This is a genomic window from Thermococcus eurythermalis (assembly GCF_000769655.1).
In the GTDB taxonomy this organism is placed as follows: Archaea; Methanobacteriota_B; Thermococci; order Thermococcales; family Thermococcaceae; genus Thermococcus; species Thermococcus eurythermalis.
The window spans coordinates 729,475-838,796 of record NZ_CP008887.1; the positions used below are offsets into that span (position 1 = coordinate 729,475).

Sequence of the window (109,322 nt, forward strand, 5' to 3'; positions counted from 1 at the left end):
CCTCTGCTCCATGCCCTTAAGCTAGTTCCTTTATTTAGAAATGAAAAGTTTGACGTCATAGACTGCCAGGCTTCCCCATACTTTCCGGCGTATTCCTCTAAAGCTGGTGCAATGTTTCAAAATTCAAAGCTAATCATAACATGGCATGAATTCTGGGGGAAGTATTGGTTTGAATACTTGGGAAAAGCTGGCATGTTTGGACAAGCGACTGAGAGGGGGCTCTTTGAGTTAACAGATAGCCACGTGGCGGTTTCTTTGAAAACAAAAAGAGACCTCTATAATGCAGGACTAAGGAAAGATGTACACGTTATTCCCAATGGGATAGACTTCAAAAGGATACAGAAAATAGAACAGGCTGAGTTGGAATCAGATATCATATTTGTGGGACGCTTGGTTAAAGAGAAAAACGTTCCTCTTTTGCTAAATGCAATTAGAGTTATCAAAGAAGAAATTCCTGACATTAAAGCTCTTATCGTTGGGAATGGCCCAGAGCGGAAGAATTTGGAGAATTTGAGCAAAAGCTTGGGTACTTCGGACAATGTAGAGTTTTTGGGGTTCTTGGAGAGCCACGATGATGTAATTGCTCACATGAAGGTCTCTAAGGTCTTTGCGTTCCCCTCCTTGAGAGAAGGGTTTGGAATCGTAGTTCTGGAGGCAAATGCATCTGGCCTGCCTGTCGTTACGGTCAATTATGAGATGAACGCTTCAAAGGACTTAATTGTAAGTGGCAAGAACGGATTCGTCAGCGAACTCAACGAAAAGGACTTTGCAGAAAAGATTTTAACTGCACTTGAAAGGAGGAGAAAAATGAAAAGCATTGCCATAAATATTGCGAGTATGTATGATTGGGAAGAGATAGTTGATGTGCTTGAAAGGTACTATCAGGAGCTTATATGTTAGGGTCATCTAAATTTCAGTTTGGACACCAAAGATTTTTAACTTTTGTAGATGAGTGTCTTATAAGGGTGTGAAGAGCAGTATGAGAGTTGCAATGATAATAGAAGCTTGGGAGCCCATATGGGGTGGGGGACAAGTTCATGTGTATGAAATTTGCAAGAGGCTAGTTAAGCGTGGAGTTGAAATTGATTTGTATGTGATGGCATTAAAAGATAAATATGGTAATGTTTATGCTGAAAATGAAGAACTTTTTGGGGGAAAGTTGAGGATAATTAGAGTTGGATTTCCAAGGTCGTTTACTTTTTTGAACAGAATTTTCTGGGTTTTTGAAGTTATGAAGGCAATTGTGCACAACCATAAAAAAGCTCCTTATTCATTAATTCATGCTCACGCAAATTTACCTGGATTGCCTGCGAAAATTCTTTCGAGGTTACTTAATATTCCTGTCTTATATACTGTCCATGGGAGTGGCATTGAGGCTTTAGAAAGGATGTATGGAAGGGGAATTAAAAGTAGAATTCTACATATGTTTGAAGTTTTTTTGCAAAGAAAAATCGAATATAATATTGAGATGACAGTGGATAGGAGATTCTTGAAATATCCTAACGTAAATAGGCCAATCTACATCCCAAATGGGGTCGACGTTAAGAAGTTTGATAAAATTAGTGTTGCAAAAAGTAAAATGTTCAAAATCCTGTTTGTGGGGCGTATTCATCCACAAAAGGGTCTGAGGTATCTAGTTGAGGCTATTAAAGAAATACAGGGGGAATTTGATGGAAATATGGGGGTTGTAGTAATTGTGGGGGGAAGCGCTGAGTGGACACCTGAAGAAAAAGAAGTTCGTGCGCTTATTAAAAAATTGGGCTTGGAGAGATATTTCATTTTTAAGGGAAAACTATCCGAGAAAGAGCTTTTGAAGGAATACAAATCGTCTACACTTTTTGTCCTTCCGTCTCTCTTTGAGGGTATGCCTCTAACTTTACTTGAGGCATGGGCTTCAAAGCTCCCGGTTATAGCAACTAAAGTCGGCGAAAATCCATATCTAATAAAACACAGATATAATGGGTGGTTAGTTGAGCCGGGGAATGTTGAAGATCTTGCAGAGGCTTTAAGAGATGCGTTAAATACTCCTAGAACAAAGCTTGAAATAATGGGGGGGAGGGGTTACATGATAGTTTTCGAGAAGTTCAATTGGGACGATATAGCTGAGCGTCTGCTAATATTATATACCAAGGCTCAACATTTAGCCAATTAAGTAGTGGTGGGTTATTATGAAAACCCCTAATGTCTCGGTGTTACTGCCTGTTGCTAATGAACCACTAAAATATGTAAAGTTAAGCCTTAGAAGTATTATTAATCAGACGTATCGAAATCTAGAAATCATCGTACTTGTTGATAGACCAGATAATAAAGAAGTTGTTGAGTATATAAAAGCTGAGCAAGAAAGAGATAACAGAATTAGATTACACGTAAATCAACGTCCTTTAGGTCTTACGAAGACATTAAACGTTGGTATTTCAATGGCTTCTGGGGTATATATAGCTAGAATGGATGCGGATGACATAAGTCTACCAACTCGCATTGAACGTCAAGTGGCGTTTATGGAACAGAATCCCGACTATGGTTTATGTGGTACCAAGGCATACTTTATAAACGAAGAGGGGAAACTTATACTGAATCCTAAGATTTCACTTAATAATAACATAGTTACACATGAGAACATCCAACGAGCTATATTAAGATTTAATCCATTCATACATTCATCGATTTTACTAAGAACTCAAACCTTAGAGCAAATTGGGGGTTATAATGAAAGGTTTGAAACTAGCCAGGATTATGAATTATGGCTGAGGGTATGTAGAAGATATAAATGCTATATACTCCCTAAACGTTTGATTCTCTATAGAATACGAACTCATGGAATTAGCTACAGCAAGATGAGGACTTCTCTTAAATATTCTCTTTGTGCTAGATACTTGGCGATAACAAAATACGGGTATCCCAAGTGGGGGATTATATATTTAATTTGGCCAACAATTTCATATATTGTGCCAGTACGAATTAAGCAAATAATCTTTAGGAGGCATCTGAGATGAATAAAAAACTTAAAATTGGATTAATCTTTACCTTTAACGTTTCCCTAAAAACGTGGAAAGAAAAAGGTCTTTTCTCAAGAGAAATTAGACTGTATGAGGAACTTTTAAATCAGAACCCAAATTTGGAATTGTACCTTTTTACCTATGGGGAGCACGACAGAGAATATGAACAAGAGCTCCCAGCAAATATAACTGTTGTTCCAATGCCGAGGATTTTTAACTGTTATTTTGGTAAGATCCTATACTCGGTTTTAATGCCATTAATTCACCGAAACTTGTTTAAGGATCTCGATATTATAAAAACCAACCAGATGATTGGTGCATGGACAGCCATGATAGCGTCTTGGCTTTTTAAAAAACCATTGATTGTCAGAACTGGGTATACTTGGAGCCTGTTCGAGAAAAATAAAATCAAAAAAATCATTGCAGATTTATTGGAGAGTATTTCATGTAAAAAGGCAGATGTGTATTTAGTTGCCTCTCGTGAGGATAAAATGTATCTTCTTAGGAAACACAAATGCGAGGTATGTAAAATATTGCCAAATTATGTGGATACTAATAGATTTAGACCACTTTCTGTTTCAAAGCAAAGATTATCTGCTGTATTTGTAGGTAGGTTTGTTTCTCAAAAAAATTTAGATGTTTTGATACAAAGTCTTGAGAAGTTACCAAGTGTATGTCTCTCTCTTTATGGTCATGGGGAGTTATTGGGGTATCTCGAGCAATTAGCAAGGGCTCTTAGAGTCTGTGTGCATTTTTTTGCTCCAGTTCCTAATGAAGAGATTCCCCTTATTCTAAACAAGTATCAAATATTTGTACTCCCATCATTATATGAAGGCATGCCTAAGGCTTTGCTTGAGGCTATGTCTTGTGGTCTTGCGTGTATTGCCACTAACGTTCCAGGTAATAGAGAAGTTATTGACCATATGAAAACTGGACTGCTCGTAGATGTTTCTCTTGATTCGATCAGGGGGGCAATCTTTATATTGGTATTCAATCCAAAATTGGCCAAAAAGCTTGGTCGAACTGCAAGGAATAAACTTATGAAAGATTATAGTTTACAAGTAATTGCCAAACAAGAACTCTGCTTATACCATGCTATAACTAATAGGGGTGTTCATAAATGATATTGATAACGGGAGTGGCTGGATTTATAGGCTTTCATTTGGCAAGAACTCTCCTTGAACAGGGGGAGGATGTTATTGGAGTTGATAACCTTAATCCCTATTACAGTGTGAAGCTAAAAGAGAAAAGATTGGAAATCTTGAGTGAGTATTCAAACTTTTCCTTTATAAAGACGGATCTTGGAAACTGGAATGAGTTTTATTCTTCGCTTAAGGATGTTCCAATTGATTTAATAGTGCATCTTGGGGCTCAGGCGGGGGTAAGGTACTCTCTAGAAAATCCATGGGTATATATTCACTCAAATGAATACGGGACACTCAACGTATTTGAACTAGCAAGAAGAAAAGATGTTGAACAAGTTGTTTATGCATCTTCATCCTCAGTATATGGAGGGAATACTAAGATACCATTTTCGGAAAACGATAGGGTGGACAAACCGATATCACTCTATGCAGCAACAAAAAGAGCAAATGAGCTGATGGCTTATACGTACCATCACCTTTATGGTACAAGAATGATAGGGTTACGATTCTTCACGGTTTATGGTGAATTTGGTCGCCCTGATATGGCGTATTTTAAGTTTGCCAAGAATATAATGCTTGGTAAGGAGATTGAGATCTATGGATATGGAAAGTTAAAGAGGGATTTTACTTATATCTCCGACATTGTAGAGGGAATTAAGAGAGCGATGAGCCTGGACACGGAGTACGAAATAATAAACCTTGGTAACAATAGGCCCGTAGAACTAGACTATTTTGTATCCCTGCTTGAAAAGTATCTGGGAAAGGAGGCCAAGAAAAAGTACGTTGAAAAGCCAAAGGCTGACGTTGAGATAACTTATGCAGACATAACAAAGGCGAAAGAGATTTTGGGATGGGAACCAAAAGTAAAAATTGAAGATGGCTTGAAGAAGTTCTGCGACTGGTTCGTAAAAAATTGGGAGTGGATAAAAACCATTTGACCGAAATTGTTTGTGGGGGAATATATTATGAATATGGAGTATGTCCTGAGTTCCTTAAGAAAAATTAGATATAGACGATATATACAGTTCGGTAAAGGAGTGCGGATATATGGGAGACTAATTATAATAGGGAAGAAAAAAAATATAAAAATTGGAGATTATTCAACATTAAATGAGGGTGTTCTCCTAAACGCAAGAGATAAAATAATAATAGGCAGATACTGCCGTATTTCACCGTATGCTCAATTACATACTGGGGGACTTGACTTAACTAAGCCTTATACAAATAGGCCTCATATATCTAAGCCAATAATAATAGAAGACGGTGTTTGGATAGGGGCTGGAGCAATCATTCTTCCAGGAGTTAAAATCGGAGAAGGTAGTGTTATAGCTGCTGGTGCCGTTGTCACGAAAGATGTTCCACCTTATGAACTTTGGGGGGGGTGTTCCTGCAAAAAAGATAAAAGACCTGAAATAAAATGGAAATGGACAATAAAACGAATACTACTGAGTGTAGGAGGGTGATGAAATGAGCTATAACCTTGGAATATTAAAAACTTTGTTGTGTGATCGAAAATTCAGAGTACCACGTATGTGGTCTAATAATGAACTTAAAAAATTTGCTCATTTATTTAGTGGCAGGGTTATTAATGTAAGCGGTTGGAAAGATATTGATAAGGAGGGTAGCAGGTACAAAGATTATTTTGTGAATGCTGAAGAATACTGGATTTCAAATTATAAATCGGAATATCGGGGTTTTCAAGGGACTCTGGAAAATGAAATATTCTTGGATTTAACGCAACCCTTGCCTAAAGAATTAAGACATAAATTTGATGTTGTATTTAATCATACTACACTAGAACATATATTCGATGTATTTACAGCTTTTAAAAATCTATGTGAATTAAGCAAAGACATAGTTATAATAGTTGTTCCGTTTATCCAAGAGCAACATGCGGATTATGGGGATTACTGGCGATTTACACCACTTGCTATAAGAGAATTATTTAAAAGAAACGGGTTGGAACTTATATATATAAATTTTAATGACTGGTCTAATAGTAGCATTTACATCTTTGCAATTGGATCAAGACACCCAGATAAATGGGAAAAAATACGAAATCACCCCGATAATAAACTGAATTATATTGATAATTATTTTGTTGGAACAAAAATAATTAGAAACTCAATTCTATATAACATTTTTACAATCACTAAAAACTGCTTGCAATATTTGAAAAATTTAAGATATAAAATAAAAATGCGAAACGTAAAACGTTGAACATTACAAATATTGTATCTCTCCCAAATTACGTTCTCAATTAACTTCTGTAAACTCTCTTTCTCTAAAAGCCAACCAAGTAATAGACATTCATATATTACTTGTATTCATTTAATTCTAATAGATGGCCTTTAATACGTTGGATTAGCTCTCTTTCTATGTCCGAGAGAGATTAAATTGCTTGTCGTTTGTGGATTTAAATAATCTCTGAGTTGTAGATGAGACTTCCGGTGTGCATTTATTTGCAATTTTCTCTTTAAAAAGAATGAAGAGTTATACCTACAGCTTTACAGCACTTTTCAAATCTTCACGTATTTTGTTGAGAATTGCATTTAGAAGATTTGAGAGTCCCGAGTACATCTCTTTGTAATATATAAATTTGTCTTTATTGTCCTTTATGAACTCTAGCAATTCTCTGTATGTTAATTCTAGATTGTTTATCTCCTTTTTCTCTTCAATATTTAACTCTTTAAAAATCTCTTGGTACTGATCGTAGCTCAATTTCGGTTTTTTCACCTTGTTTTTTCGTGCATACTCAATTGCTAGATATGCAACTTCAAAATCTAAATTGGTTTTACGTAACTTTTCAAACCTAGACTCCAAATATTTTCTTGTTGTTGAAGAAGATTTAAAGTATCTTGTGATGACTCGCCTAAATATGTCTCTCCTATATTGCTCAAACTCGTGAAGTGCCGATGGATAATCAAAATCAATTGAAAGATACCCCAATCTGCGCATCCTTTTAACAACGAACGTTTCTGGTCTCAATGAAACAGACTCATCTTGTATAAGTTTGATAGCCACTTGCAAATGACTAGTTCTATACAGACGGGGACCATTGCGTATAATTAGTCCAGATAAATAGTCATAAGCCAAAGGGTTCATAAAAAATATTTTATTTGGCAACCTCTCCATAGCTTCGACCATAACCCCTAATGTATTTGGCAGAATAATCATATCGGCATCTATGAAAAATGTATATTTTTTACCGTATTCAAGCGCTAGCTTATATCCTTCTTCTAAAGCCTTGGAAAAGGGAGATATATTTTTTACGTAAATGATGTTCTCTTTGTCTATTCCATTTTGTAGCACGGCATATTCACATAATTTTTCGGTTCTTTCTCCAGTACTCCTAATAACTACCAAAATGTCATCTAGATCCAAAGACATTTTTATCACCTTAAACACTTAGTGACTTCATGTGATATTTCTTCAACGTTTCTAGGTGAATAACCCGAAACGAATCAAAATAATGGCCTATATCTAGAACCCAATATCCTCTATCTGAAAGGATGTAACTTAAAACTTTTCCTGTTGGGCCCGCTGATATTAATATTGGATTCTTACAATGGGTATGAATCTCATGAATTCTGTCTATGATATTGTGCAATTCTAAAAATGCATTCCTTTTGGGTATGTTTATGTAATTTAGCGTAATATCCTTTGTGAGATTATATTTGTCACTAGTTGTTTTCCAGAGGTAAGTAACTGTATGTCTTGTATACTCATTTGCAACGATGGTTATTTCATCCGGACATGGCCTTATGCGCAACAAAATTTTCTCGAAGATATTCACGCCTATTCTAGCAAGGTGACGAAAGACAAATGCATCTCCGTATATGGTATTTGGGTCAAAATATCTAGAGAATACAATTTTAAATGGAATCCAAAAATGAGTTTTTTTCCATTTTTTGAGGGTTTCTGAATCCATTACAAGGTATCGCCATGGAATTCCCAGGACGTAGGGTGATTTATCATTATATTCTTTTAAAATCCTTTTTAGATAGTATGCTAATTCCGGCGTGTACTCCTGAAAGCGTATATCAAATCCTAAGAGTAGCGATATTTCTCCATCCCCGAATCTAATTATGCTTTTTCTGTTTTTTACCACGGTACTAATGGTTTCTACTAGATTAAGAAAATTATCTGAGTGAAAGTCGATATCTACAACGCCACTTAAGACTGTAGCATATTTAAGATAAAATAAAGGATGTTTTACAAACGCTTTCATAAACTTAAGCTTCATTTGCCTTCCCACCTATTTAAGCTTGGGATAACAACTTTTCTAACCCACTCTGTGAAACTTTCTCCAATCTCCTTATCCTCAAGTGCAAGCTCAACATTTGCCTTCAGCCATTCCAGCTTATTTCCAATGTCGTATCTCCTACCGGGATAGAGGTAACCATATACTGCAACATCTTTTGCCATATCTCTAAGTGCATCCGTAAGCTGGATCTCGCCTCCATATCCGGGTTTTGTCCTCTCAAGATATTCAAATATTTCGGGAGTTAAGACATATCTTCCAAGTGTGGCTATATCCGAGGGAGCCTCTTCAACTTTTGGCTTCTCAATCATATTCTCAATTTTATATATGCCTGGCTCGATCTCTTTTCCCTGTATTATACCATGATAAGGAATTCTTTCCTTGGGAACCCTTTCAACCGCTATTATTGAGCTTCTATATTTTTTGAAGACGTCTATTAGCATTTTTGTACATGGTGGGATTGTTATATTATCTCCCAATAATAGCGCAAAGGGCTCGTCTTCTACGAAAGGTTTTGCATATTTAACAGCATCTCCTAATCCTTTTTGCTCTCTCTGTCGTACAAAAAATATGTCAACTTCTGCAAGAATTCTGTCCAGCTCTTCCATGTATTTATTTTTCTTTTTAATCTCACTCCGATCAAAATGATCCTCAATAGCACGTTTGTGCTTTCCGGTTATTATTAATATTTCCCGAATCCCAGAGTAATATGCCTCTTCCACAACATATTGAATCACTGGCTTATGAACCACCGGAACCATTTCCTTCGGCTGTGCCCGTGTTATTGGCAGCATTCTTGTTCCCAATCCTGCAGCTGGAATAACAGCTTTCCTAACCTTCACCAGCAAACCCCCTCATAGATTTTTGCTGTTTTTTCAGCACTTCTAATTCTTCTCCCATCGATCACGATCTTTCCAGAGTAATCTAGCTCCTCAAACTCAGGCCACTCAGTTACAATTAAAATCACATCAGTCTTTTCCAGAACCTCTTGAGCTGAGTTAGCGTATTCGATTTGTGAGAATAAGCGCTTAAAGTTTTTCATTGCTTTAGGATCATAGGCAATGACTTTTGCTCCCTCCTCCAGAAGTTTTTCCACGATAATTATTGACCTTGCCTCCCTAATATCATCAGTGTTAGGTTTAAATGCCAAACCCAAAATACCAACAGTCTTTCCTTTTAACTCCGGAACGTGCTTCTTTAAAAGCCCAATCAATTTTAATGGTTGTTTTTCATTGACTTCAATTACTGCTTTCAAGATTAAGGGTTCTTCACCAGTTTCTTCGGCTTTCCTGATCAATGCCTTAACGTCTTTGGGGAAGCATGAACCGCCGAAGCCGAGGCCACTCTTGAAGAAGTTGGGGCTGATCCTGTGGTCTAAACCAACACCTTCAAAGACTTTCCATGAATCAATGCCGAGCCTTTTGCAGATGTTTCCAATCTCATTGGCAAAGCTGATTTTAGTTGCAAGAAAAGCGTTGGAAGCGTATTTAATCATTTCAGCAGTTTTGATATCAACAATCAACTTTGGAGCGTTAATTGGCTCGTAAAGCTTTTCCAAAATCTGTCTAGTTTTTTCATCCTTAACTCCAATGACTATTCTATCTGGGTTCAAGAAATCTCTTAATGCCACCCCTTCTCTCAGGAATTCTGGGTTCATTGCTAAACCAAAGTCTTCGAAAGCTTTTTTGCCAGAATGTTCCTCAATGATAGGCTTTACAACCTCCTCGGTAGTTCCTGGAAGAACAGTGCTTTTGACTACAACAACATGGTAACCTTCTTTCTCTCTCAAGGCCTTTCCAATTTCTTCGGCGGCCTTTTTAACATAAGTCAAATCAATGCTCCCGTCTTCTCCTGATGGCGTTCCAACGCAGATGAATGTGATGTCTGAGTTTAGAATGGCCTCATGGTAGTCTTTCGTCGCATAATATTTTCCCTTGAATTCCTTCATTAACTCTTCTAAGCCTTCCTCATAAATTGGTGGAGTAGCTTGGTTGATCATCTTAATTTTTTCGTCATCAATATCAATGAAAACAACGTCATTTCCCAACTTAATAAAGCCCATACCTGTAACGAGACCAACATAACCCGAACCAACAATTGAAACTCTCATTTCGACGACCCCCTAAGAGGTATTGTGTATGAACTTAAAACACTTGCTATCCCCTGGCTCACCACCGTCGCCACCGCCGCCCCCTCGGCACCGTAGTTCAGTATCAGAACGTAGTTTAGAACCACGTTCAGCAACGCCGTAAACCCCGTGATCTTTGTAAAGGTCAGCTCCCTTCCGGTCGCGTTCATGTAGCTCCCAAAGAGGGAGTTGAGGAACATGAAGGGAACTGCAAACGCTAAAATCCTCAGAACGGGAACGCTCGGCAGGAACTTCTCCCCAAAGACTATCAAAATCCCAAGCCTGGCAAAGATATAGTAGCCAGCCAAGCCACCAATTCCTATAAGGGCAAGCATCTGAAAGCTCTTCTTGAAGAGCGTCTCAAGTGTCTTCCTGTCCTCCTTCCACAGTCTAGCCATAGAAGGCATCGTCGTTGAGACGACTATCCCTGGGATGAACAGGGAAACCTCAATCAGCGTGAAGGCCGCCCTGTAAATTCCCGTCTCATAATCCCCCCTAAGGAGGCTGAGCATCACCATGTCCGTGCGGTAGTAGATGAGCGTGAAGAGCCCTATGAACCAGAATGGATAGGATTTCATCAGGAGGTTCTTCCAGACTTCCGGCCTAAAGCGAACCCTGAGTTCATCAACGAACCGAAGGCTCCACCTTATCCTCAGGAGTTCCCTCAGCGTATAACCAGCTAAAAGTGCAACTATAAACGGTGAGAGGGATTTAAACACATACAAAACGGCCCCACCAACGAAGAATGCCCAGAATCTCTCAACGGCCCTCGCCATCGCCTCATACTTTGTGACCTCATGAGCATATATGATGCGAACAAAAATCCCGGCAATCCAAGTAAGCACCGCCTCGGCTCCAGCTAAAATGATGAGAACCTTCATCCACCCCGGCTTCGGGAGGAAAAGTGTAATTCCTACAATTATTAAGAAGTTAATACCTGCTAAAACTATCTTGAAGCCTAAGACGTCTGGAAGTAGCTCTTTCAGTCTGCTTTTATCCCTCGCGACCTCACGCATGAAGTAGTAACCAACGCCCAGATCGGAGAAGATTCCAAGGAGCCCAACATAATAGAATATAAAGGAGTACTGCCCAAGTCCCTCCGGGCCGAGGGTTCTGCTCAAAATCACTATCACACCGTAGGCCAATAGCTTCGAAATAATCTCTGCCCCAAAAAGCCAGCCCGCGTTTTTGATTAACCTTAGCTTTAAGCTCTCCGCCATAGACCTCAAAACTGATAAAAAAGGAGCGGTATAAAAACCTAATCCCCCCTCTGTATCTTCGCGTGGCCTCCGACAAGGCTCTTCCTGAGCTCAAGGTTCCTTATTTCACACTTCTCGTCTATTATGGAGCGCCATATCGTCGAGCTCCTGATGATCGTCTTCCGGAAGATTATCGAATCACTCACGTCAGAGTTCTCGATGACGCAGTCCTCGCCGATGTAGGCAAAGGGCCCGATTATCGAGCGGCCCAGTATCTTGGCACCGCGCTTTATGACAACAGGTGGGATTATCTTCGAGTAGGGGCTTATCTGAATTTCCTCGATGTGGCTCTCCTTCAAAAGCGTCTTCAGGGCCTCAAGGTAACTATCAGCGGAGCCTATGTCGTACCAGTACTCCGAGAAGCGGTAAGCCTTGATGGGCTCGCCCCTTGAGAGGAGCCACTGGACGAAGTAGCCCGGTGAGTCCCTGTTCCCGTTGCTCAGATACTCGTCAAGGAGCCCCATAACCCTCTCCGGGAAAACGTAAACGCCGGTACTGATCAGGGTCGAGCGCGGCTGGGCCGGCTTCTCCTCGAAGGCAACAACCCTGTCACCTTCAAGGACAACAACACCGTATCTCTTGGCCAGCTCAAGGTCACCAACGTCGTAAACTGCTATGAGGGTCTCACCCGAATAGCGCGCGAGGAAGTCCTCAAGCGAGAACGAGAAGAGGTTGTCGCCCGCTATTACAAGATAATCGTCCAGGCCGAGCTCCTCAACGGCCTTCTTCATAGCCCCAATCGTCCCGAGCTTCTCCTCCTCGTGGAGAGTGTCCTCAACGATGAGCCCAACGCCGTATTTTTCAGCGATCGGCCTGAAGTGAGACTCGAAGAAGCGGTTCGTGGAGATGTAAACGGGCAGGTCGAGCTTAAGGGCCTTTTCAAGGATATAATCAATTATCCTCTTCTCTCCAACAGGAAGCAGCGCCTTTGGATTGTCCTTGGTTATGGGCCAAAGGCGAGTTGCGTAGCCGCCCGCCATAATCAGGACTTTCATGGTTCTTCCCTCCCCGATATCTCAACATAACAAAGCTATAAACTTTTCATCGTATTCCAAGGGCCTCCCGCCGGTACATCCTTAGATAGTAGGAATAATCGTGGTACTCCCTCATGGTCATCTCCTCAAAATCACACCTGGCCCTCTCGTCCCTGCTGAAGAGGAGCAGGCCCCCGATGGCCCGGAACCTGAAGGTCACCGGTGCGTTGTTGAGAAGCCTGACATCGACGGGAAGCCCCATCAGCCTTGAGAGCTCCTCTTCAAGCTCTTCCTCGTAGAATGGAGGGGCATTGCCCTTTACATAAACGGCAATATCAACGTCCCTGAAGGGCCTATCTTCAGTAAATGAGCCGTGCAGGTAAGCAAAAACTACCTCCTTCATTTTCAGGAGGTGCTCTCTGAGTAACTCAATGATTTTTTCCTTCTCTTCCTTGCTCAGCGTGTAAACCTGCATGGTAAAAGATTGGGGATTGAATACAAAAAACTTTCCTAAAGCTTAATAACAGCCCCTCGAACTTTTGGTGGTGATAAAAATGAAGGCCCTTGTGACCGGGGGAGCCGGGTTCATAGGCTCCCATCTGGTGGACAGGCTGATGGAGCAGGGGCACGAGGTACGGGTTCTCGACGACCTGAGCGCTGGAACCTTGGAAAACATAAAGCGGTGGCTCGACCACGAGCGCTTTGAGTTCATAAAAGGTGACATGAGAGATGCTGAATTCGTTAAGAAAGCAGTGGAGGGCGTTGACGTCGTCTTCCACCTCGCTGCAAACCCAGAGGTTAGAATAAGCTCCCAGAGCCCGGAACTCCTCTACGAGACTAACGTGCTCATAACCTACAACCTGCTCAACGCCATGAGGGACTCAAACGTAGAATACATCGTCTTCACGAGCTCTTCTACCGTCTACGGCGATGCCGAGGTCATACCAACACCTGAAGACTACGGCCCGCTCGAACCGATAAGCGTCTACGGCGGGGCCAAGCTCGCCGCTGAAGCGTTAATTTCCGGCTACGCCCACACCTTCGACTTTAAAGCCCTAATCTTTCGCCTGGCGAACATCATAGGCGAGCGCTCGAACCACGGCGTCATCTACGACTTCATAAACAAGCTGAGGAAGAACCCCAAGGAGCTTGAGATACTCGGCGACGGGACGCAGAGGAAGAGCTACCTCCACGTGAGCGACACGGTTGAGGGCATGCTTCACATCTTCGAGCACTTCAAGAGGTCCGAAAAGACCGTCGATTTTTACAACCTGGGCAACGACGACTGGATAACCGTGAAGGAGATAGCGGAGATAGTGAGCGAGGAAATGAGGCTGAGGCCGAGGTTCGTTTTCACCGGGGGAGTTGACGGAGGCCGCGGATGGAAGGGCGACGTCAAGTTCATGCGCCTGAGCATAGAGAAGGCAAAAGCAACCGGATGGAGGCCGAAGCTCAACAGCTACGAGGCGGTTCGGAGGACGGTTCGGGAGCTCCTCTGACCGAAAACTTTTTAAACCCTCCCTCTTCCTTAATGTCGGACACGCCCCGGTGGTGTAGCCCGGTCAATCATGCGGGACTCTCGATCCCGCGACCCGGGTTCAAATCCCGGCCGGGGCACCATAATTCTCCTGGGCCCGTGGCTCAGCCTGGTCAGAGCGCCCGCCTGATAAGCGGGAGGTCCGGGGTTCGAAGCCCCGCGGGCCCACCATCGAAACTTTGCCCAGCAAAGTTTCATCAAAGTTCGTAGCCCCTTCTTGAAATGCGAGTTTTGATGGGGCTTTCTAACTAAATAGTGAATTATCCTGAGTGAGAACTCCTTTAGAGGCTTTGTAAAGGGGTTTAACCTAAAAAGACGCCCTTCGGGCGTCAATGGAGAGTAAACCCCCTTAATAAGCCCGGATTTTGTTCATTGTTCTCATTAAAAATAGGTTCTCAAAAGAAAGAAAACCAAACTTCCAAACACCACAATGCAAAGAGCTACGAACTTTTGGTGAAGCTTTTTCCAAAAGCTTCAGCGCTGGCGGAAAAGATGTGCCTTTCTGAAAATTGCCAGTTTTAGAAGGGGATTTCTACTAGATTTGCTTCATCTGTGAGTGTTTCACTTGGAAAAGGCGCCTGAATGGCGCGTTTTTGAATTAAACCCCTTTCAATTGGCCATTTAACGTCAAACCCGCTTTAGGCCACGGCCCCTTGAAAGGCATGTCCTCCTCACAACCCTTTAGGACAGTTGGAACCCTTTGGTCAAGCTTTGCGCAAGCAAAGCTTGCGGGGAGTAAAATTTATAAATCCCCCATTGAACCTATCAACGGGCACAGCCCCGTGGTGTAGCGGCCAAGCATGCGGGACTCTGGATCCCGCGACCGGGGTTCGAATCCCCGCGGGGCTACCATCGTTCAAGGGCTCCAGAACCCCGAACCCCCTCTCTTAAACCCTTCTCGAACCTCATGTTATACATCAAGATGTACCTTTTCCCTTTGCGGTTTATCCAATCCTAAGCCCGTTTTTGGCTATAATCTCTTTAATGCTTTCAGTAACCGGGTTACGTGTTCTTGTTTCGAGTCTTCTCTGGATAATATCCAAATGAAGTTTTGGTCGAGTATCTGCCTCACCCGTTCCTCACAGAGAAAAGAGCTGTTTGATGGTCGGCCGGGGAAATACGGGCTTGTTATTCCTTTATTTTCCTTAAACTTCTATATTCGAACTTTTTAGGTAGGTTTAAATACTACCCCCCCGTATTTTTGTTGAGGCTGGCCTTACTCCAGCCGGGAGGTCCTAGTCATGAGAGATAACTTCGAGAGTGAGATTGTCGACATGCTCCGCGAGGGGGAGCTGAGCGTTGCGTTCATTACCCGTTTCCTCACGGAGCGGGGGTTCGACGTAACCAGGCAGAGGGTCGAGCGCACACTTAGGCGGCTGGTTGGGGAGGGAAAGGTGGAGTTCAGGGTCGGCAATAACGGAAGAAAGCAGTATCGGTTGGCACGGTGATTGCCATGGGAACTTCCTCGGTCATACTCGGAAACAGCAGGAGGATGCTCATGATAGAGTACCTCAAGAAGTCCGATGGCCGGGCAGAGCTGAGGGAAATGGTGGAATACATCGCGGAGAACGAGGGGAACACCGACAGGAAGCACAGAAAGAGCGTGTACGTCAGCCTCGTTCAGACACATATCCCAAAACTTGAGCGTGAGGGCGTCATAACGTTCCGACACGGTGTCGTGACCCTTGTAAAGGTTCCTGACGACGTTACGGTCTATATGGAGACGGTCAAAAAGAACGACATAAGCTGGAGCTCTTTTTACGTGGGGCTCTCGCTGATATTCCTCATACTTGCCGTTTCACTCAACGACCTTTATCTTGCCATGGCCTCGCTGGTTTACGCTGGTGTTGGCGTTATCCACCACAGGAAAATGAAGCGCATTTAGGCCTTCTTTTCTTGGGTAACCTACCATTACCTGCAGTTAACCCGACATTTCATATATACCCCAACGGCTCAAGGGATTAGTGAGCAACCCGCAAGGGGTTGCAGAGGCACTGCGTTGAGTTCACCGTTGCAGTGGTTGTTGAGTGTCCGAGGTCAGGGATGAACCTTCACTCTCACCGCTGGCTTCTCTGCCACAGTGCCTCCAATTCGGAGGCGAAAAAAATGAGAAAGAATCTTGCCTTAGGAATTTTTGGCCTGTTGGTGGCCTTTGGTCTCGTGTTAGGGGCTGGAGCCAACTTCAGGGACTACAACGCTGACAGGAGTGTCCACTGGGACATCGTCAGCGATGATACTGAACTCATTGACCTGACGCCCATTCAGCCCTACGCGTACATAAACGATGGTGGCGTGCTGGTTGTTGACATAAGCCCGAACAACCCGAACTATCCAGGCTACGGCCAGGGCCTGAGCCCGAACTCGGAGTACAACTTCGACGAGGTCTTTGAGGTAAGCAATGACCTTTGGGAGGACAACATGACCATCGTTGTCAGGATTACCAACGCCAACACCGCGATACAGTTCTACGGCGCGGACCACGACATTCACTATGTTGATAACGGACAGGTAGTCTACGCCAGCGATATGGCCAAGAACGACGTCTGCTTTGTCCTTGATCCTGGAGATGCCGTTAAGGTCGGTATGGACTTCACCGTTGGGAACTCACTCCCAGGAGACACCGAGAGCAGCAGCATACACATCCAGGCCTACAGGCTCGGAACCGAGCCGGCGGAACTAGTTGGCAAGTGCGGTCAGTGAAGGAGGCGTGAAAAATGAACAAGCTATTTGGATTGGCTTTATTGATGGTTGGAATGCTCCTGGCTGTTGGAGCCGGAGCAAACTTCAGGTATTACTCTGCCGATAGGCAGACGAGCTTTGATGTTGTCACAGACGACAATGAGCTGATTGACCTTACTGCCCTCCAGCCCTACGTGACCTATGATGCCGGTAAGCTTTACGTCGACATCAGCCAGTACAACCCGAACCACCCAACTGGTGGGGGAACGGGTATGAGCCCGAACACCACCTATGTCTTCGAAGAGATGTTCCAGGTAAGCAACGAGCTCTGGGAGAACAACGAAACCACCTATCCGATATGCGTCACCATAAAGACCGAGCACGATGATGTGATGATCTTCGCGGGCGACTACGACAGCCCGATAGCCGGACCCGCCAGCAACATCCAGTTCACCGTCGAGCATGGGAACCCGATTCCGATTGGAATGATATTCGACAACACAAACTCAACAATTGGGCAGTACCAGTTCCAGATGAGCATTGAGGCAGTTGCCGGAGCTTGCAACCAGTGATTTCTTTTCGGGGGCCTTTGCCCCACCCCTTTGAGGGGGAGTTGTCATGAAAAAAATACTAGAGTTAACCTTTGCTCTCACTGTAATTGTATTTCTCGTCGGCTCGTTAGCGGGCTTTTTCCTGGACAGGCCCGTGTTTCTGTCGTACGCTTACTCCGACAGCATGACGCCCACGATCAACAGGGGCGACCTGTTCTTGATTAACCCCTTCGCGGGAAACTTTGACGTTGGTGATATCATAGTCTTCCATCGGCGCGACGGCTGGACTGTCCACAGGGTCTTCGCGGTTACGGAGGAAGGCTTCATAACCAAGGGCGATAACAACGTCGCTACCGACCAGCAGGACGGCCTCTACCCGCCTGTAAACCGGTCTGACGTCGTCGGAAAGGTTGTCGTCCTCTTTGGCAGGCCTCTCGTCATTAGGGGGGGAGGGGACTTGATCCAGTCCTTGAGGGCGAGGCTGAGCAATGTCTACGCGGTGGCGGTTCTGCTAATCGTTGGGGCGTTCCTGACGTTTTCAGGGGGCTCTAAACGGAAAAAGAGGGTTAAGTATTACAGGGTGAGCGTCAAGACCCTCTACGCCGTTGTGTCGGTCTTTATAATTGCGGGCTTCCTGTCTGTAACGGTGGCTTCATGGGGGACTCTGGCGTTTACGTACTCCTCAACGCTCGCAGGGGGGCAAAGGGAGGGCTGGTACCTGCCCGGCTCGACGTTTGAGAGGAACCTGAGCGTCGAGAACAAGGCCTTGTACCCGTTCTACTACTTCCTGAGTGGCGGAAGCGAGAGGGCCCAGATTCTGGGGCCGACGTTTTTCCGCATTGGGGGCGGTTCAAGCGTCGAAGTTCCAGTCCACGTCACCGTTCCGGAGGACACGAGGATTTACCGCGAGGAGTTCCAGGTGAGGTCTTACCCTGCCGTGCTTCCCGCATCACTCGTGGCTTTCCTCTACTCATTCAGCCCTTATCTTCCGCTGGTCGCCTACGTCATTGTCCTCTCGGGGGCGCTCCTGGTATTTTACCGCCTTGCGGGGATTTCAGAGGGAGACGTCTTTAGAATAAGAAAACGGAGGGGAAGTATTCTCTCCAAGGTACTCGGAGATGGTTAGCATGAGGAAATTTATGCTCCTTACGGCCTTCCTCCTCGGACTGGTTCTGATAGTGGGTTCGAGCGGGAATTTTCGGGCTTATACCGCTAAAAGAAATGCTGAGTTTGATATCGTAAGTGGGAACGACTCTTACATAGGCTGTCGCTGTTTGCAGTGGCCAATTTCCGTTAACGCGGGCTCCAGCGTGGAGTTTACTGCCCTAACAGTTGAAAACCGGATGGACAGGCCAATAACGTTCCACGTTGAGGGCGACTACTCGGCGCTTCCAGAGGGCATCAGCGGAAGCATTGACGGTTCCGTTTACACCCTTGAGCCTGGAGACTCGGCCCCCATCATGGGTACATTCTCCGCTGACGGTTACGTTGGAGACGGCGCCTACGAGGTGCCCCTCACGGTCTACGCGGACTGGGACGGGGGGAGTGCAAAGATTGAGACTTGCTCCATGAACGTAACGTCCATCGGGGGCCCCACGATAAAGAAAGAGCTCCTCTCTGGGAACACTGAAGTGCCCCTCTACACGTACCAGCAGTGGGTGTTCAGGATAACGGTCACGAACCATGGTGCCGCAAGAAACCTAACGATAAAGGACGTTGTAGGGGGAGAGTTTGAGATAGACTCAATATCCCCGAGCGCTGGAAATTACACGGTAAACCAGCACGGAGCTTCTACCCACATTCTATGGGACGTTGAGCTGAGCGCCGGTGGGAGCGCTTACCTGAACGTGACGGTGCACACCAAGATTAACCCCGCGGGAAAACAGGAGTTCACCTCGTGCGGAACCTACAGCCTGAACGATGGGGCTGAAATCCTCGGCTACGGCATCGTCAGCGACGGCATTCTCATTAGAGCGGTCTGGGGGGAAGACGATGACTCAGACGAAAACTGTAGCTCAGGGGGTTGTTGATTATGAAAAAATCCGATAAAAAGCGTGCAATCTTGGCTGGCCTCGCCCTTTCGGTTTCCCTTGCCGTAATCTTTGCCCTGTATTCGGGCGTTGCCTACTCCAGGGAGCCCGTAACGGTGGATGCGACCTACTCCGAGGCCTACCTGCAGGAAGGGCACTTCACTGCTTACGGCCTGTTCTCCAACGAGACCATCTACAAGAACGGGACTTCCCTGGAGTACTACCCCTCCAAAATAACCGACGCGATAGTGGGAAGCTGCAAGTTTTCGTCGGACGGCGCCAGCGGGAGCTACGAGGCCACGCTCCACGTCAACTACTACGTAACCTCCGGCAAGAAGAAAGTCTACCTCGTTAACGACACAGAACTCCTCGCCAGGGACACCTTCACGGGGTCCTTTGAGGTTCCCGTTGAACTGAACTTCACTGAGATGGACTCGAGACTCAAGATGGTTCGGGAGGGAACCGGCCTGTACCGCGCCGAGAGGGAGGTTTACGTCCTCGTGAAAGTCATGCCCTCCGGACAGGAGCCGTTCACCCAGGACATCAGGCTGAATCAGGACTCATCGGGGATGCTGTACTTCAGCGGGGCTGACAAGGAGTATAAGAAGGTAGTGAGGAGCGTTGAGACTACAACCAACTCACTGTCTTTCCTCGGTGCTGACGTCGGCGTTTCAACTGCCAGAACTGTATTCCCTGCAGTGGCGCTCCTCTTCGCGATTCCTCCAGCAGGTTTCGTCTACGCCAAACGTGAGAAGAAGCCGAAGTCCAGGGAGCTTACCGCCCTGAAAAAGTATACCGTTGAGGGGACTCCCCCAGAAGGAAAGCGCGTTGAGCTGTCCTCACCTGCTGACCTTAAGAGGGTTTTCGAGCTGGTTGACAGGCCCGTGGTTCACTACCGTGACGGCGGTGCCGATGTCTACGCGATAGCGGACGGCGGAACCGTTTACGAGTACCGGGCGAATTAGCCCGGACACCAACAACTTTAAAAGCTTAAGCTAAAAGCCACCTTAGGAGTTCTAAAAGGGTTAGAGGTGGTTAGAGATGAACCCGTTCCACGAGCTTGAGCCCGGACCGGAGGTTCCAGAGGTCGTTTACGCTCTCATAGAGATTCCGAAGGGAAGCAGGAACAAGTACGAGCTTGACAAGAAGACCGGCCTGCTTAAGCTTGACCGCGTCCTCTACAGCCCGTTCTTCTACCCGGTGGACTACGGAATAATCCCCCAGACCTGGTACGACGACGGCGACCCCTTCGACATCATGGTCATCATGCGCGAGCCCGTTTACCCGCTCACCATCATCGAGGCCAGGCCGATAGGCATCATGAAGATGGAGGACTCCGGAGATAAGGACTGGAAGGTTCTCGCCGTTCCGGTCGAGGACCCGTACTTCAAGGACTGGAAGGACATCGACGACGTTCCCAAGGCCTTCCTCGACGAGATTGCCCACTTCTTCCAGCGCTACAAGGAGCTCCAGGGCAAGGTCACCAAGATTGAGGGCTGGGGCAACGCCGAGGAGGCCAAGAAGGAAATCCTCCGCGCCATCGAGCTCTACAAGGAGAAGTTCGGTAAGAAGGAGTGATTTTCCCTTCAATTCTTTTTGGAGGTCTGGCCATGTACAAGCTTTTGACCGTTAAGGACGTTGTCAGAATCCCGCCCGTGATGTTCACGATGGACCCCAAGGAGGCCGCAAAGCTCGTCCTCAAGGAGACCTACGAGGGCATCTACGACAGGGACGAGGGAGTCGTCCTCGCCATCCTCGATGTCCACGAGGTCAGCCAGGGAGTCGTTGTGCCCGGCGACGGAGCCACCTACCACGAGGTCACCTTCGACGTCCTCGTCTGGAAGCCCGAGAACGGGGAGGTCGTTGAGGGAGAGGTCGTCGAGATGATGCCCTACGGTGCGTTCATAAGGATCGGCCCGATGGACGGCCTCGTCCACATAAGCCAGCTCATGGACGACTACGTCGTCTTCGACGAGAAGAACAGGCAGTTCATAGGCAAGGAAACCAACCGCGTCCTCAAGCTCGGCGACTACGTCAGGGCCAGGATAATCGGCATCAGCGTCAAGAGCAAGGTCATCAGGGAGAACAAGATCAACATGACGATGCGCCAGCCCGGCCTTGGAAAGTTTGAGTGGATTGAGCAGGAAAAGAAGAAGGCCCACGGGGAGGCTGAGTGAAGATGGCCAAGGAGAGGGCCTGCAGGCACTGCCACTACATAACGACCGAGGACAGGTGCCCTGTCTGCGGTAGCAGGGACCTTAGCGACGAGTGGTTCGACCTCGTCATAATCCTCGACACCGAGAGCAGGATTGCAAAGAAGCTCCGCGAGAGCATACCCGAGGCGGCTAAAGTTCCGGGCAAATACGCCATAAGGGTCAGGTGAGATGCTGTTCCGCTTAACTGAGGAGCTCCGCCGGGAGCTCAAAAAACCGCTGGGTGAGCTCATAAGGGGCCCCATTCCGGAGCCCTACCTCCGTATTAAGGACGAGCTTAGGGGAAAGACCGTCATCACCGTTGGGGACGTCGTCACCGAGAACGTCGTCAAGCTCGGTATTTCCCCCTCTTTGGCCATCTACGACCTCAAGACCAAGAGGGCCGACTATTCTCCGGATATAAACCAAAAGGCCGTCTTCATGACTGTTACAAACCCTCCTGGGGCGATAACGAAAGCTTTATTAGACACGATCAGAAAGGCCTTCGGCCTCGTTGAGAGGGGCAGGCCGGTTCACATACTCGTCAGCGGGGAAGAGGACTTGGGGGCAATCCCAGCCGTGCTGTACGCCCCCTACGGGAGCCTAGTCCTCTACGGCCAGCCCGACGAGGGGGTAGTGCTTATAAAGGTAACCCCCGAATGCAAGCGCAGATGTGCCCGCATCTTAGCCAATATGGAGGTGGTTCGTGATGGAGATTAAGGTGACCGAGATAAGGGAGAACAAGCTCCTCGGAAGGAAGGAAATATACTTCGACATCATACACGAGGGCGAGCCTACCCCGAGCAGGGAAGCGGTGAAGGGTAAGCTCGTCGCCATGCTTGACCTCGACCCGAACACCACCGTGCTCCAGTACATCAGGAGCTACTTCGGAAGCAACATCTCCAAGGGCTACGCCAAGGCCTACGAGACCAGGGAGAGGATGCTCTACATCGAGCCCGAGTACATCCTCCTCCGCGACGGCCTCATCCAGAAGGAGGAAGAGTGAGGTGGTGTAAATGGCGAAGAAGAAAAAGACCAGCCAGAAGTGGAAGCTCTATGAGGTTAAGGACGGAAAGGTCATCAGGAAGAACAAGTTCTGCCCGCGCTGCGGCCCCGGCGTCTTCATGGCCGACCACGGCGACCGCTGGGCCTGCGGAAGGTGCGGCTACACCGAGTGGAAGAAGTGATTTCTTTTTCTCTTCCTTAATACCCGAACCTGAAGAAAGCTAAAAAAGAGTGAATTCTTTGGAAGTACCATGCCGACATACTACGGCCTCAAGATTAGGCTCCACCCCGACGTTTATGAGCCGGCAGAGGACACGTTCCTCCTCGCCGAGAACCTTGCCGTCAAAGAGGGAGACATAGCCCTCGACGTTGGGGCTGGAACGGGCCTCATAGCGCTCCTGATGGCCAGAAAAGCCCGCTACGTGCTTGGGGTGGACATCAATCCCATAGCCGTCGAGCTGGCAAGGGAAAACGCGAGGATAAACAACATCAAAAACGTCGAGTTCCGCGTGAGCGACCTGTTTGAGAACGTTTCTGGAAAGTTCGACGTGATAACGTTCAACGCCCCCTACCTGCCCGGCGAGCCCGAGGAGCCGATAGACTTTGCCCTCGTTGGTGGAGAAAGGGGGAGAGAAGTCCTCGACAGGTTCATCCAGGAAGTTCCGCGGTACCTCAAGCCCCGCGGGACTGTTCAGATAGTCCAGAGCTCCATAACCGGGGTGGAGGAGACCCTCAGGAAGCTAAGGGAAGTCGGCCTGAAGGGAAAAGTAGTGGCTAAGGTTCACGTCTTTTTTGAGGATATAGTGCTAATAAACGCGGCTATGCGAGGCGGTGGCGCTTGACCTCGTAGAGAAGCTTCACGCTCGGCTTCTCAGGGAACTCAACGTCTTCCTCGAAGAAGTTTATTTGAATTTCCCTTGCCTTAATCTCGGGGCGTGGTTTTACGTTTCCAAACATGGGTGTAGGGTCGAGGGGTTGCTTTTAAAGTTTTCGGAAATTGCCGAAGTACTTTTCGACAGAGGTATTTCGGCCCCGGCATGTCGTACACACACCTGACCAATCACCTTTTTAAGAGGCTAATATAAAGCCAGCCCAGAGAAGGGAATTAGGTGAGACTAATGGCGATAGTTGTGAAGTCCGACCCGAACATGCCCGATGAAATCGCGCTCCTCTTTAGGAAACAGCACTACGAGCTCGTTGGCAGGCACAGCGGGGTTAAGCTCTGCCACTGGCTCAAGGAGAGCCTCACAAAGGGCAGGTTCTGCTACAAGCAGAAGTTCTACGGCATAGCGAGTCACAGATGCCTCCAGATGACGCCGGTCCTTGCATGGTGTACGCATAACTGCATATTCTGCTGGCGTCCGATGGAGGGCTTCCTCGGCACAGAATTGCCACAGCCATGGGACGACCCAGCATTCATCGTGGAAGAGAGCATAAAGGCCCAGAGAAAGCTCCTCGTCGGCTACAAGGGCAACCCGAAGGTTCCGAAAGAGAAGTTCGAGGAGGCCTGGAACCCCAAGCATGCTGCAATAAGCCTCTCGGGCGAGCCGATGCTCTACCCCTACATGGGCGACCTCGTCGAGGAGTTCCACAAGCGCGGGTTCACGACCTTCATCGTTACCAACGGAACAGTTCCGGAGAGACTTGAGGAGATGATAAAGGAGGACAAGCTCCCGACCCAGCTCTACGTCTCGCTCACGGCCCCGGACATTGAGACCTACAACCGCGTCAACGTCCCGATGATTCCGGACGGCTGGGACAGGATTAAGGAGACGCTCAGGCTCATGCGCGACGCTCAGACGAGGACTGTGATAAGGCTCACCCTCGTCAAGGGCGAGAACATGCACAACCCGGAGGGCTACGCCGAGCTGATAAAGCTCGCGAACCCGATGTTCGTCGAGGCTAAAGCTTACATGTTCGTGGGTTTCTCACGCAACAGGCTCACGATAAACAACATGCCGCGCCACGAGGAAATCAAGGCGTTTGCGGAGGAGCTGGTTAAGCATCTCCCTGGCTACCACATTGAAGACGAGTACGAGCCGAGCAGGGTCGTGCTGATAATGCGCGACGACGTCGACCCCAGCGGAAGGGGGCTGAATGGAAGGTTCATCGGGGACTGAAATTTTCGCCGGTTTTCGTGTTTCGAGGAAAACTTTATTTATTCTCCTTCGTTTTTTAATTAAGGGGTGTTGGCATATGAGGAGAACGCTTGCCATAATTCTGCTCATGATGTTTTTAACGGTTCCGTACTCCACCGCGAGTAGCGTCCTTGAGGGTGCGTCCAAAGTGTTTGTGGGGGTTGACTCTTACGCTGACTCCGTCCCGCTGAAGGCTTACTCAATCCTCGCGCTTGGCTCTATGGTCGGAAAAGTCCAGAACGGGAGCTTGGTCATGGCTTCAATTAAGAACCTCACCGAGAGCCTTCTCGCCCTCCAGAACCCCGATGGTGGCTGGGGGCACGGTGCGAATCAAATCAGCACTCCCCACGATACTGCTCTTGTAATACTTGCACTCAACAGCTCTTTGACAGCTTCAAGGGCGTCGGGAATTGAAACCGGGGAAGACGCTGTTGTGGGGGCTCTTATTAGGGCCAGGGGCTACCTTCTGAGTTCGTTCTCTTCCCCCGGCTGGGGATACGCCGCCGGTTCGGCTCCAAGATTTTATCCGACTGCCCTGGCCCTGTGGGCACTCGGTACTCTCGGTTTTAACTACTCAAACAGCCTTACGATTAAAACGGCCGCTGATTTCATAGCGGAGGCCTCTTCACTTCCTCCCGAATATCAGGCTCTCAGGCTCATTGCTTTCCACGCTATTGGTTATCCAAACGTTACTCCTTATCTCTCGGAGTGCCACCAGCTGCTCTCAAGCGGCAACCTCAACGAATACCAGAGGGCTATCCTCACCTACGCGGTCATGTTATACGAGCCCTTGGACTTCGAGGTCGGAAAGTCGCTCGCGATGCTTGAAGGCCTGGGTATGAGAAACGAGACCTACCTGCTCGCAAACAGGGCCATGCCATTCATGACGGAGAGCAACCTGATAGCGACCGCCTACGCGGTTATGGCGTTTTCCAGTGTCTCCGACGTTACTTCTGAAGGGCATCTAGTTAACCCCCGGGCGTTCCTCTACGATGAACTGATATCACGCCAGAACTCTAATGGGGGCTGGCCAATCTTCACGGACGGCCTCTCTTCGGCGAAGGCCACCTACTATGCCCTCCTCGGAATCCTGTCATATGAGAACCCCTCCGAAGATGCTGTGAGGAAGGCGCTCGCGTGGGCTGAAGGGCACCTTCCCTCTGCCATGGAGGAAGCGGAGCTGCGCGGCACAATAACCGAGGACTACTATTACACGGCCATGATACTCACCGAGTTTGGAAACCTCTCCTCAGAGGATAGGGAGGAGCTGATAAACTTCACCCGCTCTCTGGAGTTTTCACCCGGTCTCTGGAGGGGTCTCTTTGCGATTCCCCAGCCCTATGAAACTGCCCTTGGCCTGAACCTGCTCATCTCCCTCGGTTATAGCGGCGAGGATATCGAGCGCGGGGCAAAGTGGCTTCTCTCGGTGAGCAATGCCGGCTGGGGAGTCCGCCTCAACTATTTCCTGCCTGCAACTACCGGGAAGGATGTCCCGACCACCGTTGCCGTCCTTGAGGCGCTCTCAAAGGTCGTGCCCCCTGAGAAACTGGTCCCGCACGCTGAGTGGCTGATTGAGCAGAGACTCCCGAGCGGTGTCTGGGGGTACTTTGGAAGGAGCGTTAATATGTTAGGTGAGGTATCCTATGGGGTTCCCTCCGTGGAGTACACCATACGGGCCGCTGATGTCCTGAAGTCGCTGGGGTACGACTACTCCGAGGAAGTGCTCCACTGGACCCTTGAGAACGCCCTCAACGCCAGCGTAAGCACCGCGGACATGGGCCTAGCCCTTCACTTCCTGAGCCGCTTCAACCTTATCCCACCAACCACCCTCCACGAGGTAATGACGGCCCTTGGAGAGGGACCTTGGTACGTCAACTACTGGGAAGGCTACGAGCCGGTTGCCAAGGAGATTGCTTCCTCCCTCTCTGAAGGGGTTGAGATTAAGCTCGTCGAGGGCAACATGACGCCCGGGGAAGGGAACCACATAATCGTTGCCCCGATCGGCCGCGTGGACGTTTCTCGCTACAACTCCGTTGTCCATGTTGAGGCCAACGGAACGTCTGTGATTGTGGACGGCAGTGAGTACCCGCTCTCTACGAGCATCGTTATAGTGCCCGGAAGAACCCACGACGGCTACGTGCTCATGATACTCGCCGGCGGGGATGCCGTTGGTGGTGTCCCCGTGCTCTTTACGAGCGGCATGTACCGCTACCTCCATGGAAACTACATGGTTCTCACTGCTTCCGATTCAAACGGCGATGGTGAGATTGGGCCGGAGGAGATAACACTCTTGGCTGTGGGGTGAAGGTCTTTGCGGGCCCTGATAATAGGAATCGGCCAGTGCGGGACGAAGATAGCTGACCTGTTCGCTCTCGTTGACTTCGAGACACTGGCTGTGAACACCTCTCGCGGCGACCTGGAATATCTCAAGCACGTCCCACAGGACAGAAGACTCCTTATAGGAGAAAGCATCACGGGGGGCAAGGGCGTCAACGCCAACCCGCTCCTTGGCAGGGAAGCAATGAAGCGGGACCTGCCCATGGTGATGAAGAAGATAAACTCCATCGTAGGCTACGAGGACGTTGACATCTTCTTCCTCACCTTTGGCTTTGGCGGCGGAACCGGTGCTGGGGGAACTCCAGTCCTAGCGGAGGCGCTCAAGGAGGAGTACCCGGACTCGCTTGTGGTTGCAATCGGTGCGCTTCCGCTTAGAGAGGAAGGCATAAGGCCCACAATCAACGCGGCCATAACCATAGACAAGCTCTCCAAGATAGCGGACTCCATAATCGCCATAGACAACAACAAGCTGAAGGAGGGCAACGACGATATAAGCAGGGCCTACGAGAGGATTAACTACACGATAGTCGAGAGGATAGCCTCGCTCCTCGCCCTCGTGGACGTCCCCGGTGAGCAGACGCTCGACGCGAGCGACCTCAAGTTCGTCCTCAAGGCCTTTGGAAGTTTTGCCACTGTTGGCTATGCGAAGGCCGAGGCGAGCAAGGTAAAGAGCCTGTCGAGGCTCATAATCAAGTCCTTCGAGAGCGAAGGATTATACCTTGACGCGAACATCGAGTCCGCCCTCTACGGCCTCGTTGCGGTTCACGGTCCGCCTGAGGTTCTTAAGGCAGGGGACATCTTTGAGGCCCTCGACTACCTCACGAACAAAATCAGGGGCAAGCAGATTTTCCGCGGCTTTTACCCAGACCCCCGCGAGAGGGAAGTTGAGGTTGTAACCCTCCTGAGCGGCATCTACGACAGCAAGAGCATCGAGGAGATAGTCAGGACTGCCAAGGAGTACGCAAAGTCGTTCATGCAGGCAAAGAAGGAGGCCGAGACTAAGAAGAGCGAGCTCCTCAGCGGTCTGCCCGACTTCGATGACCTTTATCCGGGAGGGGAGGTCTACGATGTATCCTCGCCCAGGCTGGAGGAGGTCGCGAAGAGGCTGAGGAGGGGAGCCCATGACTGACCCAGTGAAGGACTCGGTCGAGGCCGCCCTCGAACTCGACGAGAAGTCCGTTTATTCCCACATCGCCCACGAGAGCGCCGAGGACATAGTCAGGATTATCTCGTCCCTTGATGCCGAGAGGGCAAAGCTCAAGGGGGAGGTCATCTACTACACCGACGACTGGGACGCCCTGATACGCGAGAGGATAGCGAAGGGAAAGAGGCACACCGCCTTCGACTTTTACAACCCCGCCCTGCTCGACATCTGGGAGGAGAAGGTAAAGCACGGGAAGAAGCTCCGGATGTTTGAGAGGGTGTCTTACGCGGTTCTTGGAGCGTTTGTTGCCTTGACGGGTATTGCCACCGTTATCACGGGCTCCCCGCTTATCCTGCTCGCAGTTTCTGCACTGCCCCTTGCCCTGGTTGTAAGGGACAGGGTAAGGGACTCACTTGACCTGATTTACTACGAGCTGACCCAGTTCTTCATAGACGAGCTCAGGGAGATTGTTTCAAAACACGGGCTCAACCCTGAGAGGTACAAGTTTAAGCTCTTCACCGGCGGCTACTTTGGAGTAAAGACCCGGAAAACACCCTCCGGCATATTTGCCGTCGTTGAAAACAAATCCGGGTAGTAACAGTTAAATATAGTTCCGTTATACCTGTTAGTAGGTGGGAGAGTATGGGGCTAGTCCCTAGAAGGCGCGGTCAGATATCTCTTGAATTTATGCTGGTGTTTTCGATAATGCTGATAATGCTACTCTACTCCATAAAAAACGTCGGTTTTGATGAATCTTCACCTTCATCTGAGACCCTGGCCGTTCAAATTGCACTGGAGGAGAAGAGCGTTGCTAACGTGATAGCAGGGGCTGTGGACCAGGTTTATGCCCAGGGGCCTGGTTCGAAGGTAACAGTTTATGCGCATTTCAATCTGCTTCGCAATTCCAAGTATCTCAAAAAAGCGTTTGGCTTAACGTCTCCTCAAGTCCAGCTGATGTTCCTTGGAACTGAGGACTCCCTTTTCCCAGTCGAAGCCGAAAACTCTGTAATCGCGGTGGCAGTTGCTGAAAGTGGCTCTGATCCAGTTATCTCGGGCTCTACCAGGACTGGGGTCTGGGTTCAGACGTACTTCCTTTATAACTCAACGTCCAAGCCCCGTTTCCTCGTTTCCTTAAGTCCTAACGACGTTCCCTCTATGATGAAAGTCGTTGTTGAGTGGAATCCTTCGGAGCCCGTCTCCATGGCATATGACCGTGCCTCCAGGACCCTCAAGATAAACATTAGGCCGGGTGGGTGAGATGAGGGGTCAGATAAGCCTTGACTTGCTCTTTGCAGTAACGATAATCTCAATAACAATGCTCAGCGTAATGAACGTTGCCCTGAGTGAGAAGGCGGAAGCGGAGGTCGTTGGGGCTTCAACACAGCTTAAGGCCTTTGCCCTAGACCTGAGAGGAACCGTTGCGAGACTCTACGCGGCCCCAGGCATGACCGTGATGAAGACTGCTCCATTGGAGCTCCAGCCTGGAGACTTGATCAACGTCACTTTAAAGTCGGATGGCCGTCTCATAGTGAAGGCCCACATAGATGGGAGAGACTATGTTGTGATTCAAGAGCTTCAGGTTTTCCCTGGCGTGGATAGTTCTGTTGTTCTGACACCTTCCCGCGAGGAGTTTAAAATAAAATCACGGAGGCTTCCAGATGGTGTCGAGGTCACGGTTACGGCATAAGGGTCAGACCGCTGTGGAGTTGCTTTTCGTAGTTGCGATACTCATAACTGGGATAGTTTACCTTGTCTCCTCCGCTGTTGATGTGAATAATGGAGTCTCCGTGGTGTACGCTTTTAGAACCGCTGGTTCGGACGTCTGTACGTACCTCAACACAGGTGTCGTCGTTAACGATTCGACCCACGCACCCCTTAACAATATCGTCGAGCTCTGGAACTACACTCCGGTCGAATGCAGGTTTGTTGACCTCACAGTGGTTCAGGTAAACGATACGCTCGACGTTTCGATGGTGTACTCGTATCCGGACTCCGCCACCAAGCCTGCCTTTATAGGCAACGTTACAGACTTTCTCAGACTTAAACTATCCTCGGTTCCTGGCTTTAGGCTCGCGGGTAATAAGCTGTATTACGGCGAGATGGGAATTAACCTAACGGTGGTGGTGAGATGAAGCGTGGTCAGCTCCTGAGCTTTGATGCCCTCCTCGCGGTCGTTATCATCATCTTCATGTTAGGTGCGGTTAGCGCTACCTCTGACAACCTAAAGTCCGGCCTTACGAGCCTCCTCGGCTGGTACGATAGAACCAGCATTCCAGATACCATGCTCGACGTGCTCCTTAAAAGTCCGGGAAGCCCACCGAACTGGAGCGAGGATTCCTCTTCACTTGTAGTCCCTGGCCTCAGGGCGTATTCTGACCAGTACGTGGATTACGACAAAGCTGTTGCATTCTTTAATCTCCTTGAGAACAACGATTCGAGATGGGGACATGCCCTTTCAAACCTCAGCCTGGGGCATCCGTTCCTTCTTGACTTTTACCTGGGTAAGTGGGCATTCAAGGCCAATTTCTCGTGGAACCCGAACGTGGGCGGGGGTGTTCCTCCGGGGTTCAACGTGTATAACGGGAGTTGCTCAATAACGGGAAGCGCTCAGCTTTCCTTCGATGACCCCACGATAATTCCCTGTTCCCCGCTCGACGTTAGGGGGTCCACGGATATCACAGCCTCCTCTCACCTCTGTATAGTTGGTCCGGTGGGCGTTGATACCAGGGGCTCCATCACAGTAGACGTCGGTCACTATCCTCCCTCTCAGGAGTACCCCTACCTGGCCATTGGTGGTGACTGGATAATACGAGGTGCCGGTACCGTTCACGTTGCTGGCAACGCCTACGTCCTTGGAGCTCTGGTGGTCCTTGGAGGGGGTTCAAGGGATATTGACATAGCAAAGGACCTGATAATCTACGGTAACACGTCCAATCCCTATATGATTGACATAACCGGTGCATCGGTCAGCATAAATGTTGGTATCGCCGGGTCCAGTCCTGGAAACGTTTACGTCCGTGTTAACGGCATCTGGTACGCCTCCAACCAGACGGGGGTCTGGTACAGGAGGACCGGCAATGGATGGGAGAAAGTTCAGGGAACCCCCGCGGGAATAGTATATAATTCCAAAGTTCTTACGGTCAACGGCTATCCCCTGTCCCCCGATTGGAGGCCCCCTTCTCCCCCCGATTGTCTCAGCTACGGTCAGGGTCAGCCCCTAACAGTTTCTCACATCGAGGGCAACTACACCTACCCCCAACAGCTAAATGGAAGTCAGGTCTGGAACCGTGTTGCGTACCTCAACGGCTCTTTCCTCGTGAACCCGGCCGACATTTCTAGGGTGTTTGCCGCGATGAACGCCTCTGACTGGGTCTCGTACTCGGAGAGGAACACGGTGATGAGTCTCTTCAAGTACAACAGAACCATCTGGATTACCGGTAATTCCGAGGATATACTACTCGGGGGTGTCCTCAGGTATCCGATTCCCAGCTATGCCCTTCTGAGGTTCGTCATTCCCAACGAGACGGGTTACCTCCTCATGGTGATAGTTGATGGTGGAGACTTGAAGGCTCTGGGCGTCTGGAAAACCTCAAAAACCCCCACCGTGATGGGCCAAATGTGGAAGCTCGCCGGCGGTACCGTAACAACGGTGGCAGCTTACAGGGGCTCCGGTGACTCCCTCACCATTCCCTGGGGTGACGTGTTCAGCGCCCCCACGGGTGCGGGTCGGCCCGTGCTCATGTACCTGTACTCAAATGCTTTCACACAGCCCGTTAAGATGGTTGATGAAGGTGACATAGGGGTTCTTCTTAGCCCGATGTACGAGCCCCTCCTTGTAAAACTGTGGGTGTGGGATGAGAGATGAGGCGGGGATTTGTGTTCACGCTTGATGCCGTGCTGGCACTCTTTCTTGTTCTGATAATGATAACGGCTATAACCACGGCCGAGAGTCAGGTTCAGTCGGTTTACAAAACCCAGATGAGGATGAGTGAGCTCGACAATGCGAACGCGATGCTAAAACTGCTTAGAACCGTTCCGCTGAGCCAGCTCGTTCCCGCAAGCGTGATAGATGACTGGGAGTCTGGTTCAGACCCTGTTTTGAACACGACCCTGGTTACCCCTGATATGAGCCCCCTCGAGATAGCCGCCACATACTGGGCCGTGAGCCCTATCTATCCCGGGCAGGACTACAAAAAGAAGGCCTCCATAATCCTCGGGTACATCCTAAACTCAACGCTTGGGGGCTACAACTATGAGCTTCTCATAAACAACTGGACGAACGCCTTTATGAGCAGGGGCTCTTACAACTACTCCCTTGCAAGGGATGTTTCCGCGGCAACTCTCGTGCTTAGCGGTTACTCATACAACCAGACCCCCAGGGGATACGTTGCCAGGGCTTTCCTCAGCAAGCTGAAGGCCAAAGTTACTAGCTACGTTTACCAGGGCGACTATGTAGCAACCCAGCACAGTGGAAAGTGGATTCGGATAACTTACATAATACCCACCAGCCAGTTTCCACTCGGCACGAAGATTCTCAATGTCACCTGGTACTTTGAGGCTGCTGTCGTCGATTCCAATTACTACGCCTATATCAACGGAAAATCTGTCAGTTGCTTCCCTCAAGGGAACATCATGACCTTTGAGGAAATTACCGACGATGGGAGCGGAAACTGCAACTTGGTTGAGAACGTGCAGAAGAGCGTAAATGAGAGTACTGACACGAACTTTACCGTTGAGGTATATAACTGGGGTGGCGTATCTGGTGAGGATGGTGCCCAGCATATCATAATAACGTATGAGACGCCCCAAGCGTCCACCTTTAAGTATCCTCACTACTACCCATTTGCTGATGTTAGGGCAAATGACTCCATTCACATAGAGAAGTACGTTTTTGCCCCCGGTAACCTTACCGACCTGAGCATTAAGATAGCTGGTCAAAATATTAAAACTGTAACAGCCGCGATTAGAATCTATGGGAGTGTATCGAGGAGCTTTTCCCTCACGAGGGTGGGTGAATACTTTGTTGCCACAAACACAACACTTGCGAACATCATTCACGAAATGGGTTACAGCTACTCTGACCTGTCCGGAACGTATTTTACGATACTACTTGACGTTACCTGGGAGGGGAGTGGCGAGTTACACTTGGACGGAAAGAACTCATACGTTTATGCCGATTACATACCGTTTACTGCCATGAGCCTGTACTCTGTTGACGTTACAGAGGTCATACCTCCGTATTCCTATTGGGGTGGTTCCGCCTTAGATTACTTCTATCACAATGCGGAATGGGTGTGGGATATACCGGAGTACGCGGTTCCTCTGTACGTTACATTTCAGCTTCCATGGTACCATTCTTCTTTCAGAGAGTGCCTTCAGAAGGTTTCAGTCTTAATGAACTCATCAACGAACTCTTGGAGAACCCTTTACTATGCCCCGGATTATAACCCCTTCGTAGACGCCTTTGCCAGATGGGGGTACACAAGGGTCACGAGGGACTATCAGAACAAAATCGTTAGGGATGCCCTTCATACTGGGCGGAACGCCTTCAGACTCAACTTTGGGCGCTGTTACTACGTTGCTCCGAAGTACACCTTGGCTTCCGTTGTCTATCTCCTCAACGCCTACGCCCCTTACGGCGACGTGAAGCCGTACCTTATGCAGGGGTACCCAAGTGTTAAGGCGTACAACCTGACCTACGTTTACAAGATTGGGGGACAACATCACACTGCTTCAATCGTCGTTGGAAGCCCGGATGCCGTAACATCCGGGGAGTACGTGAACATCACCGCCTGCCAGCTGGACCCAACCAAGTACGCGGTTGATGACGCAGTGCTCAGGCTTTTCAGGAACCTCGGGGGAGATGGCTGTACAAAGCCAGTCCTTGTGAACCTCGGGGACACGCTCATAGACTACGTTTCCCTGCCCGGCGTTCCGAGGTCCATATCCCCGATAACCGTGACCCTTAGGATATGGAGGGTGGGAGGATGAAAAGGCGAGGTTTTATAATAAACTCAACGGCTCTCGTTCTGCTCATACCCCTACTCCTGTTACTCGCCACGTACAGCAACGTTACTTCTTACATCCTTCAGGCGCAGTCGCAGGCGATCCGTTTGAAAACGACCCAGGACGTTGTCTCATACCTCCAGCTCGACCTTCAGAACGTTATGAGGCTCTCCCTTCAGCGCGCGTTGGTTCTGGGTATTGCATACACAACGACCGTTGAACCCTTGGACGACGCCCAGCTTGCACTGGAAAACCTGGTTAAATACGGAAGTTACTCTCAGATAAGCTCTGCCGGCGCTGATTGGATTTCCAGGGAAAGGCAGTTCATGGGCAACGCAACCCTGCTCGAATGGCTGAACAACGTGAGGGACTACCTAGCGACCATGGGTTATAGGATGGTTACCCCACCTTCCGAGATAATTGACAACATTCATTTAACGATAGCTCCGCTTGATTCGTTCCACATCGTTGCAAACGTCACGATTCCCCAGGTTGTCATAGAGGACACTTCCGGGAAGATAGTCTACAACTCGAGCATTCCCCCGAGGGGCTCTCTTTATGTTGTTGTCCCGATAACCGACCTTGAAGACCCATTGGTTGCGCACTTAACTAAAGGCAGAATGTCGAGGGTCGTCAAACCGTGTTCCTTCGCTTATCCCAACCTCACACCGCCATACTACCTCCTCACTGGCTACGGCAGTGACCCGAGTACGTATCCCCTCAAGTTTGCCGCCCCGTTTTCGCCGGTAATCTCCAGCGATAGGGTGTACTACGGCGACACCTATCCCGGGGAAGGAGCCCTTGCATACGTTCTAATGGACAAGCCGAGCACTGTCCCTGCAGTTCCCTACGTCTTTGAAACCTCCATAAACGGTTCCCTCGTTTCCCCGTCCTCAATTCTTGGAGATGGGGACATGGGAGTTCTGGTTTTCTCAGGAAGGGCAGATCAGAGTGTTAATTGGTGCGATGAAAACTTCAACAAACGCGTGGGGTTCCGGCTCTCGGGGATTGCCAACCGCAGCCTTGTCCTCCTTAAGTTCGACCCCTCCTCCGTGCCGTTTTCGGAAATCTCTCACAGCGGGTCCCTTGCTGAGATGAGAATATACACCTCCACCTGTCAGCCCGCCAGTTACTGGATTGAAAAGTGGGACTCAAGCGAGGTCCTCATATGGCTCAACGTGACGGGGACTGATTACTATATTTACTACTCACCCGGTTCCCAGGTTCAGCCGAGCAGGGGCTACCTTTCGAATGTTGTCGGGGACAACTACTACACGAACGTTACCCTCAGCCCGGGCCAGCGCGTATTCTTGTTCAACACCACTGAGCCGGTCTTCGTGCGCTACCAAGTTAATGGGGATAAGAATTCGGACTTCAACGGAGGTATTGAGGTAACGACGCCCGTTGAAGGCCCTGCGAACGTTCTGCACGTCGCCTTGAATTATCCCTTCGGTGTCGCTGACGTTCAGGTTCCAGTGTACCTAAACTCAACGTGGGCATCGCTCGTTCCCCATTCCGGTAATATGGCCCGGATTAGAGTCTACTCGGATTCTGATTTCACTACTGAAATCCCGTTCTGGATTGAATACTGGGACGATGGTGGTGCTATAATATGGGTCAGGACGGACTTGCCGGGTGATGTCTACATTAAGTTCGGCGACGAGCTCCCGCTAACCAGAGGAAACGGAGACGGAGTATTCGAGTTCTTCGACGACTTCAGCGGCGATTCGCTGGACACTTCAAAGTGGAACGTTAAGAACCCACGCGGAAGCTACTCCGTGAGTAATGGAATCTTGAGTCTAGAAGGAAACAACAAGGCAGGTAACCCTGACGTCTGGCTCTGGACGAAGAAGACGTTCCCGGCTAGCTACGTTGTTGGAATGAGAGTTTACATCAAAAACCAGCCCTTTTGGATGTGGTACATAGACTCAACTGGATGGGGCTGGATGGAGCATATCATTGGGAATTATGGACATCTTGGAGATTTTAATGTTAATACTGGGGATTTTGATGATGGACTAGCCGGTGGAGGTAGCTACACAAAGAAAACCTGGAGTTACATGGAGATTGAAATCTACAATTATTATTACCTCGGTGACTATTATGCTAGCGTCATAACGTACCAGGATGTAACTCCTTTTGTCTGGAACTGGAGAAGTCAGAACGTGGTCAGTTACTACTATGGAGTTCTTAATGATATATATGCTAGCGACAACACAGCAATCGGCCTTGGCCAGTTCTACAAAGGGCCCACTGAATACGATTTCATCTATGTCAGAAAGTATCTCGACCTCCGCTACATCTCTGAGGGCGTTGAGCGTCTCACCTCTGCCGTTCCGGTGTCGTTCCAGCTCGTTGACAACTGGACGACGGCGGGAAGACTCTTCATACTCAAGAACTGGAAGGACGTTCTTTCAAAGTATCAGACGGGAACATGGTCAGTGGACGCTCCAAACCGCTACGAAGTGGATATTTTGTCCTCGTCCACGCTGGTCTTTAACTTCACCCACGAGCCGGGTTCCGCTTTCTCTCAGAACTCGAATGCAGACGTGGGCGTGGTGCCCGCCGGCAACCTGAGCGTGTACCTCGTGGTCAATAACAGCGACGATAACTCGGCCAACTTTGAGTGGGTCTTCTGGGGCCCGTATCCCTACCGGGTTCTCACCCCCCTGCTGAGCGCTCCCCAGCAGAGGCCCCCCTCCGGCAACTACGTAAGCGTCAAAGTCTTCGACATCCAGCCTTTCATAAGCTGTGTTGTCAACGCTCGTTACTTCGGCGTCGCGGGAGCACCCTCGTTCTTTGAGCGCCTTGAGGGGGGAAGCACGGCTCACAGGGCCCGTTACCTTGCCCTCGCCCAGGCAATGCAGAAGGCAGTCTACGGACGCGTTAAATACCCCATAGGACTTGTTAGCTTTATCCTCCCAAGGAATCTGCCTGCGAACCTCAACTTTTTAATCCGCAAACAACCGGCCGTTGACTATATATACCTAGACTACCTGAACTACGCCGGCGACGACCCAAACGCGATGCAGGTCCTCGGTATCTCCGCCACGGGAGGAATAACATCAACTTCGGTCTTGGACCAGAATTTTTACTTAACCCCCTCAACCGCCAGCCTTATCTTTGGCCCATACACAAACGACCTGCTCGTTCCAGTAGGTTCAGGGTGATGTGAAATGAGCTTCGATGAGTTCCTTTACTCAATAGGTGAAAGTGTAGAGCGCATCGTCTCTGCCGTCAGGTCTTTTATTTTCCCGGAGCCTTCAGAGAACCCGCCGAGCTTTGGCTTTACTGGTCGGTTTGTCAAGTCCAATGTCACTCTACACGAACTTTTCAGCCTCCACCTCCAGCTGTGCTTTCTGCTGTATCTCTTTCTCAACTTTGCCCTGGTCTTTTTGACTAGAAATCCCCTGTGGCTCATTGTGGTTGCGGCTCCCTACTTTCTTTACCTGCGCTACCTCCTTCGCCGTTATGGGGACTTTCTCCTGGACAAGAAGCCATATCAGGTCTTCTACGCGGTGCTTTCTGCGCTTTCCTTCCTTGCGTTTTTTGGGTACTCTCTCGTCAGGCTTTACGCGGGGGGTATCGTCTACGTCTACCTTTACATACTCTCTGTGGCGGCTCTTGTCTTAATCTTCCGCTGGTACTTCAAGAGAACCTTCGGCAGGGACTACACCTACGGCGTCGTCGAGGAAGTTAAGAATGATGTTATCAAAGTCTTTGTCCACGACGACATAGCTGCAAACGTCAAGCCTGGGCGCTACTGGCTCCCCGCGGTTCCGGACGCTGAGCCCGGAAGGGTCGTTAAAGTCCTCGTGGAAGACCGAACCTTCCGCAGTGCAAGGCCGGTGCGGATAATCGAGGTCTATCTCCCTCAGTCCTCCCAGAGCTCCACCGAGCCGAAGAACGCCACCGAGTGAAGGACGAGCAGGTAGATTGAGTGGTGGGGCTCTATCAGGTTGGTCTTTGCGAATCCGAACCCTTTCTTTTCTATGATTAAGGGCTCGACCCGGGGATTGTCTGGTTCCAGAGTTGCCGACGTTTTCGTGACTGTTAATGTGTATCCCAGTCCGTTGGATATCCTCTCAAGGAAGCCGCTGAACTGCTCCCACATCCTTACATCGGTTTTATAGTAGATGGTGTGCCCCAAAGTATCACCATAAAAAGTAACGCTGGAAACTTTAAAAAGTTTTTCGATGTGCAATGCTCTATCGTAATGGCCCCATTAGCTTTTTAAAGACAAGCTATCGTCCCCGGTTGGTGGTGTCATGGGGGATATCGTTGCCGTTCTCAAGTATCTTATAATACTGTACGGCGGTCTGTTCGCGATAACGAACCCTATTGGAGCCGTGCCAGTGTTTCTCGGCATTACCCACGACCTCAGCGTACGCGAGAGGAGAGAGATAGCCACAAAAACCGCCATAACAGTTATTGTGACCCTGGTGGTTTTTGCCCTCATAGGCCAGTGGATTTTCCGGTTCTTCGGTTCGAGCGTTGATGCCTTCGCCATAGCAGGGGGAATCCTGCTCTTCAGAATGGCAATGGATATGCTATCGGGCAAGCTATCCTCGGTTAAGATAAGCACCGAGGAGACCGAGGAGTTTGACGAGGAAGTCGTTACACTTGAGGAGGTCGCGATAATTCCCCTTGCAATCCCTCTAATCTCGGGCCCGGGTGCGATAACGACGGTGATGCTTTACATGGCGAAGGCAGGCGGCGTCATGGAAAGGGCCGTTGTCCTGTTGGGTATAATCCTGATCGGCATTACAGTATGGCTCGTCCTCTGCTCCGCCAACGTGATAAAGGCGCGCCTCGGCAGGGTGGGCATAAAGGTAATGACGAGGATGATGGGTCTGATACTGACCTCCATGGCCGTCCAGATGATTATAAACGGCATTAAGGGGGCTTTTGGCCTTTGATTTCCAAAACCCTTAAATCTTTTCTGTTGAACTATGTCCGGTGTCGAAAATGCGCGGAGACCTGATACGTGTTCTGAGCTCTGTTGAGGAGAAGGCAAACGAGCTGAGGCTTGACGGGTACGAGCCCGACGTTGTGCTCGTTGGGAAAAAGGCCTACGAGTTCATAAGAGAACAGGTGAACGAGGAGTTCGGTGGTGGGGAGGAAGTCCTTGAGCTTTCCGGGCTGAAGGTTCGGGTTCTTGAGGAGCTCGAAGGGGACGCCGTTGTTATAGACAGCAAAGCTCTTGGACTCGGCCTCGGCGGGGCGAAGCGCTTCAAGGTCGTCCTATAACCCTTCCGTCTCTCAGTTCTATCCTCAGTCCCCTCAGGACGAGCAGGCTGAGCGAGACCGCCATGATGTCGGCCAGGCTTCCGGGGTTCCTCAGGTCGCCCTTCTCCCGCATAAATTCATCGAACTCCTCCAGGCTCAGCTCTCCGTCGAGGACTTTCCTCGCGTTTTCCTGGACAAGCTTTGCCTCCTCTACGCCCGCTTTTCTTACGATGAGCGTGTCGAGGTTGTTTGCGAGCATCTCAACGAAAGCCCTTATGACGGCGTCTTCCAGGGGGAGCTCCCCTATCAGCTCATAGAGCCTGCCGAAGGTCGAGTAGCTCAGCTCGTATTCGTTGAGCCACTCGCAGAATATCATCTCCCTCTCACAGCTCATCTCGGCGAGCCTCGCCAGGTTTATCCCGTCCTGGAAAAGCTCCCTGAAGGAGTCGTCGGAATAGACGTCGTACTTGACGCCGCTCGGAATTCCCTTGGGGTTGGCAATCCTTATCGCCCTGTAGAACTCCATCGTGTCCCTGACGGTTGACTCCTCTATCAAGAGCCTCGCCTTTTTCCTAGCGTCGAGCATGTTTTTCCCAATGGCCATTCCCATGATGAGCGGAATTGAGAGTGCGATAATGCCGAAGTTGGGGTTGGCGTCCTGGGCCTCGCGCGAGGCTTTGACAGCCCGTTTTATAAGCTCCCCAAGCCCTGCCTCACGGGGCTCAAGTATGCCCTTTCTCAGGAGTTCCGCGGTCTTCACAGCCTCGTAATAGACCCCCGTGACGGCGGTCTCGGCGAAGAGGAAGTGGTAAAAGGTCAAATCCTCGAAGTCCCTGAAGCGGCTTACGTTGCCGGGCTTTGGTATGGCCGCCTCAAGGAGGGGGCCGAGGGTGAAGGCCCTGACGATTTTCCACCGCTCCATTCACACCACCAGGTACAGGAGCAGGTAGATGAGGTAGAGGGCCAGCACGACTTTTCTGGCGGTTTTCTTCGTCAGCGTGTAGAGTCCGAGGGCCATCAGCGTAACGCCCCAGAAGGCGTCCTTTATCGCCCCCGCGTAGGGCTGGAGCCAGGCTATGGGCTCTGGGTTGAACTGCTTCAGCAGGAGAAGGAGCCCGAGGAAAACGAAGATTAGCCCAAGCGTCCTCACTTCAATCACCCTCCGCGAGCAGTATTATGCCTATGATGAGGAGCACAACGGCGAGAAGCGTTGTTCCCCCTATGGGGCCAACTATTATGGGGAACAGGGGCTTTGCCACGAGGGCCGCGCCGAGCACTATAAGTATTATCGCGAGGGTCTTGGTGTCTCCGTTCGAAATTATCTCGTTGGCCCGCTTTTCGGTTTCCTCCGCCAGCTCGCTGAGCCTCTCTTCGAGAGGAGTCCCCTCGCACTCTTCTTCCGGCATTATGATGGCGAGCAGGAAGTAGAGCAGTGTCATGGCGACGGGGTTGAACACCAGCAGGACGGCGAATATGACCCTGAGCAGCGTTGGGTCTACGTCGAGGTACTCCGCTATGCCTCCTATAACCCCAAGAAAGACCCTGTTCCGACGGGATCTCACAAGTCTTTTTTCCCTCATTTTTCTTTCCCAAAAAATAGGGGGGTGTGAGGGCTTAAAAGTCATTCCCTACTACAATGTCACCGATTATGTCGTTCACTCTGATTAGGACGGTGCCTTTGTCGCCTCTGGCCCTGTTGGTCACGTCCCCAATGATGTCCCCGTCCTCGACTGCGATGACCGCCTCAAACCCCGTGGGGACCGTTATGGTGATATCTCCAATCACGTCGTTTATGGTCGTCCTCTTCGCGACCCTGAGGGAGATGTCACCCACGACGTCGGAGATGCGGTAGCCGTTCCATGAAGTCCCTGCGACGTTTCCGACGATGTCCGTGAGCTCGACACTGCCGGCTTCAGCGGCCACCCTGACTTCTCCAACGACATCATAGACGTCAATGCCCAGCAGCCCCTCCGGGACTTCCACTATAACGGTGCCGTTCGTGTAGTCGGAGCACAGGTTTTTGGTAGATGTCCCTATAATGTTGGATACCGTTCTGTGAGGGCAGTAAACGGTGAGGACTCCCTTTTCGACCGTGAAGTTCAGCGGGAGGTTGCTTTTGAGAACAATCTTGGAGGTGTTGGCTGAAACGATGACTACCTCTCCGACCACTTCCTTAACGGTTAGTGCAGAGGCGTTGAACTCGCCGACTTCCACAACCGCCCCCGCAACCTTTTTTGTAGTCACCCAGCCTACGTGGACGTCCCCTTTGAGGGCCAAGGCTGTGAGCGTTGCTCCAAGGAGAAATGCCGTAATCACCACACCCAGAGCTACCCCAACGAGGCCTCCCCTTAGCTTCATGCACAACACCTGTGAAACGGTCTTCACTTTTCCGTATAAAGTTTACGCTTGGCGAGGGTTGCACTTTTCAACGAAGACAAAAGTTCCACACTTCAGAGCAAAAGTCATAAAGAAAAGCCTGGGTCAGCGGAGGAGCTTGACGAACTCCCTCATCCAGGCGTAGAGGTCGCCGGGGTGCCTTGAGCTTACCCAGTTGCCGTCAACGACGACGGGCTCGTCCACCCACTCGACACCGGCGTTCCTCATGTCGTCCCGTATCCCCGCGTAGCTCGTTCCCCTTCTGCCTTTAAGGACGCCGGCTGAGATGAGTATCTGGGGCCCGTGGCAGATGGTGGCGACGGGTTTTCCGTCCTCGAACATCTTTTTGGCTATTGAGACTGCTTTCTCGTTTAGTCTCACGCGCTCTGGGGCCCTCCCGCCCGGTAGAACAAGGGCGTCGAATTCATCGGGGTCAACCTCGTCGAAGCTCAGCTGAACCTCGACGGTGTAGCCGTGCTTTCCTGTAATCTTCCCGCGCTCAAAGCTTGCTATGTACACCTCGTGGCCCTCTTCTTTTATCCTGTGAAGCGGGTAAATCAGCTCAACGTCCTCAAACTCGTTGGCACTGAGAAACAGAACCTTCACTTCAATCACCCCCTAACGTTCGGAGAGAAATAGAAACAGGTGCTTAATAACACTTTCTGGACAAAAATGGTTAAAGTGGAAGCTCTGTGGTCTCCTTGTGGGCCTTGAGGACGACCATAGTGTGCGTTGAGTCCACGCCCTCTATCTCCCCAATTCTGTCCAGGAACTCGTTGAGCTCCTCACTGCTCTTCGTCCTGATTTTGACGAGCATGTCGTAGTCTCCCGTTGTCTCGTAAACCTCGCATATCTGAGGGTACTTTTTGAGCTCATCGGCAACGTGGCTGTACATTCCGGCCTTCGCCTTTATCAGAATGAAGGCAAGGATTTTGAAGCTCAGGGCCTCTGGATCGAGAATGACGGTGAACTTCTTTATTATTCCCCTGTCTTTTAACTTCTTTATGCGCTCGTAGATGGTTGATTCGGCGAGCCCAACCTCCTTAGAAATCTCACGGAGGGGCGTTCTGCTGTTCTTCTGGAGTATCATGAGAATTTTCCTGTCGACTTCATCAAGGCCGCTCCTCGTCATTTTCACCACCATCACGGAAAATTTTCGGAAATATTTATAAATTTGCCGATTCTCGGCAACCATATGTTTATAAAATGCCGTCAGTCTTTTAACTTTGGCAGGGGGTGAGCAGGAATGCCAACGAACGTGACAGCGGAATACCTGGCCGCGGAAGAGGAGTACAGGAACGCCAAGACTATTCCGGAGAAGATTCGCGCCCTTGAGAAAATGTATGCAACCGTCCCAAAGCACAAGGGGACGGAGAAGCTTCGCCTTCAGATAAAGAGAAAGCTGGCCGAGCTGAGAAAAGAGCTTGAGAAGCAGAGGCAGGTTCGCAAGGGCGGCGGCGGGCCGTCAATAGCGGTGAGGAAGGAAGGTGCCGCCCAGATAGTCTTAGCTGGTCTTCCAAACGTCGGTAAGAGCTCCCTGCTGAAGGCCCTCACCAACGTTGATGCCGAGGTCGCGGACTACGCTTTCACTACTGTTAAGCCAATCCCCGGAATGATGCACCACAAGGACGTCCAGATACAACTAGTTGAGGTTCCGGGCCTCGTTGAGGGTGCCGCCCTCGGAAAGGGCATGGGGCCCCAGCTCCTCAGCGTCATCAGGAACGCCGACGCGATAGCTATAGTCGTTGACCTGTCCAAAGACCCTATTAAACAGATGGAAATCCTTCTCCGGGAGTTCGAGAGGGCAGGAATAAAGGTCAACAAGAAGAAGCCTAAGGTTGAAATAAAGAGGACGGCCATGGGTGGAATCGTCATCAACGGCCAGGAGAACATCAAGGGTGACATCCAGGAAGTCATGAAGATGCTCAGGGAGGAGAGGATACACTCCGCTGAAATCACCGTTAAGGAGCCCGTGACGCTTGAGGAGTTCTCTGATGCGATTGATGAGAGCCTCGTGTGGAGGAGGGCGATAATCATAGCCAACAAGGGCGACGCCCCAGGTAGCAAGGAGAACTACGAGCGCTTAGTGAAAGCCTACGGAGACCGCTTCAAAATCGTCCCAATATCTGCAAAGAAGGGCATAAACCTTGAGGAACTCAAGGACGAGCTCTACGATTTGGCCGGAATCATCCGCGTCTTTACCAAGAGCCCGGGCGAGGAGCCTGCCTATCCGCCGGTGGCGCTCAAGAGGGGCTCGACCGTTATGGACTTAGCCGAGAGGATTCACAAGGACTTCGCCAAGAACTTCCGCTACGCCCGCGTCTGGGGCAAGAGCGTTAAGTTCCCGGGCCAGAGGGTCGGAGCAGACCACGTGCTCGAAGATGGGGACATAGTGGAAATCCACGCCCGCTAACGGCAGAGTGGCCCCTTGCAGGTTCGCTTCCCTTTTCCTGCTAGGACGTCGAGGCTGTACTCACTTCCGTCGAGGCTGTCGAGAATTATCTTAGTCCCATCTCTCTCAAAAATCCAGAAGACCTTGTAGGCGAGCTCGTCCCGGACGACTTCAATCCTCGGGAGCCACCACGAAATCACGCGCGAGTTTCCCCAGGTTATGGCGCTCTCAAAGGCCTTCATTCTGGCTTCCTCGTCGTCAACGAGGGGTTCCATCACGTTCTTTTCATCGACTTCCCACTTCTGGAGTTCAATGAAGCCCTCTCCCCGCTCTGCTCCGAGGCGGTATAGGTCAACGTAGGCGAAGTAATCAAAAACCCTGTCGCTCATTCCGAGCCTTCTGTAGTAAAGCCTGAGGTGGTATACCCTGTAGGGATACAAAACGAAGTTTGATTCCGTCTCGGGGCGGAATATGGGTTTCATGACTTTTACGGTCTTCATACACAACACCGCACCAGTATTGTGCTAACTCGGCATTTTGGGCTCTTCACAAAACATCAACTCATAGTTTCTAACGATAGGTTTATAACTTTTTGGCAACAATATACAACGCTGGTCATTAGCCAGCATATGTATTCAGGGGGGTCCAATATGGGACTAAGTGCCGGTGGATGGGCATTGCTAGTGGTTCCGACCCTTTTGGGAATAGCAACGATGTTCCTCTACGGTTTCTGGGACAAAATAACAGGGAAGGAGTACTACGTGGACGAAGAGATTCTTGCCTACGACGAAGACCTCGTTGAAGAACTTAAGAAGGAGGGTAAGGCATGAACAGCGGTATCCTCTTTGGTTTTCTGGTCTACCTGGCTCTGCTCGCTTATATCGGTTGGTGGGCCAACCGTTACACCAAAACAGAAGACCAGTATTTCGTCGGTGGGAGAAAAGTCCATGTTCTGGCTGCAACCCTCTCCGACAAGGCCAGCGACTTCTCGGGCTGGCTGATGCTTGGCTACCCTGGAAGCGCCTTCAAGGCAGGCCTCGGTGCCTTCTGGGCAGGTATCGGATGCCTTTTTGGCACCCTTGCGGACTACGTCCTCATAGGGCCCAGGCTGAGAATCTACGCCGGTAAGTTCAGGGCAATAACGGTTCCAGACTACCTGGAAGCCAGGCTGAAAGACAACACCAAGCTGATCAGGCTTCTAAGCGCACTGATAATCATAATCTTCATGACCGCATACGTTGCCGCGCAGTTTACTGCCGGCGGAAAGACCTTTGCGGAGGGCTTCGGAATCAGCGACAACACTGGAATCATCATCACGGTGATAATCCTCACCGCCTACGTTATAACCGGTGGCTTCTTCGCGGTGGTCTGGACGGACGTAGTCCAGGCAATGTTCATGCTCCTGACTCTGATAATTGTCCCCTTCCTGGCGCTCTCCAAGATAGGAGGTTTCGACAAGGCGACCGCGCTAATAGCCCAGGCCGATCCGGCAAAGCTCGACCCGTTTGGAGGGGCCACCGGCTGGGCGGCGATAATCTTTGCAATCGGCTATGCGTCCTGGATAGTTGGCTACCTCGGCCAGCCCCACATAGTCACGCGCTACATGAGCGTTGAAGACCCGAGGAAGCTCAGAAGGCCGGGTATCTTCATTAGTGGAACCTGGACCATAATTGTCCTCTGGGGAGCTTTCTTCGCCGGGTTCCTCGGCTTCGCGATGTACCAGGCGGGCATGCTTAACGTCAGCGACCCGGAGAAGGTAATCCCTGCTATGGCCGTTGAGCTGATGCCCAGCTGGCTGGCCGGCTTCGTCATAGCGGGAATCATATCGGCCGTCATGAGCACTGCTGATTCCCAGTTGCTCGTGGCATCTTCTGCCATAGCAAGGGACTTCTACCACAAGGTCCTCGGCAAGGAGGTCGGCAAGAAACAGATGGTTAACATCTCCAGGCTTGTCGTCGCCGGCGTCGCCATCGTTGGCCTCTGGTTCGCGCTGACCGGGCCTAAGGTTATCTACCAGATGGTCGCTACCGCGTGGGGTGGCCTTGCCGTCGGCTTTGGCCCGATACTCACACTGAGCCTGTGGTGGAAGCGCGTCACCAAGGAGGGCGGAATAGTCGGCATGGCCTACGGCCTCATCAGCGAGGTCATCTTTGAGGCGAAGATTTACGGATGGGCCTTCAACCCCGATGCCCCCGGAATCTTCGGCACGATAGGCTCATGGTTCAACGGTGTCCCGGTGTTCTTCATCAACTTCTTCATAACGCTCTTCATTATCATAGTCGTCAGCCTCATTACCAAGCCCCCAGAAGACGTCGTTAAGCTCCACGAGGAGCTCTTCAGGAAGGTTCCCATAGAGGGAACCAACAAGAAGAGCATCACCGAAACCAGGGCCAAGAGCCAGGTTGAAAACGTAGCCGAGTTCGTCCTGGCAAAGGGTATGGTTTGATTCTACGTTTTTCCTTATTCCCTCTTCTGGGGCAGTGTGGCCTGGGTTCATCTCAGTGTTAAACCAAACCAATGGTTCTAAACCATTTTTGGGCAACCTAACGTTTATAAACATTGATGCATAATTTCGAACGCTGACCTAAAATTCTTCGAGGTGGGAGCATGAGACCGCTCGACCTGACGGAAAAGGACCCTTCTAAGAAGGTTACAATCTACCTGGACGGAAAACCGTACGAGGCCTACGAGGGGGAAAAGTTCCCCGTCGCAATGCTCGCAAACGGCGTTTACTGGCTCACGACGAGCAGTGAAGGGAGGCACAGGGGTGCGTTCACATTTGGGCCCGTCCCGGTCACTGTTAACGGCGTAAAGAACATCAATGGAAGGAAGCTCAAGGTAACGGACGGAATGAGGATAGAGAGGCAGACCTACACCGATTTCCAGGAGCAGGTTGAAATAGATGAAGGAAAGCCCGTCCTCCAGTACGTCGTTGATGTCGCAGTTATCGGCGCCGGCCCCGCCGGTTTGGGCGTCATCAAGGAAATCGGCGGCAGGCTTACCACGGCACTGATCGAGGAAAAGGGCTGGCTCGGCGGTGACCTGAAGCTCAAGGGCGTCAAGCAGGAGGGCTTTGGCGACCCGAAAGAGGCCCTGGAGGAGCTTACTGAGCTCCCGGAGAACACCCGTGTTTTCCTTGGAACGGCCGCACTCGGCGTTTTTGATAAGGGCGAATACTTCCTCGTCCCTGCAGTTAGGGACGACCAGCTCATCGAGATAATGGCCAAGCGCGTCGTTCTGGCAACTGGAGCCGTTGACTCGATAATGCTCTTCGAGAACAACGACTACCCCGGCGTCTTCAGGAGAGCAGATGCCCTTGAGGTCATCAACGTCTGGGGAGTCGCCCCCGGGAAAAAGGTCGCCGTCGTCGGCGCGTTTCCGGAGGAGATAACGGCCGAGCTCGACCGATGGGGAATCGAGTACGTTGTGGTGCCGAACCCCAAGCGCGTGGAAGGAGACGACAGGGTGGAGCGCCTCATCGACTGGAACGGCAACAGCTACGAAGTAGATGCGGTTATAATGGCCGATGGAAGGATTCCGGACATCAACCCCGTGACCCAGGCCGGCGGGAAGCTGAGGTTCAAGCGCGGCTACTACATGCCGGTTCTCAACTCCCAGCACAGGATACGCGATGGAATATACGTCGCCGGAAGCGCCGTTTCAATAAAGCCCCACTACGCCAACTACCTCGAAGGAAGGCTCGTTGGGGCGTATCTCCTCCAGGAGTTCGGCTTTGAGGCGGAGCCGTGCGTCTACGAGGAGAAGCTGAAGGAATACGAGCCGATTGCAAGGCCCCTTCCGCGCCTTCCGCTCGATGAGCTGAGCGGAGAGGACGTGCAGATATGCGGCTGTGGGGTCACGCTGAAGAAGGTTGACGACGTCGTGAAGAGCGGCATAACCGACCTCCAGATAATCAAAAGGCTGACCCATCTCGCCATGGGCTTCTGCCAAGGAAGGTACTGCCTCTTCAACGGCGCTCTTCTAACTTCACAGAGGAGCGGGACGCCAATGGACAGGCTCGACATTCCCGTTGCGAGGCCGCCGATTAAGAACGTGAAGATGAAGGTTGTCGCAGGGAGGGATTGAAGATGCCGACGAGGGAGCTTCCGGAAAAGAGCGAAATAACTATCATCGGTGGGGGAATCGTTGGGGTCACGATAGCACACGAGCTCGCCAAGCGCGGTGAGGAAGTCACTGTCATAGAGAAGCGCTTCATCGGTTCAGGTTCTACCTTCCGCTGTGGGACGGGCATAAGGCAGCAGTTCAACGACGAGGCGAACGTCCAGGTCATGAAGCGCTCGGTTGAGCTGTGGAAGCGCTATAGTGAAGAGTACGGCTTCCCCTTCGAGCAGACGGGCTACCTCTTCCTGCTCTACGACGACGAAGAGGTGGAGACCTTCAAGCGCAACATCGCAATACAGAACAGGTTCGGCGTCCCCACGAGGCTCATAACGCCAGAGGAGGCCAAGGAGATAGTTCCCCTCCTGGACATAAGCGAGGTTATCGCCGCTTCCTGGAACCCGACCGACGGAAAGGCCGACCCGTTCCACTCGACGACCAAGTTCGCCCTCCACGCCGAGGAGTTCGGGGCGAGGCTGGTGGAGTACACTGAGGTCAAAGACTTCATAATCAAGAACGGCGAGATTAAGGGCCTGAAAACCACCAGGGGCACGATCAAAACCGGCATCGTCATCAACGCCACCAACGCCTGGGCCAAGCTCATCAACGCCATGGCGGGAATAGGCGTGAAGATTCCGATAGAGCCCTACAAGCACCAGGCGGTCATAACCCAGCCCATAAAGAAGGGCTCCATAAAGCCGATGGTCATCTCCTTCAAGTACGGTCACGCTTACTTAACTCAGACGGCCCACGGCGGTGTCGTCGGCGGTGTCGGTTACGAGCTCGGCCCGACCTACGACCTGAACCCCACCTACGAGTTTCTGCGCGAGGTGAGCTACTACTTCACCAAGATAATCCCCGCCCTGAGGGAGCTCCTCATACTTAGAACCTGGGCGGGATACTACGCCAAGACCCCTGACAGCAACCCTGCCATCGGAAAAATCGAGGAGCTGAGCGACTACTACATTGCTGCCGGCTTCAGTGGACACGGCTTCATGATGGCACCCGCTGTTGCGGAGATGGTCGCAGACATCATCACGAAGGGCAAGACCGACCTGCCCGTCGAGTGGTACGACCCTTACCGCTTCGAGCGCGGGGAGCTGCGCGGACAGGCCCTCCAGATGGGCTGACGCCATGCTCTAAACTTTTTCTTACCATTTCGACGGAAATTTTATAAATCTCCCACCTCTTCTCCCTGAGATGAGCAGGCGAGAGCTGGTTGTTACCCAGGGAAAGCGTGAAAAGACCCTTAAACTCAAAAAGCTCCGGGTTAAACGGAAGAATATTGTCGTTCTAGCGGTAGCTATGTTCCTCGCCAACATGTCATTCGGAATGGCCTTCCCTTACCTTGGCGTCTACATGCGCCTTCTTGGTGCGAGCATGTTCATGGTGGGCCTTCTGAGCGTTGCTTTCAACCTGACATCTACGGTCTTTCAGTACCCCTTCGGCTGGCTCTCCGATTCTACAGGTGACAGGAAGAGCTTCATAGCCTTTGGCCTGGCCTCGACGGGCCTCTTTTACACGGCCATGGCCTTCGTTGGCTCCGCGACCGGCGTCCTAATCCTCAGGACGCTCCAGGGGACGTTTGGGTCAGCGATGACGCCGGCCCACTCGGCCCTCATCTCGGAGCTCTCGACGAGGGCAGGCTCGATATTTGGCCTCTTCAACTCCATCGAGAACGCCGGCTACATGGTTGGTAACTTCCTCGGCTCGGCGATAGTGGAATACGCCGGCATCAGGAAACTCTTCATAATCTCGGGCGTCATACTGTTCGTTTCGGCCGGGATAGTGCTCATGATCCGCGAGCGCCCGGCCGGCAGGCGCTCCCTCCTCGGAATGATCCTAGTCCAGGAGGGCAGGGAGAGCTGGAGGGCGACCGTCAAGGGTTCTGCCTTCAGGAAGCTCATGCGCGGGCACCTGGGGCCCTTCTACGTGACGGTGTTCCTCGTGATGGTGGCGAGCGGGCAGTTCTACAGCGTCTCCTCGGTCTACTTCGAGGAGGTCTTCGGCGGGTGGAGCGTGGGTGTGATTTTCGGTATCGAGAGCCTCGCCGCCGCCCTTACCGGCTACTTCCTTGGAAAGCTTATAGACCGGCACGGGGCCAAGAGGTTCTACCTCATTGCCATAGCCGGCTACGGCCTGGCGTTCCTGCTCTACGCGCTCGTTAGAAACGTCTGGCTCGTGTTCGGAGTGGCTTTTCTCTCCGGCGTCAAGTGGATACTCACCATAAACTCAACGTCCACATACGTCGCCCAGAACGTCAAGGTCAGCGAGAGGGCCCAGGGAATGGGCCTCCTCAACGCTATGATGAGCCTTGGCTGGGTGGTTGGGCCGCTCCTTGGAGGCTACCTCTCGGGAATAAGCTTCACGCTGAACTTCCTCAGCACGCTGATACCTCTGGGGTTGGCCTTCGTCCTGGCGCTTAGACTGCCGGGGTGATGCACTCTGGAGGAACTCTCTCAACTATCCTCACGTTCTTTCCAGCCTTGTAGATTTTCAGTCCCTTCTTCCTCAGGCAGTCTGCGTCAATAATCAGGAGCACAACGTCCCGCCCGTGCCGTCTGCCGGTCTCTATAGCCTCGCTCCTGCTCGTGCTCAGGTGGACGAACTGCCTCCTCATCGGCTTCAACCCCTCGTGCATGATGCTCTCAAGATTTCTCCTTGGCGTGCCGTGGTAAAGAACCCTCGACTCCCTGTCCGCCTCGTGGTTCAATGAGACCGGAAAGCTGTGGCCGTAGCGGGCGCGGATTTTGTCGCCTCTAATCTCGTAGCGACCCTTTGTGTCCCGGGCAACTATCTCACGCACGAATTTCTCTGTAACGTCTGGATAAACCGTCTGAAGGGCCTTTACGAGTTCATCGAGCGGGACAAAGCCCTCAGCGTCCGGTTTAAGCCCGAACTCCTCTGGAGAATGGCGGAGTATGTAGGCCATGAGCTTGCTGACCTTTGTCCTCGACGGCATGTAGAAAAGTGGAAAGGGGAGATAAAAACCTCACGGCAGCTCAATGAGTGCCCATACAGGCCTGTGGTCGGACACCTCAACGTCGCAGAGGCAGCCGTAGTCTTTGACCTCCGCTGGCCAGTCTTTCTTGAGCAGGATGTAATCGATGTTCTCCCTGTCCACTACATCACCGCGCTTCCAGAGGAAGGTATAAGGCGGTCTCTCTGAGAATGCGTCCCTGTACTCGCGGGTGAGTATTTTTATGGCCTCCTCGTCGGGCTCTGCGTTGGTGTCGCCGGCGATGATGTGTGCTACCGGCGGTTCCCTGGCGAACTTCAGGAGCTCCTCCGCCTGCATGGCCCTCTCTTCCTCGCTGAGCCCCATGTGGACGTTGATGACCGTCAGACCGAGCTCTTCAATCGTCACCTTCTGGGCCGGCCTCGCCTGGCCGACGCTCTTAAGGTTCAGCTCCCCCTCGGTCTTCATGTGCCAGTGGGAGAAGACCGCCACACCGTAAGTGCCTTCAACTGTCGGCTTGTACTCGTAGGCGTAGCCTAGGTATGCTGAGACAAAGAGCGGGACGTCCTGGTAGCCGTTGCCTATCATTCCCCCCACAACTTCCTGCCCCGCCCAGATGTCCGGCTTCTGCTCCCTCAGGAGGTTCACAAGCTCATAGCCGTTGAAAGCCCCGTCGTAGGGCCCGAAGCCCTGGTGGACGTTGTACGTCCAGATTACGACTTCCTTCTTGGCCTCGGCGTAGCTCGGTCCTGGGTGGAAGAGCGCCAGAACTATGAGCGAAGCGACTGCAAGGCCGCCGAGCGTGCCCGCTGTCTCCCTCGTGGTTGGAAGGCTCACCTCGCTGTGCTTTCTATATGTAGAAAGCGCGTAGACGAGAGACGCGGCAAAAATCAGGGCCTCAAGCCTGTCCTCCATGAAGGGCAGGCCGATGTCCCTGCCGACGTATGTACCCAGTGCGAGGGTCGAGACGATGAACAGGTAAACCGCCCCAATGACCCCCCATTTGCTGCCCTTAGCACTCTCAAGAAGGGCGATAGCCGATGCCAGGGCAAGGGGGAGGCCCACCAGCGAGAGTGGCTTCAGGAAGAGCGTGGCAGAGCCGAGGACGAGCAGTGCCGTTGCAACGCCCTGCCTCTTGGAGAGGTAGGGACCCAGCAGCAGCGCGAGGGCTATCACGAAGGAGAAGCCCACGAACGTTGGGAGGTAATAGACTTTGATTCCGGAGTAGCGGAGCACAGCGTTTGGGTATATCAGGCCAAGCTCAAGGAGCGCCGCGAAGGTATAGAGTTCGAATCCTGGCTTCTTAAGCGTCCCTGGCTCTTTTGAGAGGGTATACGCACCCAGGAGCATGAAAACAGCGAGTATAATCCTTGTATGGGGGGTGTCGGCGGGTTCTGCCCCAACGGCCAGCACGCGGAGGCCGAGGTCGGCCACGAGGCCCATGGCCAGGTATTTCACTTCAATCTCCTTCACGAGGGTCAGAGCAACAGGGAGTGCAAACGCCGCGAGGAGGTGGGTGTATTCCGTCGCGTCGGTGGCGAGGAGCGCGAGGGCATACGCCGCGATTATGGCCGCTCCCGATTTTCTGCTCAGCCTCCCCACAACCAGTGCGGCGATTATGAACAGCGCCACTCCGAGTGCGGAGGGGAATTTCATGCCGTAAAAGAACGTCTTCTCGAGGCTGGAGTAGGCGCCGGCAACGAACACCCTGAGGGATGAGGCCAGCAGTACCCCTGTTCCAATACCCAGCAGGATTTTACCCTTAACCTCTACGTTCATGGCAACCACCTAAAGCCAAAATTGTCAAAAACGGCACTTAAACTTTGTTGGGCCTGATGATAGAAATGTAAGAATTTGAAAATATGCGGGAAGTCCTCAGACTTCGTTTGTCTTAATCTCCTGTATCTCTGTCCTCTCGGTGCCTGTGATAATGGTGGTAATTTCCACTCCTCCCTGCTCGGAGACCGTTGTGAGGGTGTATCTGAATACAACCTCGACCGGGAACCCGCCCCTGAACCTCAGAACGGCGGTTCCTTTTATTGTGGCATTGCCGTCCCTACCTGCTTCCGGCATCTCCGATAATGCCAGGGTGTTCGTCAGGTTGTAATAGAACTCCTGCGTGCCGTTTATGAAGTCAGTTTTGATGGGTTCGAGCTCAACGAGGGCTCTTTTCACGATGCTGACCGGGTTTATGGACTCAAAAAGACCTTCAATGACCTCAGGGTCGGTCAGGTTTTCCTTTCTGCCCATTGCTTCGATGTAGGCGCTCTCGTTGGTTACGACAATCCTTGATTTGAGCGTTGACGGGCCCATAGCGGCCGTTGAGTTTACCTCTGCCCTCCTGTTTGTGATATCAACGTAGCCCACCTTTACGTTCTTTATGCTCACCGTCTGGTTTGCTTCCCCTATTATGGTCGTTGCGATGCCTGTCGTTTCGGTCCGGAATCTGACGAACGTTATCGTTTCGAGGTTCTGGAGGAGCTCCTCTTTGCTGTAGTTCCTCAGCTCTTTCAGTGGCATGAGCGTGGTGGTCGCGGTCTTGGAATTGTTCGTCGCTGTGTCGCTTTCCCCTGAGATGCACCCTGAGGCTAGAACCACTATTAGGAGGAGAACGACGAGGTGACGTTTCATTCAATCACCCGGTCAAGTTGAAAATGCAGACTTTAAAAAAGTTGTTGAGAAGAGGCTCATCTGAACCTTCTGAGGGCCATCTCGGCGGCCACGCTTATCGGGTCTATCGTCGGGCTCACAGGCGGAGCGTAGGCGGTCTCAAGGTAGACGACGTCCTCAACGGTAGCTCCTTTCTGGGCGAGCGCCGACAGCGTCATTATCCTGCCCCAGACGCGTTCTCCACCGACTATCTGGGCACCGATGAGCCTCCTGTCGGACTTCCTGAAGATGACCTTGACTGTTATCGGCTTTCCGCCGGGGTAGTACTCCGGCTTGGTGGAGCCTTTGAACTTGCCGACCGCAACATCGATTCCCTCTTTCTTTGCCCTCTCCTCTGTTATGCCGAACGTGCCTATCTCAAGGCCGAACAGCTCGGTTATGGCGGTGTTGAAGACGGGCCTGAAGGAGACGTCCTTTCCGGCTATATGTTCGGCAGCAACCTTCGCCATTCTTACCGCCGTCGTTCCGAGCTGACTGAGCGTCCTCTCGCCGGTCACCGCGTCAATCACCTCCGCACAGTCGCCTATCGCGTATATGTCCGGGTCGCTCGTCTGCAGGTGCTCGTTCACCACTATGCCGCGGTTAACTTCGAGGCCAGCTTCCCTGGCGAGGTCAACGTTCGCCCTCACGCCCGTCGCGACAAGTACAAGGTCGGCCTCAACCTCTTCGTCGCCTATCCTAACTGCCTCAACGGGACTGCCGAGTATCTCGCTAACTCCAACGCCGAAGCGGAAGGAGACGCCGTGCTTCTCCATCTCCTCCTGGACGAGCTTGGCGGTGTCCCTGTCGAGCATCGTCGGCATGAGTCTGTCCATGAGTTCAACGACAAGGACTTCCATGCCGAGTTTGGCAAAGGCCTCGGCTCCCTCAAGGCCTATAAGCCCGGCACCTATAACGACGGCCTTCTTCGGCTTCCTCTCGGCTATGTAGGCCTTAATCCTCCTCACGTCGTCGAGGCTCTTGAGGGTGAAGACGCCCTCGTTCTCAACACCCTTTATCGGCGGAATGAAGGCCTTTGAGCCGACGGCAAGGACGAGCTTGTCGTAGGGGACTTCGCCCTTGTCGGTGACCACGACCTTCCTCTCGCGGTCTATGGCTTTAGCTTCGGTGTTGAGCATGAGGTTGATTTTCTGCCTCTCGTAGAACTCGTTCGGGAAGACGATAACATCTTCGGGCTTCTCGATCGTGCCGCTGATGACGTGCGGCAGGGCGCAGGGTGAGTACTGCATGGTCGGCTCTTTTCCAATGACAGTTATCTCGGCCTTCCTGTCGAGCTTGCGCATGAACAGCGCGAAGTTGCTTCCGGCTGTGCCAGAACCGACGACCACGATTTTCATGAGCACCACCGGAGGGAGAAAGGCGCGGAGGTATAAAAAGTTGGCTTTTGGTTAGTTCAACGATAGGCCCTTTCGCGGGGTTCAACCTTCAGGATAACAACGGTGTTCTCGTCCCAGCGGATCGTATAAAGAACCCTGTAATTGCCAAGTCTAACTCGGTAAGCCCTCTCAGAACCACGCATCTTTTTGACGTCAAAACTTTCCACTGGAACTGGATTGATTTTCAGGGTCTCAACGAGCTCGGCAAAACGCTTTATATGAGCTGGAGGGAGACTTCTTATCCCTTTCTCGGCTCTCTTGCCGATGATGACCTTGAAGCTCATAGTCCAAGCTCCCTCTTCAGCTCTTCCCACTCCTTCCCGCTCTCAAGGGCCTCCCTTTCGAGGGCTTCTATTTCCTCGGGGCTTTCACCTTCTTCCTCCTCAACGAGCCTCGCCTTGAGCATCAGGAGGGCCTTTTCCATCTCGTCCAGTCTTTTCCTCATCTCGCGAATATCGTAGAGGAGAACGTTTATCGGGTCGGCTTCCATGTTCTCACCGCCTTTGGATAGGCAGGAGAATATAAAAGGGTTAAGCTTAAGGCTCAACAACAGTCCCGTTGTGCCTGCCCTTCACGACGTCGAAAAGATGGTATGCATCGCTCTTGCCCACGATGTAGGTCTTTATCTTGCCGCGCTGGATGAACTTCGCGGCTAAAGCATCAACAACGCCGCTTCCTCCAGCCTTGCTCTCGGCCTCCATTGCAATCTCGACGAGCCCTTCCGGCGTTATCCTGTCGAGCTTCCTCGCGTTCGGGTTCTTTTTCGGATCCGAGTCGTAGACGCCGTCAACGTTGGTGACGACGACGAGAAGGTCGGCCTGAAGGTACTCAGCGAGAAGAGCCGAGACCGCGTCCGTCGTGTGGCCTGGGTGCGTTCCGCCCATTATCGGTATCTTCTTGAGCTGGATGACCTCCCACGCCTTACGGAAGTCCTGGATAACGAAGGGATATGCCTTTTCGCCGAGGGCAGCTATCAGGAGCATCGCGTTGGCCCTTGTGATGTGGATTCCAATGTAGTCCTTGAAGGTCTCGTTGGGCGTGAATGTCTTCGCGGCTTGGATGTACTTGCGCGCGACCTTTCCACCGCCGACTACAACCGCTACCTCGTGGTCTTCGCTTATCTTGATGAGCTCGTACGCTATCGCCTTAATGAAGTCCACGTCCGGGTCGTCGGGAACGAGAACTGAACCGCCTATGTCAAAGACTATTCTCATGATGACCCTCACGGTGCTAATCGGGGCCCCTTTATAACCTTTTTCTCGACGCTGGGGTGTTAAAAAGAAGGGGCGCGAGAAAGCGCTCATCCAATCTGGAAGGCACTCGTACGGAGCTCTCCGCGCTCGAAGCGGTACGGGTCGTACCACTCCCAGTCGAGCGGTACCCTGCTCCTTCCTTTGGTCATGAACTCCGCCATCGCCTCTCCAACGGCAGGCGCCATCATGAAGCCGTGCCCGCTGAAGCCCGCCGCTATGTAGAAGTTGTCGAGGAGCTTTCCGATGGCGGGGTTCTTGTCGGGAGTTTTTGCATAGAAACCTGCCCACTGGCGGACTATGTGGGCGTAGCGGAGCGGAGGGGCTATCTTTACTGCATACTTCAGAACCCCGCGCAGGAAGTCGTAGGTCGGCTCGTAGTCGTTGAGGCTCCTTGCTTTGTGCTCTATCCCAGCACCGCAGATTATTCCGCCGTCCTCACCGTCCTGGATTATGTAGGCGTCGTCCCAGGCCGGCGGGCAGACCAGTGGTTCTGCCTGTCCCCTCTCCAGTGGTTCGGTCTTGACGAGCTGGTGCTTGTAGGCCTTAATTGGAACAATGTCGCGCCTTAAGCCCGCCATCTCGTTGATAAGCGGTGCCCACGCATTGGCCGCGTTCAGGACGGCATCAACTTTAACTGTCTCGACCTTTCCGTTGCTCCTGAATTTGACTGCAGTTATCTCGTCCCCCTCGCGCTCCAGAGCCACAACCTCCGTGTGCTCGCGCGCGTCAACGCCCAGTTCCTTGGCTTTCATGAGATAAGCAAAGAGCGTCTTGAAGGGGTTGGCCTTTCCGTCCATCGGGTTCCAGGCCCCGGCCAAGAACGGCTCCGTGTTGAGCGGCGGGACTATTTCCTTTGCCTCGTCCATATCTATGAGCCTCGTGGGAACGCCAAATCTGTTCTGGAGCTTTATGTTGTTTTTAAAGGCTTCAACCTCCTCTTCGCTCGTCGCCAGGAAGAGGTAACCGGAGTGCCTGAAGCCTATCTCGGCCTCGAGCTCCTCCTCGAGCTTCTCCCACCGCTCGATGGAGTACTTCATGAGCCTGATGTTCGCCTCGTCCGTGAACTGGGCGCGGATGCCCGTTGCACAGCGGAAGGTCGAGCCGGAGCCGAAGTAGTTCTTCTCGAAGATGACTACCTCCTCGCCGAGCTTCGCCAGCTCGTAGGCGGTGGCAACGCCCGTTATCCCGCCGCCGATGATGGCTATTTTACTCATCGTCACCACCCACTATGACCTCTACGCGGACGGGCCTGGTCGGAACCCTCGCCTTCGGGAGCGGTATCTCCTCTGGCCTCTTCCCGGTCTTTCTGGCTAGTATGCCGAGGACTATTGGAATGCACGTCCTCCCCTGACAGGGCCCCATGCCTATGCGAGTTAGACGCTTTATCTCCTCGATGTCCGTGACGCCTGAATCAATGAGTCTCTCTACATCTTCAACGGTGACGTCGTTACAGCGGCAGACGATTTTCTTCCCCATATCACTCACCCCTCTCGACCTTCACAGCCCTTACCTCCCAGGCGAGCTCGATGGGCACTTCTACCGTGATAATCGGCGTGTCGCCCTTGGTTTTCTCCCTGGGGACTACCGTGATGACTTTGCCCCTCCCAACAGGCTCTCCGACGCGGTTGAGGAGAACAACCTCTTCGCCTCTCTCTGGAACGGGGAGAAGTTCGTGGGGCATCGTTATTCTCGCCTTGTCGCCGACGTAGTGCACCATGAAGAAGGCCAGGCCAGGGCATATCTGGACGCAGAGGGAGCAGCCAATGCACTTCTCGTAGTCAACCATCGGCAGGTCGTTGGGTGTCGGCATGCTTATGGCGCCGGTGGGGCATATCTCCCTGCACGGGGCGCAGGGTATCTCCTGCGGGCACTCGGGGACGGCGACGGGCTTCACCCTCAGCCTCTCCTCGCTCGGTTTCGGGATTATCTTGAAGAGCTCCTCCGGCGTTATGTAGCCGTTTCTGAGGTAGGCAGGGATTTCACTCATTCTCTCACCACCAACGCCTTCTTTATGCCCTCAAGCACGTGCCTGCCAAACGGCCCGGAGCGGAACTCCTCAAGGTCGCGCTGGGCCTTCTCCATCTCCTTGAGCCAGCTCTCGTCCGCTATGCCGAGCCTGAGGGCGGCGGCTATGCCCGCTATCTTCCCTTCGAGCATGGCGGTTGTGGCTTCCTCTATCCCAGCAGAGTCGCCGGCAACGAATATTCCCCTCACAGTGGTCTCCATCCACTCGTCGCGAACGGCTACATGGCCTCCGAGCTCGCGGACGAACTTTATCTGACAGCCGGCCTGGTGGAGTAGCTCGATGCTCGGCCTCAAGCCTACGGCGAGGGCTATGACGTCAACATCGAAGACTTTCTCGGTTCCGGGTATCGGCCTCCAGTTCTCGTCCAGCCTGGCAACGACAGCCCTCTCAACCTTCTCCTTCCCCTCGGCGCGCAGGATGGTGTGCCTCGTTAGTATCGGAATGCCTAAGCGCCTGACCTTGGCGGCGTGGACGAAGTAGCCCCCAATCTTGGGCATGGCCTCCACTATTGCCTTGACCTCAACGCCGGCCTGGAGGAGCTGGTAGGCGAGGATAAGCCCAACGTTTCCGGCTCCGACTATGAGAACCCTGTCGCCAGGCTTGACCCCGTAGGTGTTCATGAGGGTCTGAATCGCTCCCGCGCCGTAGATTCCAGGCAGGTCGTTGTTCTCGAAGGGTATCATCTTCTCCATGGCACCGGTGGCAACTATGACTGCCCTTCCGCGGAACTCAATCAGCTCGCGGTTGTCCCTGACGGCAAGGACGAGCTTCTCGTCACCCTCCTGGAAGATGCCGACGGCGGAAGTTTTGAGGAATACCTCGATGTTTTCCCTCTTTCTGGCCTCGTTCTCAAGGATTTTCGCTATCTCTACGCCCCTGACCCCCGCAAACTGCTCGCGTTTGCCGAAGAACTTGTGCGTCTGCTTGACGAGCTGGCCGCCGAGCATGTGGTTCTCGTCGAGGAGAACGACCTTTGCCCCTGCGTCTGCCGCGTGGATGGCCGCCATCAAGCCAGCCGGGCCACCGCCGATTACCACGATGTCACCCTTTACTACCTTTGCATCCTTGAACTCCGGCGGTTTTGCGTCCCTGGGCAGTTTGGCCTTCCCGTGCTGGGGCTCTATGGCCATGCCGTCTTCCACGAGGGTTATGCAGGAGCGGACGTTTGGGATTCCGTTGACGACCATGAGGCAGGAGGAACACTTGCCTATTGCACAGAAGAGTCCTCTCGGGCGCTTTTCGTTGGGGGAGTAGTTGAGAACCCGAATCCCCGCGGCATGTAGGGCCGTTGCAATTGTTTCTCCCTCGTACGCCTTGATTGGCTGGCCTTTGAAGTAGATTGTGACTTCCCTGCCACGTTCAAACCTGAGAACAGGATGTTCATTAAGGCGCATTAAACGTCACCTATGAATGAATGCTCTGCTTTGTTTATGAAAATTTTTCAATCCGAAGGTTCTCCACCTTTGGTTTTCTTGCCTACCAAAGCTTTATATATCGGGCCGTGGATAAGGTAGCTGGCGGCGGGCTAGGCCGGGGGGTTCGGCGTCCCCTGTAACCGGAAACCGCCGATATGCCGGGGCCGAAGCCCGGGGGGCGGTTCCCAAAACCGCGCCCCGAAGCCGGGGTATAACGATGAGCCCTCGTCCCGGGGGGCCGGCGGTGGGCGAGGTCCGGCTGGAGGGCCGGGCTAACGCCCTTTGCCCGCCGAACCCCGCCAGGCCCGGAAGGGAGCAGCGGTAGGCGGGACGTCCGGCGCTCCCGGGGTAGCGGGGGTGAGGGAGCCCCGGTGGAGGGGCGCGGCGGAGGGTTCCCACCCCCGGGCGCGCCCGCCGCCACTAAACTTTTGAACGGTTCTATGTAAATCTTAACGGTGGTTCCTATGCACCCTAAGGTAGGTTCCCTTCTCTCGAAGTTCCCAAGGGTTGAGCTTGTAAGGTGGGAGACGCCGATTCAGTACCTCCCGCGCGTCAGCAGGAAGCTCGGCGTCGATGTCTACGTCAAGCGTGACGATTTGACCGGCTTTGGAATCGGCGGAAACAAGGTGAGAAAGCTTGAGTTTTTGCTGGGCGATGCCGTGGCCAAAGGGTGCGACACGGTCATAACCACCGGCGCCGTTCACTCAAACCATGCCTTCGTCACGGCCCTCGCCGCGAAAAGCCTCGGTCTTGACGCTGTCCTCGTCCTCTATGGAAAGGAGCAGCTTAAAGGCAACTACCTCCTCGACAAGCTTATGGGGATAGAGACGAGGGTCTACGACGTTGAGAGGACAAGCGAACTCTGGCCGATAGCTCAGAAGGTTGCAGAAGAATTGAGGAATGCGGGTAAGAAGCCGTATCTGATTCCTGCTGGAGGTGCTTCCCCAGTGGGAACGCTCGGCTACGTAAGGGCCGCCGGCGAAATATACTCTCAGATTAGACAGCTTGGCGTCGAGTTTGACTCCGTTGTTGACGCCGTTGGGAGCGGCGGGACGCTGGCAGGTCTGCTCCTCGGTTCAACGATAATTGACGCTCCGTGGCAGGTCGTCGGTATAGACGTCGGGGGCTTCGTCGAGGGGCTTAACGAGCGGGTGAAGAACCTCGCGCTTGAGGCGGCTGAGCTTATGGGCCTCAGCGTTGATGTCCCCGAGCCAAAAATCTACGACTACGGCTTCGGCGCCTACGGAAAGATAGTGAGGGAAGTCGCGGAGCTCATAAGGTTCGTCGGAACGAGCGAGGGAATAATCCTCGACCCCGTCTACACGGGAAAGGCCTTCTACGGCCTCATGGAGCTGGCTGAGAAGGGCGAGCTCGGCGAAAGCGTGCTCTTCATACACACCGGAGGCTTTCCGGGGGTCTTCCACTACGGCGAGGAGATGCTTGAAACTATCAAAAAGCCTTAAATTCCCTTTCACTTTTTGCCTTTGAGGTGTCAAGATGGTGAGCCTTGAGGTCGAGCTCTTCGGGATACGCTTCGAGAATCCGCTGATTCTCGCGTCTGGAATCAACGACAAGGTTCCCGAGCAGTGGATACGCGCCCACGAGGAAGGAGCCGGTGGAGTCGTTACGAAATCAATCGGAATCGAGCCGAGGAAAGGTTACGACAACCCCACAATCGTCGAGCTTCCCTATGGTTTGATAAACGCGATGGGTCTGCCGAACCCGGGCTGGAAGGGCTTCCTCGAGATGGTTGAGGGCTACACCTTCGACTTCCCGCTGATAGTCTCAATCTTCGGCGGAACGCCTGAGGAGTTCGCCTTTCTCGCCGAGAAGCTGAGCGACGTCGCTAATGCCTTCGAGCTCAACCTCAGCTGTCCCCACGCGAAGGGCTACGGCATGGAAATCGGTCAGAACCCGGAGAACGTTTACGAGGTTGTGAAAGCCGTCAAGGACGCCACCGATAAGCCGGTTATCGCGAAGCTGACGCCGAACATAGACGACATTACGAAGCTTGGCTTAGCCGCTGAAAAGGCTGGTGCAGATGCCGTCTCGGCCATAAACACGCTGAAGGCAATAGCCATTGACATCTACGCGAGGAGGCCAATCCTGAGCAACCGGGTTGGGGGCTACTCCGGGCCCGGCGTTAAGCCCGTCGCGCTCAGAGCGGTTTACGACCTCGCGAAGGTTCTTGACATTCCAGTGATAGGCATCGGTGGAATAACAACGTGGCAGGACGCGGTCGAGTTCCTTTTGGCCGGGGCCTCGGCGCTCCAGATTGGGACGGCGGTCTCGCTCAGGGGCTGGAAGGTCTTCAGGGAAATCAACGAGGGCATCGAAGCCTACCTCGAAAGCGAGGGCTTTTCGAGCGTGGAGGAGATAGTCGGCCTCGCTCTTGGCTGAGGTTTTATCCTGTTTTCCCGTGCCCTTTCTGGCCAAAAGAGCTTTATAGGGGAAAGTCTACTATACTATGGTGGGCTACTATGCCGATAACGAAGGTGACCCGGAACTACCAGATAACGATTCCGGCCGAGATTAGGAAGGCCCTTGGCATAAAGCAGGGCGAATACCTCACAGTTGAGCTGAGGGGAGATGAGATCGTCATAAGGAAGGCCGAGGTAGAGTGGCCAAGCCTTGATCTTGGCAGGGACTTTACACCGGAAGAAATTGAGAAGAACACTGAAAAGATTCTCAGGGAGGCTTCCAAATGGAAAGAGTAGCCGTCGTGGACACGAACGTGCTCATTTACTCAATCAACAGAAGCTCTGAGAAGTACGTAGAAGCAAGGGACCTCATACATTCCCTCGACAGAATCGTCCTGCCGACGATTGTGGTATACGAGTTCATATGGAATCTCGCAGTAGTGGGCGTTGTCCCTCAAGAAGCCGAAAAAACACTATCACAAATCCTCCTAAACGAAAGAGTAGTGCTCGCAGACGACAGAAAATACTTGCTTTCGGCATTTGAACTCTTTGAGAACTTCAGCCTCAAGCACTACAACGACTCCGTAATCCTCGCGATAGCTAAAGAGAAGGGAACCCTTGCGACCTACGACAAAAAGCTTAGAAAGCGTGCGGAAAAACTGGGGATTAAACTGCTTCCGGAGGTGATCTAATGAAGCGCGCCGTAGTTTTGTTCTCCGGCGGGCTCGACAGCACGGCCTGCCTATACTGGGCGAAGAAGAACTACGACGAGGTCATAATGCTCACCGCTAACTACGGGAGCAACGAAGAGAAGGTTATGAACAGGGTCGCGGAGTTCTTCTCGAAGGAGCTGAACGTCCCGCTTAAGATTGTGAGGCTGGACTTCCTTGAGGAGTTCTCGAAGCTGAGGGGGACTACCCTCGTTGGCGGGGAGACCCCGAGGGTGAGCGCCGAGGAGCTTGAGGACGAGAACGTTGCCCAGGAAACCGCAAAGAGCGTGTGGGTTCCAGCAAGGAACCTCGTTCTCATAAGCGTTGCCGCCTCGCTCCTCGACGCCCTCGGTGGTGGAGACATAGTGGTGGGCTTTAACGCAGAGGAAGGGGCCACCTTCCCTGACAACACCCCCGAGTTCGTTGAAAAAATGAACGAGGCCCTGAAATACGGGACTATGGCCGAGGTCAGAGTGGTCGCTCCCCTGATAGGCCTCGACAAGAGAGGCATTGCGAGGCTCCTGAAGGAGCTGGGCGCAAAGTACGAGTACTCGAACTCCTGCTACATGCCAAAGGGCTTCACCGAGGACGGTAAACCTATACACTGCGGCGAGTGCGAGAGCTGCCTCAGGAGGCACCGCGGTCTGGTTGAAGCAATTGGGGAAGACAAAACGGTTTACGCGGTTGAGCCGAAGATTTGAACAGCATTTGTTCTTTCCAAACGTTTTTAATCGGATGTAAGATATATTCTTAGGAGGTGAAAAAATGAACATTGTGAAGGCACGGGCCATTCTCTCGACGGTTCTGCTTGTGGTGTTCATTGGCGTTCTGTTCGTTACGGTGGGAGTGTTATACACAACCAAGACCGGCCATCCATTCCTTGGCATGGATAAGAATCAGCTCTTTAACATCAGAAACGTCTTAGGGCCGCTGATGAACGCGCTGATAATAGTCCACCTCGGGCTGAACTGGGGCATGTATAAATAATGAGTTGAAAGTTCTTTTCAGAAAGTAAGGCCTGAAACTGAATCTCCCAACGGGAGGTAGCGTCGTCTTTCCACCGCCCGGAGAGGATAGGGCAGTTTGCCTAGTTGGGCCAGAAGATAGGGCTAATTTATGTTTTGGACTGTCAGTGAGGTTGTTGTGGTTCCGGCCCCACCACCGCAAGATTTATAAATCTCCCCCTTCCCCTTATCATTGGGCGTGGGGCGGTAGCTCAGCCTGGGAGAGCGCCGGACTGAAGATCCGGGTGTCGGGGGTTCAAATCCCCCTCGCCCCACCACTTCTCGCATGCGGTGGTAGTCTAGCCTGGTCCAGGACACCGGCCTTCCAAGCCGGTGACCCGGGTTCAAATCCCGGCCACCGCACCAGAAATTTTCTCCATTCCCTAAAGACTTTAAAGAGGAGTCTCGTTGAATTTTCACAAAGCTTCAGCGCCGGCATGTGGAGCGGGCTTCTGATGATTACCTAGTTCAGAAGAGCCTACTGAGAAGCTCGTAATCATTCCAAATTCTGTAGGCTCTCTTGATTGTGTCTTGTTTTTTAAGAAGTTCGGCTAAAACTGATGATTTGTTTAGATGCTTAATTAGAAGCAATGAGTACGTCAAAAAAGCACTTCTGGTGCAATGCTTATGTCAGAAAGTGTTTTGGCGCCCGGGCCGGGATTTGAACCCGGGTCACGGGAGTGACAGTCCCGTATGATGGGCCGGGCTACACCACCCGGGCGCGTGATAGTGGCCGGCGGCGTTCCCGGTTTCCCGCCCCCTCTCGGAGGGCAGTACACCCGGGAACGCTGGCGGGCTTAACTTCCGGGGTCGAAACGAGACCGGGTGTAACCCCGCCGCTATGGCCGCCGTGCCGATTCATACCTGTCGTGATGGGTTTATAAATTTTGCGGTCGAGAAGCTTTAATAAGCCCGCATGCCTTAACGTCTCCAGGTGTGGACTATGGGACTGCTGGAAGACAAGGCCCTCGTTGAAGCCGCTCTGTTTGTTTCAGGGAGACCTCTCAGTGTCAGGGAGCTCTCAAAGGCCCTTGGGATAAAATCCCTAGATTACCTTGAGAAGCTCATTGAACTCATAGCGGCCGAGTACGCCGAGAGGAAGAGCGCAATAGAGGTCGTGAAGGTTCTTGGGGACAAGTACGTCATGCAGGTGAAGCAGGAGTACAGCCAGAGGGTAATCCACCTCATGCCGAGGCCCGACCTGAGGACGGGAGAGCTGAAGACCCTCGCCCTAATAGCATATCTCCAGCCCATAGAGCAGAGCAAGATCATAAAGCTTCGCGGGAGCCAGGCCTACGAGCACATCAGGAAGCTCACCGAGATGGGCCTGATATACGCTGAGCCCTACGAGAGAACAAAGCTCCTTGGAACCACCCAGAAGTTCGCCGAGCTGTACGGATTCCCTGATAACGACCCCGCTATAATCAAGGAGGCCTTTAAGAAGGTCGTCCACGCCGAATACAGCGACCTTATAGCCAAGCTTGAGGGCGGTTCTGGTGATAATTCCGAGGAATCAAACGGGGAAAGCTCTGAAACTGGTAAGACTTCTTGAGCTCCTAGTTATCCTTTTTCTCCAATAACGCAGAAATGAAGCCATTTCTTGGCCAAAGAAGTTAGGAGGAAAAAGTTTAAATACTCCGCTTATCAATTACCATTAAGGTGAGTGCTATGGTAGGCCTTACAAAGGAGCAGATAGTTAATCGAATAATCCGGCATAGGGGCCTTTCAAAAGATGAAATTGAGGGGAGGATTGCCGAGCTGGCAATGACTCACGGTATTTCCGAGCACGCTGCAGCCGTCATGCTGGCCGAAGAACTCGGCGTCAAGCTCGATGAGGGGGAGGAGCTCCTCCACATTGCTGACCTGGTTCCGGGGATGAGCAACGTCAACATCGTCGCGAGGGTTCTGAGGAAGTTCCCGCCGAGGGAGTACCAGAAGAGGGACGGCACGACCGGAAAAGTCGCGAACATCATAATCTACGACTCCACCGGCCAGGCAAGGCTCGTCCTCTGGGATAACTTCGTCAACAGGTACTACGACGAGCTCAGTCCGGGCGACGTTATCAAGGTCATTGACCCTCTCGTCAAGGAAGGAATGAGGGGGATTGAGCTACACGCCAACTTCAGGACGAGGATTATCAAAGACCCCGACGACCCGCGCGTCAGCGAGATACCCCCGCTCGAAGAGGTCAGAACCTACAGCTACAGGAGAATGAAGATTAAGGACCTCGAAGGAAACGAGCGCTTCGTGGAGCTCAGGGGGACCATCTCCAAGCTTTACAGGGTGATAACCTACGACTCCTGCCCGGAGTGCAGGAGGAAGGTGGACTACGACCCGGCGAGCAACGAGTGGATATGCCCCGAGCACGGTTCCGTCAAGCCCCTCAAGATGGTCGTTCTCGACTTCGGACTGGACGATTCAACCGGCTACATCCGCGTTACACTCTTCGGAGACGACGCCAGCGAACTGCTCGGCGAGAGCCCGGAGGGGATAGATGAGAAGCTCAGGAAGCTCATCGAGGAAGGCCTGACCATGAGGGAGGCAGGCAGGAAGCTCGCGGAGGAAGTCTACTACCCGCTCCTCGGCAGGGAGATAATCGTCAGGGGCAGTGTTACCGAAGACAAGTTCCTCGGAACCCTGCTGAAGGCCAGAACCTGGGAAGAAATCAACGAGAGGCGTGAAATTGAGCTTGTGAGAAGGGAGCTTAGGGAAGTTTTGAAGGCCTTCGGTGGTGAGTGAAATGGAGGAGGTAAAGTTCAGGCGTAGAAAGCCCGCTGTCGAGAGGAAGATTGCCGAAATAAGGGAAGATGACACCCGCGTCTCCATTATCGGCAAGGCTTTCAAGGTCGACAAGCTCGACTACACCTTCTGGCTCGACGACGGTACTGGAGTCATACTCGTTGAGAGCGAGGAGAACGTCCTGCCCGAAAACGGCCAGATAGTTAGGGTCATCGGCAGGGTCATACGGAGCGATGAAGATGTTCACATTTTTGGCGAAGTGATACAGGACTTCAGCAACGCCGACCTGGAGGCTCTTGAAGAGATAAGGGAGCTCGAAAGGAAAGTCCTGCCGAAGATTGAAAACGTCATTGACTTCTTTGGGGGTGAGGAGCTATGAAGAAGCGCCTCCCAGCGAGCAGGGTTTACATCAAGGACATCCTTGACGGCTACTACGTGCGGAGCGAGGGCGACTTTGAGCCCAACTACCTCATAACAAGGGACGCGAGGAAGGTCTACCGCGTAAAGGTCGTCGCCACCGTAGTCAGGGAGCCCGTGATAAGCGACGACGAGACCTACGGCAAGTTCCAGATTGACGATGGGACTGGGACAATATGGGTTCTCGGATTCAGAGATGACACGCGCTTCATAAGGCTGGTCAAGAAGGGAGACCTCGTCCAGATAATCGGAAAAGTCGCCGAGTGGCGCGACGACAAGCAGATACTCGTCGAGGGAGTTGCGAAGGTAAGCCCGAACTTCTGGATACTCCACCGCTTTGAGACCCTCAAAGAGAAGGTCGAGCACGCCGAGAAGGCGAGAATGGCCTTTGATATCTACGACAGGTACGGTGTGACCGCCAAGGCAAAGGTCATAGCCAAGAACAAGGGCATTGATGAGGAGCTTCTTCAGACGATAGACGAACTTTATGCTATGATGCTCGAACAGAGGGCCCTTGAGGAGGAGCTGATAGAGGAGGAAGTAACCGAAGAGACCGAGGAGACACCTGTTAACCCTGAACTTGAGAAGGCCAAGGAGGCCATCATGAACCTCCTCCGGGAGAAGGGCAAGGCACTGTCCCACAAGTTTATCGTGAAGAAGCTGTCCAAGGAGTTTGACGAGGAAATAATAGAAGAGGCCATCAGCCAGCTCCTCGCCGACGGCGAAATCTACGAGCCGGAGATAGGCTTCTACGAGCCCCTCTGAGCTCTTTTCTTCTCTCTTCTATTGCCCAAAATAGTAGAAGGTATTCAGTACTGCTCGCGCATCGTCCTGATTACTGGATCGTGTATCAGCGTAGATGTTATGCTGTCCACCATGCGGAAGAACTCCTCTTTTCCTTCCTCAAGGCCAAGGCTCTCAATCCGAACCAGCTCGCAGTCCTTTCCGAGTATCCACCTGCCAAGGAGGATTTTTTCCCTGCCCCCTCTCTGGAGGTCGAGCCTTATGAGGCCGTAGGGTATGTCAGCCGTCCACCAGTTGGCCTTGAAGGTCACCCTCCAGCCTGCCGCCTCAACGACCTTGGCGAGCTTTTCTAGAGTCTTCGTGGGGCCGTGGGGAGTCTTGAACGTGAGTACGGTCCATAGCTCTTCGTTTTCCAGCTCTCTAACTATCTCGTCTCCAAACTCCATATCCATCACCTCACGAGTGAAGCTATCATGAACGCCACGACGGCGAGGAATATGCTTATTTTAAGTAACTTCTGCGAGAGATGGGCGGCCTCCCTGTCCTGCGAGCGCAGGATGAGGTAGGCCGAATAGAGGATTAATGCATCTACGGGCACCATCGCAATGTAGCTTACACCTACCCCTGCTTTGACGGGAAGGAACGACGCAATGACCGTGAGGAACGCGAAGAGCGCTCCTATGTAGGCCGACTTTTTCTTCCCTATCACTATCGGGAGGGTCTTTGCCCCCTTTGCGAGGTCTCCTTCAACGTCCTCTATATCCTTTATGACCTCCCTGGCGACGTTCACGAGGAACGCACAGAGGGCCAGGTGGCCCGCGAGACCTATCTTCCCTACCGCTATGGCGCCATAGAGCGGCGTTGCGGCCGTCAATCCGGCGACGACAACGTTGCCTACAAAGGGCAGAGGCTTGAGCTTCCAGGCGTAGAGGAACATCATGAGGTACGCCACTGCCGCGAATATGAGGGCGTAGATGCTTATGAGAGAGGCAAAGGCCAGGCCCAACGCAAACAGCACCATCGAGTACCAGAATGCTGCCCTCCTGCTCATCGCGCCCCTGGGCAGGGGCCTGTCCGGGCGGTTTATTCTGTCTATCTCGTAGTCGAAGTAGTCGTTTATCGTGTTGCCCGCCGCACACCCCAGCGTGACCACCAGGAAGACCAGCAGGGCCTTTGTGGGGTCTGGAAAGTGGCCCGCCGCCACTATTGCTCCGAGGAGGCCCACTACCCCCGCCAAGATGCAGTTGTGGGGTCTGGTTATTTCTACGAGGGCCTTTGCCTCCAAGTTACCACCGTCCAACTATTATGGTTAGCATTTAAAACCTTGTAGGTTCAGAGTTCGTCTCTCCTCAGGAAGGCCAGCTCCTCACCCGTCTCCAGGACTCTCATTCTGCCGAAGCGGATTTCCCTTACCTCGCTGAGGGCTTCTTCGCTGAGCGGGGTCAGCAGCTGGAGGGTCCCGTTGCTGAAGTTCACCCATTTGAGTATTCCAAGGCCAAGGCAGAGGCCGTCTCCGTCTATGAGGCCGACGAGCAGGTTGCTCAACTTTTCGAAGTCAACGGCGTGAATCGAGCGGTAGCCCCTCTGGAAGTTCTCCTCGTCCGCCTTCACCACCGTGTAGTGTCCGTCCCTCTCCCAGCCCGCCAGGACAAGCCACCTGAGGGCCCTTGAGAGGAGCGTTTTCTCGCTCTCTTCCAGTGGGCGGCCGTTAAAGAGTGAAGTCCCTGTTACGGCAACGTCTGAGAGGCTGAACTCGACAAGCCTGGAGCCGGAAAAGTACGCCTTCCACTTCTCGAAGCGTATCTCCCGCCTTTCGTCCCTTTCGACCTTCCGTGCGTTTTCGCTGACTCCAAGCCTGACGATTTCCCCGTAGGGAGAAAGCGCACGGGCCAAAGGCTCAAGCTCTCCCTCCTTCTGAAGGATTACGATTATGTCTGGCCTTATGAGCTCTGCCTTGAGGCGCTTCATCTCAAAGCCTGCCCCCGTCACGAAGCCGGTCGTGTCCACGATGACAACGTCTGCGCTCCTTTCTGCGATGTCCGTGAGCCTCTTTACTCCAACCGCCATCTCGCCTATGAACTGGGCCGGTGAGACCGTGCCTATGAAGTAGTGAGCCACCCCTTCCAGCTCTGAAGTCGTCAGGAACGGCTCCTCTGGAAACGCGAGGCTTACCGTGGCTGGTGGCAGGATTCCCTTCTGGCCCACGTCCGAGTCCACTATGGCAACGCTCTTTCCAAGCCCGATGAGCTCGTTGGCCAGGAACGTCACCAGTGTGCTCTTTCCGGTGTCCGGGCTGCCTATGGCCATGATTTTAACCGTGTCGCGTGATGACAGCTCTGCCAGGAGTTCTAACCTGTCGGGTGGGACATCGCGGGTGTACTTGGCCTTGTTCATGGTCTATGATTTTCGGGGGCAGTTAAAAAACCTTAGGTCTGAAACGCTTAGAAAAACTTATAAATCCTCCTGTTTCCAGTGCAAAAGCGAAAAATTTGATTTGACGTTTATCGCACTTGAATTGGAAAAATTGCAAGGTGGTGGAAAATGAGTGAAAAAAACGCCCTGACCTCACGACAACTCAAGCTCCTCAAGAAGCTCTATGAAGACGGGAGGAGGATTGAGGTTCACACAGTCGAGAAGACCCAGGACGAGCTTGCCAATGAACTTGGAATAACTAGGCAGGCCCTCAGCAACCACCTCAAGGTTCTCAAGGAGCTTGGGTACATAAGGACTGGCAGGGGCTTCATTGACCTCACAGACAAGGCCCTTGAACTGCTAGGCGAGAAGAAGGGGGACGTCTTCGTCTTCGTGAAGATAGAGCCCACAAAGAGGAGGCAGGTCTACAACGCAATAAGGAAGCTCAAAATAAAGAAAATCTACCGCGTCACCGGTGACGTGGACTTAATCATAGAGGCAGACAAGACGAGGCTCGACGAGATTCTTGAGGAGATAGCCTCCCTCGACGGCGTCAAGGAGACCAACACCCACCTCGTCCTTGAGACCCTATGACTTCGACCTCATTTTCTTTTCCATGAGTTTTTTGAGCTCCTCAAGGTTCTTGCCGAACTTCGCCGAGATTGGAACGAAGGTCTCTGGAATCTCCGAGTAGGGCACCCCAAACTTTTCGGCGAGGAAGTGTATAGTCCTCTCGACGTTCCTGACCTTGTCAATCTTGTTGACCGCAACCACCGTCGGTATCTCAAGCTCCCTCAGGAACTGGTAGAACTCCACGTCTATCGGAATCTCACCACGCTTCTCCCAGCGCTCTATTATCTCAGGGGAGGCTTTTCCGTCGACGACGAGGACTGCGAGCTCTATCTTGCCCGCGTTGTCCTCGATGAAGTGGACTATCTCGTCCTTTATTCGCTCCTGGACGTGCTCTGGAAGCCCGCTCATGAACCCGAATCCCGGGAGGTCTACGACTTTTTTTCCCCTCCACTCGATTTCAACGGGCTTCCTCGTCACGCCGGGCCTCTTTCCCCGCTTTACCTTCTTTCCAGTTAGCTTGAAGATGAGGGTGCTCTTACCAACGTTGGATCGCCCGGCAAATATTATCATCTTTCCCACCGGGCTGAAGTTCATTCGGGGCTTTTAAAAGGTTTGGCGGAAAGGTTAAGTATAGTTAGAGACAAACCTCTGCGGTGGTAGGCATGCCTGAGGATGCACGGGCTAACCAACTTGTAAACAAGTTCGTCATTTCCCTTACCGAGGGCAAGATACTTGGTTACGTCACCGACATAAACGTTGAGGTTGAGGGTGACCAGTTCTACTTCATCCTAAAGATGAAGGAAATCGAGAACCTCGGAAAAGGCCAGAGCATATTCACCAGCGAGAAAAAGCTCAAGATATCTCCCGACGACATAGTTAACGTCGGGCCAGACGTCATAATCCTCGGCGACGGCAAGGTACCCCCGCTCAGGGAGATTGAGAGGCTCCACCAGATAGCCGAGGAGTACAACAACCTCATGAGCGAGCTTGAGGCCAGAGAAAAACTCATCGAACAGCTCAAGGAGGAGAATTACCACCTTAAGCGGGAGCTTGAGGAGCTCCAGCGTGAGCTCAGGAAGTTCCAGATTATGAAGGACGACTTTGACCACCTCAAAGAACAGCTTGTGAGACAGGAGGGGCAGCTTGAGATGGCCAAGGAGTACATAAGGCTCCTTGAGGGACTCAGGGGAGACATTGACAAGATTAAGAGCGACGTTGAATCGCTGATCCAGAGGCAGCTTGAAGAGGTCGTTAGAGGGATAATAGACGAGGAGCTAAACGCAAGGGGATTGAAGAAAACGAGCTTCATTTAACCAAAGATGCTCGAACCGAAGGCGTGTAGCAGGATCTCCACCGCAACCAGTATGAGAGTCATTGCTATGACGCCCTTCGGGCTCACCTTTACTGCCCTCGTGTCCTCGTCGAAGAACCTCATGAGTCCTGCCCCGGTTGGGGGTAGTGTCGTCTTTTCCTTTGCCATACTATCACCTGCCTTGAGTTTTCCCCATGATATTTAAGCTTCACGGTGTTCACGGTAAGGTTTTTAAACGCTCCGTTCAAGACCGCTCGGGAAAGGGCTCTGCCCAATGAATCCCGCTGATGAATGGAGGTGGGAGGAATGGCCACTTTCAAGCTCGTTATATCGAACCCCAAGACCGGTATCGCGAAGCAGGTTGAGATAAGCGGTGGCGAGGCAGAAATACTCGTTGGAAAGCGCATTGGAGACGAGGTCTCGGCTAAGGAGCTTGGTCTCAACCTCAGGGAGATATTCGGCGACGAGAGCATTCCCGAGGATGCCAAGCTCAGGATAACCGGTGGAACCGACAAGGACGGCTTCCCCATGAGGCCGGACGTCCACGGCCCGAGGAGGGTCAAGATACTCCTCTCCAAGGGGCCAGGTTTCAGGCCCAGGGAGAAGGGTGAGAGGAGAAAGAAGACCGTCCACGGCAACACCATAAGCCCGAACATCGTCCAGGTCAACCTGAAGATAGTTCTCTGAGCCCCTTTGATTTTCTCTTCTCTTTGCGGTAACCTTAATAAACGTCTTCGTTTTCTAAGCTTAGGGGTGAGAGAAGATGGCAAAGAAGAAGGAGTTTAGACAGGCTGAGATTAACATAGGTATGGTGGGTCACGTTGACCACGGTAAGACGACGCTCACAAGGGCCCTCACAGGAATCTGGACCGACACTCACAGTGAGGAGCTCAGGAGGGGTATTACAATAAAGATAGGCTTCGCCGACGCGGAGATAAGGAAGTGCCCGAAGTGCGGCAAGTATTCAACTTCTCCGATATGTCCCTACTGTGGCGCTGAGACCGAGTTTGAGAGGCGTGTCTCCTTCATAGACGCCCCCGGCCACGAGGCGCTGATGACCACCATGCTCGCCGGTGCCTCCCTTATGGACGGTGCCGTCCTCGTCGTCGCCGCCAACGAGGGTGTGATGCCCCAGACCAGGGAGCACCTCATGGCCCTCCAGATAGTCGGCAACAGGAACATCGTCATAGCCCTCAACAAGATCGAGCTCGTTGACAGGGAGACCGTCCTCAAGCGCTACGAGGAGATAAAGGAGTTCGTGAAGGGAACCGTTGCCGAGAACGCTCCGATAATCCCGATTTCAGCTCTCCACGGTGCGAACGTTGACGTCCTCCTCGCGGCGATAGAGAAGTTCATACCGACGCCTGAGCGCGACCCGAACAAGCCGCCCAAGATGCTCGTCCTGAGGAGCTTCGACGTGAACAAACCGGGTACTCCACCGGAAAAGCTCATCGGCGGTGTTATTGGAGGCTCTATAGTCCAGGGCAAGCTCAAAGTTGGCGACGAGATAGAGATAAGGCCCGGCGTTCCCTACGAGGAGCACGGCAGGATAAAGTACGAGCCGATAACCACCGAGATAGTCTCCCTCCAGGCCGGCGGACGCTTTGTTGAAGAGGCTTACCCTGGTGGACTCGTTGGTGTTGGGACAAAGCTCGACCCGTACCTCACCAAGGGCGACCTCATGGCCGGAAACGTCGTAGGAAAGCCCGGCCAGCTCCCGCCGGTATGGGACGAGCTCAGGCTTGAAGTCCACCTGCTTGAGCGCGTCGTTGGAACCGAGGAAGAGCTCAAGGTCGAGCCTATCAAGAGGAGAGAGGTGCTCCTCCTCAACGTCGGAACCGCCAGGACGATGGGTCTAGTCACTGGCCTCGGCAAGGACGAGGTCGAGCTTAAGCTCCAGATTCCGGTCTGTGCCGAGGTCGGCGATAGAGTCGCCATTAGCAGGCAGGTCGGGAGCAGGTGGCGCCTCATCGGATACGGCTTCATTAAGGAGTGACCCCTCTTCTTTTCCTTTCCGGTGGTCGGCATGAAAAAGAGGGAGTGGCTTGTTGTCCCGGACACTAACTTCCTCCTCATCCCCGGCCAGTTTGGGGTCGACATAGTTTCCGAGCTCAACAGAATCCTCGACGTGAAGTTTAAAATCGTCGTCCCAAACGTGGTTCTCGAAGAGCTCGACGTCATCGAGAAAAAGACGCGAGGAAAGGATTTGCTCGCGGTCAGGATGGCGAAGAAATTAGTGGAGAGGTTTGAGAAGGTTGAAATTGGAAAGTTCGGCGAGAGGCCGATAGACGACCAGATTTACGACTTCGCGGTCAAAAACGAGCGCGTTATTGTCTGCACCAACGACAAGGGGCTGAAGAAGCGCCTCCGCGAGAAGGGCATCCCCGTCGTCTACCTCCGCTCGAAGAAGATACTTGAGCTTGAAGGAATGCTGGAGTAGTTAGGGCTTTTATCGGCTCAATGTTGCGGTGCTTTATCTCGAGCATTGTTCATTTAGTTTCAACTCCTCCGCAACTTTAAGGTAAAGCTCTATAGTCTTTTTAATGTTCCTTAGAACTTCTTTTTTAGCCCCCTGACTCACGCATCCCGGCAGGTTGGGACGTAGGCAATATAACTGCTCCCCGGCTGGTTCAAAGATAACCCAAAATTTCACCATTGTCCCCCAATACTCAACTTGTGGGCTATAAATTTAAGCCGATTCCATAGTTGTGCATAAACTATAATCCCTGTCCAAGGTAACCATCGGATCTTAATTATAAATTTAAACTTATTGTTGGAAACTTATTGTTTAAAAAAAGCTTAAATTATAATCAAATTCAAAGCACTGATGGAAAAATCTATAGGAGGGAGCACCATGGAATATCTACCACCTGTAGGGGGAGATATTGGGGTTCCAGCAGATACGTTTGTTGGAGTTAATGATGTGTTTGGAGTTAACTATGGGCTATATTAAATGCCGTTGGATACGCGTATGCTGCGGTAGTCTGGGTAGCGGTGGGCGCTATATTAGTGGCCGTTGAGGTAGTTAAGGAAATCTTTGAGCTTTATGACCCCAGAAAGCTCGGTGTGAAGGAGGTTTAAAACCTATGGAAACATTACCCTACCTTAATGATCTTTACGTGGCCAGTGATGGATTACTTCAGATATTTCTAAAAAATTTAAAAGAGCCTCTTAGGACTGCTCAACTTCCAGGTTTCCTTGAAAAATGGGACAAGTATGTAAAAGCGAGAAGAGCACTTAAATCTTGGCTTGATGGGATAAAAGGTCCCGTATTCGCTGCAATCGACCTAACATACAAGTGTAATCTTAAATGTCCATACTGCTATGTAGCTGCTCCGTTGAGAAAATCTGCTCCAGAACTGCCAACTGAAATTGTCCTGAGAGCGATTGATGAACTTGCAAAATTGGAAACTCTCGGGATATGTTTGTGCGGTGGGGAACCTGTCTTACACAGAGAATTCTTTAGAATCATAGAATATGCAAATGATGCAGGTATTCCAGTTAATTTTGTGACTAATGGTACCTTAATCACTGAAGAATTTGCTAAAAAGCTCTCTGAGTTAAATATTGGAAGTGTGCAGGTTTCGTTGGATGGATCAAAACCGGAAATCATGGACAGACTAAGGGGAAATGGAATATTTCACAGAGCAGTTGATTCAATAAAAAGACTCATAGACTATGGGATAAATACATCTGTTGCATTTTGTGCAACTCGTATTAACATCCAAGACTTTCCCAATGTAGTTGAGTTGGCATCAAAATTGGGAGTGTTTGAAGTTAGATCTATGTACTTTGTTCCTGAGACTGAGGCACATATCAAACTAGCTCCTTCAGAAAGCCAATACAAAGAGTTATTGCAGTGGATCTACGATAACAGAGAGGACTTCACAATAAAAGTTGACTTCGGTGACCCAACAGAGCATATAATCCTTGGGCCATATATTAATTCTGTCGTCATAACAATAAGTGCTGAAGGATACATTCTCCCTACCCCCTACCTGAACTTTGCATATGGGCATGTAACTGATGGGATTGAAGCTCTCTGGCCCGAACTTAGGGAGGCTTGGAAACAGAATCCAGTCCTATTAACAGTATCCTCATATTTAAAGACGGAGAAAGACTTTGTGAAATTAAATAACGTTGGATTGACTCGAAAAAATGGGAGGGGGTATATAGATTTGAGTAGAATTTCCACAGATCAACAGTTAGAGCTTTCTAGAAAAATAAGGAGCGTGTTAATATGAAAGAGGAAGAGATCTATGTGGATCCACAAATTGTGAAAAATATAGCAGAGACGCTAAAAAACATCCAAAAAATGAAAGTAAAACAAGACAAAAGAGTAAAATGGAGAAGAGAAAATGACGGACGGATTATAACATTCAATCCAATTACTGGGAAAATATGTGTAATGAATCCAACTCTCGCCGAAATATACGTTATGACCAAAAATCCCAAGGGGTGTACCTTCGAGACTTTAATAAGGGCCCTCAAGCAGAGATTCCCCACTATCGATGAAAAACAGCTGAGGAGTGATACCCTAAGGGCAGTGACATGGCTTTTCATAAATGGATTTGTTTACCTTGAAGATACCAGCAAGAAGATACATATAGTGGATGTTATTATGGAGGTCTCCAATCAGAAGAGGGGGCTGCGCCAATGAAGGCTTCAAGACTCGTGACGATGATAGTTCTAGGTACCTGTCTTTTCTTCATTGTAGGAATTCTCATAATTTTGAATGGGGGCCTTTCGGCTTTGGATCTTCCGCTTTTTGTAGCGTTAATAGTACTGGTGCTTTGGATGTTAAAAGTTGTTGTTTCGTGTCCCCTATCTGTTAATGTCTTAGACGAGCATAATATTGTAATTAAGACCTTGCTCGGAAACAAGAAGGTAAGGGCCTCTAAAATGGACGTTGTCGATGTAAATGCATTCCTCATCGAAAGGACATACGGAGTTGGTATAGACACTAAGGACATCAAAGTTGGAACCTTCAGGACAGTAAGGGGAGATAACGTCTGGGCATGTTGTGTTGGTACAAAGGGGGTGCTTATTGAAACAAACAACGGCAAAAAGATACTGGTGGGGCTTGATGAGGTGAGAGGTACAATAAGCCTTCGGGGGCATGTGTATGACAAAGGTTAAAACAGTAATATCAAAAGAGTTCTGGACATATTTTGGAAGCAGAGAGACCCTTTACTCTATTATTCTTCCCGCGGTTTCAATGGTATTTGTGCTGAGCTTTGTAATTGTTACTAGATCACAGTATATCACGCCTCAATCAAGGGCCCTTGCATACAAACAGATAACTTCCAATCCCCAGCTGTTTGGAATAACAGAAAGCCTGCTTCAAGTTCTGGGGGACGACGCTATAACAATTGCCACCCTCATAGTCCAGATACCAATGGTTATCCAGATATTTTCGTTTATTTCGACATATAACGCTATAGTGGCATCCTTTGCTTTCGAAAGGATAAATAAGACAATGGAAGTACTTTTCGCTTCTCCCTTAAGTGAGAGTGAGATAATCCTAGGAAAGATCATCGCAAGTATCATTGCTGGAACCCTCACAATGCTATCAGGGATTTTAATTAATGTTGCCGCAATCCAGTATGTTTTCATACAACATGTGGGAAGGTTATGGACGCCTACACTGGGCTATATGTTTTTGACGGTCGCTATGTCAATATCAATGCTTCTTTTTGCTATACCTATTGGCCTCACCCTTAGTGTGAGGGCTAAAAACGCAACTCAGATTAAGCTGGGGGGATTAGTCGGTATTATGCCATTATTGCTCTTTTTATTGGCAAGTAAGGTTCCACCGCAGACGTTTTTTTCCATTGTGCAGATAATTGGGCTAACCAGCCTGGTAGTTTCAATAATCCTGGTGTGCTTGTCTAGAAGGCTCATAAATCGCTTTTCATTCATAATAAACTAAAGGTGGTTCCTATGCTCGAAGTTGAAAATATCTCTGCAGGCTATGGGAAGGAGAATGTAATAAACGACATAAGCTTTACTATAAAAAAAGGAGAACTCTATGTGCTACTTGGCCCTAATGGTTCAGGAAAAACCACCACTTTTAGAGCTATCTCAGGGATCATCCCGCTTTCCAAAGGGAGAGTCATTATAGAGGGCATTGACCTGGAGAGAGAGCCAGAACTGGCAAAAAGGAAGCTGGGTTATTTGCCAGAGGGTGAGAGGGTATATCCCAATATTAGTGTGTATAAAAACCTTCTATTCTTTGCGGAGATCTACGATGTGGACAGGGGGAAGATTGATGTGGTCTTAAAAGAATTTGGACTTGAAAAATACAAAAACAGCCCAGCAGGTTACCTAAGCAGAGGAATGAGAAAGAAACTTGCGCTTGCCAGGGCACTTCTCCATGACCCGGAAGTTATCATTCTTGATGAGCCCTTCAGCAACTTGGACATGTCCACAGTCTTGAGATTGAGGGACGAAATAAAGAAAATGATTGAGAACGATAGAATTATCCTTTTTTCTACCCATATCTTAAGTGAACTTCAGTACTTCGAAGATGTAAACTGTAGGGTTGCATTTATCAACGAAGGAAGGATTATACTGGAAAGAGAACTTGAAGAACTCGCTGGAAGCGTCAATAACATCCTTGTGGTGTTTAGAGTAAATGACAAGACGAGAGCAAGGGAAGTGCTCACCAGTCTGGGATATGATGTCAGCATTGAACAGTCTGGGGTAGTAGTTAGAGTTTCCAACTACCACAAAGAGGTTCCTGCAATCCTAAAGGTTCTACTTACGCATGATATTACCGTGTACGAGGCAAGGCCAAAGGAGTCCCCCGTAGAAAGGTTCTATAGAGATTTTGTTGATATTTGATATTAGCTCCCCAAATATTTAAAACCCCCTCTTCTCCACCCGGTGGGGTGGTGGGAATGTACACGGAAGAAGAACTCCTGAGAGAGATTAGGGAACTCCTTGACGATGACAAGCTCTTCGAGGCCTACGAGAAGGCCTTTAGGGAATACCACTACTACTTCGACACGGCCAACTACATAGTGCTCAACGTCTACCAGTTCAACGACCACGGGCCAGTGCACGTGCTCCTGACAACGAGGAGGGCTCTGGAACTGCTGAGGATTATCAAGAAGTTCGGAATTCAGACGACGGCGGAGAAGCTCGGTAAACCCCTGTGGTGGAGCAAGTTCATAGTCGCTTTCGGCGCGCTCTTCCACGACATCGGCAACATGATACACAGGATTAACCACTACGAGTTCAGCGTTTTCCTGGCCGAGCCCATAATTGAAAAGCTCGTCAATGAGTTCGAGAAGCGCGATCCCCTGCTGCTGAAGGCCCTTACGCTCAACGCTATTTACACCCATGACGAGCACGTGCCGTGCACCACCATAGAGGGCTCCCTCATCACGATAGCCGACGGTTGCGACATGGAGGCCGGCAGGAGCAGGCTCGTCCACAAAAAGGACAAGGTTGACATCCACGCGGTCTCGGCGATGGCCATAGACAGGGTGGAAATCCGCGAGGGCGACGAGAACCAGCCAATACTAATCGAGATATGGATGAAGCACCCGGCAGGGATATTTCAGGTGGACGAAATCCTGACGAAGAAGGTCAGGAGCTCCCTGCTCACTGGAAATATTCGGCTGAGGATTCACACGGGCAAGGGCGGCGAAGTCCTCGAAAAGGTTATTTGAGCCTTTTTCTATTTTTCAACATGCTCATCGAGGCCTACCGCGACATTAAATACCTCCTGAACAGGGGCTACCGGAAGAGCGTCGCCCTTAACTTCGTGGCAAACCACTACAGGCTGGGGAAAGAGGAGAGACACCTCCTCGCGAGGTGCGTATTCTCTGACTCGTGGATTGAGGAAGTTAGGCGGAAGCTCCTTTCTCCGGAGGAGGTTATGGGTAAAGTTCTCGGAATAGACGGCTTCAACGTCCTCATAACCCTTGAGTCCCTTCTTGAAGGGAGGGCCATTCTCTGCGAGGACGGGCTCGTGCGGGACTTAAAGTACCAGGGAAAGTATCGGGTAAGCGGAAGAACCCCAGAACTTCTAGCCGAAATTGCAACGGCCCTGGGAGAACTGGGTGTGGAAAAGGCCGTCGTTTTTTACGGCAAGAGCACGCCAAGAAGCGGGGAAGTCAAAAGGCTCACGGAAGAGAAATTGAAAGAAGCAGGTGTTTTTGGGGAGGTTAGGCTTGTGAAGAGCCCCGACTTTGAGCTTAAAACGTTCGAGATAGTGGCCACTGCAGACACTGGCGTAATCGCAAAGACGATTGGAGTGTTTGACCTGCCCGCGTACATTGGAAAGAAACTTGGGAAGACCCCTCCGACGTTTGTGGAAGTGCTGAGACGGTGGGAGCCGAGCTAATGGCTGGCTAAACATTTAGATATTTTTGAATTAATGCAAATTGTTGGGGGTATTTTGGAACTTTAGAAAGCCTTTAATATACTTGTGTCCATAATATTACCATAGATTTAACTACCCGCTTTTTCTGTTCTTGGCGGGCTTTGGAGGGATTAACATGAAAGGTGGTCTCTTGGCATTGTTTTTGGTTCTTGTTATTCTGATGGGGGTAGTGGCCAGCGGCTGTCTCGGTGGTGATGAGACAACATCACCCATCGAAACGTATCAGGAGAACACCAACGAGGGTAGTGGTTCACCGAGTTCCTCACCTTCCAGTGGAGAAGAGACCCAAACCGCAACCTGGCAGACTCCCTGGGACGCCTACAATCCCGTCCAGATTGGGGGTCGGGATTACTATATAACTTACACAACGTACACCTTCACTGTCAAGAGCTCCGGTGAAGGAGAACGCTCCTATGAAGTCATCAAGCAGAGAGGCTACGTGAAAGCGCACATATACTCCGACGACAACGGGAAGAAAGATTTGGGGGAGTACAACCTCTTCGCCTACTACGGAAAGATAATCCCGGTAAACGACCCCGAAATGAATGGGCCTCTCGAGTACCTCATACTGATAAAGGATAGAACTAAAGACACCGACTCTTACTTCCTCACACCTTTCCCGGACTTTGGGGCTATGATGTCCGGGACGACTGCCGTTATCGAGATGTCGTACGGGGGCAACTACTTCTACTGGAGCAACCCTGCGGCGGTGGGAGAGTACTCGGAGCTTCCGTACCAGGAGGGAGATTTCGAGGCCGTAATGGAGGGAATACCCTCCGCAACCATTCAGGCATGGGGGGTGATGGTCACATCGGGTGTCTGGAGCGGACTCGAGGAGCACGACCTCTCAAAACCGGACGAGTACAGCTTCTCATTTATGGGCCTCGGATACAACTACAAAATTGACCCTGATGGAACCGTGAGCTTCGGAGGGAAGAGCTTCAAGGCGAGCAAAGTTGAGTGGAGCTGGACCTTTGGAAACGTTAAAGGGCAGGGAAAGGCAACGATAGCTCCGGAGCTGCCGATACCGGTGGAGACCGAGGGAACCTTCAGCCAGATGGGAGAAGGGAGCTACTACTCAAAGCTGAAGCTGGAAGACCTGAAATTATCAAAGGAGTTTGAGGGAATAGACGTCCAGATAAAACAGGGCACTTCACAGGGAGAAAGCGAAACCCCCACGGAAACCCAAACCGAAACCTCTACCCCAACGGAAATCCCGAGTGGGGGCTTATCGGGCAACTGGCAGCTGGGATGGGACGCCAGCGAGCCGATAACCATTGATGGCGAGGATTACGTTGTTAAAGAGGTAACCTTCGAGGCCGACTACCGCGTCTCCGGCGGCTCAACTGTCCACATGACCATCAGAAAGGGCTACTACGAAACCCGGCTCAACGGGGAGGACGTTTATGCACTCTACGCCATCCTCGACATCGGCGGGGAGACCTACAACTACACGGTCTACGTTGAGTACCCCAACGAATACATCTCGGGGATTCTCTGGGTGCCCCAGGTCTATGACATGGTCAACGGCCCAAGCTTCGTCAAAATTGAGATTACGGGGCCGAGCTGTCACTACGTGATGGACGAAGCAGGAAACATGGAGGGTGACTACACCTGCGGCTACATAAGTGAAAGCTTCCAGCAGTACAACATGATATGGAGCTATCCAACGGGCTTTTACGGAGGTATCTACGGGGATGTGCTCAGCTATGTGGCTCTGACGGAGAATGGGGATGGTTACACGGTTGAGCCGGGAGACGATGTATCCTTAGCGGGCATGGACTTCAAGACGTACAAAGTAACCTGGAGTGGCCTCGTCCAAGATGGGCTGACCCAGGCCAACGGGGAAACGGTTGTAGTTCCGGAGCTCCCGTTCCCGGTTGAAGTGACTGCATCGCTCGCAATGCCCGGAAGCGGGAGTATTTACGTCCACGCGAAGCTCGTTGATGTAAAGCTTGAGGAGACTGGCCAGTAGGCAAACTTTAAATCTTTTTTACCTATTTTTAACCATGTTCGGCGAGCACGAGCTGAAAACCCAGTTCATCAGGGTCGGCGACAAAAAAATCCACCTTCTCGAGGAGAGCGAGGGCCTGGTTAGATACCGGCGAGACAATGTTGAGAGGATACTCAAGAACAACGGGGAAAAGCTCAGGGTTCTCCCCGCCCCGGCAACAGGTTACGGCGTAAAGCTCCTAATGGTGCGCTTTAAGGAGTCCCTTGTTGTTCCTCCCCACGACTCTATAACTGGCTTCATTGAGGCCCCGGTAGAGGTGGACGTCAAGATAGGCGGGCTTGTTGTGGACCACTTCATTCTGGGCAGGGAGAAATATGCCCTCTACGGCACTCTGGAAGCCGGTGTAATCTGCCGTTACCACGTCGGTTCCTTCTACCCCGAAGAACCAGAGTCTATAGGGATTGCAAAGCTCATAGTCTCAAACCCAACCCCTGAGTGGAAGGCCCTTGAGAGGGTGGTGATCCCGATATGGAAGACCCCAATGTACTATGAAAGTTCAAGGGCTTACTACCCCCTCCTCATAGTCACGATAAGAGACAACGTTCCCTACGTGAGCAACACCGGAAAGCCTCCCAAAGACGGACTGAATGCGGTTGGAGAAGGCCTGTCCCTTCCAAACTTCCTGATGAGGTGGTGAGCATGAACACGACAGCTTCATTCTGGGAGCAGGGGCTCCTCGGGAAGGAGCTTTTCCTCACGCTGACCCTTGGGGCGGTAGTGAAGGCCCTCCTGATTCTCGTGTTGGGCGCCATCGTGGCTAGGCTCGTCAGGAGGTACCTCCTCAACCTTTCGAGGAGCACGAGATACGTGTGGATAATCAACGAGGACACCGCTTCGACGCTCTACAACCTGATAGTCGTTATAGCGGTCGTCTACAGCTTCCACGCGCTTGGTGTCCTGTCCTACGAAATCGCCGGGACGAGCATAAGCAACTTGCTGACAGCTGTCCTGGTCTTTTACTTCTCCTACGTCCTTGCCAAGAAGACGAAGGACTACATGATAATGAGCTCTCCCCAGCAGAGGCTCCCCGAGGTGCAACTCAAAGCCAAGCTCTTCTACTACCTTGTAGTCACGCTGGCGTTCTTCATAGCGCTCAACATAGCGGGCTTCACGGGCAGGCTGAGCACGCTCATCGCCGCCGCGGGGATAACAGGCATCGTCCTCGGTTTTGCCTCCCAGACGGTCGTTTCAAACTTCATCTCGGGCATATTCATGTACTTTGACAAGCCCCTCAAGATAGGCGACCCCGTGGAGGTTGCCGGCTACTCCGGAATCGTCCACGACATCAGGATTCTCTCCACGAGGATAAGAACGTGGGACGGCCTCCTCGTCAGGATTCCAAATGAAAAGCTCTTCAACAGCGAGATAAAGAACCTCCAGAAGTATCCGGCTAGGAGGGTTGACATAACAGTGGGCATAGCATACACGGAAGACGCCGGGAGGGCCATCGAGGTCATAAAAAAGACCCTCGACGAGATGCCCTATGTCCTTGCAGAGCCCGAGCCGGCCGTCTTTGTGAGCAACCTCGGAGACAACAGCGTCAACATAGCCATCAGGGCGTGGGCGCCGAGCGAGAAGTGGTTTGACGTCAGGACTCAGATAGTCAAGAGGGTAAAAGAAGCCCTTGACGAGGCCGGGATTGAGATACCGTTCCCGCAGAGGGTCAACTGGTTCGCGGAGGAGCTGAGGGTGAGGGTAGAGAAAGAGGGATGAGTCCATTATCTTTTCTTTTCTATCAGCGCGTAGAAGAAGCCGATCGTCCCCTGCCTGTGGGGCCAGGCCCTCATTGTCCCCTCCAGAAAGCCGGGGTCGTAGGGGCCGTTGAGGGGAACGAGCTTCGCGTCATCGTGTCTCTCAAGGAACCATTTCACAACCCCTTCGTTTTCCTCGGGGAGCATCGAACAGGTAGAGTAAAGAAGCCTTCCGCCGGGCTTCAGGAGCTTCCAGGCGCTTTCTATCAGCTCCTTCTGGAGGGCCACGACCTTCGGGATGTTCTTTTCCTGGAGGCGCCACCTCAGCTCTGGGTTCTTTGCTATCGTCCCGTCGCTCGTGCAGGGAGCATCGAGGAGGACTCTGTCCGCTATTTCCTCGCCGAGGACTTCTGGAGCTTTTCTGCCGTCCAGCTTTCTGATTTCTGCAATCTCGACTCCGGCCCACCTGAGGACGTCTTTCATGCGCTTAATCCTCGCGGGGTCAACGTCAAAGGCGTAGATTTTGCCCTTGTTTTTCATCAGCTCGGCCATGTGGGCAGTCTTACCACCCGGAGCGGCGGCAAGGTCAACAACTGTCTCGCCGGGTTTCGGGTCAAGGACGAGGGACGCGACGGCGGAGGCCTCCTCCTGAGGCAGGGCGAGGCCCTGCTCCATGAGCTTTCCAGGGTTGAAGGGGTCTAATACCCGGATAACAGTCTCGACTTTTTCGCTCCTCTCGAAGCGCAGGTTCTTGGAGCGGAGGTATGCTTCTACTTCCTCAACGCTCGTCTTGAGGCGGTTGACGCGGAGACTGACGGGGAGCGTCTCGTTGAGGGCCTTAAGGAGCTCCTCGGCTTCACTGCCAATGAGTGCCCTCATCCTTACTATGAACCACTCCGGAAAGAGGTACTCCCACTTCAGCCTTTTCTCCTCTGAGTCGAGCTTTGGAACGTAGCTGATAATCCTCGGTAGGAGTTCGTAGTAATAATAGCCGACGTAGGGGTGGGTTCTGCCTGAGAGGAACTTGGCGAGCCCCTTGAGGTGCTGGAGCGTTTTTTCATTGGGGTCTCTGAAAACGGCGACCTCAACGGCCACCCTCAGCGTAGCCCTCAGCCAGGGGTCGAGGATTAGGGGAGAGACTCCAACGAGCTCGGTAATTATTTCATCTATCAGGCCAAGCCTGCGCTGGATGGAGTAGAAAATGCCCGTAAGCTTGGAGTTTTCCCAGCCCTCGATTTTATACTTTGAGAACGCCTTCCTCTTGGCCTGCTGGCTGGGCTTGACTACCTCGCCCAGTTTAACTGCCTCGATGAGCGCGTAGAGCTGCCTGTCGGATAGTTTTAGCTTTGCCATCAGAGCCTACCCCTGCCCCTGTACGTTGCCCAGGAAGACGCTAGGGTTGTCCCGGCTGCTGAGGAGATTAGGAGTGCCTCGTCCACAAGGCCGAGACTCATGAGTTCTTCAGCGGCCCTCTGGGCCTCCCTGGGTCTGACCCTGTAGTAGCGGACGAGTGTCTCCCTAAGCCTGTCAAAGGCCTCAATGGTCCTAGCCTTCCTTATCTGGTCGTTGCAGTCGGCGATCAGCTTTCTAAGCGCTGGGAAGAGCTCCTTTATCAGGATATCCATGGGGTAAACCGGTGGAAGCTTTGAAATTTTTACGGATGCAACCAGGCCGGCATCTACCAGAACCGGCTCCCCGCTGAGCAGGGCTTCGGCCACGTTTTCCACGATGACTGTCCAGTGGTTCTTGTCTATTGCCCCCGTTTCGAGGAGTATTTCCGCGACTATTATCGCTTCTCTGCGCGTTCCTCTCTGCAGGATATTTCTTAACTCCTCTGCCGTCTCGTTGTCTATGTACGGGGCCATTACATTGTCCACGACCTTGAGAATTCCGTCCCAGATGAGGACGTTCTCCGTTTCTGAGAGTGGCATCAGGGCCCTCACGAGCTTTAGGAGCCTGGCACCGCTGAGGGGGTTGTTCTTGAGGAGTGTGGCGAGTATCTCAAGGGTTCTCCAGATGACGCCCGGGTCGTCGGTCGAGAGGGCATCAACGAGGACATCGAAGCCGAGTTCAAGAATTCTCTTCCTCTCGCGCCAGTTGGCCCCTCGGACGACATCCAGGAGTGCCGAGAGCGATGCGAGTCTGAGGTTGGGGTCATCTGAGGTGGCTGCCCGGAGAATTTCTCTTAGAGCATCGTCTCTATCCTTTGCGAGCTTAATTAGATTCATTATTTCCCATTTTTTGAGCACTGAGTCAATTCTGCTCTTGGACATATACGCCACCGGTGGTGATTATATCTGCATTGGGTTTTACTCAGTGCCCAATATATTTTTTTCGGCCGGGCTTCCCCGCAAAACGGCTACCCTTTCAAAGCGGTATATGTCAACGAGGATTCTCTCCAGCCTTTTTCTGTGGAAGGAGAACTGGGCGGGAATCTCAAAGGGAACGGTCTTCAGTTTTGTTGCCCTGAACCCCCAGTCTGCTGAGAATTTTTCAATAAAGTTCCTGACTTCCGGCTTCGCGAGGTGGATTGAGTAGACCACGTCGGCAACCTCGAAGGCCTTCATCAAAAAAGGCCTGTCTGCATGCTTCTTCTGGCTCCCGAAGGGCGGGTTCATTACAACGGTATCAACGCGCCCGCTAAACTCGGAGACGTCGGCGTTTATGAACTCGATTTTCTCTTCTATCCCGAGCGAGGTTGCGTTTCTCTTCGCCGCTTCGAGGGCTTTTTTATCGGCTTCAACCGCGTAGACTTTTTCTGCCCCGAGTAAAGCTGCCCCAATGCTCAGAACACCCGTTCCTGCCCCAAGGTCGGCCACGGTTTTTCCAGCCATGTCGCCGAAGGAATGAGCCAACCAGAGCAGTTCCGCCGCTACATCTCCAGGAGTTCTGTACTGTTCGAGCTCGGGCTTCGGCTGGGGGAAGCCTTCGAGCCTTGATAGGAGCATCGCAAGGTGCTTCTTTCTCATGTGGCTCACCGGGACAACTGTCTAACACTATCCCGTGGAGGTATTAAGCATTGTGGGGCCTTGGAAAATCCTACGAAATGTATTTATATTTTGGGGTGGTCTGCAAATAAGGGGGTAGTGCATGGAACTGATACCTACGGGCATACCCGGCCTCGACAAGGCTTTGTCGGGAGGCTTCTCGAGGGGGACAAGCGTTTTAATAGCTGGAAACCCTGGAACCGGAAAAACCCATCTGGCCATTCACATTCTTGACAACAACATGAAAAGGGGCCTTAAAGGGGCGTACGTATCTTTCGCTGAGACAAAGAGGCAGTTCTATGAGAACGCACGGGAGAGTGGAGTTGATTTTGATGAGCTGGAAGCCAAAGGCCTGTTTAGGTTCTACGATATGCTCACGATGCCTGAGAACGAGATGAAGGACTTCCTTGATTTTTTAATTCAGGAGCTTGTGGAGTGGAAGCCTGATATAATTGTGTTTGACTCCGTGACGGTTCTGGGCCAAATCTTTGGGACGGCAATGCTGAGGTCTTTCCTCCACTCAATTATCGGGCGTATAGTAAACACGCTTAACGCTCTGGCCATACTGATTGATGAGATACCCTACGGGGAGAAGCGGGTAGGTTTTGGGGTTGAAGAGTTCGTTGTTGACGGCGTCATCGTGCTGGAGATGGAAAGGCAGAGAGAGGTAATCAAGCGGTATTTGACGATACCCAAGATGCGTGGGAGGAAGATAACCAAAAGCACCTATGAGTACGTCATAACGGAATACGGTATAGACGTTATAACCACTCCGGAGCTAAAGTTCACTGGAAGGGAGATAAACACAAGAGAGCGGATTAAAACTGGTATCCCTGAGTTTGACGAGCTCATAGGGGGAGGCTTCTACAGGGGGAGTATCAACCTAATAGCAGGGCCGACGGGGAGCGGCAAGACAATATTCGCCTTGACGATGGCGTCAAATATGGCGAAACAGGGATTAAACGTACTCTATGTGACCTTTGAAGAAGTGCCGGGGGCCCTCTCCGAGACCATGGAGAGGCTGGGATTGGCGGATCACTTTAGAGTGGTCTCGTTGGTTCCGGAGGCCATGACGCCTCTGCAGTATTATGCCCTCATAAAGAACCTTATGAATGAAAACCTCTCAGACGTTCTGTTTATAGACTCCATCTCGGCAATGAAGAGCCATATGGACGAGAGGGACTTTATAAGGGCCCTGAGGTACCTGCAGCTTCTCGCCAAGGAGAAAGACATAACGTTCATAATGACATACATTCCCCAAGACCCGAATGCACTGCCCTCAGCAGGTTTCAGCACACTAATGGATAGCATAACGATTCTTGACTACGAACTCCCCAAAAAATCCGGTGATAGCATCAGACGCTACCTGTTAGTCCTTAAGTCCCGGCACTCCGAGCACAAGGCGGTTCTAAGGGAGTTCAAAATAACCCGTGGGGGGATTGAGATTGTTTGAACCCCGTGTTGGGCCTGCTATGATCAGCGCCACTGCCAGAGAAATCCTCCGGAGGCTTGGGCGCCCGTTTGAGGCAACCATAACGGCCTATCTCAACTCGAAGTACGGCAAAGGCATTGAGATAATTGAAGAAGACCCGAGAAAGTTCTACAACGCTCTCAAAGAGCTCTTCGGGGAGTTCGCAGCAAAGATCTTCATTTATGACCTAGTGGCGGAGCTACACCTCTCCGTGGAATCAACGGGTGTTGAAGACCTGTTGAAGGCCCTGGAGGAGTACCTCGGTGGTTGATATGGCCGGGGAGCTCATGGATATGTTAAAACGGAAATATAACTTTTTGAGCATAATGCTTGAAAGTGTTGATCGGGCCATGGAGGAGCTTGAAAATGGTGAAAACCCCGAGGAGATTTACAACACGCTGGTCACGTTCCTGGGGGAATTCCCTACAAGGCGAATGCTTCAGGGTATAGCAGATGAGAAAAACATGAATATTCGAGTTAGGACGAGGGAAGACGCCATCAGGGTCATTAAGGCTCTTATGTAGTCTCATCTCAGCTTTACCTTCGAAGCTATCCCCTCCAGAATCCGTATGGCAAGCTTTTGGTCCTGGTAGGGGGCGGATTTCTTCACCTCTTTGAGCACGCTGACAAACGGCAACAGGAGTCCAGCTTTCTCCGGCGGGGCCATTCTCACGAGCCCTTCAAGCGTGAGGAGCGCATCAAAGCGGGTTTCCTCCCTTCTAAGGTAGTCTGAAAGGCGGGAGAGGACTGCCTTGGCAATGTTTTCGTCCCAGTTTCTCTCGAAATAATAGCTGAAGAACTCCAATGCCGGGACTACCCGTTTCAGGTCCCCTGAAAGGTAGTCATCGAGAAATTCCCTGACTATCCTGGCACCGTTTTTGCTCTTTGAGGCCAGGAGTGCGAGTGTCTTTGAGGCCCTCTGCCTCATCCACCTGTTTTTAGTTGAGTGGGCCACCCTTAGAAGGTCGTCCACTGCCGGCTCCAGGATAAAAACTGCCTCCGGTTCGATTTTTTCGGCGAGCTTTGAGAACGCCCACAGGGCGTCCATCTTTTCGAACTTGTCTCCGTTTTCAAGTTTGCGGAGGAGTTCGAACACGACCTCGATTCGTTTCTTGGACAGCTCTATGAGCGTCTTTTCGTCCCCCGCCCTCAGTGCCCGTTCCAGTGTATCTTTCTCCTCTTTGGTCAGCCCCCCTCCTGACGCCAGTTCTCTGCTCAGCGTTTCTATAACGCTTTTCTTTCTCTCGATGAATTTGGATATAGTGGGGGGCCTGAGATGTCTCTGGGCTTTCTTCTCTGGAGGCACTGAAACGTACTTCGGGCCCGGTAAAATCCTTTGGTTGACTATCAGTGTCTCCTTGCCGAGTTCTTCAAGAACGTCTGCGAGCCATTTCAGGATGTAGCCGTCTCCAACGGCCAGGGCGAGGTCAATGGCCTCATAAAAGCGCTCGTTTATTAAGAGTTCGTGTATTTTTTCCTTGGCTTTCTCAGGGTTTTGGGAGTAGTACCTGCAAATGGCCAGCTCAAGTTCTTCCGCAACGGTTTTGGCTTTCTCCGCCAGCTCTGAGTTTTTCCGGAGGGCAATTTCTTTAACCGCGGTCAGCACGTGGGCAACCTCGTCCATGAACTCGTCTCTCAGCGGGTAGTGCACAACTTCAAGTATTAGGTCAAGGCAGAAATCAACCAGGGGGGCGTCTTCCCGTTCCAGGAGTGCATAATAAACCTCCGAGAAGAATGTTTTCATCACAGAGGGGTTTCCGGTGAACGAACCTGCGTTGAGGAGCAGTCTCAGCCCCATGGCCTTAAGGCGGAGATTGCTTGACTTCAGGAGCCTTGAGATGGCGTCCATGAGTTGGGGTGTGTAAGAAGTCGGCCTCATGACCTTGAGGACGGAGGGTATCTCAAGCAGAACCGCCTCGTTTTTCCTGGATTTGACAAGGTTTTTGAAGGCGTGGGCAAGTTCTACAAACTTCCCGGGCTGCAGGGGGACGCCTTCTATTAACCTACCAATGGCCCTGATTGTGTGGATTAAGACGTTGTCGTTGTCGCTCTCTAGCAGTTTTATCAGGTCGTCGAGAAACCTTTCCACGAAGATGAGCTGCTTAACGTCGGGGAGTGCTTTAAACACGTCTTCAAGCGCCGTGAGGGCGCGGATTTTGAGTTCGTCGTCTTCCTCGCGGAGGAGCCTGAAGAGCGTCAGGAGGACCTCCTCGTCCTTTAGAGCTAGTTCGACAACTTTTCCAATCTTCCATGAACTCAGGTACTCCTTCACGAGTTCGGCACTTTTATTTTTGTCAGACGACATGACGTTGGGATATGGGGTTTTAAATCTTATATTGTTTTTGTTAAACGATGCCCGGTTGGCATATCACTTAACGTCAACTTCTCCCTTTCAAAACTGTGCGTCTATGCCAAAGATAAGCAAAAAATCGGAGTGCGAAAGCAGGGTCAGCGCTTCACTGAAATACCTAAAGGCTCATCTTCCCTCCGCTCTGCCCCCCTTATCTCGTCGAACTCGTAATCCTCGCGCAGGCCTAGGAGAATTTCGACTTCAGGCGGGGTCAGCACCGGTTTCCTCCAGTTCTCGTAGTCGTCTATCGGGACGCGCGGGCAGGCAACGACAACGTAAGCGTCGAAGTCGAAGCCCTCAAGAGCGGGATAGTTTATGTGATTCATGGCTATGAGCTTTGCATACTTCCCGTGCTCGCGGAGGAGCTTCACTATACGCTTCGCTTCCGCCAGGCGGAGCTGGCCCTTCTTCGTGCTCGTTATCACACCGAACTTTTTGGCGTCCATAGCCTTTGCTATCTGGGCCCAGCGCCTCCTTATCAGGCGTTCCGCTTCATTATCCATCCATATCGCATCGCCGGAGTATGGGTTTACCGCGAGGGTCGGCTTTCTGGTCGCGAGCGCAACGCCGAGCGGGTGGAAGTAGCCGGCCCCTATGAAAAGGATTCCCTCGGCGTCAACCTTAGCGGCAGAGAAGTTGCACCCGAGAACCTGCCCCGGCCAGCTCACCCTTGAGTCCCCCCTACCAACGACTACTTCAAAGCCCGCTTTTTCCAGAAACTCCTTCGCCCGCTCAAGCTGGTGAATGTGCTGGGCCGTCGTGACGAGGGCTATCCTCCTTCCGAGCTTCCTAATCTCCCCGATGTTCTTCTCAAGCACCGGCACGACATCAACCTTAGCAAAAGCCGGAACGAATATCGTGGGAACTTCCAGCTTGAGCCTCATGTAACTGTGGCCGAGGTGTATGAGAGCGTCGCAACCGAGCATCTTTGCCTCCCTGTCGGCGGGGTCGCAGGCGCCGTAGTTGATGTCGCCGCTTATTACCGCCTCCATTCCGTTCTCCTCAAGGAAGTCCGCCAGCGCCTGGGCCTCTCGCTTGAGGCCTTCGGGCGTCTGGATGAGCACCCTTCTGGCGTTGAGCTCTCGCAGTGTTCTCAATATCTCGCCGTTCGAAATCTCGTGCATTGGATCACCGCAATGTGTAGCTGGAAAGGTTTTAAATGTGCATCGGCATTAGTACCACCAAAAAAAGTTAAAAACTGGAAACCACGATATAAAACGGTGGACAACATGGTGAGGTTCATTGAGCTTCTCGGCGAGGCATGGGGAAAGTTCGAAGAAACCAAATGGCTTCTGCCCGTTCCGATAATATTGAGCCTGATGGACTACAGCAATCTGACCAAAGTCCTCAGTTTTGAGGGCTTCCATATTGGAGTCAGGTTTCCGCTCCCGGAACCCGTGCCCGGCCTGTGGAGCTTTGTCTCCGTGCCCGCGGGTTCCCCTGGCGTGGCGTTTTCGGCCGGCTCTCTTGTCATTATGGCCCTTGCCATCGTCCTTGGAAGCTATCTTGAGGCTGGTTACCACCCAACCGGCCTTTAGGCAGGAAGGCAAAACTATTTTAAAGCCTAAAATTTATACCATGCCTTGATATGAAGCGCTCAGTAACGGTAAAACTCCAGCCCTCTAAAGAACAAGCAAAAATCCTCCACCAGTTAGCCGATTCAGGAGCCAAAGCCTGGAACCGAGTAAACTACTTGAGGCGACAAGAATTCTTCCAACACAAAATCGTGGACTTCAACAGCACAGAAAAAACCGTTTACGAAGAGTTTAAACGAGAAATCGGCTCCGCCACAGTCCAACAAATTTCTCGCAAAAACGCTGAAGCGTGGCGTTCGTTCTTCTCACTCCTGAGGAAGAAGAGGAATGGAGAACTCCCCAACTGGCTCAAACCAAAACCACCAAACTACTTGAAAGAAGAGGGAAGGAGAAAACCCTTAATCGTCCTGAGAAACGACCAATATAAGATTGAGGGCAATAAACTAATCTTAAAAGGCCTCGGCAAGTTTAAACGCCTCGAAGTCCAGTTCAAGGGTAGAGTTCACCTTAAGGGCAAGCAGGGGCGGTTAGAGATAACCTACGACCCCGTTAAGCGGAAGTGGTATGCTCACGTCAGCCTTACTGTCGGGGAAAAACTTGAGGGTGGGGAATGGATAAGCATTCCAAGAACGCCAAAAGGCAACCTCTCGGCGGGCATTGACCTGGGAGTGAACAATTTGATGGCAATCTACGTTGAGAATGGAGAAAGCTTCCTCGTGAATGGAAGGCCGCTTAAAAGCATTGACTTCTACTGGCGAAGAAAAATTGCTGACTACCAATCAAAACTCAACAAGAGTGGAGCCAAGACGAGTAGAAGGCTTAAAAGAATGCACGTGAAGGCTAAGCTTCAAGCCAAGCACTACATCAACACGGCGGTAAGACAAACAGTTAGGAAGCTCCACGAGTTGGGAGTTTCCAAAATTGTCGTTGGCTATCCGAAGGGGATAGCTCGGAACTCTAACAAGGGCAAAAAGCAGAATTTCATTCTCTCTCACGTCTGGCGATTTAATTATGTCATTAAACGCTTGACGGAAGTTGCGGAAGAGTATGGTATTAAAGTTGTGCTCGTTGGTGAGGCTTTCACTTCTAAGGTTTGCCCTGTCTGCGGGAAGCCTCACGAGGGGGCGAGGTTTGTTAGGGGTTTGTTTAAGTGTCCCGCAACGGGGCTTGTTTTTAACGCGGATTTAGTTGGGGCGTTTAACATTTTGAAGAAGGTTGTGAAAACCATAACCCCGAATCTGAGTGGTCTTTACGCTCAGAGGAGGGGTAACTGGCCGGAGACCCGGCCAGAGGGGCTGAAAGCCCGTTTCGAATTGGGTTTTAATGAAGCCCCTCAAACCTCCCCGTCCGTGGCGAGGGATTAAACCGTTGGAACCCTCGCCCTTCAGGGCGGGGAGGAGGTCAGTTTCATTGTGGTGAACGGAAAGGCCTTTGGTATCCTGGTTGGTCTGCTGGCATCAGCCCCCCTCTCCCTGACCCTAAGTATCGCCACGGTTCTCTTTTTCATGCGGATTAGAGGTGCGTCAACGGCCATCTCCGAAAACAGGATAATGTAGCGTTGTTTTTGTTTCTTGGCTTATTCCTTATCCCTTTTTGTCCCCCTGCAAACAAAAAACCTTTTATACTTCCTGCACCAACAATACCTCGAAGTCCGATGCATCGAGGTGATAGGTATGGAGACGATTGAGGGTGTTGTGGTTGTGACTACCGAGACGGTTCCGGGCTACCGGATTGTTGAGGTCAAGGGCCTGGCCAGGGGTGGCACCGTAAAGGCTACCCACATAGGCAGGGACATAATGGCCGTCCTCAGGAACATCAAGGGTGGTGAGGTGAAGGAGTACACCCAGATGATGGCCGAGGCGAGGGAGGAGGCCTTAAGGAGAATGGCCCTCAGCGCCAAGGAGCTGGGAGCAAACGCTGTTGTGAACGTGCGCTTTGCTACCTCAAACGTCGGCTCAAGCGTGGCCGAAGTCTACGCCTATGGCACTGCCGTGGTGATTGAGAAGGAGGAGTGAGCATGTACCTCCTTCCGTTCCCCATAGCTGGAGGACTGCTCGCGTGGACGACGCTCTACTTCCTCGGCTTCAAAAGGCAAAAGTGGGGAGAGCTTATCCTAGGTCTGGTGGCGTTCTTCATAGCAATCGTCGTCCAGAGTCCGATTCAGCAGCTTCCTCTCCTTGGGATTGGCATAAGGTCAAACGCCGACGTCCTGGCGAGAGGGACTGCGTTCGTCGTTGCTGTCTCAGTGTGGCTTGGTCTCATCGCTGGTGCAGTCCAGGAGGGTGTTAAGTACTTCCTCGTCAAGGACAAAAGCCCAAATGCGGGCCTCTTCATAGGACTTGGCTTCGGGATAACTGAGGTCTTTTTTATAGTCGGAACCGCTCTGGCCACGGCCCTTGCGACCGGTGAGCCTCTCGACGTCCCCGCAAGCGCGGCGGTTCTCTCAATGGTTGAGCGCTACTTCGTCGTCCTCTTCCACGTTGGGACTGGAGTTTACCTAGCCTATGCCGCTCAGAACGGGTTTGGAAAGAAGGGCCTTATTGCGATGATAGGGCTCCACGCGCTCATTGACTCCCTTGCGGCCTACTACCAGATCATGGAAAGCGAGCCGGTTCTGTATGGGGCAGAGCTTATAACCGCTCTCGCCGCACTTGGACTGCTGTATTATACACTTCCAAAGGCAAAGAGCGAGCCCGCAGAGGAAGAGAAGGTCATCTGGTGAAGCACGGTGCTCTCGGGGGACAGGAAGGAGAAGGCGCTGAAGAAGCTCAGGAAAGACTTCCGCTCCGGCCTTTATTCCTATTTGGTCCTCTCCCTCCTGGAGAAGGAAGGTGAACTGCACGGCTACGCGATAAGGAAGAGGCTCGGGGAGCTCAGCGGGGGAAGGCTCGTCCCGAGCGAAGGTGCCTTATACGACATACTGAAGAGCCTGAAGAAGCTCGGCCTCGTGAGAGACAGCTGGGCCGAAATCGGAGGAAGGCCGAGGAAGTACTACTCCCTGACGGAGCTGGGTGAGGAGGTTCTGAATGAGCTGAGACAAGAATTGCAGGTAATAGTTGAGACCCTTAAAAGGCTGGAGGGGTTGAAATGAGTGAGACAGCTTTTGAGATGTTTGTTTCTCTGGTCCTGCTTTTAGGGGGTCTTCTAGCCCTGGCGTTTCGGAAGAGGAGAAACCCTCTCATAGGCTTCCGCGTGGGCTACACCTATCACTCCGAGAGGGCCTGGGAGAAGGTGAACACGTTCGCGGGAGTGTTCTCCGTGGTATATTCGCTCTTCCTGCTCGCCTTGGCCTTTTACGGTGTTTCTAGGAACATCTTTACCCTTGGAGTGGTTGGGTTTGTCATAATTCAGCTCTTCATCGGTCTGTGGATGGCAAAGCGTGAGTACGAGCTTGATGAGCTATCGGAGGAAGCCCCTGAGAAGCCCCCCGCAACGGGCAAAACTGAGGGAGCGAGCATAAAGCCCTACCTCCTCACCCAGCTCGGCTTTTTAGCGTTTTACCTCCTGCTGGTTGCCCTCCTGTGGGACAGGCTCCCCGAGAGAATTGCGACCCACTTCAACGCGAGCAGTGAGCCTGACGGCTATTCGGGCAGGTTATGGGGTGTTATTGGCGTTCCGGTTTTAGTCTGGCTTCTCCCGCTGGTCCTCACGCTTCCAGCCAAGGAGCCTGCCTTCTTCGCGAGGGCCAACTTCTACCCGAGGAACCTGGGGGCGTGGTGCCTGTTTACAACGGTTCTGAGCTGTGGTCTGGTTTCTGTCTTTACACTAACCCTCCTCTACAATGTGGGCATCGTTCCGAGCAACGTGATAAGTTACGGGGTCTACCTGTTCCTCGCCCTCCTCGTATTCGCAATATACAGGCTCCTCACGGTGGGGGGAGATGAACGGGTATGAGCTCCTGAGAATCCTCTATGGTCTGTTCCTCGGGGTTTTCCTCATAATTATGGGAGTCCTGACGTTCACGTCTAAGGGGGAGCCAGGGATAGGCTTCAGGATAGGCTACACCTACATCTCGGAGAGGGCGAGGAGAAGGGCCAACCGCGTTTCGGGGGCCGGAATTATGCTGACCGGGGTCCTCCTGATCCTCCTCTCCTTCTTCCTGCCAATGCCTTGGCTGATGGCGGTTCTTCTCTCCTGCTTTGGAGTGATTATTCCGGTGACTTACTTGGTTGCAAAGCGCGAGTACGAGCTTGAGGAGCTATCCGAGGAGGCCCCCGAGAAGCCCGAAAGGAGAATAAGGCCGCCGCGGGTTGGGAAGTATTTGGCGCTCCAGACGGTCTTTGTAGGGCTCTCCCTGGTCCTCCTAATCAATGGGAAGCTTCCAGACCGGGAAATTTCCATACTCATCTTTGTCCAGCTCTTCATCCTGGGCCTCACGCTCCTCGCTTCAAGGCCAATAGTCTTCCAGCTGGCGCCCAAATTTAGGGGAAAAATGGCACTCGGCTTTGCAAAGGCGATGGCGGTCGTTTCGGGAATGATAAGCCTGCTCCTGGCGGTGTCTGCTTTGAAGGGTAATACGAACCCTCTGTTTGTGGTGCTCCTCCTGCTTATCTCTCTCGGCGCGGTCTTCTACGCCGCCTTCGTCGCCCTAACGAGCGCCTACGAGGAGGGTTACTATTAAAAGGAACACGCACCAACCAGTGCTGGTGAGACGATGGAGGAGCTCTATCGCTACCTGAGGACGTATATGGACCCGAAGAGCGAGGTGGCCCAGAGGAGGTTCATGGGACTGCGCTCCTTCTTCAACTGGGCCGTCAAGGAGGGCCTCCTTCCGGACAGGCGGAAGCTCCGCATCCTCGACCTCTGCGCGGGGACAGGGATAGCCGGCGGTGCGCTCTACGAGACGCTCCGTGAGTGGGGCTATGAGGCGTCTCTCACCGTTGTTGACAGGAGGAAGGAGGATTTGCTACTCGTCGAGGAGTGGGTGAGCGGTGAGGTTTACGGAGCCGTTATGGACTGCCTCGACGATCTGAGCAGGCTCGGCAAGTTCGACGTTGCCCTAATCTTCGGCCACACGATGCCCCACTTTGACCCGTTCCAGGCGGCAGAGCTCTTCAGGAACGTCGCGGGGGTTCTCGAAGGCGACGGCGTCTTCCTGCTTGAAGAGACCGACCGCTTTGGGGCGTTCTTCTACAGGAGAGCCTACCGCGAGATTGTGCCTGAAGTTCGGGGCGAGGACTACACGGTAATCTCGCTCGATGAGGGCTACGACCCGCTCAGAGGTGTCATCAGGAGGGGCTACTACAAGTTGCCGGGCTGGAAGAGGATTGGGGAAATGGAGACGCGCTACTGGGACCTGGCGGGGCTGGCGGGCCTTGGAAAGGCCCTCTTCGAGGAGGCGAGGATAATAAGGAATGGCGAGCACGGCATCGTAAACGTCGGCGACATCATCTACCTCAGAGGGCCTCACAGGACGTAGTACTGTGGTCGTCTGTCCTTGAAGACGTCGTTGAGCTCGTTCAGCCTTTTGTCCCTCGCAAGGGAGGGGTCTATCTCCACGACCGCGACCTCTTCATTTTCCTCACTTCCCATTGCCAGAACCTCTGCCTTTGGCGAAGCTATCGTGCTCTTGCCGATGAACCTGAGCCCGCGCTCCTCGCCGACTCTGTTAGCCGTTATCGTGTAAACGCGGTTCTCCAAAGCCCTAATCGGCATCGCCCTCGGGGCGTAGGGCATGACGAGGTTGCTTGGGTGGGCTATTATCTCCGCCCCCTTCAGGGCCAAAGTCCTCGCGCTCTCCGGGAAGAACCAGTCGAAGCATATCATCACTCCGACTTTGGCCATGCCGATGTTGAAGACGTGGAAGCCGAGGTTCCCGGGCCTGAAGAAGAGCTTCTCACGGTTGAAGAGGTGCACCTTGCGGTACTTTCCTATGTATCCCCACCCCACGGGGCCAACGATAACGGCGGAGTTGTAGAGGTTCCCGCGCTCGTCCTTCTCTGCCGTTCCCGCGACTATGAAGACTTCCTTCTCCCTGGCGAGCTCGACGAGGAACTCCGTCGTCGGGCCGTCCGGTATCTGGCCGGCCACCTCCCCTACCTCGTCCCGGCTCTCGAAGTTGTAGCCGGTGTCAAAGAGCTCTGGTAAAACAACGAGCTTGGCGCCTTCCTTGACGGCCTCGCCTATGAGCTTCTCGGCCTTGGAGTAGTTCCTTTCGGGGTCAAGGAAGGCCGGTTCCATCTGGACGTACGCGACCTTCATGGTACCACCCCTCTAGATTGGACTGCAAAGTAGATAAGATTAGTGGGAAGCGAATACGCAGTTTAATTTTCCTCTTACGGGGATTTGACGCGTCTAGTCAGTACATTAGCAGAATGCGATAGCTTCAACAACGCAATGCCGTATTGACTGCTAAAAACTTTTCAAAATCACAAATAGGGATGTTTAAGTTGTGTACGAAATCCCCCATGAGAAAAGATTGTTCGGCCGTCCTTTGGGGGATTCACGGTAGGAGAGGGCCCTGTGCTCTTATGGGAAAAGCTTAAAAATGGGCTTGCCGAGCTGACCCCGGAGAGAAATTCAGAGGTGATGCTCATGAAGAGGCGCCCAAGGAAGTGGAAGAAGAAGGGAAGGATGAGGTGGAAGTGGATCAAGAAGAGGATAAGGAGGCTCAAGAGGCAGCGCAGGAAGGAGCGCGGGCTTATCTGAAGCCCGGTGGTTCTATGTTCCTTTTTTCGGATTTTGAGCGTTTATCCATTTTGGTTGACACCTCCCTCGGAAAGACCCTTCTGCTAGCCGACCCCCACATAGGTTTTGAGCTGTCGAGGGGCCTGAGAATCAGGACGGGCTTTGAAGAGCACCTGGCCGAGTTCGTTCTTGAAACGGGTGCCGATGCCCTTGTAATCCTTGGGGACGTGAAAGAGCCCCTCGGCCTGAGCTTCCGCCTTAAGGAGATGCTCCTCCGGTTCTTTTCGGCGGTAAAAGATGTCAGAGTTCTCATCGCCAAGGGCAACCACGATGGAAGGATTGAGGAGGTCGCTGAGAAGTTTCCGAACGTCGAGGTCGCTGACCACTTCGTTATCGACGGCCACCTTTTCCTGCACGGCCACACGAGACTTCCGGAAGTCGAGTTTGAAGAGGCCTTCCTCGGCCACGCCCACCCCGCCTACACGCTGAAGTACGGCGGAACTGCGCGTAAGGTCAAGGTCTTCGTTAGAACCGGGAAGTTCCTTGTTCTCCCCACAATCAACCCCTACATAGAGGGCTTTGACATCAGAGAGGGCATAAGGCTGATTCCCTTCCTGAGGGGTGTGCGGGAAGTTGAGCTGTTCCTGCCGGAGGGGCTGTACCTCGGAAGGATTGAGGTCTAAGAAAACTCTTATTAAGGTGTATGCATAAATAACTTCATAGGTGAGAAGTGCAGCGGTGAGAAAAAATGAGTGAGGTTTACGAGAGGCTTGAGGCACTGCTCCGCTCCCTGGGTGTGAAGAAGACCGAGCTGAGGATATACCGCCTGCTCCTGGAGAAGAAGAGGCCGATGAGGATTACTGAGATAGTCAAGGAAGTCGGCATCAGCGAGCGTTCCGTCAGAGAGCACGTCCTCAGCCTGTACAGAAAAGGCATGCTCCGGAGGGAGCTAATCCAGCAGGGCTGGCTCGGCTACACATACACGGCAGTTTCGCCGGCGGAGCTCCTCGAAAACATCAAGCGGAATATACTTGAAAAAATAAGCGAACTGGAGAAGGAGTTCACGAGGGCGAAATATTGACGACCCCCGTCTCCAGGAGCATCTTCACGAGCGCCTCAAGCTTTTCTTTATCCACGGCTCCATATTCCTCTTCGAGCGCCCTGAAGGCCCGTTCCTTTGGTAGCATCTCGGAGAGCATCAGGAGTTCGTGGAGCTGGTTGTAGGTCTTCCTGTCTTCTGTTAGTTTTCTGAACTCCTCTGCGTTTCCACCTTTCTTTCTGACCAGCCTCTCGTTGAGGATTCCCCTATCTTTCCACTTGAGCCAGGGTTTGCTCTCGAAGTCGTGGCCGAGCTCGAAGCCGATGAAGGCTGAATCCCTCGCGAGGCCCCTCATCACGAGCTTTTCGCTCTCCTCAGTGTCTACGTTCATGGCCGTCTCTCCGAGGACTTTCATTGCATAGCCCCTCGCAAAGCGCCTAAGCTTTTCTTTCTCCTCCATTGCAAGCGCAAGAGCAGTTGCTAGGACGGCGTTTCCTATTATCGCGATTGACTCTAGGCTTAGCTTCTCAACGGTGTCCCCGCTTGAGTGGTAGAACTTATCGGGCCACGTTATGGGCATCGTGCCCGGAACTCCGAAGAAGTTGAAGATGTCGTGGTCGCTCCCCATCTCGTAGGGGTAAGCCTTGAAGGGCATCGCGGGGAGGTCGCTTCCTGAAAAGCTCTTTCCTTTCCGGTTTGTCTGCTCTATGAAGTGCTCCAAGAGGCCGGAAACGATGGAGAAGCGCGATAGCGGTGCCCTGACGAGCATGAGAGTTGACCCGTTCCTGTCAGAACTGCCAGCTACCATGTCGAGGTTTATGTTGACGTAGAATTCGTCCGGTTTCGCCTTCTCAAAAAAGGCCTGCGTCCCGTGGTACTCTGGAACCCACAGGAAGGCAAACCCGAAGCGGAACGAGTCTCTGTATGCCTCATTCAGAATCCTAGCGAGCTCAATCAGCATCGCGCTCCCGCTCGCGTTGTCGTTTGCTCCGGGCTTGGGGTGACAGATGTGGGCCGAGAGGACTATGTAAGGCGGTTCCCCAACGGTTGCGTATAGCATCGGAAGCTCTTCCTTTCCGGGAGTATCGACCTGGGCCGAGAGGCTGACCTCCACGCCGCCCTTAAGGGCTTTGGAAACCAGGTCCCTTGCTATATTCTCGGGCACGGCTAGGGCCGGGATTTTCGCCCATTCCAAATCCTCTTTCGTGAGGAAGAGGCCAATGTACGGGTAGAACTCTCCCGTTCCCTCACGATAAGCTATGAACGCTTTTGCCCCGGCTTCGTTGGCCTTCTTATAGGCGTTCCTCCAGTCCCTCCCAATGAGAACGATTTTTCCCTCGGCCTTTTCCCAGTCCTCCTCGCGGAGAATCGGGAGAAGTTCCCCCCTGGCCTCCCCTGCTGGGGAGTGGGCCATCAGTAAAAGGGGGCTCTCTTCCGTCGTTAGCATCTTTTCTCCATAAGAGAGCTCCCCGTAGACTGGGTTCCAGGCTAGGGGGGACGCTAGGGTTCCGTGCCAGGTCTCCCCGTCGTAAGAAGAACTTACGATGCGGTTTTCAATTCCTATGGCGTCGGGCTTTTCTTTGAGCATCTCAACGCCCTGAACGAGCTCCCTTGAGCCCTGAATCCTGTGGAACTCGGCTATTTCAGAAACTTCCTTGAGAACTTTTTCGGGGTTCAGCCGGACGTCGGGCATCTTCATAAAGGCCACCATAATAAGACGGGGAAAGAACCTAAAAAGGTTAGTCTCCCAGCCGGAGCATCTTTGGTGCCTCAAGGTGCTTTAGAGTGTCCAAAAGTTCGGGAGGCATTGTCAGCTTCGTGGTCTGAAGGAACTCCACGTACTCGTGCTCGATCTCTGTGCGCTCCTCTGCCTCTACCTCCTCGCTCTCGATTGGGGCAGCGTGCTCCGGTTTTGACTCGAGATCCTCCGGCTCGAGTTTAACCACAAGACCTTTCTGAAGTTCCTCTGCCCTGTCCCTCTGTCCAAGCTCTTTGCCCTTTCTGTATGCCTCCTTAACGGCCTCGTAGATTCCGAGATCTTCTGCCTTCTTGTACAGTTCTTCCTTCTTTTCCCTTACCCATCCAGCCCACTCGCTGTGCCCCTTGAAGCCTATGAAGTATCCGAGCTGGTATGCCTCCTTAAGGAGGGTCTTTTTCCTGTCCGTCATAGCGGCGCCTCCTGGTAGACCCTTATTCCGTCCGTCGTGAAGCGGAGCCTCTTGAGGTTGCTGTCGTGGGGAACACCCCTCATCTTGAGCACTTGCAGGGCCCTAATCATCTGGTAGTTGCGCATAAAGTGGTGGAGCACTATGACGCCGTCGGCGAGGTAATACTCGTCTGTGTATTTTTCAGAGCTCAGCATCTCCGACAGGAGAATCGTTGTGACCTCAAGGGAGCGTAACAGTCTGACGAAGCGACCCAGGGCCTTTTTCTTTCCTGCGGGGTCACTGACGAAGGACTCGAAGAGGCTGAATGAGTCGATAACTACCCTCTTGGCTTTTTCGCGCTTGATTATCTCTATGAGAAGTTTGAAGAGCTCTTCCCACGTGAGCTCGCGGTTGGCGCTTAGAAGAATCTCTCCCAGGTCATAGAAGACTATCCTCTTTGACTGGAAGTGGTCAAGTATCCCAAAATTGTAACGGAGCATGTCCTGGATGATAACTTCCTGTGGCTCAAAGAGCGAGATAAACAGCCCCTTCTCGTCGTTCTTTGCACCTTCCACCAGGAACTGTATCCCAAACGTTGTCTTACCGCTTCCAGGGGGGCCTGTGACAAGGTACACCCTGCCGGGCAGGAATCCCCCTCCAACCATCCCATCGAGTCCGGGAATTCCGGTGGGTATCCTGTCAAGCCCCTTGAGCAGCTCCCCTACATACATTTTCTGCACACCTCCTTGGAAAATCATAAAGAAAATCCAGTATAAAAGGTTAGTCTTTGTGGGATATTCAACCCCACGTGACGTGCCTGTTGACGGCGAAGCGAACCAAGAACGATACTCCTATGCCGATTAGATTTGCCAGTAAGTAATGCAGGCCGAGCCACACGAGGGGCACGTAGATTGCCCACTGGACGAGTACACCCGTCAGCGCCGCGGCGTGGAAGCTTGCGAGCCTCTTCCATAGGGGCTTCCGCTTGAGGTCTCTAAACGTCCACAGGTCGTTCCATATGAAGTTGTTTAGTATCGCCAGCTCGGTTGCGGGGATGTTTGCGACGTACTTGCTCAGACCAAGGTGAACAAACAGCCAGAGGAAGCCCTCGTTGACGAGAATTCCTGAGAATCCGACTATTGAGAACTTCACGAGCCTGTCCAGCTCACCCTCCCAGCGCATGAGGCGGTAGAGGTGCCTCAGGTAGTTGAGCATCGTCTTGCCGCTCAGCTTGCTCTCGCCCGCCTTCCTCAGGCCGAAGACGAATGGCACTTCAACGACTTTGCGGTAGTTGCCTTTAACCAGGATTTCCATCAGGATTTTAAAGCCGACCGGATTCAGCTCGGCCCCTTCGACGACTTCCCTCCGCAGGGCGAAGAAACCGCTCACCGGGTCTTTAACGTTCCTTATCTTCGGCAGGGCGATGCGGCCGAGCATTATCGCGCCCTTTGAGATTAGCTTCCTGTACCAGTACCAGTTCTTGACCCCTCCACCGGGCACGTACCTGCTCGCTATTGCTATGTCGGCACCTTCCTCAATGGCCTTCAGAAGGTTGGGGATGACCTCTGGAGGGTGCTGTAAATCTGCGTCCATCACGACAAAAACGTCGCCGGTTGCTTCCTTGAACCCTCTGATTACAGCGGAGGAGAGCCCCTTCTTGTCGGTTCGCCTGATTACCTTGACTGGGTACTTATTTGAAAGCTCTTCCGCGAGCTTCCACGTCTCATCTGGAGAGTCGTCGTCGACGATTATTATCTCGTAGTCGTAGCCTTTGAGTGAGCCCGAAATTCTCTCAAAGAGTTCCGGAAGGTTATCGCGCTCGTTGTAAGTTGGGACGATGATGCTGACTCTCATGATTACACACCCTGCCGTAGTAGGCCGTAAACTTTATAAGGCCTGCGAAGTCCTTATGAGCGGGCATGGGGCCGTGGGGTAGCTTGGCCTATCCTTCCGGCTTCGGGAGCCGGAGACCCGAGTTCAAATCTCGGCGGCCCCACCAGTCAAACTTCTGTTTTGAACAGTTCTCGACTTCTGAAGGTTCTCTGCCGGTGTTTTTTGTGTGGTTACATTTTTCTTTTGAAAGCCTCGCCCTTCAGGGCAGGGAGGAGGTCAGTTTCATCTAATAGTCCAAAACCTGAAGGGGTTTAAGCAATTGCCGAAAGACTTATAATTCATTACGAGTAGTCACACGCATGCTGGAGAAAGAGAAAGAAGCGCTCGCTAAAAGAATCGCTGGGGAGATAACCCTTTCCGCTGACCCTGGAAAGACTATGAGGAAATGGCGCGAGATTTTTGGCATAAGCCAGACCGAACTTGCTGATTACCTCGGCGTCTCATCTTCTGTCATCAGCGATTATGAGGGCGGAAGGAGGAAGAGCCCCGGCGCCTCGACGATAAGGAAGTTTGTTGAGGCCCTTCTTGAAATAGACGAGAAGCGCGGCGGGAACGTAATCCGCGCCTTCAGCAAGACGATAGAGGGTGAGCTTCCCACTGATGCGATACTCGACATCAGGGAGTTTGCCCTTCCCGTGACGATAAAGGACATCGTTGAAGCAGTTAAGGGAGAAGTCGTCGCCAACATGCACCTCCTCGATAGGCGCATATACGGCTACACAGTCGTTGACAGCATACGGGCAATCCTTGAAATGAGCAGTGAGGAGTTCCTCAAGCTCTACGGCTGGACTACTGAGAGGGCGCTGGTCTTCACCAAGGTAACAACCGGAAGGAGTCCAATGATAGCCGTCCGCGTCCAGGGCCTCAAGCCTGCAGTCGTCGTCCTCCATGGGGTCAAGAAGCTGGACGAGCTCGCAGTAAAGCTCGCCGAGCGCGAGAGGGTTCCGCTGGTTGTTTCCAAGGCCGGCAGTGAGACGGAACTCATTATGGGGCTTAGAAAGCTCGTGGAAAAGACCGAAAAGGAGCTTTAGGTTCACTCCAGCGTTTTTCTTCTCCAAATTCCTTCCTCGGCAAGCTTAGTTAGCCTGTCCCTTATGTGGATGAGCACGTCGCTCAGCGTCTTCCCGTTGTCGTACTGTTCAACGATTTTCATGAGCTCGTCCCTGCTGTAGTCCTTCATCTCCCTTGCCAGCTCCGTCATCCTTGGGTAAGCCCTGACTATGTTGTCCACTATTGTTATGTCGGCCATTCTCGCGCTCCTTGACAGCGGGTTTAGGTCAACCGTGATGACGAACTTGCCCATCTTCACGAGCGCCTCCGTCCTGTCACCGTCCTCCAGCGGGACGACTACGACGTCTGCCTTCCATATGCCGTTCTCATCTACTTTCCCGCGTTCGTGCTCCAGACCGGGAATCCTTTTCGTCGGGTTAATTCCGAGAAGCTCTATCTCCGGGCCGTATTTGCGGAGCTCTTCGGCTATCGCTCTAACGCGCTCCTCCGTCCTGTAAAAGAGGTTTATCTCAAGCTTTGCGTTGAGGGCCTTGGCGAGCTCTATCGTCTCCTTCGGGACGAGTGCAGCGACGTTGCCGTTCACCGAAATGACCGGGTGCTTTGCCAAGAGCAGTTTCGCAACAGCTGCCTTCATAGCCCTCTCCGCCGGCTCTATCGTCCTCTCCCCGATGAGGTAGTCAAAGGCCTCGCCGCGGCCATGGGCAATGAGGCCGGCCTTTGCGGTCATGCCCTTCCCCATTCCCTCGATGATCTTCTCCCTGTAGTAGAGGCTCCAGTAGCGCGGGTGGCTTTCGGGTATCTTCACCATTTCTATCACCTGATGAGGATTGTGAGAACCGGATAAAAAGATTCTCTCAGATTTCTTCCGTTTGAAGCGGCATTGAAGAAAATTGTCTCTCCAGGTGGTTTAAGGCGCTGGTGTAGCCGAATGATAGTGTACTTTGATGTGTCACCCCAGTATAACATTGCGGAATGTCCCTTTCCTTTCGACGCGCGTGTTAGTCGGACATTTGTTACATTTTTACATTCTTTCTCCCCATTGACAGTGTAAATCAAATGGCTTACACGAAAAGTTTATAACCTTTGGTGTTATTGTCACTTCGCCATAATAAACGCATGCATAAAATCGAGGTGCTGGAAATGATTGAGGCAAGGGTTAAGGAAGAAGATGGGAGCGAGGAAACCCTTGCAGAACCCTTTAATAAGGTTGTAGAGATTCTGAAAGAGGTTGGATTCAACTGAACTTCCTTTTCTAAGCATTTTGTGCCCGAAAGGGTTGTGTATGGGTGTGGGCAACTCTAGGCCCAAAAACGTATCTGGAACCCTTCCCTATGGAATTTACACTGCGAACGAGTTCCGAACTATGATTGGCCCTCACAAGAGAGTGCCTTTTACCAGAGTATGCGGCTGATGGACAGAGTGAAGAAGGCGGTCGTGATAGGTGCTGGAAACTTTCTCTACCACTCCCTTTTTCTTGAGCCGAAGATAAGGCCGTGCTTTATCTGGTCCATGAACTCGCTGTTGATGAAGGTCTTGGTGAACTCCATAGTCTCCTCAGGGGAGAGCCATTCTACGTCTTCAGGAATACCCTCGACCCACAGGTAGACCAGCTCGTTCCCCTCGCGGGCTATGAGCAAGGTGCAGATTTTAACGCCAAGCTCCTGCGCGATTTTGACTTCCCTGCAGACGAGGGACGAGAACTTCCCGAGCGGGGCAACTGCAACGAGGTATTCAGCTTCCTTAATCCTGTCGCTGGTGTCCCTCATGCCGTAGTCTGAGGGGACGAGGACGTTGTTTGAGCCCAGTTTTTCCTCGATAATCTCGAGGATTGCCTTTTCCGTCTTGGTGTGGTAGAGAAAGGTGGGCTCGGTCAGGTACACGAAGGGCCCGCGGACTTCTTTCTTCTTTCTTTTCAAAAATCCGAGCATGAGACCACCTCAGGTGGGGATAATGTCATCATCTCGACATCAGGAGGGATGACACTCCTCATCGGTGCATCGACTTGACCTAAGCGCGAGCCCTTAAAAAGTTCTCCCTAACGTATCTAAAGGCCCCCGAGACAAAACGATTAAGAAGTTTTGGTTCGAATTATAATACACCATGGCGGGAAGAGGGCGTACCCTGATACTGAAGCCGGTAATCGGGGTGATGCTCATCTTTCTTCTGCTGAGCAACGTAGCCGTTACGTTTCTCCCGATTCCGGATAAAGGAAGCGGGCTCGAAAGGTTCTTCCTTGCGCCCGTCAAGCTCATTGAGTACCGGCGGAGCAACGCTGGCAACGTGACAAGGCCGTCCTTACCATCGCTGTCTGACCTGTTCGAGGAGCAGGAAAACTCTTCACAGAGGCCAGGTTACGTGTGGTTTTCACCCGAAGAGCTTGAGAAAGACCTTAACAACGATGTCCTCCGGAGGTATTTAGATGATATCATCAGCAGAAGCATTGCCTTGATAGAGGGAATGGGCGAGACCCCTACACCGGAGCTTGTGCGGGGAACCGCTTATATGTTGCTTCTTGACAGAGTGAATTACGTTCGTGATTCTAGGCTTGATCTGCCCTCTTATACTGTAGTGCATGGGGGCAAGTGCTCGGACTGGACACTCGTAAGCTACGCCCTCATGAAACGCATAAACCTCATATACAACATCACCGCGGAGTACTTCTTCGTATCCAGCAGGCCCCCGTGTGACATAGGACACGCCTTTCTGGTGGCCCATTATCCCGACGGCCACTGGGAGCTTTACGACTGGTTTGCGACCTCGTATTTCCATATCTCCTATGGAGAGAGCAAGTTCAAGGTCTTAAGGGCCAATGAGAACACATGGGTGATAGGGTGGTTCCCGGCCGGTACGGCCAAGGCTGTCCCCTTCTCATCACTTGAGGAAATGCTGAGTGTTTACAGCATGACCGGGGGTTACCTCAGAGACGGCTACTATGTTGGAGTGTACCAGCTTCCGTCGTTTGAACTAGCATATCAAATGGCTCCATTTAAGGCCTCCGATGAGGCAGGCAGGAAGCTGGAGGAGATATACGCCGAGATGGAGCGTAGCCCTACCGGAAAGTTCCGGAACAGCTACACGGTCATGATAAAGAAAATGGGCAACGGAAACGCCGAGCTCGTTGATGCGGGTTTCAGAGACAACATGATATTGCTCCACATTAGACTAATGAACATTTCCTCTCCGGTCGAGCTGATAACTGGGGAGAGAACCACGGCGGTTCTCGTGGATATTGGAGATGCGGGCATACAGAAATGGGAGGGCCTTAAGTATTTCGAGGGCTATCCAGCCTATAACTACATTGTTCTCAAGGGGGACGTGTCCGAGATAACAATAGGCGTGCCATACCAGGATCCAATGTACTACTTCTCGCTGGCCCCCTGGAAGGTTACGCTCAGGGAGTACCTTGGAGGCGATGGTGTCGAAGTGTTGCTTTGGGAGGGAATCGGATGAGGGTCGTCCCGCTCGCCTCTGAGAGCCTCGGCGTTAGGAGTCTCGCGACCTTCGTTGAAGCCGCAGGGGTAAAAATCATCATAGACCCAGGCGTTGCCCTTGGGCCGAAGCGCTACGGCCTCCCGCCAGCGAAAATCGAGCTTGAGGCCCTGCAGAAGATGAGAAAGAAAGTCCAGGCCTA

127 protein-coding genes, 7 tRNA genes, 1 rRNA gene, 1 other RNA gene and 1 pseudogene (2 of these 137 only partly in view) are annotated in these 109,322 nt (G+C 51.9%); 90 read left to right on the forward strand and 47 right to left on the reverse strand.

Translation table 11 applies throughout. The features are described 5' to 3' along the window. The 7 genes and pseudogenes from TEU_RS03775 to TEU_RS03805 form a co-directional block, all read left to right on the forward strand. Positions 1-900, forward strand: partial view of a glycosyltransferase family 4 protein gene (locus tag TEU_RS03775; protein WP_050003928.1) — the 3' portion only. The gene continues 237 nt to the left of window position 1, outside the view; the window shows 900 of its 1,137 coding nt (coding positions 238-1,137); its start codon lies beyond the left edge, outside the window; the stop codon is at positions 898-900. 67 nt (positions 901-967) lie between these two features. Then, complete coding sequence (locus TEU_RS03780; protein ID WP_144244816.1) at positions 968-2,152, forward strand: glycosyltransferase family 4 protein; 1,185 nt, start codon at positions 968-970, stop codon at positions 2,150-2,152. Between the two features lie 16 nt (positions 2,153-2,168). Next, a complete protein-coding gene (locus TEU_RS03785) occupies positions 2,169-2,993 on the forward strand; it encodes a glycosyltransferase (protein ID WP_050002524.1) in 825 nt (274 codons plus the stop codon). Continuing rightward, complete coding sequence (locus tag TEU_RS03790) at positions 2,990-4,120, forward strand: glycosyltransferase (RefSeq protein WP_050002525.1); 1,131 nt, start codon at positions 2,990-2,992, stop codon at positions 4,118-4,120. The genes TEU_RS03785 and TEU_RS03790 overlap by 4 nt, the downstream gene beginning before the upstream one ends. Further along, the gene (locus TEU_RS03795) at positions 4,117-5,079 is read left to right on the forward strand and encodes an NAD-dependent epimerase/dehydratase family protein (protein ID WP_050002526.1); all 963 of its coding nucleotides are present in this window, start codon (positions 4,117-4,119) and stop codon (positions 5,077-5,079) included. Before TEU_RS03790 ends, TEU_RS03795 begins: the two co-directional genes overlap by 4 nt. Positions 5,080-5,394: 315 nt before the next feature. After that, a pseudogene (locus TEU_RS12060) lies at positions 5,395-5,523 on the forward strand (DapH/DapD/GlmU-related protein); the annotation flags it as partial. Between the two features lie 85 nt (positions 5,524-5,608). Next, a complete protein-coding gene (locus TEU_RS03805; protein WP_174412692.1) occupies positions 5,609-6,361 on the forward strand; it encodes a methyltransferase domain-containing protein in 753 nt (250 codons plus the stop codon). Between the two features lie 279 nt (positions 6,362-6,640). On the opposite strand, the gene TEU_RS03810 is transcribed toward TEU_RS03805, so the two are convergent. Genes TEU_RS03810 through mntA form a run of 7 tightly spaced genes read right to left on the reverse strand, consistent with a single transcriptional unit; the run spans position 6,641 to position 13,241 of the window. Further along, a complete protein-coding gene (locus TEU_RS03810; protein WP_144244817.1) occupies positions 6,641-7,549 on the reverse strand; it encodes a glycosyltransferase in 909 nt (302 codons plus the stop codon). Further along, positions 7,542-8,387, reverse strand: a complete 846-nt coding sequence (locus tag TEU_RS03815; protein ID WP_050002529.1) for a GT-D fold domain-containing glycosyltransferase — start codon at positions 8,385-8,387, stop codon at positions 7,542-7,544. Before TEU_RS03815 ends, TEU_RS03810 begins: the two co-directional genes overlap by 8 nt. Beyond that, on the reverse strand, positions 8,384-9,247 hold the full coding sequence (gene galU, locus TEU_RS03820; RefSeq protein ID WP_050002530.1) for a UTP--glucose-1-phosphate uridylyltransferase GalU: 864 nt from the start codon (positions 9,245-9,247) through the stop codon (positions 8,384-8,386). Before galU ends, TEU_RS03815 begins: the two co-directional genes overlap by 4 nt. Then, on the reverse strand, positions 9,244-10,515 hold the full coding sequence (locus TEU_RS03825) for a UDP-glucose dehydrogenase family protein (protein WP_050002531.1): 1,272 nt from the start codon (positions 10,513-10,515) through the stop codon (positions 9,244-9,246). Before TEU_RS03825 ends, galU begins: the two co-directional genes overlap by 4 nt. Next, a complete protein-coding gene (locus TEU_RS03830) occupies positions 10,512-11,753 on the reverse strand; it encodes a flippase (RefSeq protein ID WP_050002532.1) in 1,242 nt (413 codons plus the stop codon). The genes TEU_RS03825 and TEU_RS03830 overlap by 4 nt, the downstream gene beginning before the upstream one ends. A gap of 38 nt (positions 11,754-11,791) precedes the next feature. After that, a complete protein-coding gene (locus TEU_RS03835; RefSeq protein ID WP_050002533.1) occupies positions 11,792-12,787 on the reverse strand; it encodes a sugar phosphate nucleotidyltransferase in 996 nt (331 codons plus the stop codon). Positions 12,788-12,833: 46 nt separating this feature from the next. Then, entirely contained in the window at positions 12,834-13,241 is a 408-nt protein-coding gene (gene mntA / locus TEU_RS03840) for a type VII toxin-antitoxin system MntA family adenylyltransferase antitoxin (RefSeq protein ID WP_050002534.1), read from the reverse strand. Positions 13,242-13,320: 79 nt separating this feature from the next. Here mntA and TEU_RS03845 point away from each other — a divergent pair, with 79 nt between their 5' ends. From TEU_RS03845 to TEU_RS03930, 18 genes are all read left to right on the forward strand, one after another. Next, the gene (locus TEU_RS03845; RefSeq protein ID WP_050002535.1) at positions 13,321-14,265 is read left to right on the forward strand and encodes an NAD-dependent epimerase/dehydratase family protein; all 945 of its coding nucleotides are present in this window, start codon (positions 13,321-13,323) and stop codon (positions 14,263-14,265) included. A 43-nt stretch (positions 14,266-14,308) separates the two neighbouring features. Beyond that, positions 14,309-14,386, forward strand: a tRNA-Glu gene (locus tag TEU_RS03850). A 10-nt stretch (positions 14,387-14,396) separates the two neighbouring features. Further along, positions 14,397-14,474 (forward strand) — tRNA-Ile (locus TEU_RS03855). A gap of 605 nt (positions 14,475-15,079) precedes the next feature. Continuing rightward, a tRNA-Gln gene (locus tag TEU_RS03860) sits at positions 15,080-15,155 on the forward strand. Between the two features lie 389 nt (positions 15,156-15,544). Further along, positions 15,545-15,751, forward strand: a complete 207-nt coding sequence (locus TEU_RS03865; RefSeq protein WP_050002536.1) for a hypothetical protein — start codon at positions 15,545-15,547, stop codon at positions 15,749-15,751. A gap of 5 nt (positions 15,752-15,756) precedes the next feature. Continuing rightward, the gene (locus tag TEU_RS03870) at positions 15,757-16,188 is read left to right on the forward strand and encodes a DUF7344 domain-containing protein (RefSeq protein ID WP_050002537.1); all 432 of its coding nucleotides are present in this window, start codon (positions 15,757-15,759) and stop codon (positions 16,186-16,188) included. A 221-nt stretch (positions 16,189-16,409) separates the two neighbouring features. Continuing rightward, positions 16,410-17,003 carry a DUF1102 domain-containing protein gene (locus TEU_RS03875; protein WP_050002538.1) on the forward strand — a complete coding sequence of 198 codons (594 nt, stop codon included), beginning with the start codon at positions 16,410-16,412 and terminating at the stop codon, positions 17,001-17,003. 14 nt (positions 17,004-17,017) lie between these two features. Continuing rightward, entirely contained in the window at positions 17,018-17,554 is a 537-nt protein-coding gene (locus TEU_RS03880) for a DUF1102 domain-containing protein (RefSeq protein WP_050002539.1), read from the forward strand. Between the two features lie 46 nt (positions 17,555-17,600). Beyond that, positions 17,601-18,659, forward strand: a complete 1,059-nt coding sequence (locus TEU_RS03885; RefSeq protein WP_050002540.1) for a signal peptidase I — start codon at positions 17,601-17,603, stop codon at positions 18,657-18,659. 1 nt (position 18,660) lies between these two features. After that, positions 18,661-19,563: a COG1470 family protein gene (locus tag TEU_RS03890; RefSeq protein ID WP_050002541.1), complete on the forward strand. Its 903-nt coding sequence runs from the start codon at positions 18,661-18,663 to the stop codon at positions 19,561-19,563. Positions 19,564-19,565: 2 nt separating this feature from the next. Continuing rightward, positions 19,566-20,528: a hypothetical protein gene (locus tag TEU_RS03895; RefSeq protein ID WP_050002542.1), complete on the forward strand. Its 963-nt coding sequence runs from the start codon at positions 19,566-19,568 to the stop codon at positions 20,526-20,528. Positions 20,529-20,604: 76 nt separating this feature from the next. After that, a complete protein-coding gene (locus TEU_RS03900; RefSeq protein WP_050002543.1) occupies positions 20,605-21,141 on the forward strand; it encodes an inorganic diphosphatase in 537 nt (178 codons plus the stop codon). Between the two features lie 32 nt (positions 21,142-21,173). Beyond that, a complete protein-coding gene (locus TEU_RS03905; protein ID WP_050002544.1) occupies positions 21,174-21,740 on the forward strand; it encodes a DNA-directed RNA polymerase in 567 nt (188 codons plus the stop codon). Positions 21,741-21,742: 2 nt separating this feature from the next. After that, positions 21,743-21,946 carry a transcription elongation factor subunit Spt4 gene (spt4, locus tag TEU_RS03910; RefSeq protein WP_050003929.1) on the forward strand — a complete coding sequence of 68 codons (204 nt, stop codon included), beginning with the start codon at positions 21,743-21,745 and terminating at the stop codon, positions 21,944-21,946. Position 21,947: 1 nt separating this feature from the next. Then, the gene (locus TEU_RS03915) at positions 21,948-22,475 is read left to right on the forward strand and encodes a GTP-dependent dephospho-CoA kinase (RefSeq protein WP_050002545.1); all 528 of its coding nucleotides are present in this window, start codon (positions 21,948-21,950) and stop codon (positions 22,473-22,475) included. Continuing rightward, entirely contained in the window at positions 22,465-22,761 is a 297-nt protein-coding gene (locus TEU_RS03920) for a 30S ribosomal protein S24e (RefSeq protein ID WP_050002546.1), read from the forward strand. The genes TEU_RS03915 and TEU_RS03920 overlap by 11 nt, the downstream gene beginning before the upstream one ends. 10 nt (positions 22,762-22,771) lie before the next feature. After that, the gene (locus tag TEU_RS03925) at positions 22,772-22,942 is read left to right on the forward strand and encodes a 30S ribosomal protein S27ae (RefSeq protein ID WP_050002547.1); all 171 of its coding nucleotides are present in this window, start codon (positions 22,772-22,774) and stop codon (positions 22,940-22,942) included. A gap of 69 nt (positions 22,943-23,011) precedes the next feature. After that, positions 23,012-23,602, forward strand: coding sequence for a HemK2/MTQ2 family protein methyltransferase (locus TEU_RS03930; RefSeq protein ID WP_050002548.1), 591 nt, complete (start codon positions 23,012-23,014; stop codon positions 23,600-23,602). Here the strand turns inward: TEU_RS03930 and TEU_RS11785 are convergent. After that, positions 23,580-23,717, reverse strand: coding sequence for a hypothetical protein (locus tag TEU_RS11785; protein ID WP_169741388.1), 138 nt, complete (start codon positions 23,715-23,717; stop codon positions 23,580-23,582). The genes TEU_RS03930 and TEU_RS11785 overlap by 23 nt on opposite strands. Before the next feature lie 161 nt (positions 23,718-23,878). Between TEU_RS11785 and twy1 the strand changes: the two genes are divergently transcribed. The 11 genes from twy1 to TEU_RS03985 all read left to right on the forward strand — a co-directional run bounded on the left by twy1 (position 23,879) and on the right by TEU_RS03985 (position 38,305). Continuing rightward, a complete protein-coding gene (twy1, locus tag TEU_RS03935) occupies positions 23,879-24,880 on the forward strand; it encodes a 4-demethylwyosine synthase TYW1 (protein WP_050002549.1) in 1,002 nt (333 codons plus the stop codon). 76 nt (positions 24,881-24,956) lie between these two features. Further along, positions 24,957-27,203, forward strand: coding sequence for a prenyltransferase/squalene oxidase repeat-containing protein (locus TEU_RS03940; RefSeq protein WP_050002550.1), 2,247 nt, complete (start codon positions 24,957-24,959; stop codon positions 27,201-27,203). Between the two features lie 6 nt (positions 27,204-27,209). After that, the gene (locus tag TEU_RS03945) at positions 27,210-28,364 is read left to right on the forward strand and encodes an FtsZ/tubulin family protein (RefSeq protein WP_050002551.1); all 1,155 of its coding nucleotides are present in this window, start codon (positions 27,210-27,212) and stop codon (positions 28,362-28,364) included. Next, positions 28,357-28,974, forward strand: a complete 618-nt coding sequence (locus tag TEU_RS03950; RefSeq protein ID WP_050002552.1) for a hypothetical protein — start codon at positions 28,357-28,359, stop codon at positions 28,972-28,974. Before TEU_RS03945 ends, TEU_RS03950 begins: the two co-directional genes overlap by 8 nt. Positions 28,975-29,021: 47 nt before the next feature. Continuing rightward, positions 29,022-29,636, forward strand: coding sequence for a class III signal peptide-containing protein (locus tag TEU_RS03955; protein WP_050002553.1), 615 nt, complete (start codon positions 29,022-29,024; stop codon positions 29,634-29,636). Between the two features lies 1 nt (position 29,637). Next, on the forward strand, positions 29,638-30,066 hold the full coding sequence (locus TEU_RS03960) for a hypothetical protein (RefSeq protein ID WP_050002554.1): 429 nt from the start codon (positions 29,638-29,640) through the stop codon (positions 30,064-30,066). Continuing rightward, a complete protein-coding gene (locus TEU_RS03965) occupies positions 30,038-30,511 on the forward strand; it encodes a hypothetical protein (RefSeq protein WP_050002555.1) in 474 nt (157 codons plus the stop codon). Before TEU_RS03960 ends, TEU_RS03965 begins: the two co-directional genes overlap by 29 nt. Beyond that, positions 30,508-32,244: a hypothetical protein gene (locus TEU_RS03970; RefSeq protein WP_050002556.1), complete on the forward strand. Its 1,737-nt coding sequence runs from the start codon at positions 30,508-30,510 to the stop codon at positions 32,242-32,244. The genes TEU_RS03965 and TEU_RS03970 overlap by 4 nt, the downstream gene beginning before the upstream one ends. Further along, complete coding sequence (locus TEU_RS03975) at positions 32,241-34,370, forward strand: hypothetical protein (protein ID WP_050002557.1); 2,130 nt, start codon at positions 32,241-32,243, stop codon at positions 34,368-34,370. Before TEU_RS03970 ends, TEU_RS03975 begins: the two co-directional genes overlap by 4 nt. Continuing rightward, positions 34,367-37,555 (forward strand): DUF2341 domain-containing protein, encoded by a 3,189-nt coding sequence (locus tag TEU_RS03980; protein WP_050002558.1) that lies wholly within the window; start codon positions 34,367-34,369, stop codon positions 37,553-37,555. The genes TEU_RS03975 and TEU_RS03980 overlap by 4 nt, the downstream gene beginning before the upstream one ends. Positions 37,556-37,561: 6 nt before the next feature. Then, the gene (locus TEU_RS03985) at positions 37,562-38,305 is read left to right on the forward strand and encodes a DUF2101 family protein (RefSeq protein ID WP_050002559.1); all 744 of its coding nucleotides are present in this window, start codon (positions 37,562-37,564) and stop codon (positions 38,303-38,305) included. Here TEU_RS03985 and TEU_RS03990 read toward each other — a convergent pair. Continuing rightward, the gene (locus TEU_RS03990) at positions 38,260-38,535 is read right to left on the reverse strand and encodes a hypothetical protein (RefSeq protein WP_050002560.1); all 276 of its coding nucleotides are present in this window, start codon (positions 38,533-38,535) and stop codon (positions 38,260-38,262) included. The two genes, TEU_RS03985 and TEU_RS03990, sit on opposite strands and share 46 nt — an antisense overlap. 118 nt (positions 38,536-38,653) lie before the next feature. On the opposite strand from TEU_RS03990, the gene snatA reads away from it, so the two are divergent. Continuing rightward, complete coding sequence (gene snatA / locus TEU_RS03995) at positions 38,654-39,304, forward strand: neutral amino acid NAAT transporter SnatA (protein ID WP_174412693.1); 651 nt, start codon at positions 38,654-38,656, stop codon at positions 39,302-39,304. A 49-nt stretch (positions 39,305-39,353) separates the two neighbouring features. Then, positions 39,354-39,635 carry a family 4A encapsulin nanocompartment shell protein gene (locus TEU_RS04000; RefSeq protein WP_050002561.1) on the forward strand — a complete coding sequence of 94 codons (282 nt, stop codon included), beginning with the start codon at positions 39,354-39,356 and terminating at the stop codon, positions 39,633-39,635. Here TEU_RS04000 and TEU_RS04005 read toward each other — a convergent pair. The 6 genes from TEU_RS04005 to TEU_RS04030 form a co-directional block, all read right to left on the reverse strand. Next, on the reverse strand, positions 39,619-40,536 hold the full coding sequence (locus tag TEU_RS04005; RefSeq protein WP_050002562.1) for a triphosphoribosyl-dephospho-CoA synthase: 918 nt from the start codon (positions 40,534-40,536) through the stop codon (positions 39,619-39,621). The genes TEU_RS04000 and TEU_RS04005 overlap by 17 nt on opposite strands. After that, the gene (locus TEU_RS04010; RefSeq protein ID WP_050002563.1) at positions 40,537-40,764 is read right to left on the reverse strand and encodes a hypothetical protein; all 228 of its coding nucleotides are present in this window, start codon (positions 40,762-40,764) and stop codon (positions 40,537-40,539) included. Position 40,765: 1 nt separating this feature from the next. Then, positions 40,766-41,176 (reverse strand): PspC domain-containing protein, encoded by a 411-nt coding sequence (locus TEU_RS04015; RefSeq protein WP_081947257.1) that lies wholly within the window; start codon positions 41,174-41,176, stop codon positions 40,766-40,768. 52 nt (positions 41,177-41,228) lie between these two features. Beyond that, positions 41,229-41,972, reverse strand: coding sequence for a hypothetical protein (locus TEU_RS04020; protein WP_050002565.1), 744 nt, complete (start codon positions 41,970-41,972; stop codon positions 41,229-41,231). A 123-nt stretch (positions 41,973-42,095) separates the two neighbouring features. Beyond that, positions 42,096-42,596: a deglycase PfpI gene (pfpI, locus tag TEU_RS04025; protein ID WP_050002566.1), complete on the reverse strand. Its 501-nt coding sequence runs from the start codon at positions 42,594-42,596 to the stop codon at positions 42,096-42,098. Positions 42,597-42,666: 70 nt separating this feature from the next. After that, a complete protein-coding gene (locus TEU_RS04030) occupies positions 42,667-43,122 on the reverse strand; it encodes an Lrp/AsnC family transcriptional regulator (protein ID WP_050002567.1) in 456 nt (151 codons plus the stop codon). A gap of 114 nt (positions 43,123-43,236) precedes the next feature. On the opposite strand from TEU_RS04030, the gene TEU_RS04035 reads away from it, so the two are divergent. Next, positions 43,237-44,403 (forward strand): OBG GTPase family GTP-binding protein, encoded by a 1,167-nt coding sequence (locus tag TEU_RS04035; RefSeq protein ID WP_050002568.1) that lies wholly within the window; start codon positions 43,237-43,239, stop codon positions 44,401-44,403. Here the strand turns inward: TEU_RS04035 and TEU_RS04040 are convergent. After that, a complete protein-coding gene (locus TEU_RS04040; RefSeq protein WP_050002569.1) occupies positions 44,400-44,882 on the reverse strand; it encodes a hypothetical protein in 483 nt (160 codons plus the stop codon). The genes TEU_RS04035 and TEU_RS04040 overlap by 4 nt on opposite strands. A 150-nt stretch (positions 44,883-45,032) precedes the next feature. On the opposite strand from TEU_RS04040, the gene TEU_RS04045 reads away from it, so the two are divergent. The 5 genes from TEU_RS04045 to TEU_RS04065 all read left to right on the forward strand — a co-directional run bounded on the left by TEU_RS04045 (position 45,033) and on the right by TEU_RS04065 (position 50,940). Then, the gene (locus TEU_RS04045; RefSeq protein ID WP_050002570.1) at positions 45,033-45,212 is read left to right on the forward strand and encodes a hypothetical protein; all 180 of its coding nucleotides are present in this window, start codon (positions 45,033-45,035) and stop codon (positions 45,210-45,212) included. Then, on the forward strand, positions 45,209-46,828 hold the full coding sequence (locus TEU_RS04050) for a sodium/proline symporter (RefSeq protein WP_050002571.1): 1,620 nt from the start codon (positions 45,209-45,211) through the stop codon (positions 46,826-46,828). Before TEU_RS04045 ends, TEU_RS04050 begins: the two co-directional genes overlap by 4 nt. Before the next feature lie 161 nt (positions 46,829-46,989). Beyond that, the gene (locus tag TEU_RS04055) at positions 46,990-48,468 is read left to right on the forward strand and encodes an FAD-dependent oxidoreductase (RefSeq protein WP_050002572.1); all 1,479 of its coding nucleotides are present in this window, start codon (positions 46,990-46,992) and stop codon (positions 48,466-48,468) included. A gap of 2 nt (positions 48,469-48,470) precedes the next feature. Then, entirely contained in the window at positions 48,471-49,631 is a 1,161-nt protein-coding gene (locus TEU_RS04060; RefSeq protein WP_050002573.1) for an NAD(P)/FAD-dependent oxidoreductase, read from the forward strand. 70 nt (positions 49,632-49,701) lie between these two features. Further along, positions 49,702-50,940, forward strand: a complete 1,239-nt coding sequence (locus TEU_RS04065) for an MFS transporter (protein ID WP_050002574.1) — start codon at positions 49,702-49,704, stop codon at positions 50,938-50,940. Here TEU_RS04065 and TEU_RS04070 read toward each other — a convergent pair. The 11 genes from TEU_RS04070 to TEU_RS04120 form a co-directional block, all read right to left on the reverse strand. Then, the gene (locus tag TEU_RS04070) at positions 50,924-51,463 is read right to left on the reverse strand and encodes an RNA 2'-phosphotransferase (protein WP_050002575.1); all 540 of its coding nucleotides are present in this window, start codon (positions 51,461-51,463) and stop codon (positions 50,924-50,926) included. The genes TEU_RS04065 and TEU_RS04070 overlap by 17 nt on opposite strands. Positions 51,464-51,493: 30 nt before the next feature. Further along, on the reverse strand, positions 51,494-53,239 hold the full coding sequence (locus TEU_RS04075; RefSeq protein ID WP_050002576.1) for an endonuclease/exonuclease/phosphatase family protein: 1,746 nt from the start codon (positions 53,237-53,239) through the stop codon (positions 51,494-51,496). A 96-nt stretch (positions 53,240-53,335) separates the two neighbouring features. Beyond that, the gene (locus TEU_RS04080) at positions 53,336-54,091 is read right to left on the reverse strand and encodes a hypothetical protein (RefSeq protein WP_050002577.1); all 756 of its coding nucleotides are present in this window, start codon (positions 54,089-54,091) and stop codon (positions 53,336-53,338) included. Between the two features lie 56 nt (positions 54,092-54,147). Beyond that, positions 54,148-55,467, reverse strand: coding sequence for an NAD(P)/FAD-dependent oxidoreductase (locus tag TEU_RS04085; protein WP_050002578.1), 1,320 nt, complete (start codon positions 55,465-55,467; stop codon positions 54,148-54,150). Positions 55,468-55,523: 56 nt separating this feature from the next. Next, complete coding sequence (locus TEU_RS04090) at positions 55,524-55,820, reverse strand: type II toxin-antitoxin system RelE family toxin (RefSeq protein ID WP_158506634.1); 297 nt, start codon at positions 55,818-55,820, stop codon at positions 55,524-55,526. Then, entirely contained in the window at positions 55,787-55,996 is a 210-nt protein-coding gene (locus TEU_RS04095) for a hypothetical protein (protein WP_050002580.1), read from the reverse strand. The genes TEU_RS04090 and TEU_RS04095 overlap by 34 nt, the downstream gene beginning before the upstream one ends. A 46-nt stretch (positions 55,997-56,042) precedes the next feature. Further along, entirely contained in the window at positions 56,043-56,720 is a 678-nt protein-coding gene (gene pyrH / locus TEU_RS04100; protein WP_050002581.1) for a UMP kinase, read from the reverse strand. Positions 56,721-56,806: 86 nt separating this feature from the next. Then, positions 56,807-57,973: an NAD(P)/FAD-dependent oxidoreductase gene (locus TEU_RS04105; RefSeq protein WP_050002582.1), complete on the reverse strand. Its 1,167-nt coding sequence runs from the start codon at positions 57,971-57,973 to the stop codon at positions 56,807-56,809. After that, the gene (locus tag TEU_RS04110) at positions 57,966-58,235 is read right to left on the reverse strand and encodes a (2Fe-2S)-binding protein (protein ID WP_050002583.1); all 270 of its coding nucleotides are present in this window, start codon (positions 58,233-58,235) and stop codon (positions 57,966-57,968) included. The genes TEU_RS04105 and TEU_RS04110 overlap by 8 nt, the downstream gene beginning before the upstream one ends. A gap of 1 nt (position 58,236) precedes the next feature. Beyond that, entirely contained in the window at positions 58,237-58,746 is a 510-nt protein-coding gene (locus TEU_RS04115; RefSeq protein WP_050002584.1) for a 4Fe-4S dicluster domain-containing protein, read from the reverse strand. Beyond that, on the reverse strand, positions 58,743-60,179 hold the full coding sequence (locus TEU_RS04120; RefSeq protein WP_050002585.1) for an FAD-dependent oxidoreductase: 1,437 nt from the start codon (positions 60,177-60,179) through the stop codon (positions 58,743-58,745). The genes TEU_RS04115 and TEU_RS04120 overlap by 4 nt, the downstream gene beginning before the upstream one ends. Before the next feature lie 124 nt (positions 60,180-60,303). Here TEU_RS04120 and ffs point away from each other — a divergent pair. From ffs to TEU_RS04160, 9 genes are all read left to right on the forward strand, one after another. Then, positions 60,304-60,617, forward strand: an RNA gene (gene ffs, locus TEU_RS11475) — signal recognition particle sRNA. Positions 60,618-60,664: 47 nt separating this feature from the next. After that, the gene (locus TEU_RS04125) at positions 60,665-61,663 is read left to right on the forward strand and encodes a pyridoxal-phosphate dependent enzyme (RefSeq protein WP_050002586.1); all 999 of its coding nucleotides are present in this window, start codon (positions 60,665-60,667) and stop codon (positions 61,661-61,663) included. A gap of 37 nt (positions 61,664-61,700) precedes the next feature. After that, positions 61,701-62,600: a dihydroorotate dehydrogenase gene (locus TEU_RS04130; RefSeq protein WP_174412704.1), complete on the forward strand. Its 900-nt coding sequence runs from the start codon at positions 61,701-61,703 to the stop codon at positions 62,598-62,600. 80 nt (positions 62,601-62,680) lie between these two features. Then, complete coding sequence (locus tag TEU_RS04135; RefSeq protein ID WP_050002588.1) at positions 62,681-62,917, forward strand: AbrB/MazE/SpoVT family DNA-binding domain-containing protein; 237 nt, start codon at positions 62,681-62,683, stop codon at positions 62,915-62,917. Continuing rightward, the gene (locus tag TEU_RS04140; protein ID WP_050002589.1) at positions 62,905-63,312 is read left to right on the forward strand and encodes a PIN domain-containing protein; all 408 of its coding nucleotides are present in this window, start codon (positions 62,905-62,907) and stop codon (positions 63,310-63,312) included. Before TEU_RS04135 ends, TEU_RS04140 begins: the two co-directional genes overlap by 13 nt. After that, positions 63,312-64,031, forward strand: a complete 720-nt coding sequence (gene queC, locus TEU_RS04145) for a 7-cyano-7-deazaguanine synthase QueC (RefSeq protein WP_050002590.1) — start codon at positions 63,312-63,314, stop codon at positions 64,029-64,031. Before TEU_RS04140 ends, queC begins: the two co-directional genes overlap by 1 nt. A 64-nt stretch (positions 64,032-64,095) precedes the next feature. After that, entirely contained in the window at positions 64,096-64,317 is a 222-nt protein-coding gene (locus TEU_RS04150) for a DUF4405 domain-containing protein (protein ID WP_227738765.1), read from the forward strand. A gap of 218 nt (positions 64,318-64,535) precedes the next feature. Further along, positions 64,536-64,612, forward strand: a tRNA-Phe gene (locus TEU_RS04155). A 10-nt stretch (positions 64,613-64,622) separates the two neighbouring features. Next, positions 64,623-64,700 (forward strand) — tRNA-Gly (locus TEU_RS04160). 277 nt (positions 64,701-64,977) lie between these two features. Here the strand turns inward: TEU_RS04160 and TEU_RS04165 are convergent. Together TEU_RS04165 and rrf are read right to left on the reverse strand one after the other, a co-directional pair. Beyond that, positions 64,978-65,055: transfer RNA gene (locus TEU_RS04165), tRNA-Asp, on the reverse strand. 10 nt (positions 65,056-65,065) lie between these two features. Next, a 5S ribosomal RNA gene (gene rrf, locus TEU_RS04170) occupies positions 65,066-65,187 on the reverse strand. Between the two features lie 90 nt (positions 65,188-65,277). Here rrf and scpB point away from each other — a divergent pair. The 4 genes from scpB to TEU_RS04190 all read left to right on the forward strand — a co-directional run bounded on the left by scpB (position 65,278) and on the right by TEU_RS04190 (position 68,255). Further along, on the forward strand, positions 65,278-65,886 hold the full coding sequence (gene scpB / locus TEU_RS04175; protein WP_050002591.1) for an SMC-Scp complex subunit ScpB: 609 nt from the start codon (positions 65,278-65,280) through the stop codon (positions 65,884-65,886). Positions 65,887-66,002: 116 nt separating this feature from the next. Next, complete coding sequence (locus TEU_RS04180; protein ID WP_050002592.1) at positions 66,003-67,073, forward strand: OB-fold nucleic acid binding domain-containing protein; 1,071 nt, start codon at positions 66,003-66,005, stop codon at positions 67,071-67,073. Between the two features lies 1 nt (position 67,074). Next, on the forward strand, positions 67,075-67,452 hold the full coding sequence (locus TEU_RS04185) for a replication protein RepA (RefSeq protein WP_050002593.1): 378 nt from the start codon (positions 67,075-67,077) through the stop codon (positions 67,450-67,452). Beyond that, positions 67,449-68,255 (forward strand): OB-fold nucleic acid binding domain-containing protein, encoded by an 807-nt coding sequence (locus tag TEU_RS04190; protein ID WP_050002594.1) that lies wholly within the window; start codon positions 67,449-67,451, stop codon positions 68,253-68,255. The genes TEU_RS04185 and TEU_RS04190 overlap by 4 nt, the downstream gene beginning before the upstream one ends. A 44-nt stretch (positions 68,256-68,299) precedes the next feature. Here TEU_RS04190 and TEU_RS04195 read toward each other — a convergent pair whose 3' ends face one another. Genes TEU_RS04195 through TEU_RS04205 form a run of 3 tightly spaced genes read right to left on the reverse strand, consistent with a single transcriptional unit; the run spans position 68,300 to position 70,628 of the window. Then, entirely contained in the window at positions 68,300-68,680 is a 381-nt protein-coding gene (locus TEU_RS04195; protein ID WP_050002595.1) for a hypothetical protein, read from the reverse strand. Between the two features lie 5 nt (positions 68,681-68,685). Beyond that, positions 68,686-69,519 carry a geranylgeranylglycerol-phosphate geranylgeranyltransferase gene (locus TEU_RS04200; RefSeq protein WP_050002596.1) on the reverse strand — a complete coding sequence of 278 codons (834 nt, stop codon included), beginning with the start codon at positions 69,517-69,519 and terminating at the stop codon, positions 68,686-68,688. Between the two features lie 47 nt (positions 69,520-69,566). Further along, the gene (locus TEU_RS04205; RefSeq protein ID WP_050002597.1) at positions 69,567-70,628 is read right to left on the reverse strand and encodes a Clp1/GlmU family protein; all 1,062 of its coding nucleotides are present in this window, start codon (positions 70,626-70,628) and stop codon (positions 69,567-69,569) included. Between the two features lie 147 nt (positions 70,629-70,775). On the opposite strand from TEU_RS04205, the gene TEU_RS04210 reads away from it, so the two are divergent. Next, positions 70,776-71,240, forward strand: a complete 465-nt coding sequence (locus TEU_RS04210; RefSeq protein WP_050002598.1) for an Lrp/AsnC family transcriptional regulator — start codon at positions 70,776-70,778, stop codon at positions 71,238-71,240. Here TEU_RS04210 and engB read toward each other — a convergent pair. Further along, positions 71,235-71,789, reverse strand: coding sequence for a GTP-binding protein EngB (gene engB, locus TEU_RS04215; RefSeq protein WP_050002599.1), 555 nt, complete (start codon positions 71,787-71,789; stop codon positions 71,235-71,237). The genes TEU_RS04210 and engB overlap by 6 nt on opposite strands. 92 nt (positions 71,790-71,881) lie before the next feature. On the opposite strand from engB, the gene TEU_RS04220 reads away from it, so the two are divergent. Continuing rightward, the gene (locus tag TEU_RS04220; RefSeq protein ID WP_050002600.1) at positions 71,882-72,532 is read left to right on the forward strand and encodes a hypothetical protein; all 651 of its coding nucleotides are present in this window, start codon (positions 71,882-71,884) and stop codon (positions 72,530-72,532) included. Here the strand turns inward: TEU_RS04220 and TEU_RS04225 are convergent. Next, entirely contained in the window at positions 72,529-72,699 is a 171-nt protein-coding gene (locus TEU_RS04225; protein WP_050002601.1) for a preprotein translocase subunit Sec61beta, read from the reverse strand. The two genes, TEU_RS04220 and TEU_RS04225, sit on opposite strands and share 4 nt — an antisense overlap. A gap of 138 nt (positions 72,700-72,837) precedes the next feature. Between TEU_RS04225 and TEU_RS04230 the strand changes: the two genes are divergently transcribed. The 14 genes from TEU_RS04230 (at position 72,838) to TEU_RS04300 (ending at position 84,653) form a co-directional block, all read left to right on the forward strand. Then, positions 72,838-73,218, forward strand: coding sequence for a 30S ribosomal protein S6e (locus TEU_RS04230; protein ID WP_050002602.1), 381 nt, complete (start codon positions 72,838-72,840; stop codon positions 73,216-73,218). A gap of 76 nt (positions 73,219-73,294) precedes the next feature. After that, positions 73,295-74,527, forward strand: coding sequence for a translation initiation factor IF-2 subunit gamma (eif2g, locus tag TEU_RS04235; RefSeq protein WP_050002603.1), 1,233 nt, complete (start codon positions 73,295-73,297; stop codon positions 74,525-74,527). 30 nt (positions 74,528-74,557) lie between these two features. Beyond that, complete coding sequence (locus TEU_RS04240; protein WP_050002604.1) at positions 74,558-74,971, forward strand: PIN domain-containing protein; 414 nt, start codon at positions 74,558-74,560, stop codon at positions 74,969-74,971. A gap of 387 nt (positions 74,972-75,358) precedes the next feature. Next, on the forward strand, positions 75,359-75,484 hold the full coding sequence (locus TEU_RS11965; RefSeq protein ID WP_265100833.1) for a hypothetical protein: 126 nt from the start codon (positions 75,359-75,361) through the stop codon (positions 75,482-75,484). Between the two features lie 133 nt (positions 75,485-75,617). Beyond that, complete coding sequence (locus tag TEU_RS04255; protein WP_081947197.1) at positions 75,618-76,775, forward strand: radical SAM protein; 1,158 nt, start codon at positions 75,618-75,620, stop codon at positions 76,773-76,775. After that, positions 76,772-77,191: a hypothetical protein gene (locus tag TEU_RS04260; protein WP_050002605.1), complete on the forward strand. Its 420-nt coding sequence runs from the start codon at positions 76,772-76,774 to the stop codon at positions 77,189-77,191. Before TEU_RS04255 ends, TEU_RS04260 begins: the two co-directional genes overlap by 4 nt. Continuing rightward, entirely contained in the window at positions 77,188-77,670 is a 483-nt protein-coding gene (locus TEU_RS04265; RefSeq protein ID WP_050002606.1) for a hypothetical protein, read from the forward strand. Before TEU_RS04260 ends, TEU_RS04265 begins: the two co-directional genes overlap by 4 nt. Beyond that, entirely contained in the window at positions 77,657-78,463 is an 807-nt protein-coding gene (locus tag TEU_RS04270) for an ABC transporter permease (protein ID WP_050002607.1), read from the forward strand. Before TEU_RS04265 ends, TEU_RS04270 begins: the two co-directional genes overlap by 14 nt. A gap of 11 nt (positions 78,464-78,474) precedes the next feature. Next, the gene (locus TEU_RS04275; protein ID WP_050002608.1) at positions 78,475-79,377 is read left to right on the forward strand and encodes an ABC transporter ATP-binding protein; all 903 of its coding nucleotides are present in this window, start codon (positions 78,475-78,477) and stop codon (positions 79,375-79,377) included. A 56-nt stretch (positions 79,378-79,433) separates the two neighbouring features. Beyond that, positions 79,434-80,210 carry an HD domain-containing protein gene (locus TEU_RS04280; RefSeq protein WP_050002609.1) on the forward strand — a complete coding sequence of 259 codons (777 nt, stop codon included), beginning with the start codon at positions 79,434-79,436 and terminating at the stop codon, positions 80,208-80,210. A gap of 20 nt (positions 80,211-80,230) precedes the next feature. Next, the gene (locus TEU_RS04285; RefSeq protein WP_050002610.1) at positions 80,231-80,887 is read left to right on the forward strand and encodes a DUF434 domain-containing protein; all 657 of its coding nucleotides are present in this window, start codon (positions 80,231-80,233) and stop codon (positions 80,885-80,887) included. A 154-nt stretch (positions 80,888-81,041) separates the two neighbouring features. Further along, positions 81,042-82,901, forward strand: coding sequence for a hypothetical protein (locus tag TEU_RS04290; protein WP_050002611.1), 1,860 nt, complete (start codon positions 81,042-81,044; stop codon positions 82,899-82,901). A gap of 34 nt (positions 82,902-82,935) precedes the next feature. Then, on the forward strand, positions 82,936-83,577 hold the full coding sequence (locus TEU_RS04295) for a DUF432 domain-containing protein (protein WP_050002612.1): 642 nt from the start codon (positions 82,936-82,938) through the stop codon (positions 83,575-83,577). Between the two features lie 2 nt (positions 83,578-83,579). Continuing rightward, entirely contained in the window at positions 83,580-84,653 is a 1,074-nt protein-coding gene (locus TEU_RS04300) for a mechanosensitive ion channel family protein (protein WP_081947198.1), read from the forward strand. 5 nt (positions 84,654-84,658) lie between these two features. Here TEU_RS04300 and TEU_RS04305 read toward each other — a convergent pair whose 3' ends face one another. Genes TEU_RS04305 through TEU_RS04315 form a run of 3 tightly spaced genes read right to left on the reverse strand, consistent with a single transcriptional unit; the run spans position 84,659 to position 87,600 of the window. Beyond that, positions 84,659-85,984 carry an RsmB/NOP family class I SAM-dependent RNA methyltransferase gene (locus TEU_RS04305; protein WP_050002613.1) on the reverse strand — a complete coding sequence of 442 codons (1,326 nt, stop codon included), beginning with the start codon at positions 85,982-85,984 and terminating at the stop codon, positions 84,659-84,661. Next, positions 85,984-86,904, reverse strand: a complete 921-nt coding sequence (locus tag TEU_RS04310) for a hypothetical protein (RefSeq protein ID WP_050002614.1) — start codon at positions 86,902-86,904, stop codon at positions 85,984-85,986. Before TEU_RS04310 ends, TEU_RS04305 begins: the two co-directional genes overlap by 1 nt. Before the next feature lie 36 nt (positions 86,905-86,940). Continuing rightward, on the reverse strand, positions 86,941-87,600 hold the full coding sequence (locus TEU_RS04315; protein ID WP_050002615.1) for an METTL5 family protein: 660 nt from the start codon (positions 87,598-87,600) through the stop codon (positions 86,941-86,943). Between the two features lie 121 nt (positions 87,601-87,721). On the opposite strand from TEU_RS04315, the gene TEU_RS04320 reads away from it, so the two are divergent. The 3 genes from TEU_RS04320 to TEU_RS04330 are packed head-to-tail and all read left to right on the forward strand — an operon-like array spanning position 87,722 to position 89,613. Continuing rightward, on the forward strand, positions 87,722-89,071 hold the full coding sequence (locus TEU_RS04320) for an ATPase domain-containing protein (RefSeq protein ID WP_050002616.1): 1,350 nt from the start codon (positions 87,722-87,724) through the stop codon (positions 89,069-89,071). Further along, on the forward strand, positions 89,064-89,360 hold the full coding sequence (locus TEU_RS04325) for a NitrOD5 domain-containing protein (protein ID WP_144244819.1): 297 nt from the start codon (positions 89,064-89,066) through the stop codon (positions 89,358-89,360). The genes TEU_RS04320 and TEU_RS04325 overlap by 8 nt, the downstream gene beginning before the upstream one ends. 1 nt (position 89,361) lies before the next feature. Continuing rightward, entirely contained in the window at positions 89,362-89,613 is a 252-nt protein-coding gene (locus TEU_RS04330; protein WP_050002618.1) for a hypothetical protein, read from the forward strand. A 2-nt stretch (positions 89,614-89,615) separates the two neighbouring features. On the opposite strand, the gene TEU_RS04335 is transcribed toward TEU_RS04330, so the two are convergent. Together TEU_RS04335 and dph2 are read right to left on the reverse strand one after the other, a co-directional pair. Then, positions 89,616-91,394, reverse strand: a complete 1,779-nt coding sequence (locus tag TEU_RS04335; RefSeq protein ID WP_050002619.1) for a hypothetical protein — start codon at positions 91,392-91,394, stop codon at positions 89,616-89,618. 143 nt (positions 91,395-91,537) lie between these two features. After that, positions 91,538-92,563: a diphthamide biosynthesis enzyme Dph2 gene (gene dph2 / locus TEU_RS04340; RefSeq protein ID WP_050002620.1), complete on the reverse strand. Its 1,026-nt coding sequence runs from the start codon at positions 92,561-92,563 to the stop codon at positions 91,538-91,540. 96 nt (positions 92,564-92,659) lie between these two features. On the opposite strand from dph2, the gene TEU_RS04345 reads away from it, so the two are divergent. Both TEU_RS04345 and TEU_RS04350 read left to right on the forward strand, forming a co-directional pair. Beyond that, a complete protein-coding gene (locus TEU_RS04345; protein ID WP_144244820.1) occupies positions 92,660-92,977 on the forward strand; it encodes a hypothetical protein in 318 nt (105 codons plus the stop codon). 50 nt (positions 92,978-93,027) lie between these two features. Further along, positions 93,028-94,338 carry an RNA-guided endonuclease InsQ/TnpB family protein gene (locus TEU_RS04350; protein WP_050002622.1) on the forward strand — a complete coding sequence of 437 codons (1,311 nt, stop codon included), beginning with the start codon at positions 93,028-93,030 and terminating at the stop codon, positions 94,336-94,338. A gap of 20 nt (positions 94,339-94,358) precedes the next feature. Here the strand turns inward: TEU_RS04350 and TEU_RS11710 are convergent, their stop codons facing one another. Next, complete coding sequence (locus TEU_RS11710) at positions 94,359-94,508, reverse strand: hypothetical protein (RefSeq protein WP_158506635.1); 150 nt, start codon at positions 94,506-94,508, stop codon at positions 94,359-94,361. A gap of 139 nt (positions 94,509-94,647) precedes the next feature. On the opposite strand from TEU_RS11710, the gene TEU_RS04355 reads away from it, so the two are divergent. The 6 genes from TEU_RS04355 to TEU_RS04380 are packed head-to-tail and all read left to right on the forward strand — an operon-like array spanning position 94,648 to position 98,393. Next, positions 94,648-94,989, forward strand: a complete 342-nt coding sequence (locus TEU_RS04355; RefSeq protein ID WP_050002623.1) for a heavy metal-binding domain-containing protein — start codon at positions 94,648-94,650, stop codon at positions 94,987-94,989. Positions 94,990-94,991: 2 nt separating this feature from the next. Beyond that, positions 94,992-95,696 (forward strand): YhfC family glutamic-type intramembrane protease, encoded by a 705-nt coding sequence (locus TEU_RS04360; RefSeq protein WP_050002624.1) that lies wholly within the window; start codon positions 94,992-94,994, stop codon positions 95,694-95,696. 6 nt (positions 95,697-95,702) lie between these two features. After that, positions 95,703-96,065: a PadR family transcriptional regulator gene (locus tag TEU_RS04365; RefSeq protein WP_050002625.1), complete on the forward strand. Its 363-nt coding sequence runs from the start codon at positions 95,703-95,705 to the stop codon at positions 96,063-96,065. Beyond that, positions 96,062-96,868, forward strand: coding sequence for an SdpI family protein (locus tag TEU_RS04370; RefSeq protein WP_050002626.1), 807 nt, complete (start codon positions 96,062-96,064; stop codon positions 96,866-96,868). Before TEU_RS04365 ends, TEU_RS04370 begins: the two co-directional genes overlap by 4 nt. After that, positions 96,855-97,595 (forward strand): SdpI family protein, encoded by a 741-nt coding sequence (locus TEU_RS04375; RefSeq protein WP_227738766.1) that lies wholly within the window; start codon positions 96,855-96,857, stop codon positions 97,593-97,595. Before TEU_RS04370 ends, TEU_RS04375 begins: the two co-directional genes overlap by 14 nt. A gap of 33 nt (positions 97,596-97,628) precedes the next feature. Beyond that, positions 97,629-98,393, forward strand: coding sequence for a class I SAM-dependent methyltransferase (locus TEU_RS04380; protein WP_050002627.1), 765 nt, complete (start codon positions 97,629-97,631; stop codon positions 98,391-98,393). Here the strand turns inward: TEU_RS04380 and TEU_RS04385 are convergent. Continuing rightward, positions 98,381-99,175, reverse strand: a complete 795-nt coding sequence (locus tag TEU_RS04385) for a nitrilase (RefSeq protein WP_050002628.1) — start codon at positions 99,173-99,175, stop codon at positions 98,381-98,383. The genes TEU_RS04380 and TEU_RS04385 overlap by 13 nt on opposite strands. A 461-nt stretch (positions 99,176-99,636) precedes the next feature. Here TEU_RS04385 and TEU_RS04395 point away from each other — a divergent pair, with 461 nt between their 5' ends. Next, a complete protein-coding gene (locus TEU_RS04395; protein ID WP_050002629.1) occupies positions 99,637-100,284 on the forward strand; it encodes a metallophosphoesterase in 648 nt (215 codons plus the stop codon). Between the two features lie 65 nt (positions 100,285-100,349). Next, positions 100,350-100,682, forward strand: coding sequence for a transcriptional regulator (locus TEU_RS04400; protein WP_050002630.1), 333 nt, complete (start codon positions 100,350-100,352; stop codon positions 100,680-100,682). Here TEU_RS04400 and TEU_RS04405 read toward each other — a convergent pair. From TEU_RS04405 to TEU_RS04420, 4 genes are all read right to left on the reverse strand, one after another. Beyond that, positions 100,663-102,351 (reverse strand): DUF4910 domain-containing protein, encoded by a 1,689-nt coding sequence (locus TEU_RS04405; RefSeq protein ID WP_050002631.1) that lies wholly within the window; start codon positions 102,349-102,351, stop codon positions 100,663-100,665. The two genes, TEU_RS04400 and TEU_RS04405, sit on opposite strands and share 20 nt — an antisense overlap. Positions 102,352-102,379: 28 nt before the next feature. After that, entirely contained in the window at positions 102,380-102,808 is a 429-nt protein-coding gene (locus TEU_RS04410) for a hypothetical protein (protein ID WP_050002632.1), read from the reverse strand. After that, positions 102,805-103,518, reverse strand: a complete 714-nt coding sequence (locus TEU_RS04415) for an RAD55 family ATPase (protein WP_050002633.1) — start codon at positions 103,516-103,518, stop codon at positions 102,805-102,807. Before TEU_RS04415 ends, TEU_RS04410 begins: the two co-directional genes overlap by 4 nt. A gap of 67 nt (positions 103,519-103,585) precedes the next feature. Beyond that, complete coding sequence (locus TEU_RS04420) at positions 103,586-104,641, reverse strand: glycosyltransferase (protein WP_050002634.1); 1,056 nt, start codon at positions 104,639-104,641, stop codon at positions 103,586-103,588. A gap of 67 nt (positions 104,642-104,708) precedes the next feature. Between TEU_RS04420 and TEU_RS04425 the strand changes: the two genes are divergently transcribed. Together TEU_RS04425 and TEU_RS04430 are read left to right on the forward strand one after the other, a co-directional pair. Further along, positions 104,709-104,786, forward strand: a tRNA-Pro gene (locus TEU_RS04425). 193 nt (positions 104,787-104,979) lie between these two features. Beyond that, on the forward strand, positions 104,980-105,711 hold the full coding sequence (locus TEU_RS04430) for a helix-turn-helix domain-containing protein (protein WP_050002635.1): 732 nt from the start codon (positions 104,980-104,982) through the stop codon (positions 105,709-105,711). A 2-nt stretch (positions 105,712-105,713) separates the two neighbouring features. Here TEU_RS04430 and TEU_RS04435 read toward each other — a convergent pair whose 3' ends face one another. After that, a complete protein-coding gene (locus TEU_RS04435; protein WP_050002636.1) occupies positions 105,714-106,499 on the reverse strand; it encodes a 4-phosphopantoate--beta-alanine ligase in 786 nt (261 codons plus the stop codon). A gap of 649 nt (positions 106,500-107,148) precedes the next feature. After that, complete coding sequence (locus TEU_RS04440; RefSeq protein ID WP_050002637.1) at positions 107,149-107,619, reverse strand: hypothetical protein; 471 nt, start codon at positions 107,617-107,619, stop codon at positions 107,149-107,151. Between the two features lie 220 nt (positions 107,620-107,839). On the opposite strand from TEU_RS04440, the gene TEU_RS04445 reads away from it, so the two are divergent. Further along, complete coding sequence (locus TEU_RS04445) at positions 107,840-109,141, forward strand: hypothetical protein (protein ID WP_050002638.1); 1,302 nt, start codon at positions 107,840-107,842, stop codon at positions 109,139-109,141. After that, a protein-coding gene (locus TEU_RS04450) for an MBL fold metallo-hydrolase (RefSeq protein WP_050002639.1) crosses the window boundary here: on the forward strand, positions 109,138-109,322 show its beginning. The gene runs 718 nt beyond the window's last position; 185 of the gene's 903 nt are visible here — the first part of the coding sequence; it begins with the start codon at positions 109,138-109,140; its stop codon lies beyond the right edge, outside the window. Before TEU_RS04445 ends, TEU_RS04450 begins: the two co-directional genes overlap by 4 nt.

Bases quoted from the DNA above. Each gene is read 5' to 3' on its own strand.
- TEU_RS03785 (WP_050002524.1), top strand. From the start codon at position 2,169: ATGAAAACCCCTAATGTCTCGGTGTTACTGCCTGTTGCTAATGAACCA.
- TEU_RS03790 (WP_050002525.1), top strand. From the start codon at position 2,990: ATGAATAAAAAACTTAAAATTGGATTAATCTTTACCTTTAACGTTTCC.
- TEU_RS03795 (WP_050002526.1), top strand. From the start codon at position 4,117: ATGATATTGATAACGGGAGTGGCTGGATTTATAGGCTTTCATTTGGCA.
- TEU_RS03805 (WP_174412692.1), top strand. From the start codon at position 5,609: ATGAGCTATAACCTTGGAATATTAAAAACTTTGTTGTGTGATCGAAAA.
- TEU_RS03815 (WP_050002529.1), bottom strand. From the start codon at position 8,387: ATGAAGCTTAAGTTTATGAAAGCGTTTGTAAAACATCCTTTATTTTAT.
- TEU_RS03825 (WP_050002531.1), bottom strand. From the start codon at position 10,515: ATGAGAGTTTCAATTGTTGGTTCGGGTTATGTTGGTCTCGTTACAGGT.
- TEU_RS03830 (WP_050002532.1), bottom strand. From the start codon at position 11,753: ATGGCGGAGAGCTTAAAGCTAAGGTTAATCAAAAACGCGGGCTGGCTT.
- TEU_RS03835 (WP_050002533.1), bottom strand. From the start codon at position 12,787: ATGAAAGTCCTGATTATGGCGGGCGGCTACGCAACTCGCCTTTGGCCC.
- mntA (WP_050002534.1), bottom strand. From the start codon at position 13,241: ATGCAGGTTTACACGCTGAGCAAGGAAGAGAAGGAAAAAATCATTGAG.
- TEU_RS03845 (WP_050002535.1), top strand. From the start codon at position 13,321: ATGAAGGCCCTTGTGACCGGGGGAGCCGGGTTCATAGGCTCCCATCTG.
- TEU_RS03865 (WP_050002536.1), top strand. From the start codon at position 15,545: ATGAGAGATAACTTCGAGAGTGAGATTGTCGACATGCTCCGCGAGGGG.
- TEU_RS03870 (WP_050002537.1), top strand. From the start codon at position 15,757: ATGGGAACTTCCTCGGTCATACTCGGAAACAGCAGGAGGATGCTCATG.
- TEU_RS03875 (WP_050002538.1), top strand. From the start codon at position 16,410: ATGAGAAAGAATCTTGCCTTAGGAATTTTTGGCCTGTTGGTGGCCTTT.
- TEU_RS03880 (WP_050002539.1), top strand. From the start codon at position 17,018: ATGAACAAGCTATTTGGATTGGCTTTATTGATGGTTGGAATGCTCCTG.
- TEU_RS03885 (WP_050002540.1), top strand. From the start codon at position 17,601: ATGAAAAAAATACTAGAGTTAACCTTTGCTCTCACTGTAATTGTATTT.
- TEU_RS03890 (WP_050002541.1), top strand. From the start codon at position 18,661: ATGAGGAAATTTATGCTCCTTACGGCCTTCCTCCTCGGACTGGTTCTG.
- TEU_RS03895 (WP_050002542.1), top strand. From the start codon at position 19,566: ATGAAAAAATCCGATAAAAAGCGTGCAATCTTGGCTGGCCTCGCCCTT.
- TEU_RS03900 (WP_050002543.1), top strand. From the start codon at position 20,605: ATGAACCCGTTCCACGAGCTTGAGCCCGGACCGGAGGTTCCAGAGGTC.
- TEU_RS03905 (WP_050002544.1), top strand. From the start codon at position 21,174: ATGTACAAGCTTTTGACCGTTAAGGACGTTGTCAGAATCCCGCCCGTG.
- spt4 (WP_050003929.1), top strand. From the start codon at position 21,743: ATGGCCAAGGAGAGGGCCTGCAGGCACTGCCACTACATAACGACCGAG.
- TEU_RS03915 (WP_050002545.1), top strand. From the start codon at position 21,948: ATGCTGTTCCGCTTAACTGAGGAGCTCCGCCGGGAGCTCAAAAAACCG.
- TEU_RS03920 (WP_050002546.1), top strand. From the start codon at position 22,465: ATGGAGATTAAGGTGACCGAGATAAGGGAGAACAAGCTCCTCGGAAGG.
- TEU_RS03925 (WP_050002547.1), top strand. From the start codon at position 22,772: ATGGCGAAGAAGAAAAAGACCAGCCAGAAGTGGAAGCTCTATGAGGTT.
- TEU_RS03930 (WP_050002548.1), top strand. From the start codon at position 23,012: ATGCCGACATACTACGGCCTCAAGATTAGGCTCCACCCCGACGTTTAT.
- TEU_RS11785 (WP_169741388.1), bottom strand. From the start codon at position 23,717: ATGTTTGGAAACGTAAAACCACGCCCCGAGATTAAGGCAAGGGAAATT.
- twy1 (WP_050002549.1), top strand. From the start codon at position 23,879: ATGGCGATAGTTGTGAAGTCCGACCCGAACATGCCCGATGAAATCGCG.
- TEU_RS03940 (WP_050002550.1), top strand. From the start codon at position 24,957: ATGAGGAGAACGCTTGCCATAATTCTGCTCATGATGTTTTTAACGGTT.
- TEU_RS03950 (WP_050002552.1), top strand. From the start codon at position 28,357: ATGACTGACCCAGTGAAGGACTCGGTCGAGGCCGCCCTCGAACTCGAC.
- TEU_RS03955 (WP_050002553.1), top strand. From the start codon at position 29,022: ATGGGGCTAGTCCCTAGAAGGCGCGGTCAGATATCTCTTGAATTTATG.
- TEU_RS03960 (WP_050002554.1), top strand. From the start codon at position 29,638: ATGAGGGGTCAGATAAGCCTTGACTTGCTCTTTGCAGTAACGATAATC.
- TEU_RS03965 (WP_050002555.1), top strand. From the start codon at position 30,038: ATGGTGTCGAGGTCACGGTTACGGCATAAGGGTCAGACCGCTGTGGAG.
- TEU_RS03970 (WP_050002556.1), top strand. From the start codon at position 30,508: ATGAAGCGTGGTCAGCTCCTGAGCTTTGATGCCCTCCTCGCGGTCGTT.
- TEU_RS03975 (WP_050002557.1), top strand. From the start codon at position 32,241: ATGAGGCGGGGATTTGTGTTCACGCTTGATGCCGTGCTGGCACTCTTT.
- TEU_RS03980 (WP_050002558.1), top strand. From the start codon at position 34,367: ATGAAAAGGCGAGGTTTTATAATAAACTCAACGGCTCTCGTTCTGCTC.
- TEU_RS03985 (WP_050002559.1), top strand. From the start codon at position 37,562: ATGAGCTTCGATGAGTTCCTTTACTCAATAGGTGAAAGTGTAGAGCGC.
- snatA (WP_174412693.1), top strand. From the start codon at position 38,654: ATGGGGGATATCGTTGCCGTTCTCAAGTATCTTATAATACTGTACGGC.
- TEU_RS04000 (WP_050002561.1), top strand. From the start codon at position 39,354: ATGCGCGGAGACCTGATACGTGTTCTGAGCTCTGTTGAGGAGAAGGCA.
- TEU_RS04005 (WP_050002562.1), bottom strand. From the start codon at position 40,536: ATGGAGCGGTGGAAAATCGTCAGGGCCTTCACCCTCGGCCCCCTCCTT.
- TEU_RS04020 (WP_050002565.1), bottom strand. From the start codon at position 41,972: ATGAAGCTAAGGGGAGGCCTCGTTGGGGTAGCTCTGGGTGTGGTGATT.
- TEU_RS04030 (WP_050002567.1), bottom strand. From the start codon at position 43,122: ATGACGAGGAGCGGCCTTGATGAAGTCGACAGGAAAATTCTCATGATA.
- TEU_RS04035 (WP_050002568.1), top strand. From the start codon at position 43,237: ATGCCAACGAACGTGACAGCGGAATACCTGGCCGCGGAAGAGGAGTAC.
- TEU_RS04040 (WP_050002569.1), bottom strand. From the start codon at position 44,882: ATGAAGACCGTAAAAGTCATGAAACCCATATTCCGCCCCGAGACGGAA.
- TEU_RS04045 (WP_050002570.1), top strand. From the start codon at position 45,033: ATGGGACTAAGTGCCGGTGGATGGGCATTGCTAGTGGTTCCGACCCTT.
- TEU_RS04050 (WP_050002571.1), top strand. From the start codon at position 45,209: ATGAACAGCGGTATCCTCTTTGGTTTTCTGGTCTACCTGGCTCTGCTC.
- TEU_RS04055 (WP_050002572.1), top strand. From the start codon at position 46,990: ATGAGACCGCTCGACCTGACGGAAAAGGACCCTTCTAAGAAGGTTACA.
- TEU_RS04060 (WP_050002573.1), top strand. From the start codon at position 48,471: ATGCCGACGAGGGAGCTTCCGGAAAAGAGCGAAATAACTATCATCGGT.
- TEU_RS04065 (WP_050002574.1), top strand. From the start codon at position 49,702: ATGAGCAGGCGAGAGCTGGTTGTTACCCAGGGAAAGCGTGAAAAGACC.
- TEU_RS04070 (WP_050002575.1), bottom strand. From the start codon at position 51,463: ATGCCGTCGAGGACAAAGGTCAGCAAGCTCATGGCCTACATACTCCGC.
- TEU_RS04075 (WP_050002576.1), bottom strand. From the start codon at position 53,239: ATGAACGTAGAGGTTAAGGGTAAAATCCTGCTGGGTATTGGAACAGGG.
- TEU_RS04080 (WP_050002577.1), bottom strand. From the start codon at position 54,091: ATGAAACGTCACCTCGTCGTTCTCCTCCTAATAGTGGTTCTAGCCTCA.
- TEU_RS04085 (WP_050002578.1), bottom strand. From the start codon at position 55,467: ATGAAAATCGTGGTCGTCGGTTCTGGCACAGCCGGAAGCAACTTCGCG.
- TEU_RS04095 (WP_050002580.1), bottom strand. From the start codon at position 55,996: ATGGAAGCCGACCCGATAAACGTTCTCCTCTACGATATTCGCGAGATG.
- pyrH (WP_050002581.1), bottom strand. From the start codon at position 56,720: ATGAGAATAGTCTTTGACATAGGCGGTTCAGTTCTCGTTCCCGACGAC.
- TEU_RS04105 (WP_050002582.1), bottom strand. From the start codon at position 57,973: ATGAGTAAAATAGCCATCATCGGCGGCGGGATAACGGGCGTTGCCACC.
- TEU_RS04110 (WP_050002583.1), bottom strand. From the start codon at position 58,235: ATGGGGAAGAAAATCGTCTGCCGCTGTAACGACGTCACCGTTGAAGAT.
- TEU_RS04115 (WP_050002584.1), bottom strand. From the start codon at position 58,746: ATGAGTGAAATCCCTGCCTACCTCAGAAACGGCTACATAACGCCGGAG.
- TEU_RS04120 (WP_050002585.1), bottom strand. From the start codon at position 60,179: ATGCGCCTTAATGAACATCCTGTTCTCAGGTTTGAACGTGGCAGGGAA.
- TEU_RS04125 (WP_050002586.1), top strand. From the start codon at position 60,665: ATGCACCCTAAGGTAGGTTCCCTTCTCTCGAAGTTCCCAAGGGTTGAG.
- TEU_RS04135 (WP_050002588.1), top strand. From the start codon at position 62,681: ATGCCGATAACGAAGGTGACCCGGAACTACCAGATAACGATTCCGGCC.
- TEU_RS04140 (WP_050002589.1), top strand. From the start codon at position 62,905: ATGGAAAGAGTAGCCGTCGTGGACACGAACGTGCTCATTTACTCAATC.
- queC (WP_050002590.1), top strand. From the start codon at position 63,312: ATGAAGCGCGCCGTAGTTTTGTTCTCCGGCGGGCTCGACAGCACGGCC.
- TEU_RS04150 (WP_227738765.1), top strand. From the start codon at position 64,096: ATGAACATTGTGAAGGCACGGGCCATTCTCTCGACGGTTCTGCTTGTG.
- scpB (WP_050002591.1), top strand. From the start codon at position 65,278: ATGGGACTGCTGGAAGACAAGGCCCTCGTTGAAGCCGCTCTGTTTGTT.
- TEU_RS04180 (WP_050002592.1), top strand. From the start codon at position 66,003: ATGGTAGGCCTTACAAAGGAGCAGATAGTTAATCGAATAATCCGGCAT.
- TEU_RS04185 (WP_050002593.1), top strand. From the start codon at position 67,075: ATGGAGGAGGTAAAGTTCAGGCGTAGAAAGCCCGCTGTCGAGAGGAAG.
- TEU_RS04190 (WP_050002594.1), top strand. From the start codon at position 67,449: ATGAAGAAGCGCCTCCCAGCGAGCAGGGTTTACATCAAGGACATCCTT.
- TEU_RS04195 (WP_050002595.1), bottom strand. From the start codon at position 68,680: ATGGAGTTTGGAGACGAGATAGTTAGAGAGCTGGAAAACGAAGAGCTA.
- TEU_RS04205 (WP_050002597.1), bottom strand. From the start codon at position 70,628: ATGAACAAGGCCAAGTACACCCGCGATGTCCCACCCGACAGGTTAGAA.
- TEU_RS04210 (WP_050002598.1), top strand. From the start codon at position 70,776: ATGAGTGAAAAAAACGCCCTGACCTCACGACAACTCAAGCTCCTCAAG.
- engB (WP_050002599.1), bottom strand. From the start codon at position 71,789: ATGATAATATTTGCCGGGCGATCCAACGTTGGTAAGAGCACCCTCATC.
- TEU_RS04220 (WP_050002600.1), top strand. From the start codon at position 71,882: ATGCCTGAGGATGCACGGGCTAACCAACTTGTAAACAAGTTCGTCATT.
- TEU_RS04225 (WP_050002601.1), bottom strand. From the start codon at position 72,699: ATGGCAAAGGAAAAGACGACACTACCCCCAACCGGGGCAGGACTCATG.
- TEU_RS04230 (WP_050002602.1), top strand. From the start codon at position 72,838: ATGGCCACTTTCAAGCTCGTTATATCGAACCCCAAGACCGGTATCGCG.
- eif2g (WP_050002603.1), top strand. From the start codon at position 73,295: ATGGCAAAGAAGAAGGAGTTTAGACAGGCTGAGATTAACATAGGTATG.
- TEU_RS04240 (WP_050002604.1), top strand. From the start codon at position 74,558: ATGAAAAAGAGGGAGTGGCTTGTTGTCCCGGACACTAACTTCCTCCTC.
- TEU_RS11965 (WP_265100833.1), top strand. From the start codon at position 75,359: ATGGAAAAATCTATAGGAGGGAGCACCATGGAATATCTACCACCTGTA.
- TEU_RS04255 (WP_081947197.1), top strand. From the start codon at position 75,618: ATGGAAACATTACCCTACCTTAATGATCTTTACGTGGCCAGTGATGGA.
- TEU_RS04260 (WP_050002605.1), top strand. From the start codon at position 76,772: ATGAAAGAGGAAGAGATCTATGTGGATCCACAAATTGTGAAAAATATA.
- TEU_RS04265 (WP_050002606.1), top strand. From the start codon at position 77,188: ATGAAGGCTTCAAGACTCGTGACGATGATAGTTCTAGGTACCTGTCTT.
- TEU_RS04270 (WP_050002607.1), top strand. From the start codon at position 77,657: ATGACAAAGGTTAAAACAGTAATATCAAAAGAGTTCTGGACATATTTT.
- TEU_RS04275 (WP_050002608.1), top strand. From the start codon at position 78,475: ATGCTCGAAGTTGAAAATATCTCTGCAGGCTATGGGAAGGAGAATGTA.
- TEU_RS04280 (WP_050002609.1), top strand. From the start codon at position 79,434: ATGTACACGGAAGAAGAACTCCTGAGAGAGATTAGGGAACTCCTTGAC.
- TEU_RS04285 (WP_050002610.1), top strand. From the start codon at position 80,231: ATGCTCATCGAGGCCTACCGCGACATTAAATACCTCCTGAACAGGGGC.
- TEU_RS04290 (WP_050002611.1), top strand. From the start codon at position 81,042: ATGAAAGGTGGTCTCTTGGCATTGTTTTTGGTTCTTGTTATTCTGATG.
- TEU_RS04295 (WP_050002612.1), top strand. From the start codon at position 82,936: ATGTTCGGCGAGCACGAGCTGAAAACCCAGTTCATCAGGGTCGGCGAC.
- TEU_RS04300 (WP_081947198.1), top strand. From the start codon at position 83,580: ATGAACACGACAGCTTCATTCTGGGAGCAGGGGCTCCTCGGGAAGGAG.
- TEU_RS04305 (WP_050002613.1), bottom strand. From the start codon at position 85,984: ATGGCAAAGCTAAAACTATCCGACAGGCAGCTCTACGCGCTCATCGAG.
- TEU_RS04310 (WP_050002614.1), bottom strand. From the start codon at position 86,904: ATGTCCAAGAGCAGAATTGACTCAGTGCTCAAAAAATGGGAAATAATG.
- TEU_RS04315 (WP_050002615.1), bottom strand. From the start codon at position 87,600: ATGAGAAAGAAGCACCTTGCGATGCTCCTATCAAGGCTCGAAGGCTTC.
- TEU_RS04320 (WP_050002616.1), top strand. From the start codon at position 87,722: ATGGAACTGATACCTACGGGCATACCCGGCCTCGACAAGGCTTTGTCG.
- TEU_RS04330 (WP_050002618.1), top strand. From the start codon at position 89,362: ATGGCCGGGGAGCTCATGGATATGTTAAAACGGAAATATAACTTTTTG.
- TEU_RS04335 (WP_050002619.1), bottom strand. From the start codon at position 91,394: ATGTCGTCTGACAAAAATAAAAGTGCCGAACTCGTGAAGGAGTACCTG.
- dph2 (WP_050002620.1), bottom strand. From the start codon at position 92,563: ATGCACGAGATTTCGAACGGCGAGATATTGAGAACACTGCGAGAGCTC.
- TEU_RS04350 (WP_050002622.1), top strand. From the start codon at position 93,028: ATGAAGCGCTCAGTAACGGTAAAACTCCAGCCCTCTAAAGAACAAGCA.
- TEU_RS11710 (WP_158506635.1), bottom strand. From the start codon at position 94,508: ATGGCCGTTGACGCACCTCTAATCCGCATGAAAAAGAGAACCGTGGCG.
- TEU_RS04355 (WP_050002623.1), top strand. From the start codon at position 94,648: ATGGAGACGATTGAGGGTGTTGTGGTTGTGACTACCGAGACGGTTCCG.
- TEU_RS04360 (WP_050002624.1), top strand. From the start codon at position 94,992: ATGTACCTCCTTCCGTTCCCCATAGCTGGAGGACTGCTCGCGTGGACG.
- TEU_RS04370 (WP_050002626.1), top strand. From the start codon at position 96,062: ATGAGTGAGACAGCTTTTGAGATGTTTGTTTCTCTGGTCCTGCTTTTA.
- TEU_RS04375 (WP_227738766.1), top strand. From the start codon at position 96,855: ATGAACGGGTATGAGCTCCTGAGAATCCTCTATGGTCTGTTCCTCGGG.
- TEU_RS04380 (WP_050002627.1), top strand. From the start codon at position 97,629: ATGGAGGAGCTCTATCGCTACCTGAGGACGTATATGGACCCGAAGAGC.
- TEU_RS04385 (WP_050002628.1), bottom strand. From the start codon at position 99,175: ATGAAGGTCGCGTACGTCCAGATGGAACCGGCCTTCCTTGACCCCGAA.
- TEU_RS04395 (WP_050002629.1), top strand. From the start codon at position 99,637: ATGTTCCTTTTTTCGGATTTTGAGCGTTTATCCATTTTGGTTGACACC.
- TEU_RS04400 (WP_050002630.1), top strand. From the start codon at position 100,350: ATGAGTGAGGTTTACGAGAGGCTTGAGGCACTGCTCCGCTCCCTGGGT.
- TEU_RS04405 (WP_050002631.1), bottom strand. From the start codon at position 102,351: ATGGTGGCCTTTATGAAGATGCCCGACGTCCGGCTGAACCCCGAAAAA.
- TEU_RS04410 (WP_050002632.1), bottom strand. From the start codon at position 102,808: ATGACGGACAGGAAAAAGACCCTCCTTAAGGAGGCATACCAGCTCGGA.
- TEU_RS04415 (WP_050002633.1), bottom strand. From the start codon at position 103,518: ATGTATGTAGGGGAGCTGCTCAAGGGGCTTGACAGGATACCCACCGGA.
- TEU_RS04420 (WP_050002634.1), bottom strand. From the start codon at position 104,641: ATGAGAGTCAGCATCATCGTCCCAACTTACAACGAGCGCGATAACCTT.
- TEU_RS04430 (WP_050002635.1), top strand. From the start codon at position 104,980: ATGCTGGAGAAAGAGAAAGAAGCGCTCGCTAAAAGAATCGCTGGGGAG.
- TEU_RS04435 (WP_050002636.1), bottom strand. From the start codon at position 106,499: ATGGTGAAGATACCCGAAAGCCACCCGCGCTACTGGAGCCTCTACTAC.
- TEU_RS04440 (WP_050002637.1), bottom strand. From the start codon at position 107,619: ATGCTCGGATTTTTGAAAAGAAAGAAGAAAGAAGTCCGCGGGCCCTTC.
- TEU_RS04445 (WP_050002638.1), top strand. From the start codon at position 107,840: ATGCTCATCTTTCTTCTGCTGAGCAACGTAGCCGTTACGTTTCTCCCG.